Annotated in this window: 116 protein-coding genes and 1 tRNA gene (1 of these 117 running past the window's edge); 49 read left to right on the top strand and 68 right to left on the bottom strand. The window is 67.5% G+C overall.

Features of this window, described 5'->3' with window-relative positions; translation table 11 throughout:
- Positions 1-1,416 carry the 5' portion of a sensor histidine kinase gene (locus RMCB_RS13820; protein WP_062829210.1) on the bottom strand. Its footprint begins 834 nt before the window's first position, so the window shows 1,416 of its 2,250 coding nt (coding positions 1-1,416); the start codon lies at positions 1,414-1,416; the stop codon falls past the left edge of the window.
- A gap of 74 nt (positions 1,417-1,490) precedes the next feature.
- Here RMCB_RS13820 and RMCB_RS13815 point away from each other — a divergent pair, with 74 nt between their 5' ends.
- Positions 1,491-2,177, top strand: coding sequence for a response regulator transcription factor (locus RMCB_RS13815; protein WP_062829533.1), 687 nt, complete (start codon positions 1,491-1,493; stop codon positions 2,175-2,177).
- Here the strand turns inward: RMCB_RS13815 and RMCB_RS13810 are convergent.
- Both RMCB_RS13810 and RMCB_RS13805 read right to left on the bottom strand, forming a co-directional pair.
- On the bottom strand, positions 2,174-3,721 hold the full coding sequence (locus RMCB_RS13810) for a DUF7937 domain-containing protein (RefSeq protein ID WP_084388460.1): 1,548 nt from the start codon (positions 3,719-3,721) through the stop codon (positions 2,174-2,176). The two genes, RMCB_RS13815 and RMCB_RS13810, sit on opposite strands and share 4 nt — an antisense overlap.
- Positions 3,722-3,726: 5 nt before the next feature.
- Positions 3,727-5,982: a DUF7159 family protein gene (locus tag RMCB_RS13805; RefSeq protein ID WP_062829208.1), complete on the bottom strand. Its 2,256-nt coding sequence runs from the start codon at positions 5,980-5,982 to the stop codon at positions 3,727-3,729.
- A 540-nt stretch (positions 5,983-6,522) separates the two neighbouring features.
- Between RMCB_RS13805 and RMCB_RS13800 the strand changes: the two genes are divergently transcribed.
- The 6 genes from RMCB_RS13800 (at position 6,523) to RMCB_RS13775 (ending at position 14,760) form a co-directional block, all read left to right on the top strand.
- The gene (locus tag RMCB_RS13800; RefSeq protein ID WP_062829207.1) at positions 6,523-7,188 is read left to right on the top strand and encodes an RDD family protein; all 666 of its coding nucleotides are present in this window, start codon (positions 6,523-6,525) and stop codon (positions 7,186-7,188) included.
- Positions 7,189-11,622, top strand: a complete 4,434-nt coding sequence (locus tag RMCB_RS13795) for an FtsK/SpoIIIE domain-containing protein (RefSeq protein ID WP_062829206.1) — start codon at positions 7,189-7,191, stop codon at positions 11,620-11,622. It abuts the gene before it with no gap.
- A 51-nt stretch (positions 11,623-11,673) separates the two neighbouring features.
- Entirely contained in the window at positions 11,674-11,937 is a 264-nt protein-coding gene (locus tag RMCB_RS13790) for a WXG100 family type VII secretion target (RefSeq protein ID WP_029371396.1), read from the top strand.
- Positions 11,938-12,015: 78 nt separating this feature from the next.
- Complete coding sequence (locus RMCB_RS13785; protein ID WP_062829205.1) at positions 12,016-13,011, top strand: WXG100 family type VII secretion target; 996 nt, start codon at positions 12,016-12,018, stop codon at positions 13,009-13,011.
- On the top strand, positions 13,008-13,910 hold the full coding sequence (locus RMCB_RS13780) for a DUF6777 domain-containing protein (RefSeq protein WP_062829204.1): 903 nt from the start codon (positions 13,008-13,010) through the stop codon (positions 13,908-13,910). The genes RMCB_RS13785 and RMCB_RS13780 overlap by 4 nt, the downstream gene beginning before the upstream one ends.
- A 31-nt stretch (positions 13,911-13,941) precedes the next feature.
- Positions 13,942-14,760, top strand: a complete 819-nt coding sequence (locus tag RMCB_RS13775; protein WP_131805522.1) for a hypothetical protein — start codon at positions 13,942-13,944, stop codon at positions 14,758-14,760.
- A gap of 50 nt (positions 14,761-14,810) precedes the next feature.
- Here the strand turns inward: RMCB_RS13775 and RMCB_RS13770 are convergent, their stop codons facing one another.
- From RMCB_RS13770 to RMCB_RS13760, 3 genes are read right to left on the bottom strand one after another with little or no spacing between them, the layout of a single operon-like run.
- Positions 14,811-16,073 carry a hypothetical protein gene (locus tag RMCB_RS13770; RefSeq protein WP_084388492.1) on the bottom strand — a complete coding sequence of 421 codons (1,263 nt, stop codon included), beginning with the start codon at positions 16,071-16,073 and terminating at the stop codon, positions 14,811-14,813.
- Positions 16,070-17,026, bottom strand: a complete 957-nt coding sequence (locus RMCB_RS13765; protein ID WP_234792095.1) for a PP2C family serine/threonine-protein phosphatase — start codon at positions 17,024-17,026, stop codon at positions 16,070-16,072. The genes RMCB_RS13770 and RMCB_RS13765 overlap by 4 nt, the downstream gene beginning before the upstream one ends.
- Entirely contained in the window at positions 17,023-17,724 is a 702-nt protein-coding gene (locus RMCB_RS13760; protein WP_029371387.1) for a vWA domain-containing protein, read from the bottom strand. The genes RMCB_RS13765 and RMCB_RS13760 overlap by 4 nt, the downstream gene beginning before the upstream one ends.
- A 154-nt stretch (positions 17,725-17,878) precedes the next feature.
- On the opposite strand from RMCB_RS13760, the gene RMCB_RS13755 reads away from it, so the two are divergent.
- On the top strand, positions 17,879-18,325 hold the full coding sequence (locus tag RMCB_RS13755) for a hypothetical protein (RefSeq protein ID WP_062829201.1): 447 nt from the start codon (positions 17,879-17,881) through the stop codon (positions 18,323-18,325).
- 48 nt (positions 18,326-18,373) lie between these two features.
- Here the strand turns inward: RMCB_RS13755 and RMCB_RS13750 are convergent, their stop codons facing one another.
- Positions 18,374-20,068: a TROVE domain-containing protein gene (locus RMCB_RS13750; protein ID WP_062829200.1), complete on the bottom strand. Its 1,695-nt coding sequence runs from the start codon at positions 20,066-20,068 to the stop codon at positions 18,374-18,376.
- Positions 20,069-20,532: 464 nt separating this feature from the next.
- On the opposite strand from RMCB_RS13750, the gene RMCB_RS13740 reads away from it, so the two are divergent.
- The 5 genes from RMCB_RS13740 (at position 20,533) to RMCB_RS13720 (ending at position 23,584) form a co-directional block, all read left to right on the top strand.
- Entirely contained in the window at positions 20,533-21,432 is a 900-nt protein-coding gene (locus tag RMCB_RS13740) for a DMT family transporter (protein WP_109784302.1), read from the top strand.
- Between the two features lie 104 nt (positions 21,433-21,536).
- Entirely contained in the window at positions 21,537-21,761 is a 225-nt protein-coding gene (locus RMCB_RS13735; protein ID WP_407662124.1) for a hypothetical protein, read from the top strand.
- 96 nt (positions 21,762-21,857) lie between these two features.
- Positions 21,858-23,000 carry an inorganic phosphate transporter gene (locus RMCB_RS13730; RefSeq protein WP_072278469.1) on the top strand — a complete coding sequence of 381 codons (1,143 nt, stop codon included), beginning with the start codon at positions 21,858-21,860 and terminating at the stop codon, positions 22,998-23,000.
- Positions 23,001-23,009: 9 nt separating this feature from the next.
- On the top strand, positions 23,010-23,294 hold the full coding sequence (locus tag RMCB_RS13725; RefSeq protein WP_062829198.1) for a hypothetical protein: 285 nt from the start codon (positions 23,010-23,012) through the stop codon (positions 23,292-23,294).
- A gap of 11 nt (positions 23,295-23,305) precedes the next feature.
- Positions 23,306-23,584 (top strand): DUF3349 domain-containing protein, encoded by a 279-nt coding sequence (locus tag RMCB_RS13720; RefSeq protein ID WP_062829530.1) that lies wholly within the window; start codon positions 23,306-23,308, stop codon positions 23,582-23,584.
- On the opposite strand, the gene RMCB_RS13715 is transcribed toward RMCB_RS13720, so the two are convergent.
- On the bottom strand, positions 23,581-25,233 hold the full coding sequence (locus RMCB_RS13715) for a DUF7937 domain-containing protein (protein WP_062829197.1): 1,653 nt from the start codon (positions 25,231-25,233) through the stop codon (positions 23,581-23,583). The two genes, RMCB_RS13720 and RMCB_RS13715, sit on opposite strands and share 4 nt — an antisense overlap.
- Positions 25,234-25,442: 209 nt before the next feature.
- Between RMCB_RS13715 and RMCB_RS13710 the strand changes: the two genes are divergently transcribed.
- Positions 25,443-27,263: a DUF7159 family protein gene (locus RMCB_RS13710; RefSeq protein ID WP_062829196.1), complete on the top strand. Its 1,821-nt coding sequence runs from the start codon at positions 25,443-25,445 to the stop codon at positions 27,261-27,263.
- A gap of 4 nt (positions 27,264-27,267) precedes the next feature.
- On the opposite strand, the gene RMCB_RS13705 is transcribed toward RMCB_RS13710, so the two are convergent.
- Positions 27,268-27,540: a hypothetical protein gene (locus tag RMCB_RS13705; RefSeq protein ID WP_131805521.1), complete on the bottom strand. Its 273-nt coding sequence runs from the start codon at positions 27,538-27,540 to the stop codon at positions 27,268-27,270.
- A 401-nt stretch (positions 27,541-27,941) separates the two neighbouring features.
- Positions 27,942-28,024, bottom strand: a tRNA-Tyr gene (locus RMCB_RS13700).
- Between the two features lie 110 nt (positions 28,025-28,134).
- Between RMCB_RS13700 and RMCB_RS13695 the strand changes: the two genes are divergently transcribed.
- Positions 28,135-28,626 (top strand): YajQ family cyclic di-GMP-binding protein, encoded by a 492-nt coding sequence (locus tag RMCB_RS13695; RefSeq protein ID WP_029371363.1) that lies wholly within the window; start codon positions 28,135-28,137, stop codon positions 28,624-28,626.
- A gap of 230 nt (positions 28,627-28,856) precedes the next feature.
- Here RMCB_RS13695 and RMCB_RS13690 read toward each other — a convergent pair whose 3' ends face one another.
- A complete protein-coding gene (locus RMCB_RS13690) occupies positions 28,857-29,198 on the bottom strand; it encodes an ArsR/SmtB family transcription factor (RefSeq protein WP_062829194.1) in 342 nt (113 codons plus the stop codon).
- Between the two features lie 102 nt (positions 29,199-29,300).
- Here RMCB_RS13690 and RMCB_RS13685 point away from each other — a divergent pair, with 102 nt between their 5' ends.
- Positions 29,301-30,515, top strand: a complete 1,215-nt coding sequence (locus RMCB_RS13685; RefSeq protein WP_062829193.1) for an MFS transporter — start codon at positions 29,301-29,303, stop codon at positions 30,513-30,515.
- 52 nt (positions 30,516-30,567) lie between these two features.
- A complete protein-coding gene (locus RMCB_RS13680) occupies positions 30,568-31,593 on the top strand; it encodes an NAD(P)H-dependent glycerol-3-phosphate dehydrogenase (protein ID WP_062829192.1) in 1,026 nt (341 codons plus the stop codon).
- A gap of 3 nt (positions 31,594-31,596) precedes the next feature.
- Here the strand turns inward: RMCB_RS13680 and RMCB_RS13675 are convergent, their stop codons facing one another.
- Positions 31,597-32,190, bottom strand: a complete 594-nt coding sequence (locus tag RMCB_RS13675) for a helix-turn-helix domain-containing protein (protein WP_234792094.1) — start codon at positions 32,188-32,190, stop codon at positions 31,597-31,599.
- A 118-nt stretch (positions 32,191-32,308) separates the two neighbouring features.
- Between RMCB_RS13675 and RMCB_RS13670 the strand changes: the two genes are divergently transcribed.
- Together RMCB_RS13670 and RMCB_RS13665 are read left to right on the top strand one after the other, a co-directional pair.
- The gene (locus RMCB_RS13670) at positions 32,309-33,448 is read left to right on the top strand and encodes a zinc-binding dehydrogenase (RefSeq protein WP_109784280.1); all 1,140 of its coding nucleotides are present in this window, start codon (positions 32,309-32,311) and stop codon (positions 33,446-33,448) included.
- A gap of 18 nt (positions 33,449-33,466) precedes the next feature.
- Entirely contained in the window at positions 33,467-34,900 is a 1,434-nt protein-coding gene (locus tag RMCB_RS13665; protein ID WP_062829191.1) for an APC family permease, read from the top strand.
- On the opposite strand, the gene RMCB_RS13660 is transcribed toward RMCB_RS13665, so the two are convergent.
- The 4 genes from RMCB_RS13660 to RMCB_RS13645 all read right to left on the bottom strand — a co-directional run bounded on the left by RMCB_RS13660 (position 34,901) and on the right by RMCB_RS13645 (position 38,158).
- Complete coding sequence (locus RMCB_RS13660) at positions 34,901-35,410, bottom strand: hypothetical protein (protein WP_029371355.1); 510 nt, start codon at positions 35,408-35,410, stop codon at positions 34,901-34,903.
- A 40-nt stretch (positions 35,411-35,450) separates the two neighbouring features.
- A complete protein-coding gene (locus RMCB_RS13655) occupies positions 35,451-35,747 on the bottom strand; it encodes a hypothetical protein (RefSeq protein WP_029371354.1) in 297 nt (98 codons plus the stop codon).
- Positions 35,748-35,877: 130 nt separating this feature from the next.
- Entirely contained in the window at positions 35,878-37,377 is a 1,500-nt protein-coding gene (locus tag RMCB_RS13650) for a sensor histidine kinase (protein WP_062829190.1), read from the bottom strand.
- A gap of 7 nt (positions 37,378-37,384) precedes the next feature.
- A complete protein-coding gene (locus RMCB_RS13645; protein ID WP_029371352.1) occupies positions 37,385-38,158 on the bottom strand; it encodes a response regulator transcription factor in 774 nt (257 codons plus the stop codon).
- A 465-nt stretch (positions 38,159-38,623) separates the two neighbouring features.
- Here RMCB_RS13645 and RMCB_RS13640 point away from each other — a divergent pair, with 465 nt between their 5' ends.
- The gene (locus RMCB_RS13640) at positions 38,624-40,786 is read left to right on the top strand and encodes a SulP family inorganic anion transporter (RefSeq protein ID WP_062829189.1); all 2,163 of its coding nucleotides are present in this window, start codon (positions 38,624-38,626) and stop codon (positions 40,784-40,786) included.
- 84 nt (positions 40,787-40,870) lie between these two features.
- On the opposite strand, the gene RMCB_RS13635 is transcribed toward RMCB_RS13640, so the two are convergent.
- The 3 genes from RMCB_RS13635 to grcC1 all read right to left on the bottom strand — a co-directional run bounded on the left by RMCB_RS13635 (position 40,871) and on the right by grcC1 (position 43,689).
- On the bottom strand, positions 40,871-41,512 hold the full coding sequence (locus RMCB_RS13635) for a DUF1326 domain-containing protein (protein ID WP_062829188.1): 642 nt from the start codon (positions 41,510-41,512) through the stop codon (positions 40,871-40,873).
- A 224-nt stretch (positions 41,513-41,736) separates the two neighbouring features.
- On the bottom strand, positions 41,737-42,612 hold the full coding sequence (htpX, locus tag RMCB_RS13630) for a zinc metalloprotease HtpX (RefSeq protein ID WP_029371346.1): 876 nt from the start codon (positions 42,610-42,612) through the stop codon (positions 41,737-41,739).
- 69 nt (positions 42,613-42,681) lie between these two features.
- The gene (grcC1, locus tag RMCB_RS13625; protein ID WP_062829187.1) at positions 42,682-43,689 is read right to left on the bottom strand and encodes a nonaprenyl/(2E,6E)-farnesyl/geranylgeranyl diphosphat synthase; all 1,008 of its coding nucleotides are present in this window, start codon (positions 43,687-43,689) and stop codon (positions 42,682-42,684) included.
- A 21-nt stretch (positions 43,690-43,710) separates the two neighbouring features.
- Here grcC1 and menJ point away from each other — a divergent pair, with 21 nt between their 5' ends.
- Together menJ and RMCB_RS13615 are read left to right on the top strand one after the other, a co-directional pair.
- Positions 43,711-44,934, top strand: a complete 1,224-nt coding sequence (gene menJ, locus RMCB_RS13620; RefSeq protein WP_062829186.1) for a menaquinone reductase MenJ — start codon at positions 43,711-43,713, stop codon at positions 44,932-44,934.
- 87 nt (positions 44,935-45,021) lie between these two features.
- Positions 45,022-45,396, top strand: a complete 375-nt coding sequence (locus RMCB_RS13615; RefSeq protein WP_062829185.1) for a hypothetical protein — start codon at positions 45,022-45,024, stop codon at positions 45,394-45,396.
- Here the strand turns inward: RMCB_RS13615 and RMCB_RS13610 are convergent.
- From RMCB_RS13610 to RMCB_RS13590, 5 genes are all read right to left on the bottom strand, one after another.
- Positions 45,386-45,865: a TspO/MBR family protein gene (locus tag RMCB_RS13610; protein WP_062829528.1), complete on the bottom strand. Its 480-nt coding sequence runs from the start codon at positions 45,863-45,865 to the stop codon at positions 45,386-45,388. The genes RMCB_RS13615 and RMCB_RS13610 overlap by 11 nt on opposite strands.
- 22 nt (positions 45,866-45,887) lie before the next feature.
- Positions 45,888-46,886 carry a CobW family GTP-binding protein gene (locus RMCB_RS13605; RefSeq protein WP_062829184.1) on the bottom strand — a complete coding sequence of 333 codons (999 nt, stop codon included), beginning with the start codon at positions 46,884-46,886 and terminating at the stop codon, positions 45,888-45,890.
- Between the two features lie 114 nt (positions 46,887-47,000).
- Positions 47,001-47,690, bottom strand: coding sequence for a demethylmenaquinone methyltransferase (locus tag RMCB_RS13600; RefSeq protein ID WP_062829527.1), 690 nt, complete (start codon positions 47,688-47,690; stop codon positions 47,001-47,003).
- A 26-nt stretch (positions 47,691-47,716) separates the two neighbouring features.
- A complete protein-coding gene (gene mgtA / locus RMCB_RS13595) occupies positions 47,717-50,356 on the bottom strand; it encodes a magnesium-translocating P-type ATPase (protein WP_062829183.1) in 2,640 nt (879 codons plus the stop codon).
- Positions 50,357-50,406: 50 nt separating this feature from the next.
- Positions 50,407-51,123 carry an MgtC/SapB family protein gene (locus RMCB_RS13590; RefSeq protein WP_062829182.1) on the bottom strand — a complete coding sequence of 239 codons (717 nt, stop codon included), beginning with the start codon at positions 51,121-51,123 and terminating at the stop codon, positions 50,407-50,409.
- A gap of 114 nt (positions 51,124-51,237) precedes the next feature.
- Between RMCB_RS13590 and RMCB_RS13585 the strand changes: the two genes are divergently transcribed.
- Positions 51,238-51,591: an ArsR/SmtB family transcription factor gene (locus RMCB_RS13585; protein ID WP_062829181.1), complete on the top strand. Its 354-nt coding sequence runs from the start codon at positions 51,238-51,240 to the stop codon at positions 51,589-51,591.
- Between the two features lie 9 nt (positions 51,592-51,600).
- Here RMCB_RS13585 and RMCB_RS13580 read toward each other — a convergent pair whose 3' ends face one another.
- Positions 51,601-52,740, bottom strand: coding sequence for a glycosyltransferase family 4 protein (locus RMCB_RS13580; protein ID WP_062829180.1), 1,140 nt, complete (start codon positions 52,738-52,740; stop codon positions 51,601-51,603).
- A gap of 107 nt (positions 52,741-52,847) precedes the next feature.
- On the opposite strand from RMCB_RS13580, the gene RMCB_RS13575 reads away from it, so the two are divergent.
- A complete protein-coding gene (locus tag RMCB_RS13575) occupies positions 52,848-53,519 on the top strand; it encodes a DsbA family protein (protein WP_062829179.1) in 672 nt (223 codons plus the stop codon).
- Here the strand turns inward: RMCB_RS13575 and RMCB_RS13570 are convergent.
- The 11 genes from RMCB_RS13570 to RMCB_RS13520 all read right to left on the bottom strand — a co-directional run bounded on the left by RMCB_RS13570 (position 53,477) and on the right by RMCB_RS13520 (position 65,350).
- A complete protein-coding gene (locus RMCB_RS13570; RefSeq protein WP_407662121.1) occupies positions 53,477-54,031 on the bottom strand; it encodes a DUF3592 domain-containing protein in 555 nt (184 codons plus the stop codon). The genes RMCB_RS13575 and RMCB_RS13570 overlap by 43 nt on opposite strands.
- On the bottom strand, positions 54,028-55,686 hold the full coding sequence (gene menD / locus RMCB_RS13565; protein WP_062829525.1) for a 2-succinyl-5-enolpyruvyl-6-hydroxy-3-cyclohexene-1-carboxylic-acid synthase: 1,659 nt from the start codon (positions 55,684-55,686) through the stop codon (positions 54,028-54,030). Before menD ends, RMCB_RS13570 begins: the two co-directional genes overlap by 4 nt.
- A 9-nt stretch (positions 55,687-55,695) precedes the next feature.
- Positions 55,696-56,484: an alpha/beta fold hydrolase gene (locus RMCB_RS13560; RefSeq protein ID WP_062829178.1), complete on the bottom strand. Its 789-nt coding sequence runs from the start codon at positions 56,482-56,484 to the stop codon at positions 55,696-55,698.
- Positions 56,485-56,518: 34 nt separating this feature from the next.
- Positions 56,519-57,232, bottom strand: a complete 714-nt coding sequence (locus RMCB_RS13555; RefSeq protein ID WP_062829177.1) for a DJ-1/PfpI family protein — start codon at positions 57,230-57,232, stop codon at positions 56,519-56,521.
- An 11-nt stretch (positions 57,233-57,243) separates the two neighbouring features.
- Complete coding sequence (locus RMCB_RS13550; RefSeq protein ID WP_062829524.1) at positions 57,244-58,212, bottom strand: GlxA family transcriptional regulator; 969 nt, start codon at positions 58,210-58,212, stop codon at positions 57,244-57,246.
- A 117-nt stretch (positions 58,213-58,329) separates the two neighbouring features.
- Positions 58,330-59,475 carry an LLM class flavin-dependent oxidoreductase gene (locus tag RMCB_RS13545; RefSeq protein ID WP_062829176.1) on the bottom strand — a complete coding sequence of 382 codons (1,146 nt, stop codon included), beginning with the start codon at positions 59,473-59,475 and terminating at the stop codon, positions 58,330-58,332.
- A 10-nt stretch (positions 59,476-59,485) separates the two neighbouring features.
- Positions 59,486-60,631: an LLM class flavin-dependent oxidoreductase gene (locus RMCB_RS13540; RefSeq protein ID WP_029371313.1), complete on the bottom strand. Its 1,146-nt coding sequence runs from the start codon at positions 60,629-60,631 to the stop codon at positions 59,486-59,488.
- Positions 60,632-60,676: 45 nt separating this feature from the next.
- Positions 60,677-61,636, bottom strand: a complete 960-nt coding sequence (locus RMCB_RS13535) for an o-succinylbenzoate synthase (protein ID WP_072278468.1) — start codon at positions 61,634-61,636, stop codon at positions 60,677-60,679.
- A gap of 15 nt (positions 61,637-61,651) precedes the next feature.
- Positions 61,652-63,211, bottom strand: coding sequence for a long-chain-fatty-acid--CoA ligase (locus RMCB_RS13530; protein ID WP_029371310.1), 1,560 nt, complete (start codon positions 63,209-63,211; stop codon positions 61,652-61,654).
- A 29-nt stretch (positions 63,212-63,240) separates the two neighbouring features.
- Positions 63,241-64,857 carry an amidohydrolase gene (locus RMCB_RS13525; RefSeq protein WP_062829175.1) on the bottom strand — a complete coding sequence of 539 codons (1,617 nt, stop codon included), beginning with the start codon at positions 64,855-64,857 and terminating at the stop codon, positions 63,241-63,243.
- Between the two features lie 37 nt (positions 64,858-64,894).
- Positions 64,895-65,350 carry an SRPBCC family protein gene (locus RMCB_RS13520; RefSeq protein WP_062829174.1) on the bottom strand — a complete coding sequence of 152 codons (456 nt, stop codon included), beginning with the start codon at positions 65,348-65,350 and terminating at the stop codon, positions 64,895-64,897.
- Between the two features lie 144 nt (positions 65,351-65,494).
- On the opposite strand from RMCB_RS13520, the gene RMCB_RS13515 reads away from it, so the two are divergent.
- Complete coding sequence (locus RMCB_RS13515) at positions 65,495-65,953, top strand: YciI family protein (protein WP_029371307.1); 459 nt, start codon at positions 65,495-65,497, stop codon at positions 65,951-65,953.
- A gap of 50 nt (positions 65,954-66,003) precedes the next feature.
- On the opposite strand, the gene RMCB_RS13510 is transcribed toward RMCB_RS13515, so the two are convergent.
- On the bottom strand, positions 66,004-66,243 hold the full coding sequence (locus tag RMCB_RS13510; RefSeq protein WP_062829173.1) for a hypothetical protein: 240 nt from the start codon (positions 66,241-66,243) through the stop codon (positions 66,004-66,006).
- A gap of 151 nt (positions 66,244-66,394) precedes the next feature.
- Between RMCB_RS13510 and fadD8 the strand changes: the two genes are divergently transcribed.
- From fadD8 to RMCB_RS13485, 5 genes are all read left to right on the top strand, one after another.
- Positions 66,395-67,993 (top strand): fatty-acid--CoA ligase FadD8, encoded by a 1,599-nt coding sequence (fadD8, locus tag RMCB_RS13505; RefSeq protein WP_062829172.1) that lies wholly within the window; start codon positions 66,395-66,397, stop codon positions 67,991-67,993.
- Positions 67,994-68,128: 135 nt separating this feature from the next.
- A complete protein-coding gene (locus RMCB_RS13500; protein ID WP_062829522.1) occupies positions 68,129-69,370 on the top strand; it encodes an RNA polymerase sigma factor in 1,242 nt (413 codons plus the stop codon).
- Positions 69,367-70,605 carry a GNAT family N-acetyltransferase gene (locus RMCB_RS13495; RefSeq protein ID WP_062829171.1) on the top strand — a complete coding sequence of 413 codons (1,239 nt, stop codon included), beginning with the start codon at positions 69,367-69,369 and terminating at the stop codon, positions 70,603-70,605. Before RMCB_RS13500 ends, RMCB_RS13495 begins: the two co-directional genes overlap by 4 nt.
- A 15-nt stretch (positions 70,606-70,620) precedes the next feature.
- Positions 70,621-71,310: an HAD family hydrolase gene (locus RMCB_RS13490; protein WP_062829170.1), complete on the top strand. Its 690-nt coding sequence runs from the start codon at positions 70,621-70,623 to the stop codon at positions 71,308-71,310.
- Between the two features lie 9 nt (positions 71,311-71,319).
- Entirely contained in the window at positions 71,320-71,769 is a 450-nt protein-coding gene (locus RMCB_RS13485) for a nitroreductase family deazaflavin-dependent oxidoreductase (protein ID WP_062829169.1), read from the top strand.
- 9 nt (positions 71,770-71,778) lie between these two features.
- Here the strand turns inward: RMCB_RS13485 and RMCB_RS13480 are convergent, their stop codons facing one another.
- Complete coding sequence (locus RMCB_RS13480; protein ID WP_029371296.1) at positions 71,779-72,054, bottom strand: hypothetical protein; 276 nt, start codon at positions 72,052-72,054, stop codon at positions 71,779-71,781.
- Positions 72,055-72,144: 90 nt separating this feature from the next.
- On the opposite strand from RMCB_RS13480, the gene RMCB_RS13475 reads away from it, so the two are divergent.
- On the top strand, positions 72,145-73,074 hold the full coding sequence (locus RMCB_RS13475) for a 1,4-dihydroxy-2-naphthoyl-CoA synthase (protein WP_029371294.1): 930 nt from the start codon (positions 72,145-72,147) through the stop codon (positions 73,072-73,074).
- Between the two features lie 10 nt (positions 73,075-73,084).
- On the opposite strand, the gene RMCB_RS13470 is transcribed toward RMCB_RS13475, so the two are convergent.
- Complete coding sequence (locus tag RMCB_RS13470; protein ID WP_062829168.1) at positions 73,085-73,831, bottom strand: SDR family oxidoreductase; 747 nt, start codon at positions 73,829-73,831, stop codon at positions 73,085-73,087.
- Positions 73,832-73,837: 6 nt separating this feature from the next.
- Positions 73,838-74,881 carry an alpha/beta fold hydrolase gene (locus tag RMCB_RS13465; protein ID WP_062829167.1) on the bottom strand — a complete coding sequence of 348 codons (1,044 nt, stop codon included), beginning with the start codon at positions 74,879-74,881 and terminating at the stop codon, positions 73,838-73,840.
- 224 nt (positions 74,882-75,105) lie between these two features.
- Here RMCB_RS13465 and RMCB_RS13460 point away from each other — a divergent pair, with 224 nt between their 5' ends.
- Positions 75,106-75,975 (top strand): SDR family oxidoreductase, encoded by an 870-nt coding sequence (locus RMCB_RS13460; RefSeq protein ID WP_062829166.1) that lies wholly within the window; start codon positions 75,106-75,108, stop codon positions 75,973-75,975.
- Positions 75,976-76,020: 45 nt separating this feature from the next.
- Complete coding sequence (locus tag RMCB_RS13455) at positions 76,021-76,404, top strand: VOC family protein (protein WP_029371286.1); 384 nt, start codon at positions 76,021-76,023, stop codon at positions 76,402-76,404.
- A gap of 54 nt (positions 76,405-76,458) precedes the next feature.
- On the opposite strand, the gene RMCB_RS13450 is transcribed toward RMCB_RS13455, so the two are convergent.
- Genes RMCB_RS13450 through RMCB_RS13440 form a run of 3 tightly spaced genes read right to left on the bottom strand, consistent with a single transcriptional unit; the run spans position 76,459 to position 78,342 of the window.
- Positions 76,459-76,767, bottom strand: a complete 309-nt coding sequence (locus RMCB_RS13450; RefSeq protein ID WP_029371284.1) for a DUF3349 domain-containing protein — start codon at positions 76,765-76,767, stop codon at positions 76,459-76,461.
- Between the two features lie 10 nt (positions 76,768-76,777).
- Complete coding sequence (locus RMCB_RS13445; RefSeq protein ID WP_029371282.1) at positions 76,778-77,059, bottom strand: hypothetical protein; 282 nt, start codon at positions 77,057-77,059, stop codon at positions 76,778-76,780.
- Positions 77,060-77,094: 35 nt separating this feature from the next.
- Complete coding sequence (locus tag RMCB_RS13440) at positions 77,095-78,342, bottom strand: inorganic phosphate transporter (protein WP_062829165.1); 1,248 nt, start codon at positions 78,340-78,342, stop codon at positions 77,095-77,097.
- 266 nt (positions 78,343-78,608) lie between these two features.
- On the opposite strand from RMCB_RS13440, the gene RMCB_RS13435 reads away from it, so the two are divergent.
- The 3 genes from RMCB_RS13435 to RMCB_RS13425 are packed head-to-tail and all read left to right on the top strand — an operon-like array spanning position 78,609 to position 80,734.
- Positions 78,609-78,941 carry a DUF3349 domain-containing protein gene (locus RMCB_RS13435; RefSeq protein ID WP_062829164.1) on the top strand — a complete coding sequence of 111 codons (333 nt, stop codon included), beginning with the start codon at positions 78,609-78,611 and terminating at the stop codon, positions 78,939-78,941.
- 41 nt (positions 78,942-78,982) lie between these two features.
- Entirely contained in the window at positions 78,983-80,068 is a 1,086-nt protein-coding gene (menE, locus tag RMCB_RS13430) for an o-succinylbenzoate--CoA ligase (RefSeq protein WP_206779458.1), read from the top strand.
- 51 nt (positions 80,069-80,119) lie between these two features.
- Positions 80,120-80,734, top strand: a complete 615-nt coding sequence (locus tag RMCB_RS13425) for a pyridoxamine 5'-phosphate oxidase family protein (protein ID WP_062829162.1) — start codon at positions 80,120-80,122, stop codon at positions 80,732-80,734.
- Here the strand turns inward: RMCB_RS13425 and RMCB_RS13420 are convergent.
- Together RMCB_RS13420 and RMCB_RS13415 are read right to left on the bottom strand one after the other, a co-directional pair.
- A complete protein-coding gene (locus RMCB_RS13420) occupies positions 80,731-81,558 on the bottom strand; it encodes a GNAT family N-acetyltransferase (protein ID WP_109784299.1) in 828 nt (275 codons plus the stop codon). The genes RMCB_RS13425 and RMCB_RS13420 overlap by 4 nt on opposite strands.
- Before the next feature lie 11 nt (positions 81,559-81,569).
- A complete protein-coding gene (locus tag RMCB_RS13415) occupies positions 81,570-82,049 on the bottom strand; it encodes a DUF417 family protein (RefSeq protein WP_062829160.1) in 480 nt (159 codons plus the stop codon).
- A gap of 102 nt (positions 82,050-82,151) precedes the next feature.
- On the opposite strand from RMCB_RS13415, the gene RMCB_RS13410 reads away from it, so the two are divergent.
- Positions 82,152-83,501, top strand: coding sequence for a hypothetical protein (locus tag RMCB_RS13410; protein ID WP_062829159.1), 1,350 nt, complete (start codon positions 82,152-82,154; stop codon positions 83,499-83,501).
- On the opposite strand, the gene RMCB_RS13405 is transcribed toward RMCB_RS13410, so the two are convergent.
- From RMCB_RS13405 to RMCB_RS13385, 5 genes are read right to left on the bottom strand one after another with little or no spacing between them, the layout of a single operon-like run.
- A complete protein-coding gene (locus RMCB_RS13405; protein ID WP_062829158.1) occupies positions 83,427-83,894 on the bottom strand; it encodes a hypothetical protein in 468 nt (155 codons plus the stop codon). The two genes, RMCB_RS13410 and RMCB_RS13405, sit on opposite strands and share 75 nt — an antisense overlap.
- On the bottom strand, positions 83,891-84,994 hold the full coding sequence (locus RMCB_RS13400) for a molybdopterin-dependent oxidoreductase (RefSeq protein WP_062829157.1): 1,104 nt from the start codon (positions 84,992-84,994) through the stop codon (positions 83,891-83,893). The genes RMCB_RS13405 and RMCB_RS13400 overlap by 4 nt, the downstream gene beginning before the upstream one ends.
- Complete coding sequence (locus tag RMCB_RS13395) at positions 84,991-85,632, bottom strand: methyltransferase domain-containing protein (protein ID WP_062829156.1); 642 nt, start codon at positions 85,630-85,632, stop codon at positions 84,991-84,993. The genes RMCB_RS13400 and RMCB_RS13395 overlap by 4 nt, the downstream gene beginning before the upstream one ends.
- 1 nt (position 85,633) lies before the next feature.
- Entirely contained in the window at positions 85,634-86,290 is a 657-nt protein-coding gene (locus RMCB_RS13390; protein WP_062829155.1) for a TIGR04282 family arsenosugar biosynthesis glycosyltransferase, read from the bottom strand.
- Positions 86,287-86,949 (bottom strand): glycosyltransferase family 2 protein, encoded by a 663-nt coding sequence (locus tag RMCB_RS13385; RefSeq protein ID WP_062829521.1) that lies wholly within the window; start codon positions 86,947-86,949, stop codon positions 86,287-86,289. The genes RMCB_RS13390 and RMCB_RS13385 overlap by 4 nt, the downstream gene beginning before the upstream one ends.
- 103 nt (positions 86,950-87,052) lie before the next feature.
- Here RMCB_RS13385 and RMCB_RS13380 point away from each other — a divergent pair, with 103 nt between their 5' ends.
- The 3 genes from RMCB_RS13380 to RMCB_RS13370 all read left to right on the top strand — a co-directional run bounded on the left by RMCB_RS13380 (position 87,053) and on the right by RMCB_RS13370 (position 89,595).
- The gene (locus RMCB_RS13380; RefSeq protein ID WP_062829154.1) at positions 87,053-87,754 is read left to right on the top strand and encodes a response regulator transcription factor; all 702 of its coding nucleotides are present in this window, start codon (positions 87,053-87,055) and stop codon (positions 87,752-87,754) included.
- 63 nt (positions 87,755-87,817) lie between these two features.
- Positions 87,818-88,846 carry a sensor histidine kinase gene (locus RMCB_RS13375; protein ID WP_062829153.1) on the top strand — a complete coding sequence of 343 codons (1,029 nt, stop codon included), beginning with the start codon at positions 87,818-87,820 and terminating at the stop codon, positions 88,844-88,846.
- A 62-nt stretch (positions 88,847-88,908) separates the two neighbouring features.
- Complete coding sequence (locus RMCB_RS13370) at positions 88,909-89,595, top strand: DUF5666 domain-containing protein (protein ID WP_062829152.1); 687 nt, start codon at positions 88,909-88,911, stop codon at positions 89,593-89,595.
- Here the strand turns inward: RMCB_RS13370 and RMCB_RS13365 are convergent.
- The 4 genes from RMCB_RS13365 to RMCB_RS13350 form a co-directional block, all read right to left on the bottom strand.
- A complete protein-coding gene (locus RMCB_RS13365; protein ID WP_029369623.1) occupies positions 89,592-90,719 on the bottom strand; it encodes a nitronate monooxygenase in 1,128 nt (375 codons plus the stop codon). The two genes, RMCB_RS13370 and RMCB_RS13365, sit on opposite strands and share 4 nt — an antisense overlap.
- 124 nt (positions 90,720-90,843) lie before the next feature.
- Positions 90,844-91,875 carry an NAD-dependent epimerase/dehydratase family protein gene (locus tag RMCB_RS13360; RefSeq protein WP_062829151.1) on the bottom strand — a complete coding sequence of 344 codons (1,032 nt, stop codon included), beginning with the start codon at positions 91,873-91,875 and terminating at the stop codon, positions 90,844-90,846.
- On the bottom strand, positions 91,872-92,648 hold the full coding sequence (locus RMCB_RS13355) for an S-methyl-5'-thioadenosine phosphorylase (protein ID WP_062829150.1): 777 nt from the start codon (positions 92,646-92,648) through the stop codon (positions 91,872-91,874). Before RMCB_RS13355 ends, RMCB_RS13360 begins: the two co-directional genes overlap by 4 nt.
- Positions 92,648-92,959 (bottom strand): hypothetical protein, encoded by a 312-nt coding sequence (locus RMCB_RS13350; RefSeq protein ID WP_062829149.1) that lies wholly within the window; start codon positions 92,957-92,959, stop codon positions 92,648-92,650. The genes RMCB_RS13355 and RMCB_RS13350 overlap by 1 nt, the downstream gene beginning before the upstream one ends.
- A gap of 47 nt (positions 92,960-93,006) precedes the next feature.
- Between RMCB_RS13350 and RMCB_RS13345 the strand changes: the two genes are divergently transcribed.
- The 4 genes from RMCB_RS13345 to RMCB_RS13330 all read left to right on the top strand — a co-directional run bounded on the left by RMCB_RS13345 (position 93,007) and on the right by RMCB_RS13330 (position 97,129).
- Positions 93,007-93,873, top strand: a complete 867-nt coding sequence (locus RMCB_RS13345; RefSeq protein WP_062829520.1) for a 1,4-dihydroxy-2-naphthoate polyprenyltransferase — start codon at positions 93,007-93,009, stop codon at positions 93,871-93,873.
- Between the two features lie 152 nt (positions 93,874-94,025).
- On the top strand, positions 94,026-94,922 hold the full coding sequence (locus tag RMCB_RS13340; RefSeq protein WP_062829148.1) for a type IV toxin-antitoxin system AbiEi family antitoxin domain-containing protein: 897 nt from the start codon (positions 94,026-94,028) through the stop codon (positions 94,920-94,922).
- Positions 94,923-95,117: 195 nt separating this feature from the next.
- Positions 95,118-96,479 (top strand): MFS transporter, encoded by a 1,362-nt coding sequence (locus RMCB_RS13335; protein WP_029369617.1) that lies wholly within the window; start codon positions 95,118-95,120, stop codon positions 96,477-96,479.
- On the top strand, positions 96,476-97,129 hold the full coding sequence (locus RMCB_RS13330) for a response regulator (RefSeq protein WP_029369616.1): 654 nt from the start codon (positions 96,476-96,478) through the stop codon (positions 97,127-97,129). Before RMCB_RS13335 ends, RMCB_RS13330 begins: the two co-directional genes overlap by 4 nt.
- Here the strand turns inward: RMCB_RS13330 and RMCB_RS13325 are convergent.
- Positions 97,107-97,493: a response regulator gene (locus RMCB_RS13325; RefSeq protein ID WP_234792093.1), complete on the bottom strand. Its 387-nt coding sequence runs from the start codon at positions 97,491-97,493 to the stop codon at positions 97,107-97,109. The two genes, RMCB_RS13330 and RMCB_RS13325, sit on opposite strands and share 23 nt — an antisense overlap.
- Before the next feature lie 143 nt (positions 97,494-97,636).
- On the opposite strand from RMCB_RS13325, the gene RMCB_RS13320 reads away from it, so the two are divergent.
- Positions 97,637-99,229, top strand: coding sequence for a GAF domain-containing sensor histidine kinase (locus RMCB_RS13320; RefSeq protein ID WP_063979611.1), 1,593 nt, complete (start codon positions 97,637-97,639; stop codon positions 99,227-99,229).
- Positions 99,230-99,485: 256 nt separating this feature from the next.
- Here the strand turns inward: RMCB_RS13320 and RMCB_RS13310 are convergent, their stop codons facing one another.
- Together RMCB_RS13310 and RMCB_RS13305 are read right to left on the bottom strand one after the other, a co-directional pair.
- Positions 99,486-100,520 carry an aminotransferase class V-fold PLP-dependent enzyme gene (locus tag RMCB_RS13310; protein ID WP_062829146.1) on the bottom strand — a complete coding sequence of 345 codons (1,035 nt, stop codon included), beginning with the start codon at positions 100,518-100,520 and terminating at the stop codon, positions 99,486-99,488.
- Positions 100,517-100,822 carry a DUF4229 domain-containing protein gene (locus RMCB_RS13305; RefSeq protein ID WP_029369612.1) on the bottom strand — a complete coding sequence of 102 codons (306 nt, stop codon included), beginning with the start codon at positions 100,820-100,822 and terminating at the stop codon, positions 100,517-100,519. The genes RMCB_RS13310 and RMCB_RS13305 overlap by 4 nt, the downstream gene beginning before the upstream one ends.
- A 48-nt stretch (positions 100,823-100,870) precedes the next feature.
- Here RMCB_RS13305 and RMCB_RS13300 point away from each other — a divergent pair, with 48 nt between their 5' ends.
- Positions 100,871-101,032 (top strand): hypothetical protein, encoded by a 162-nt coding sequence (locus RMCB_RS13300; RefSeq protein ID WP_109784277.1) that lies wholly within the window; start codon positions 100,871-100,873, stop codon positions 101,030-101,032.
- A 24-nt stretch (positions 101,033-101,056) separates the two neighbouring features.
- On the opposite strand, the gene RMCB_RS13295 is transcribed toward RMCB_RS13300, so the two are convergent.
- Genes RMCB_RS13295 through RMCB_RS13255 form a run of 9 tightly spaced genes read right to left on the bottom strand, consistent with a single transcriptional unit; the run spans position 101,057 to position 110,067 of the window.
- Positions 101,057-102,292, bottom strand: a complete 1,236-nt coding sequence (locus RMCB_RS13295; protein WP_029369611.1) for a MinD/ParA family ATP-binding protein — start codon at positions 102,290-102,292, stop codon at positions 101,057-101,059.
- Between the two features lie 50 nt (positions 102,293-102,342).
- Positions 102,343-103,317: a c-type cytochrome biogenesis protein CcsB gene (ccsB, locus tag RMCB_RS13290; protein ID WP_029369610.1), complete on the bottom strand. Its 975-nt coding sequence runs from the start codon at positions 103,315-103,317 to the stop codon at positions 102,343-102,345.
- 42 nt (positions 103,318-103,359) lie between these two features.
- On the bottom strand, positions 103,360-104,958 hold the full coding sequence (gene resB / locus RMCB_RS13285; RefSeq protein WP_062829145.1) for a cytochrome c biogenesis protein ResB: 1,599 nt from the start codon (positions 104,956-104,958) through the stop codon (positions 103,360-103,362).
- Positions 104,955-105,734, bottom strand: a complete 780-nt coding sequence (locus RMCB_RS13280; protein ID WP_029369608.1) for a cytochrome c biogenesis CcdA family protein — start codon at positions 105,732-105,734, stop codon at positions 104,955-104,957. Before RMCB_RS13280 ends, resB begins: the two co-directional genes overlap by 4 nt.
- Complete coding sequence (locus tag RMCB_RS13275; protein ID WP_062829144.1) at positions 105,731-106,324, bottom strand: TlpA disulfide reductase family protein; 594 nt, start codon at positions 106,322-106,324, stop codon at positions 105,731-105,733. Before RMCB_RS13275 ends, RMCB_RS13280 begins: the two co-directional genes overlap by 4 nt.
- Positions 106,324-106,911 (bottom strand): histidine phosphatase family protein, encoded by a 588-nt coding sequence (locus tag RMCB_RS13270; RefSeq protein ID WP_036423906.1) that lies wholly within the window; start codon positions 106,909-106,911, stop codon positions 106,324-106,326. The genes RMCB_RS13275 and RMCB_RS13270 overlap by 1 nt, the downstream gene beginning before the upstream one ends.
- 23 nt (positions 106,912-106,934) lie before the next feature.
- Positions 106,935-108,233, bottom strand: coding sequence for a glutamate-1-semialdehyde 2,1-aminomutase (gene hemL, locus RMCB_RS13265; RefSeq protein ID WP_029369605.1), 1,299 nt, complete (start codon positions 108,231-108,233; stop codon positions 106,935-106,937).
- Between the two features lie 31 nt (positions 108,234-108,264).
- Complete coding sequence (locus RMCB_RS13260) at positions 108,265-109,662, bottom strand: cytochrome P450 (RefSeq protein WP_062829143.1); 1,398 nt, start codon at positions 109,660-109,662, stop codon at positions 108,265-108,267.
- A gap of 18 nt (positions 109,663-109,680) precedes the next feature.
- Positions 109,681-110,067 carry a nitroreductase/quinone reductase family protein gene (locus RMCB_RS13255; RefSeq protein ID WP_062829142.1) on the bottom strand — a complete coding sequence of 129 codons (387 nt, stop codon included), beginning with the start codon at positions 110,065-110,067 and terminating at the stop codon, positions 109,681-109,683.
- A gap of 22 nt (positions 110,068-110,089) precedes the next feature.
- On the opposite strand from RMCB_RS13255, the gene RMCB_RS13250 reads away from it, so the two are divergent.
- Positions 110,090-110,470 (top strand): nitroreductase family deazaflavin-dependent oxidoreductase, encoded by a 381-nt coding sequence (locus RMCB_RS13250; RefSeq protein ID WP_029369602.1) that lies wholly within the window; start codon positions 110,090-110,092, stop codon positions 110,468-110,470.
- A gap of 27 nt (positions 110,471-110,497) precedes the next feature.
- Here the strand turns inward: RMCB_RS13250 and RMCB_RS13245 are convergent, their stop codons facing one another.
- Both RMCB_RS13245 and RMCB_RS36900 read right to left on the bottom strand, forming a co-directional pair.
- The gene (locus RMCB_RS13245) at positions 110,498-110,947 is read right to left on the bottom strand and encodes a DUF5994 family protein (protein WP_308213621.1); all 450 of its coding nucleotides are present in this window, start codon (positions 110,945-110,947) and stop codon (positions 110,498-110,500) included.
- 337 nt (positions 110,948-111,284) lie between these two features.
- Entirely contained in the window at positions 111,285-111,497 is a 213-nt protein-coding gene (locus RMCB_RS36900; RefSeq protein WP_308213620.1) for a hypothetical protein, read from the bottom strand.
- A 228-nt stretch (positions 111,498-111,725) separates the two neighbouring features.
- On the opposite strand from RMCB_RS36900, the gene RMCB_RS13235 reads away from it, so the two are divergent.
- Together RMCB_RS13235 and RMCB_RS13230 are read left to right on the top strand one after the other, a co-directional pair.
- Complete coding sequence (locus RMCB_RS13235; protein WP_036423799.1) at positions 111,726-112,529, top strand: transglutaminase-like domain-containing protein; 804 nt, start codon at positions 111,726-111,728, stop codon at positions 112,527-112,529.
- 467 nt (positions 112,530-112,996) lie between these two features.
- Positions 112,997-113,200, top strand: a complete 204-nt coding sequence (locus RMCB_RS13230; protein ID WP_029369599.1) for a cold-shock protein — start codon at positions 112,997-112,999, stop codon at positions 113,198-113,200.
- The last annotated feature ends 118 nt before the right edge of the window (positions 113,201-113,318 follow it).

Below are 113,318 nucleotides of genomic sequence, written 5' to 3'. Positions count from 1 at the left end.
TGGTTGCAGGACCGTCACGAGCATCAGGGCGCCCGCTGCCGGCTTCGCGCATCCCCAAAGCCCACGCAAGATCCCGGGCACCGCGGTCAGCACCGCCCCGGCAGCGACCACGCCGAGAACAACGTCGACCGTGCGCCCGTCGGCGGCCAGTTCTGCCTGTGGCACCGCGAATGCGAGATTCGCCAACGCATACGCCGTGAGGGCCAACCCGTATCGGATTCGCACGCGGTCGATCAGCCGATCCGGATCGGAGACCGCCTGCTGCGCGCAGGGCTCTTCCGAGGCGGATGGCCAACGCAATTCGATCGACGTGCCCGTCCCCGGCGACGACGTGATGTGCGCCTGCCCGCCGGCTCGGACCATCCGGTCGATGATGGAATCCGTCACGCCGTGACCGCTGCGGGGAGCGTCAGGGTCGAACCCGACGCCGTCGTCCACACACAGGACGGCGTTGGGAGACACCGTGATTCTCAATAGCTTTGCCTCAGCATGCCGATCCACGTTGTTCATCACCTCCCGTGCCGCCGCAAGCACGAGCCGCCCGGTGTCACCCGCGAGCCAGAGTTCGCCAGGCCCGTCGAACTCGACTGGCGTCGCCAGATGCACGGCGGCGTCGCGCAGTTCACCGACCAGATCGAGTCGTTCCGGCGGCGCGATCCACGGACTGTGTTGCAGGAGTTGAAGATCGCGACGAGCCTGAGCGGACACCCGCTCGGGCGATGCGACGGCGCCCTGCCCGACCATCAACAGCGTCGAGGCCGCCGTATCGTGCAGCAGGGCCAGTTGTTCGCGATCGAATTCCCACACCGCGTCATTGACCTGCTGCACCAGTTCGGCCGCGTGGCGCCCTGCCCGCGCCTGGCCCACCGCATCGGCGACCCGCAGCACCATCAGCCGAATCAGCACGGATGTCGACCATTGCAGCGCAAAATAGTACAGCGCCGCGACGGCCGTGACATGACCCCACCCCACGACGTGCGCGCTCCCCCACGCATAGCCCGCGGCCACGGCGAGCGTGATCGGCAAGCTGACGCGAGCCGGCACCGAAACCGCGAAGCTGATCACGGCGGTACCCGCGATCGCCTGCGGCGCGCTGTTGGTCAGGTAGAAGTGCGCGTCGGGCGTCAGCACCGGAATCGCTGTGCACACTGCGAGAACCAGCAGGAAATCGACGACGAGGAAGCCGCGGCCGTGCGACCGGGTGCCGATCCGGTATGCCGACCATGTCGCGACGATCACCATCAACCAGGTGCCTGCGGGCAATCTGGCCGACGCCGGATCAGCGAGGGTCACCAGCGCCACCACCAGAGCCACGCAGTTGCGCATCAGCAGCCCGACGGTGGCGGCGCGGCGCATCAAATGGCGTCGCGGAGCATCGGTCTGCAGCTCTGCCGCTGCTGGATCCGATGCCGCCATGAGAAGAACATAGATCGATTAGACTGACGTGCAAATCCCCGACCCGCATGGAGATTTCGGTTCAGGACACAGCGATGACGACGCCCCAACCCACCAGCAGTCCCCGTCCGGTGACGGTCGCGGTGATCGATGACCACGATGTGGTGCGCGCCGGCATCGAAGCGTGGTGCGTGGATGCGGTTCCGCCGATTGCGGTGACGGGGTGCTTCAGTACCCCGGCTGAGTACTTCGCGCAGGCCGCCGAGTTCACAGAAACGGTCGACGTCGTGCTTCTCGATCTCCAGATCGACGGGGGTAAGCCAGAATTCGACACTCTGCGCACATTGTCCGAATCCGGTCAGCGGGTGGTGGTGTATTCACATCTGACGGCCGACGAAGTCATCCTGACCTCACTGGACCTCGGCGCTGTCAGTTATCTGACCAAGACCGAGGGTAAGCGTCATCTCATCGATGCCATCCACGCCGCGCAGTCCAGCACACCCTACGTGGCTCCGCGCATGGCAAAAGCTCTTCTCAACGATACCCGGCTCGGCCGGATCAGCTTGTCGGAGCGCGAAAAAGAAGTCCTCATCGCGTGGTTCCAAACCGAGAGCAAAGAACTCGTCGGCAAGCGCCTCTACATTTCACCGACCACCGTGCGCACCCATCTGCAGCGCGCGCGGGCGAAGTACGCGGGCGTCGGGAGGCCTGCGCCCACCAAGTCGGCGCTACTGGCCCGCGCCATCGAAGACGGCATCCTCAGCCTGAACGACCTGTCCTAGTCGTCGCGATCGCTGCGTTGCGCCCCACCATAAGTGGTGCCTGCAGCGAACCGCCTCGTTGACTCGGCCAGCACTCGAGCCACGCGATCGTGGGCGGTATCTGTTGTGCCCGTGGCGGGCTCCGCCCGGGCGATCCTGACGGTGGCGGAATCGACGACCGCAGGCGCCGGGTGTTCGGCAGCCCGGACCGGTTGTTGCTCAGTGGTTCGGAGGCGCTCACTCCTGGCTCCGGCCACGAGCGGTATCACCAGAAGAGCAAGCGCCAGCACACACAAAGCGACATCGAACGTGCTGGTGATCTGCTGAGACAGGGTGTTTCCGTACACACTGTTGATGTCGGACGCGTTGAGCGGCTGAACCCGTGGCACAAGCGCGATCCCGACGATCACTCTCGACACCGTCAGTACGAACAGGAGGCCGAAAAGTAGCGGCATCACCAATCGCGGTGCCGCGCTTGCGGAGCTGTGGTTGATGAACAACCACATCGCCAGCACCGCAACCACCAGATCGAAAGCCATCAATGCGGTGCTGTTGTACGGCGGGGCCGGTAGATCCAGCACTGAGGTTGACATCAGGTCGATGATCCGAAGCACCGCGGAGCCGCCACACCAGACCGCGATGAGCAGCAGGCACTTTCGCGCCGCACCACGCCACTGGCCACCTGAGACTGACGCACCGAGCACGGTGGTGGTGCCGACGAGCGCCGCCGCGGCCGCCCACGCCAGGTATCCCTCGAACCCGACACCCGCAGTCGAGATGTTCTGGGCGATCCCGTGAAATGCATCCAGGTCACGGCCCACCGGCAGGATCCACACCAGCGCTCCGCCGATCAGGACCGACGACCCGAGCAACACGGTGGCGAGCCGAGATCCCGCTGCCCCGGCCATGAGCCAACGTGCGGCAATCACGATGGGCGCCAAGGCAACCAGGCCATACATCAGCGCGGCAACGGCGACGACGAGGTTCTGCATACCGGTGTCGGCATTGCCGATCTCCGGCACCACGAATCGTGTGCGCCAGTAGAGGTTGAACGCCACCGCGCCGATGGCCAGTACGAGCGACGCGATGCCGATGATCCGCGACGCCCGGGCGCCGAACGATCCGTCCTCGGTTCCGGTGATACTCGGCTGGGCGGCCAACAGCGCACCCGCCGTTCCCAGCCACGCACCTGGGCCGATACCCGGCGGAAGTGTCCCGGTGCCTCCATCGGAGACAGACTGGACGACGGTGACCGCCACAAACCCCACTGTCGTAATCAGATACGGCGCATTGAGCATCAACCGCAGCCGATCCCGCGCGGCCACAGTGCCGATGTGACTGCACACCATCGCAGCCAGCGACAGCACCGTGACCACTGCCAGCAGGCCGAGCACCCAGGCCGGGGTCGCCGAGATCCCTACGCCGCAGGAGATGCTCCAGGGCAGCAGCAGGCCGGCAACCACGAGCACCGCGGCGAACACGTCGCGGGCCAGGTTGGCCCGATCCATGGCCGCGTCGGCGGCGAATACCGTTGTCGCGGCTTCGGTTTGATGACGTGTAGCCACAGGCTCTAACCCGATCCCGATCCGAACAGTCCGCCCCCGCTGCCGCCGAACGGCAGCTGCGGCAGCAGTGGGATCTGCGGCAACAGCGGCACGGAAGGCGCCGACGGGGCCTCGGGGACCGGTACCGAGGGGGCGGCCGGCGCCGGGACGTTCAACACCGGTATGGGCAGCTTGAACACCGGCTCGGGCACCGACACCGGAGGCTCAGGAACAGATACGGGCGGATCGGGAATCTTGACCTGGGGCACCTGAATCGGTGCGTCCGGAACCTTCACCTGAGGCACCTGAATCGGCGCGTCAGGGATCTTCACCTCAGGGACGGACACATCGGGTACGGGTGCCTTCACGATCGGCTTCGGCGACAGATCCGGCAGCGGCAGCACGTTCGGCAGTTGCGGGGTGACATCGGGCTTGGGCGACAGCCCCGGCAGCGGCAATACGCCCGGCAACTGTTGCGGCACATCAGGCTTGGGCAGCACGTCCGGAAGCCCAGCGGTGACGTCGGGCGTCGCGCCGAGCGCCGGCTTGACCGTACCGGGCGCCACAGCAGCAGGATTCGGCATCACGGCACCAAGATCGGGTATGGCGCTCCCGAAAATCGGTGCGCTACCTGGTTTTCCACTGGTCGCCGGAGCAGGAAGCGCCTCGATCACCTTGGTGTCGGGCGGCAGCACCTGCGCGGCGTCGACTCCGGTCTTACCCGTTTGGAAGATTTCGGCGGGGATGGCGCCGGCGTTCGAGACCGCCGACTTGGGCTGGTCAGTGCTGAACAGCGCGCCGCGATTGCTCGGTACGGCGGCGACCAGACCAAGGTCTTTGAGGCCGAGGCCGTTGGTGGGGTTGACCATGTCGGTCAGAGGTACGACGCGGCTGACATCCTGCGCCGCCTCGACGTTCTTGGCCGGGTTCTCCTGCATGTTGCCGAGTACCGACAGCACCTGGGTCATGTCGACCTTGGACAGGTCAGGGATCAGCCGTGGCACGAAATCCGGGACCGCCTGCGGGATATCGGGGTTGAGCGGATCCGGCGGGACGGGCACCAGTGCTTGCGGGTCGGGAACGCCCACAGTTCCGTCCCGGTAGATCTGAATGACCCTGGGCACCACGGCGTCAGCGCCGTTCCCTGAGAAGTTCAACGCCTTGGTCTGGAAGGTCCTTACGCCACCGGTGTCCACGCCGGGCGGCGGGGTGTTCTCGATGGCGGTCCAGTTCGGGCCGTCGGGAGTGACGCCCTGGCCTGGTGTCACCGGGAAGTACTTGCCGGGCACCGTTTCGTCCTGCATCCGGATGGCCTGCTGGGTGGCGGTGGGCCGGATGCTGATGGCGACACTGACGGCCAATGCCGCGAAGCCCACCACCACGACGGCGGCGACCGTACTGCCCAGCAGCAGCATCTTGGGACGCGGCGCCGCAGCGATGACTCCGTCGTCTTCCACTTCTTCGGGGTCGACCGCGCTCAGCGGCCGCATCGGGGTCTGCAGCGGAATGTCGGTGCCCGAGTGCTCGAATTCGGTGTCGATGCCGCCGGTGTCGTCGACCTCCGAATAGGCCAACTGCTGCGCCTGCGGGCTGAGCAGCGTCTCTGCTGCGTCCAACTCGATGTCGGGCAGAGCATTGGCGGCCGAGGGCAATGACAGGGCCGCCAATGCCGCACCGCGCGCCAGAATGAATTCAGGCTCATCGGGAAAACGCAAGGGAACTGTCGATACCGCACCGACGTCGGAGGCCCACTGTGAAGCGGTCGGCGCGCCCAGCACGATCACGCTCGTCGCGCCGCCGGGCTCCTCGCTGAACCGCTCGAGCAGGGTCCGGTAGGCCGAGGCGTGATCGTCCTGCCGAATCGGTTCTACCGCGATGAGCGAGGTGGTGTCGGTATCGGAATCGACGATCGACAACGCGGCCGTATCGCCCTCCGACGACAGTGAGGCGACCGTTTCGCCTGCCGCCAGCGACCGCACGGCAGCGATCAGTGCGTCGGGGCGCGCTACCGCGGTCACGTCCGTCATATCGGCGTCAATGAGGGCATTGACCAGCGTCTCCGCCTGTTCGGGGTCGCTGTCACAGATGCGGGTGGCCACGACGCGGTGGCCGGACTCGGCCAGCATGCGGTCGGTGGACACCAAGGTGGAGACCAGGGCGCTGATGGGTTCGGTGCTCAGATCGACGGCCGATTGATCGATGACGTCGTGCGACGCCGCCGCGTCGAGCAGCGCGATCCGCGCGTCGGCGCCGACAACGGACACCCCGAGCATGACGTCCATCTAGCCCACCTCATTCATCAGGCCGCCGACCCAGACAGCACCGCCTTTGCTGGCGCGCGTGCTCACTGTAAACGCCAGGTCACGATCCGGCATCACCAACCTCCAAATAACTGCGCAGCGATCCTCACACCTGCGCCTGGTTGCCGGATATCGGCCGTTCGGACGACGCGCGCGCCCCGCCCCCCGGATCGGAAAATCGGCGGGCGTCGCCACGACGGACGACAGACGACAAATTGTTGCGTTGGGAAACAACGAGTTCGGTTAGACTGCACCGGAAAGCGGGGTATCTTCCACATCCCGGCCGATTCGCGATCAAAATTTGCCAGCCGTCGACCAGGTGCGCGGACTTCGAGCGCTGGACATTCATACGATCGGGCGACAACGATTCGCTATCCGATCCGGGCATCGGACATTAATGTTTCCTCAACCGACCACCCTGCCCAAGGCCGCCGGCGTCCGAAGGGCAGGCCTGTCGGTGTTGCCAGAACGGGCCACCCCGGCCCGCAACCACCCAAGGCCCGGGCCGAACGGAGATGGTCGATGCCAGGACAGCCGGCGAACGGTGCCCGGGTCGACTGCCCGAATTGCGGCTCAGCCCTGCCCGTCAGCGCGCGCTTCTGCGGCACCTGCGGCTACACCGTGCAGATCCGCAGCAGCATCCCGAATCACCCCTGGCAGCGACAGCCCACAGCGGCGGCCACTGTTGACCGGATACAACTCGCCGGTCGCGGGGTCAGGTGCAGCGCGTTCCTGCTCGACATCGCCGCGATGATCAGTCCGGCTCTGCCGCTTGCCATTACGGGCGCCGCCCTCGGTGTGGCCGAGGTGATCTACATCGTCGTCCCGGTGGCGTTCGTGGCCGTCTGGGCCTGGCTGCAGATCCGCCAGGGGCTCACCGGGAACACCTTCGGAAAGTCGATGATGGGGCTGCGGGTGGTCCGCGCCACCGACAATCGGCCACCGGGCCTGGGACCCTCGATCCAGCGCAGCATGATCTTCGTGGCGACCTGCGGACTGGCAGCGCTGCCCGTGCTGGCGCACCGGCCCGGGTTGCACGACCGCGCCAGTGGGCTGGCGGTGCTCGACGTGACGACAGGGGCAAATCCCCTCGGTCCGCGCCGGCAGGCGGCGCTGCGACGCTCGCCGGACCGGGGACTGAACCAGGTTCGTTCGCCAATACCGCACCCCGTATCGAGGCGAGGTTAGATGCAGGCCAAGTTCATTCTGCGCCGGGCGGATGGGAGCAGCGCGCAGGTCGCCATCACAGCTGACGCCACGGCATCGGTTTCGGACCTGGCCCACGCGCTCGTCGTCAGCGACCCCGATCAACGCAAGCGCCCGCCCAGCGGTGGTCTCACCCTGAAACTCGAAGACGCGGCGTTCGACAACAGTTCCGCCGGAAGACTTCTCGACCCCGGGCGCAGCCTCATCGATTCTGGTCTGCGATCAGGTTCGACAGTCAGCGTGTCCGCGGTGTCGCGCGTCGCTCCGCGCCGACGCCGAGGGCGGGCCGTGGCGGTTCTGCGGGTGCTGGACGGCCCCGACGCCGGGCTTGAATTCCCTCTGCCATCTGGCAATTCGTCAGTGGGTACGGGTATCACCAACGACGTGGCACTCACCGACCACGGGATCGCCGACGTGCACGCCGCGATCACCGTCGGAGAGAGCATCGAGATCGTCAACCTTGCCGGTCCCTCCGGCGTGCGGATCGGCGGTCAACCCGTGCAACGGGCCGCGGTGGGCGCGACGGACGTCGTGCAGCTGGCAGGCACCTCCGTCGCCGTGCTACCCACCGTGCGACCGGGTACGACGCAAACCGACAGTGTGGCCATCGAATTCAACCGATCACCCCGGGTCGTCGCGCGCTTCGACGAGCAGGAATTCGCCGCACCGAGGCCGCCGCAGCGCCCGGAACCGGCCCATCTGCCCGTCATTTCACTCGTCGCACCGTTGATCATGGGTGTGGTGCTGTTCGCGGTGAGCCGCAGCCTGCTGGCCGTCGCGTTCATCGCCCTGAGCCCCCTGCTGATGCTCGGCATGTACATCGACACCTTGCTGCAGAGTCGCAAGAAACAACGTCAAGAGCTGCAGCGGTTCGGCGATTCCCTGCGCGCGCTGGCAGCCGATCTGACCGACACCCAACGGGTCGAGCGTGCGGTGCGACTCAGCGAGGCACCCTCGCTGGACCAGGTCGTCGAGGCGATCCACCGACTGGGCCCGCTGCTGTGGACCCACCGCCCGGAGCTGCCCGGATTTCTCACCGTGCGACTCGGCCTCGGTGACGCGCCGTCGCGGTGCCGTATCCAATTGTCAGACACCGAGAACGCCGAAGCGAAGTACGCCGGGCAGCTCACCGAGTTGCGCGACGAGTTCGCCACGGTCACCGACGTGCCCATCGTGGCCGACCTCCGGGAATCCGGGGCGCTGGGCATCTGCGGGCCGCGGGGTGTCGTGGACGGCGTGGCCCGCGGAATCATCATGCAACTCGCCGGGCTGCATTCTCCCGCCGACCTGACCATCACCGCGTTCAGCTCGCCGCAATCCAGAACGTCCTGGGAGTGGCTGGAATGGCTCCCGCACACCGGTTCGGTGCACAGCCCGTTTTCCGGCAACCACCTGACCGACAGCCTGGGCGGCGGCCAGGCGTTGATGTCACGACTCGAGGAGCTGGTCAAGCAGCGCCGCAACGGTGAATCAACCTCCACCCCATTTGTTTTCGGTGGTATCGACCAGCGTAGCGGCGACGACACCCGGGCTCCGTCGATTACCCCGGCCGTGGTCGTGCTGGTCGAGGACACCGCACCCATCGACCGTTCCCGGCTGACCCGACTGGCCGAACAGGGCGGCGCCGTCGGCGTGCACGTCATCTGGGTCGCGACTCAGGTCGCCAGCCTGCCTGCCGCGTGCCGAACCTTCCTGCTCGTCGAGAACGAGTCGGCGGGCGCGACGGTCGGCCAAGTTCGCCACGGTCGGCACACGTTTCCAGTGGCCTGTGACAGCATCGAGATCGCCGACGCGCGGCAGATCGCTCTGCTCCTCGCCCCGGTCGTCGATGTCGGCGCTGCGGTCGAGGACGAAACCGATCTGCCCCGCTCGGTGTCCTACTTGACGCTGGCAGGTACCCGGATGGCGTCGGAACCGGCTGCCATTGCCCAGCAATGGCTTTCCAACGATTCGGTGCTGATCCGCACCGGCGAACCCCACCCCCGCAGTGGGCCCGCCGCCGGCCTACGGGCCTTGGTGGGCTCCAGCGGCGCGGCCGAGGTGTACCTCGATCTCCGTGAACACGGCCCGCACGCCCTGGTCGGCGGCACCACCGGCTCCGGTAAGAGCGAGTTCCTGCAGTCGTGGATCATGGGAATGGCGGCTGCACACAGCCCCGACCGGGTCAGCTTCCTGCTGGTGGACTACAAGGGCGGCACCGCATTTGCCGACTGCGTGCAGTTGCCGCATACCGTCGGCCTGGTCACCGACCTGTCCCCTCATCTGGTGCGGCGTGCGCTCACGTCCCTTGGCGCCGAGATCCGCCGGCGCGAGCACCTCCTGAACACCAAGCGCGCCAAGGACTTGATCTCGCTGGAACAGACCGGCGACCCGGAGACCCCGCCTGCGCTGGTGATCATCGTCGACGAATTCGCCGCATTGGCGTCCGAGGTGCCCGAATTCGTCGACGGTGTCATCGACGTGGCCCAGCGCGGTCGATCACTCGGGCTACATCTGGTCCTGGCGACGCAGCGCCCGGCCGGTGTCATCAAAGACAATCTGCGCGCCAACACCAATCTGCGGATTGCTCTGCGCCTCAACGATATCGACGATTCGCTGGACGTCATCGACGATCCGTTGGCCGCGCATTTCCCGCCTGAGATCCCCGGCCGTGCGGTGGCCAAGACCGGACCCGGGCGATTGACCACGTTCCAGGCTGCCTACGCCGGTGGGTGGACCAGCGATCAGCCCGAGCAGGCGCCGATCGACATCTGGGAGTTCGTTTTCGGGCGACGCAGGCCGTGGCACGACCCGACCACCGCACCGGGCTCGCGGCGGCCATCCGGGCCCACCGACATCGCCCGTGTGGTGAGCACCATCGGCGCGGCCGCGGCACAGTTGCGCATCCCGGTGCCACGTAAACCCTGGCTTCCCCCGCTGGGCGACACCTATGCACTGGAAGAGCTCGTCCGCCAGGACAACAGCGGCGCGCTGGTGATCGGCAAGTGTGACACCCCCACCGAGCAGGCCCAGCCCCTCGCCACCTTCTCGCCCGATGAGTCGGGGAACATGGCCATCATCGGAACCGGTGGCGCGGGCAAGTCGACCGCCCTTCGGACGCTGGCCATCTCGGCTGCGCTCAATCCGAACGACGGGCCGGTGCACGTCTACGCCCTCGACTTCGCCTCCGGCAGCTTGCGCATGCTCGAAGCCTTGCCTCACGTCGCTGCGGTCGTGAACGCCGACGACGAGGAACGCATCGGCCGGGTGCTACGTCGGCTCACCGCACTGCTCGAGGAGCGATCCCGCAAGTTCGCCAGGGTCAACGCATCGACCATCACCCACTACCGCGAGCTGGCCAATCCGGCCGAACCCCGCATCCTGCTTCTGATCGACGGCATCGGCCCCTTCCGCGAGCAGTATGAACACATATCGCACACACCGTTTTTCAGCATGCTCAGCCAACTTGCCTCCGACGGTCGCATGCTCGGTGTCCACGTCATCATCACCGCGGACCGCCCGGCGGCAATCCCGTCGTCATTGGCTTCGACGATGCAGCGACGGCTGGTACTGCGGTTGGCGTCCGACGACGACTACGTCCTGACCGGGGTACCTACCGATATCCTCTCGGCCAAATCGCAACCGGGCCGGGCAATCACCGAGGGTGTGGAGGTCCAGCTCGCAGTGTTCGGCGGCGATGCCAATGTGGCCATACAGGCACGGGCCATAGAGCACCTGGCCGAGCGGATGCGGCACAGCGGTTTCATCCCGCCAGAGCCCGTCGAACGGCTCTCGGAGCACATCGAACTCGATGCGCTTCCGGCTACGACCGCCGCGGGAACCGCTGTGGTCGGCGTCGCGGACGAATCCCTGGCACCCATCGGCATCACCCCCGCCGGCGTGCTCATGGTGACCGGGCCTCCGGGCAGCGGGCGCTCGACCACCCTGGTCACGCTGGCCCAAGCGGTGCGCAGGCAGCATCCGAACACCCGCATCGTGCACCTCGCGCCGGCGGCATCGACCATCTCAGGCCTGGATGTGTGGACCGACACCGCGTGCGGACAAGACGAGGTGATCGCTCAGGTCAACCGCTTGGACACCGGCGCGTCGAGCCTCATGGTGGTGATCGAGGGTGTGTCGAATTTCGGTGGGACAGAGGCCGAGAACGACCTTGCCGCAATGATCAAACGGCTCGGCGACACGGCATTCATCGTGGGCGAATCCGAAGTGTCGGGCTGGGGCCAGGCGTGGCTGCTGGCACAACCGTTCAAGGCATCCCGACGAGGCCTGCTGCTGTGGCCCGGCGGGGTGGAATCCGAAAGCCTGTTGAGCACCTCCATCGGCATCGTGCGCCGCACTGCCTTTCCGCCCGGACGCGGAGTGCTCGTGGAACGCGGTAAGGGGGTGTGGTTACAGGTCGCACAGCCTGTCATCTAGGCGCAAACACCCAACGTCATCGGTGCATCGAAACAACACAACGGAGGAATCATGGCACTTTTCGGGCAGGACATCGCACAGGTCCAGCAGCTGGCGACTCAACTCAACGCAAAAGCGTCCGACATCGAATCGGTCATCTCGCAGCTGACGTCCGCGGTCAACTCGGTCCAGTGGATGGGACCGGATGCCGAGCGGTTCAAGTCGGACTGGCAGGGCCAGCATGTGCCGCAGCTGCGGCAGGTGGTCAGCGCACTGCAGACCGCATCGCAGAACGCCAACCGCAACGCCAGTGAACAACAGCAGGCGAGCTCGTAGCACACGATCGAATCACCCTGGGGTGCATGCTTACCCGTGCGTGGATCCCAGGGATGACGGCCCGGATGAGGAACTGAGATGACCGTTGACGGTGCGGACCCCGAACAACTGCGGCTGGCAGCAAAGCAGCTCACGCAAGCAGCCGATCAATTGCAGGGTTCGGTCCAGAGCTTGGGCGGCGTGATCGCCAACGCGTCGTTCTGGCGGGGGCCCGATGCCGACCGCTTCCGCTCACAGTGGCACGGGCAATCCGCACGCTCGATGACCAACGCCGTCGACGCCCTGCACAACGCCGCAAACATCCTGCGCCGCAATGCCGATGAGCAGGACACTGCCAGCAAGGCTGACGGCGGCGGCCGAGTGTCGAAAGCCGCGAACGTCTGCTACAACCAGGCGCCGAAAGGGCTGAACGGGATGTGGAAGGAAATCGGCGAGACCCCCAATGGCGGTGACATGTCGGGGTACCGAGTACAGAAAGTCGTCGATGAGCACGGCCACGAGCGCTACATCGTCTACATCGGCGGTACGACCCTCAACCCCTTCGACCACCAGAGCTGGGCTGCGAATATCGATGCCATCAGCGGGAAGCCCGACGAGGCTCAGCTGAAAGCACTCCAACGTCTGATCCCCAAGGGAGCTGAAGTCATGCTGGTCGGCTACAGCCAGGGCGGCATCGACGCCCAGAACATTGCGGCCTCACACGCGCTCAACGTTCAGCAAATCGTGACCTATGGATCTCCGGTGCGCAACGACCTCAATATATCGGCGGTGCACCTTCAGTACGGCCAGGACATCGTGCCCTCGTCGTCAGCCGTTCGTCCCGACCTGTGGAGCAACTCGGCCGGCAGTGCGAACAACAACGTCGAAGTCTTTGCGTCCAAGCCGTCGCTGTTCACCGTATTCGGCGCCGGAGAACACATGAACGGCTACGGCGATCTGTCCCAAAAATGGGATGACGCAGCGAACAGCGGTGCCGACAGCCGCGCGGCGGGATCTGCCGAAGCATTCCAAAAGTTCCAGGGTGACGTCGTCGATCAAGTGGACCTGAAGAATGACGGAAGCGGAAACTGGTGACCGATCGCTGGGTCGATCCGAATCAGCCGAGCCCGATCAGCCCGCGGGCACCGGTCATTCTCGCGGTGTCTGCCGTCGCCCTGACCCTCGTGGTGGTCGCAACCCTGGTGGCAGTTCTGGTGTTCGCCTCCGAGCGCAATTCGCCCCATCCGACAGCCGGCGACGTCGCCCTCATCAAGCGGAACGCGCCGGTGGACGCACCTTTCACCCGGTCGATACTGGTTGTCCCGGTGGCTATTTCAGACCAGGCAGAACAGAAGTCGACGGCACTGCTGCAACAACTACCGGTGCGCGCCGACCGCGGTGTGCGCCCCGTATCCGGGCGCCAGAACGACCTGTACGGGACCACCGGTCAGACCTCGCCATGCGACGTCGTCACACTGGCGAACTACCTCGACGCCGACGCCGCGGCTGCTCAGGCGTGGGGGCTGGCATTGGGACTCAACCCTCAGCAGATTCCGTACTATCTCAACACTTTGACCGCGGTGGTACTGATGGGTGACACCTGGGTCACCACGCACGAATTGTCTGACGGTGCAGCCCATTCCGCCCAGGCGGTGCTACAGGCAGGAACCGGCGTGCTGGTCGATCCGCTGGGAGTGCCCAGAGTGCATTGCGTGTCCGGTGCGCCGCTGACACCGCCTGCCAACAAGAACCTCACCGACTATCGCCTCAACGGTGACAAGTGGGACGAGTTCGCGCCACAGACCGTGTTGGCGATCAACTACGCCGCGGCCGACGGACCAGCCGCGGACGGCGACTTCACTCTCATCGACGTCACGTCCGGCCAGGAGGTGACGCGAAAGAGCGGCGGCACCATCAACCTCGGGACGACGACTGTCCCGCTTCCCGACCCCGCCGTGATGAACATTCCCCCCAGCCCGTCGATGCCCGGATGAGCCCGAGCACCCAACGAAAACGGAGTCAACCGTGACCAATTACGTCTCCGGCGGTTCTAGTGACCCGCACGCCTCCTACCGCCGCCAAGCTTCCGAACATTTCGGGGGCAGGCAGCCCGGAGTGCCGGTGCTGACACTCGCGGGCGCCGCGGCCAGTGGGGACTTCGAGCATCAGGATATCGCGTTGCTACCCGGCGAACAGTCGCTGTTCGCAGCAGACTTCACCGCGTCACCGATCCTGCGACATATCAAGACCGGTGTGGTGGTAACCCAGGATCGCGTCGTGATGCGCTATCCGCAGTACATTCTCGCGTTCATTCGAGTCGGGCACGCTGAATCAGCCTGCCCGATCCGCAAACTCAGCAAGGTGACGGTGGGCCGCACGCTCTCACGCAGCCGCGTGTTCAAGGCTCTGGTGTTCGGTGGCGTCGGCGGCATGATGGCGATGTCGGGACTGGCCTCGCTCGCGGTGTCCCTCATCGGGGGCCTGATGCTGCTTGTCGGTCTGGCACTGCTGGGCGTGGCGGCCTTTCAGCTCTGGATGGCTCGAAGCCTGGGCCTGACCGTCATCAATGACGGTGGTTCCGTGCTGCACGTGGATGTCGAAAAGGCTGAATATCAGGACATGGTCACCGCGGGCCAACTCATCCAAGAGCTGATGCTCGGCACGCCTGCGGCCGCACCCAGCGCTCCCGCTGCGCCAGCGGACCTGCCGAAACCGCCTGCTCCTCCGCGGCCCGCGCCGCAGCCACGACCGGTGACGGTGGACCGTCCGGCAGCGCCGGCCCCGCGCCCTCAAACGTCGCAGTCATCCAAACCTACTGCACCGCCGTCGATCTGGCGTGCGTAGCAGGCGACTGCTCAGTCCGCTACGAACGAGATCGAACCTCGTCACCGCACCTACAACCCGAAAGTCGATGTGCCGCTGAGGATCGCCCACACGATGAAGGACGTGAGAACGACGACGATGGTGACCACGGTGGCCAACCCGGCGAGGATGAGCTTGGTGCTCTGCGGCAATTGCGCCCAGGTGGCTTTCAGGCCGCCGGTCGGCGTGACAGCGGGTTTACGCGCGACGGGTCTGGCCGGAGGCGGCGCGGGTCGTGACGACTGCCTGCCCTGCTGCCGGGTCCGGCGTTGCTCGTCGATCGCGCACCACGGACACGTCGGGGCGCCGACCGGAATCTGGTGTGTCCCACGTGGACACACGCCGACCCGCATCCTGAGCAGCCCGCCACGCCATTCCTCGGCGCTGGGCCGGGCGAGCGGGTCTTGCGCCCCGTCGGTGAAGGCCCGGACAAACAGCCGTTGAATCTCGTTGGGCAGGAAAGTGACCGGCGGGGCCAGCGGGTGCGTCCGCAGCGCAGACCCAGGCCCACCGGCCCAGCTGCCCGACCGCGCCAGGCTCAGCGCATCCGGTTGCTCGCCGCCGGCGGTCCAATTGCCCCGCATGAACGGATGGTTGCCCCCCATCAGCAGTTGGTGGATGTGTAAGGCCAGCGCGAACAGATCCGACGACTTGCCCCGCGGACAGGTGCGTAGGTCGACGCCCGCCAATTCGGGCGCGGTGAACTCGGGACGCCCTACCCCGCACAGAAACCGGCGGCCGGACGGATCGGTGAACTGCATCGAATCGCAGTCGACCAACGTGACCTCGGTCGTGTCGGAGACGAGGATGTTGCGTTCCTGAAAGTCACCGATGACGGCGTCGACGCGGTGCACCACCTGCACTGCCAGACACAGGTTGGCCGCCGTGTTCACCAGATGTCCCCACGAGACCTTTCGGGTCCATTGGGGCGCCGACGGCAGCGGATCCTCGCGGTTGGTCGGGTTGCTCATGGTGTGGATTTCCACTGCGGTGGCGGCGTCGATCCGCGGCATGACGAATCCGACCGGTCCGTGATCGTCGACCAGTACCTGTGACGGCCAGGTCAACACGACAGTTCCGTTGGGCTGCACCGCACCCGGCGGGGGCCCTTGGACCATGGCCGCGACCTTGTCGAGCTTGGTCGGCAAACCTTTGAGGTCCGGATGGAATACCTTGGCGGCCCAATCCGGCCGCTGCGCAACGCCGTACACGGTGCCTTCGCCGGCCCGTGCCAGCACCGGTGTCAGCGTGATGGGCTCTCCGGTCACCAGCCGGATGCCTGCAGGATTCGTCATCGCCGCCTCCCCCACCAGTGTCGCCGCACCGGTTTCGTCGAGAGGGGCTCGGTCGGGGCGTCGGTCCCAGCCGCCGGAAGCGGGTCTGTCCGTCGCTCGACGTCGAGGGAGTTCGGGGTGCCTGTCTGCGGCGGTGGGCTGGACTCGGTGACGATCCCGCCGGCACGGTCGCCGGTATCCCGCAGTGCCGCAAGCACCATCGTCTTGTCGTCGCCGGTCTGGTCGTCTTCGATGCCCGCCAGCATCGCCGCGAAACTCGTGCTGCCTGCGCCCGATCGCAGATGCTGCCAGCAGCCCCGGAAGAACGGTTCGTAGGCGTCGCCGGTGGCGATGTCGGTGATCTTGTAGCTCATTCCGTCGGTACTGAGCGCAAAGGCAGTCACGTCGGTGCACACGGCCGTGCGCAACGACTCGGCCAGCGCACGGTCGGACTGGATGAACGATGTGGTGTTGGCGTACTCCTCTTTGCGCTCGATCAGCAGCGACTCGATCTGCTCGTCGTTCTCCACGGCGATCACCCCGTCACCCACCTGGCCGAACACGGCCACATCCCAATTGGCCACCGCCACACACAATGTCGTGGACAGCAGGGATACATCGAGGCCCGTGGCGTGCGCGTGGCGCTGAACCCGTTGCAGTGCACCGTCGAACAACCACCGGAGCAGTCTCTCGGCATGCTCGGCGGTCGCCTTGCGGTAGCTTCCGATGAAGGCAGGCTGCAGCGCATCGTCCAGCACGCTCTGGCACGCAACATACGCGCCCCATGCCGACGTGCCACTCACCGAGCCGGCCCCGTCCGCGACAGCCGCGACGACGAAATCCCCTGCGACACCGTAACTGTAGGCATCGTCGCAGCCGAGGCCACGCTGCCGGTGCATCGACCCTGTCACCGCGGCACCGCAGGCCGACCACCCACAACCGGTCATCCGCTCACTCGAGCGGACGGCCGTCATGCGCTCGTCCACCCACTGACCGACGGCAACGGAATCCGGTCGCTCATGGCTCCCAACGCGTCATCGTTGCGGCCGAACTCCGAGGAATTCGACACGTTGCTCAACGAGGCCGACAACCATTCGAACAACTCGGCGTACTTCAACCCCTCCAACGGGGCGGGGCTGCGCTGCACCGAAAGACGGCTCAGCTGTTGATAGTCGACGCGGGGTCCCGCTCCTACCGCGAATACGGTGACCCCCCTGGCCGATTCGGCGGCGTTGAGCCGGGCGACTGCGGCATCGAAACCATCGAGGTTCGGTTTGCCGTCGGTGAGGACGAGGATCCACGGGCGGTAGTACTGCAGCCCGGCGACCTTGTAGGCGTGCTTGCGGTCCTCGATGATGTCGAGAGCGAGGTTGATGCCGGCGCCCATGTTCGTCGTCCCCGAGGCGGTGAACGGCACGGGCTGCAACGTCCGCGCTTCCTGCATCGGCACCAGGACGGTCGCCACCGTCCCGAACGTCACCACCGCGACCTCGACGCGCTTGCTGGCCAGCGTCTCGTTGTGCAGGTACTGCGTGAAGGCGGCAAAGCCCCGCTCCAGTGCCTCGATGGGCTCGCCCTGCATCGAGCCCGAGACATCGGCCAGCACGACACACGCCACCCGAGGGTCGGGGTTAGCGTCGTTGAGCTCGACGGCCCATCCCCACTCGGACACCGGCGGACCTTTCTCCCATTCGACGGGTTGCTCGACGCATCCTCTCACCGCATGCCGGGCCGGGCACACCGAACCCGGGAGGAAAAGTCGACCGTCCGTCGAACGGATGACGAAGCAGTGGTCCTTCGCGGCACGGCCCCTAGAGTGAGCTGGTATGAGGCTTGTGTGCGCGGTCTTGGCCGCGCTGGCCCTGCTGACCGGGTGCACGACGGTGACGGCAGGTACGCCCACGATGGGGCCCGTCGACAACGAATGGCGCAATGCCGTCATCGACGCCGTGGTGCGGCTGGGCACCGCACTGGGACCGGTGGGCGACGCGATGTCCGGTGATGACTATCCGGCCTTGCAATCGAGCTGCCGAGGTCTCGGCGCCTACCTCGACACCATGGAACGCGATGTCCTGCCCGGGCCCGACTCCAACGTCAACGCCGCGTTGCGCGACGGTATCGACGGCTACCGTGAGGTGGCCACCATGTGCGAGGCCTTGACGCCGACCAGCACCCCGGCCGACCTGCAGCGGCTCAGCATGGCCATCGACCGGGCGGACAAACGCATCAAAGATGCGCTCAAGCTGCTCGGGGTGGATATCCCGAAGCGCTGAACAAGTCGGGGGTGACGGTCGAAAACCGCCACCCCCGAACGTATTCCGTTACACGTCGCCACGGGAGAAGTCCGCAAGCAGCGTCGGCACCGCCGAGTCGAACCCGGAGATGTCGAGCTGACGCGGGTCGCTCGGATCGGCGATCGAGTTGCGGGTGGCCGTCATGGCGACGACCACCAGGCGCGCATCGATGCCCATCCGGCGGCGGTACTGCTCCAGCGCCTGGTGCGGATGGATGTTGCCGTACCAGGTCTCGTTATCGGTGTAGATGTGGAACGTGTCCACCTCCACCCGGTGCTTGGCTGCCCAGACCATCGGTAGTGCACAGTCCGTGGCACCCATCGGCAGCCCTGCGGTGTACCGGCACACGTCGTCGAGGCGACGACGCGCGCCGATATCCAGCTCGGTGACCGCAGTGTCGGGGTATCCGCGGCTGCCCGCGGTGAACCCGATGATCCGGTGCTGCGGCTCGGTCGCCGCGGTGACCATCGCCAGCGCGACCGACGCCTCCCGGCATGTCACCGGCAGACCCGACACCGGCATGGTCATCGAGCCCGAGATGTCCAGTGCCAGCAGGGTCCGCTTGTTCGCCGGCTGCACCGCCCCGTAGGCCGCGTAGAACGCCGCGTCGAGCGCATCGCTGATGCGCCCGACCGGCGTCCACGTGCTCTGGCCGCGGTCCCCGTGACCCGACGCGTAGGTGCGCTGTGCCACAAGGACATTCACCGGATGCACCCGGGCCCGAGCCAGCCGGACCGGATCGGCGAGCTGCGTCGCCACCGTCTCACCGGCCGTGCCGGCCAGCAGCCCCAACCGGGTCAGCCGCGGCAGCTGACGCATCAGCGCCGTCTGCGGCATCCCGCGGGCGATGAGCGCCTCCCACACCGCCGGCTCCGCCAGCGCTGCGTCGGGCAGCATCTCCCACGACAGGCCGTTGCCCCGCTCGATGATCTCGACCCACCGGGACGGAGTCGTCACGGCCTGCGCGTCCTCGAAGTCGGCGATGATGGCCAGCGCCTCGGGTACGACCTCGACCCGCAGGGCGGGGCGAACAGCGTTGCGCTGCCCGGCCTTGAGCTGCTCGTCGGTCAGCGGCACAACGGGTTCGGCGTAATCACCCAGGCCCTTGCCGACAGCCCAGTTGAACGCCATCCGGCGAGCCGGGTCGACGGTGCCCGACGGGCTGGCCAGCCGCAACAGATCGCGGTGGCTCCACCCGCCGCGCCTGCGGTACTTCACCAGCTGGTAGGCCAGCTGATCGACAGGCCGCTCGGTGTACCACTGCGCGACCGCGCGGCGCAGCGTCGGACCCCAACCGCGGAACTGCTCGACATACCCGGCGAACAGAAACAGCTGAGTTCCGGTGCGCGCCACTCGCGGCAGAGCCGCCAGCGCCGCTCGCCGGCCCTCGACGTCATCAGCAGATACCGCGATGGCCAGCGCGAACAGCGCCGGGTTCGCCTTGGGTGCACGCCCCGCTTCCGAGACCGCCACGATGCGGTTCACCAACCCGACGGGGTCGGCCGCGGCTGCCCGCAGCACCACCTCTGCGTTGTCACGTGTGAGGTCGCCGCTAGCGGTGTAGTAGGTGCCGCCCTCGGTGCCCAGAGTCAGGAACCGGTGCACCCGCGCCCAGTCGTCAACCGGAAAGGTGTAGCCGCCAGCGGCATTGAGCAATTGGCCGGCCTTCGCTGCGCGTGACTGTCGCGTCCAGCGCAGGTTGATCGTCCTGAGAATGTCCATGGGGCTACTCCTTTCAGTGTTGTGTGCCGGACATGGAGCCGCGAGCGTGTGAGGCGCCGACCGGGTTCACAGCAGCCGAAACTGCTGCGCAGGGAATCGAACCCATGAATCGCCAGATAACCGACCGACTTTCGGCCCGCGGCAATGAAGTTGTGCGCCAGTGGATGTGGGCGTGTGAGGGGTCAACCGATATCGAGCGCTCTGCCAGACTGAGCTACCGCCCTCTGGGGCGGGCGGGATTCGAACCCGCGACATCTCCATCCGAAGTGGTAACCGATCAACGTCCGGCTCACATCACCGGCCCGCAGAACGCTACGCGGGCAAACATGGGATCGCTACTGATTATTCGCCCACACGCAATTTTGTTGTGCGCCAACCGACTCCGCGCACCTCTGCTGGTTGGCGGGTTGCCCCGCGTAATTGCGATGCGCAGGGCGCCTGCCCGTTCCTACCATCAGGCAGTGATGCTCAACGTCGTCCGAGGACTGAACGCGATCGCGCAGCGGCCCGTGCCGGTCGCGGCCGTGGGTGCGTTCGGAATATCGACGTCGGGCTTGTTCGTGGCACTGTCGGCCACCTCGCCGGGCACTGCGTCGTTCTTCCGATGCGCGTTCGCCCTCCCGCTGCTGATACCGCTCGCGGTCGCCGAACGACGCCACCGCGGAACACCTACCGCTCGCCAACATGGCTGGGCGGCCGCCGCGGGGGTGCTGTTCGCGGCAGACGCGCTGTTCTGGACCCAGGCGATCTACGAGGTGGGCGTGGGGTTGTCGGCTGTGCTGGTCAACATCCAGGTGGTGATAGTGCCGTTGCTGGCCCGGTTGATCGATCGCGAGCCACTGAGCGCTCGGTTCGTCGCGGTGCTGCCGGTCGTCCTGCTGGGCACGGTACTCACCGGAGGCGTCTTCGAATCCGGCGTCGCGGGCACGGCGCCCGTCGCCGGTACGATCCATTCCGCGCTGGCCGCGCTGTGCTACTCGGCGTTCCTGTTCCTGCTCCGCCGCGGTGGGCCGGGCCAACCGCCGGTCCAGTCGTACGTGACGATCATCGGATCCGCAGCGTGCGCCGCACTGGCCGGTGGTGCCCTGTGGGGTGGCGTCACCCTGGTACCGGGCTGGGGGCCGGCGGGCTGGCTTGCACTCACCGCGATGTGCGGCCAGGTACTGGGCTGGCTTCTCGTCGCGCTGAGCACTCCCCTGCTGCGGGCCGAAGTCAGTTCTGCTGTATTGCTGTTGACACCGGTCGGCGCGCTGCTGCTGGGGGCCATCTGCCTCGGGCAGGTGCCTTCGGCATGGCAGACACTCGGGTGCGGCCTCATCCTCGCGAGCGCCTACCGGATCACGGCGCGGGCAGCAGCGATGTGATGGTGAGGTGCGCAGCACCAGAGCCAATAGTGATGAGCGCCAAGCGGTCTCGGTCTAGTCGTACGGTGGAGGTGATCACCCGTACCGCCGAAAGGATGCCTGCAGTGACCAAGAAGCGCTGGAACGACCTGTCCAAGACCGCCCGAGTAGCCATCATCGGGGTTGCCGCGGTGGACGCCGGCCTGCGGGCCTGGGCCCTGCGTGACCTGGCAAGTCGTGAGGCAGTCCACGTCAACGGCCCGAAGTGGGCATGGGGCGGTGCGCTCGGCCTGCTCAGCACCTCGGGCGTGGTTCCCGTCGTCTACCTGGTGGCTGGTCGCAAGTCCTAGCGACAAGCCTGCCGGGACGCCGCGAGCGCGATAGTGACGCAGCCCTCGGACAGCTAATTAGGTTTTCACACCATTGCTGTTCCACAATTGTTTACCGTGTCTTTACAGTTCCTGCTGCTCTGCATCGTCGTGATCACGGCCCTGATATTCGATTTCACCAACGGATTTCATGACACCGGCAATGCCATGGCCACGTCGATCGCCAGCGGGGCACTGAAGCCACGGACTGCAGTCACCCTCTCGGCGGTACTCAATCTCGTCGGTGCGTTCCTTTCCACCGCGGTGGCGGCGACCATCGCGAAAGGCCTGGTAGACGCCAACCTCGTCAGCCTGGAGCTGGTGTTCGCCGGCCTGGTCGGCGGGATCGTCTGGAATTTGTTCACCTGGCTGTTGGGCATCCCGTCGAGTTCGTCGCACGCCCTGATCGGCGGCATCGTCGGCGCCATGATCGCCGCGGTCGGCGGCCACGGCGTGATCTGGCACGGGCTCGTATCGACGGTCATCGTGCCTGCCGTGCTGTCCCCGCTCATCGCGGGCATCGTGGCCGCGATCGCCAGCTGGATGGTTTACCGGCTGATCCGCGGCCTGCCCGAGGACCGCACCACCGCAGGGTTCCGCTATGGCCAGATTGGGTCGGCGTCGCTGATCTCTCTCGCGCATGGCACCAACGACGCGCAGAAGACGATGGGCATCATCTTCCTTGCCCTCATCTCGTATGGCGCGGTCGACGAGTCCGCGTCGATGCCGCCGTTCTGGGTCGTCGTCGCCTGCGCGATCGCCATCGCGCTGGGCACGCTGTCCGGCGGTTGGCGCGTCATCCGCACCCTGGGCAAGGGTCTGGTTGACACCGCCGCCCCGCAGGGTATGGCAGCCGAATGCTCCTCGGCCGCAACGATTCTCCTGTCCAGCCATTTCGGCTATTCACTGTCGACCACCCACGTCGCCACCGGATCGATCCTTGGCAGCGGCGTCGGCAGGCGTACCGAGGTGCGCTGGAGCGTCGCCGGCAAGATGGCCACAGCCTGGCTGATCACGCTGCCTGCCGCAGGTCTGGTCGGTGCGCTGACCTACTACCTGGTGCACGAGATCGGCGGATTCCTCGGCCCGCTCATCGGTTTCCTGGTGCTCGTCGGGTCGGCGGTGCCCATCTGGATCAAGTCGCGCAAGCCACCGATCGACCACAACAACGTCAACGACGCCTGGGAAGGCAGCCTGACCGGCACGGTCGAGGCCAAGTAGGGAATTCACATGAACCACTGGATCAATCTCGTGGCCGTCGGCAAGATCCTGCTGTTCGGTCTGGTATTGGGTGCTGCGGTGCCGACCCTGTTCGCCCTCGCCCTGCGGCTCAACATCACCGCCACGGCCGACGGCCGGTCGAACTCCGGGCGCGCCCGGCTCATGGTCGGCCTCAGCTGGGCGATCTTCGCGCTGGTGGTGGTCGTCGTCATCACCGGCGTGCTGTTCATCGCCAACAACTTCATCGGCCACCGCACCGGCGTCTACCTGTTCGGCAACGGGTCGCACAAGTAGGTGGCCCAGCGCTGAACACGTATCTCAGCAGGATCGTGGCATGGATCACCGCCGGCTACCCGGAGGGTGTTCCAGGCCCGGACCGAGTTCCGCTGCTCGCGCTGCTGCGGCGCCGCCTGACCGATGACGAGGTCAGAACCATCGCACGCGACCTGATGGTGCGCGGCGAATTCGACGAGGCCGACATCGGGACGCTGATCATGCACATCACCGACGAGTTGCCCGGCCGGCTCGATGTCGACCGGGTCCGCGACCGGCTGGCGGCGTCGGGGTGGCCGCAGTGCGACTAACCCTCTGACGGCGGCGGCCAGCCCGAGCTCGGCCGACGCTGTATGCGCAGGGTCGTGGTCGGTGTCTGGAGCTGGGTGGTCGGCGCGACGGGCAGCACCGTCGTCGAATCGTCCCGCAACCGTGCGATACGCGGCATGGCCGCAGCCTGGGGCTGACGCACGATCGTCGGCGGTGCGGATGTGTCGGCGGCGGCTTGCGGTGCCGCCGGTTTCGCCGGCTTGGCGGCCCGCGCGTCGCGACGGACCATGTAGCCGGCCAACGGGCCGGTGAACAGCATGACGGCCAGCACGATGAGGCTCAGCACGCACACCGCGACATCGAACGTGCTGGTGATCTGCTGGGCCAGGTTGTTGCCGTAGATTGCCGCAGGCGGCGCTTGGGCATACCGGGGCGCCAGGGCAACGCCGATGGCCACGTCTGCGACGGTGAAGACGAACAACACCGCGCTGAACGCGGCGGTCACTGTCGTCGAGATCACGCCCTTGCCCAGCTGCCGGTGCACCCACCGCGCGATGAACCCCGTGACGAGGCTGAACACCGTCATCGCCACGCTGTCGTACAGCGCACGGGGAAGGTCCAGTGACAGCGCGATCACATAGTCGACGACCCGCAGCGCAGCGGCCGCGAACGACCAGAACGCGATGAGCGTCAAGCATTTCTCCGCGGCACCGCGGTAGGCGCCGATGGTCGGTGGCTTGATCAACAGAACCGCGTACAGCGTCGTCGGTGCGACGATCGCAGCGGCCGCAGCCCAGGCCAGGTAGCCCTCGTATCCCACTGCGGCGGTCGAGGTGTTCTCTGCGATGCCGTGAAACGCGTCGATGTCACGACCGACGCCCAGCAGCCACACCAGCGTCGCCGCAACGGCACCGGAGACACCGATGGCGGTGGTGGCCAGCCGGGCCGCGGCGGTCCGCTCGGTGAGCCAGCGGGAGGCGATGACCAACGCGATCATCGCTTCGGCGCCGTAGAGCAGTGTCGTGACGATGACGGCGACGTCATGGCCGCCGAACGTCACATTGGTGACGAACAGGTACCGCAGCCGCCAGTACAGGTTGAACGCGACCGCTAGCGTCGCCAGCGCGATCGAGACGAAACCGATGACCCGCGCCACCGCATACCAGCGACGAAACTTGTTGTGCTCGATGGTGATCGACGTGATGGGCGGCTGCGCTGCGAGCAGTGCGCCCGCGACACCCAGCAGCATGCCGGGGCCGACTCCGGGCGGCACGGCGCCGGTGCCGCCGCCGTGGACCGTCTGCACCAGATGGAAAACCACGAAACCGATGACCACGACCAGATAGGGGACGCTCAGCAGCAGCCGGATCCCCGCGGTTCGCCGGACATCCGGTTGTGCTGAGTTGAGCCGCAACGGTCCGAGGTGCGGGGCGATGGCGGCCGCGACTGCGAGCAGCGTCACGACGGCCACCACGACGAACGTCGTCGCGTCGCTGTTCGGCACGCCGACGCCGAATTCGAGGTTCCACGGGAGCAGTAGCGCGAGGACGAGGAGCGCTACGGCGACCCCGTCACGCACCCTGTTGGCCCGGGCGGGCACGTAGCCGACACGTGGGGACCGCGCCACGGCAGGTGCAGCCGTGGTCGCCAACTGGACTGTGGCGGACGCGTCGTAACGCTGGTCGCTCACGTACCGATTCCCTTCTATGAATGACGTCGCAAGACGATTCAACCAGCGTGCTCACTTTTGCTCTGGCGCACAAGCAGTGGCGACCGTGATCGTTTTCATCCGGCCGGGCCCACCGAGGCTGTGCGGTAGCTTTGAGGAGTCGAAATGCGCAGCACGGGGCAAGATGCGTCGGACGCCCAATATATGCGTGAGATGAGGAGTGGTAACCGGTGGACGTAGTCCTCGGGGTGGCAGTTGCCGGGCGAGTTGCCCGCTTGGCGATGGTCGGTTCGCCCGCAAGTGGCGGCCAATTGCTGGACCAGTATGCGCTGGACCTGTCCGACGATGCGATGACGGAACTGGCCGACACCATCATCGGCACCTACCGCGACGTGACCGAATCGGGCAACCGGGTCGCCGCAACACGGTTGTGCCTGCCCGACCCGTCGGCCGCTGACACCCTGCGTCAGCGGGTGGCCGCCGCCGGTGTGCAGAACGTCGAGGTGGTGGCCGAGGCCGAGGCCGCAGCGGCAGTGGCCCGCAGCGCCGGCGCGGATGCCGCGCTGCTGCTGGCCGACGACGACACCGTGTCGCTGACCGTGGTCGGTGAAGACGAGCAGTCGACGTCCACGCTGGCATCCCTACCGATCGGAGCTGCCGGTGCGGCCGTGGCGTGCGCGTCGGTGTTGCAACACATGCCCGCCGCCGCGGCCCCGATGCGGGTGATGCTCGTCGGACAGCGCCTGGACCTGGATTCCGTTGCCGCAGAACTACGTTCGACAGCGCCCGTCGAGGTGGCCCCGGATGCCGGCTACGCGATCGCGCGCGGCGCCGCCCAGACCGCCGACGGCTCGGGCTTCGCGCCGGCCGGGGCGTCGACACAGATGGCGCCCGCGCTCGACGCGACCCAGATGGCGCCTCTCGGCGAAGCGACTCAGATGGCACCTGCCGCGGACGCCACCCAAATGGCGCCTGCCTCAGATGCCACCCAGATGGCGCCGGCAAGCGCGCAGACCGAGGGTGCCGTCGGTCCGGACCTGGCCTACTCGCAGGAAGCCGGCGATGAGCCGTGGGCCGACGAGATGCCCATGGAGCCGCTGGGCGAGTTCGTCCCCGAGCAGGAGGACGAAGCGGAGTACACGACGGTCATTGCGCCACCGGCGCCGCGAATGCTCCTCATGGGCAGCGCCGTCATGTTCCTGGTGATCAGCTTCGCCACCCTGGCCGTCACCGTCGCGATCAACGTCCGGCCGACCGCCGACGTCGCCGCCCAGCCGGCGCCTCCCACGCAGGCCAACACGGTGCCGGGCCGCTACCTTCCGCCGGTTCCGCACCAGGCAGACCCGGTGGCGCTGCCGGTCTCGGTGCTGACCCCGCCGCCCGCGGCCCCCGTCGTGCCGAACGTGCGTAGCAATGATCAGCCGGTTCAGGTGCCGAACAACCCCGCACCCGCGGCGCCACAGCCCGCACCGGCTCCCCCGCCCGTCGAGGTTCCGCCCGCCCCGGTGCCCGTGCCGATTCCCGCGCCGATCCCGGTTCCCATACCGGTCCCGCCGCTCGTGCCGCCGTGGACACCGCCGTGGACGTTCCCGACCACGCCGACGACTCCTCCCACGAGCACCACGACGACGGCGCCGACCACCACGACCACTGTGCCGACGACGACGACCACTGTGCCGACGACAACCACGACCGTGCCGACGACGACGGTTCCGTCGACCTCGACGCCGACCGAACCCTCCACGCCGACTCATACGACGGCGACATCGTCCGCAGCCCCGGTGACCCCGAAGGAAGAGCCGACCTACACCGCGCCCGCCTACACGCCGCCGGCCCAGACGGCCGCGCCGACCCATGAGGCCCCGCAGACCACGGTCTATCAGCAGGAGCCGTCGTACGGCGGCGGGTCGTCGGGGTCGTCCGGATCGTCCGGCAGTGGCTCGTCAGGCGGGTCCTCTGGGTCGTCCGGCGGCTCCTACGGTGGCGGAAGCTCAAGCGGCGGTGGGCATTCCGGCGAATCACCGATGACCACGGTGCCTGTCAGCCCGTAGCCTCTCAGTAATCGTGATTAGGGCACGCGACGTCGACGTAGACGGTGACGAACGTGGTCTTGCTGGGTGTCTGGTTGCTGGGGTTGTTGACGCCAGTGACCCAGCACTCCGACAGCGGCTTGGTGTCGTATCCGTTGGTCCAGTTGATCTGCACGGTGTAGCCCTGCGCCTCCAGATCGCTGATGACGTCATCGGCGCCTGCTGATGCGATCGGCGCCGTCACGAGTGCCGCACCGACCAACAGCAATGGGGCACACAGCAACCAGGCTCGCGTCATGTTCCCCATGATCCGCGCGTTGGCTGGCAATGCCCAGTGTGTCGAATACCGTAATCCGCACAGGGACTAGAACTCACACGAAACCCGCGGTCGCGCTGGGACAACGTTGAAATCAACGACCTTCCGTCGCACACGTCCAAAGCGGCGCCCAAGTCAGCGCCTAGCGAACCATCGGCCCCCTAGGCGCCGGTCAGCTCGGGGTCCAACGTCTAGGTGCTCCAGAAGCCCGTCGGACACGACAGCGGTGTTGACATTGAACCGTACGGGCGTTCCCATCTCCGATGATCCGGACACGGCTGCGGACGCTTTGGACGTGGCAGAGCAGGCTACTGCCGGACGCGCTGCGGACGAGCATGCCGGGCAACGCATTCAGGCCCCCTCGAAAGGGGGCCTGATTGGTGTGGCAGGTAGTGGATTCGAACCACTGTAGGCGTAAGCCGACGGATTTACAGTCCGCTCCCATTGGCCGCTCGGGCAACCTGCCTGGTGTCGCATCCGCCCCGTCTCCGGTTTGGTGCGACTAGCAGGGTACAACGAGGATGTACCAAAGTTACAAACCGGCAGTACACGCAGAGGGAGAGGAGAGGCGTTCCAATGGCGGATTCCAGCTTCGACGTCGTCAGCAAGGTCGATCGCCAGGAGGTCGACAACGCACTCAACCAGGCCGCGAAGGAGCTGGCGACCCGGTTCGACTTCCGCGGTACCGACACCACCATCGCCTGGAAGGGCGACGAGGTGATCGAACTCACGTCCAGCACCGAGGAGCGCGTCAAGGCCGCGGTCGACGTGTTCAAGGAAAAACTGGTTCGCCGGGACATCTCGATGAAGGCCTTCGACGCGGGCGAGCCGCAGGCCAGCGGCAAGACATACAAGGTGTCCGGCGACATCAAGCAGGGCATCAGCAGCGAGCAGGCCAAGAAGATCACCAAGATCATCCGCGACGAGGGCCCCAAGGGCGTGAAAGCTCAAATCCAGGGCGACGAGATCCGGGTGTCGAGCAAGAAGCGCGACGACCTGCAGGCCGTCATTGCCCTGCTGAAGGGCGCTGACCTCGACGTGGCCCTGCAGTTCGTCAATTACCGCTGAGCTGACGCGTTGAGTCTGCGGTGGGGGCTCTTGCCTCTCGGTGTTTTGCGCCGTCACCGCAGACTCGATGTGGTGCTAGTCGACTGCTCAGCATGGAACCAGCGCCTCAGCCTCGCTCCGCGCCTCAGCCTCGCTCCGCGCCTCAGCTCAGCCCGCTCAGCTCACACGAGCGTGCGTGAAGTGCTGATGATTGACGGCGTGTCGGGCAGCAGACGCGCACGCTCGCGGTGCTAGGTGAGCGCCGCAGACTCAGATTCCCGATTGGCCTGCGCCACAACCGAACCGAGTAAGCCGGGAATTGCGGCGTCGACGTCGTCGAGGCGCAGGCGCTGATGTGTGTGGCCCTCGACTGGCTCGCGTTCGATGATGCCTGCGTCGCGCAGGATGTTGAAGTGATGCGTGGCCGTCGATTTGTTGATGCCGTCGTAGAGCTCCGCACACTTCACCGGCCGCCCGGCGTTGTGCAGCCGGCGCACCATCTCCAACCGCACCGGATCCTGCAGTGCGCACAGCACTTGCCGGAGGGGCGCGACAGGGTGCCGGACCGGCTCGGCCAACTGCGCCTGAACCATGTTGTGTCCTCCATCACCCGTTAAATCAGTTTGATCATCATCAAACCCCGGGTAGCCTCGTCGAGGTTCGATGAACATCAAACTTACCTCACGGGAGTCCTGGTGACGCTGGAAGCAGACCGCGCGATCGGTAGCGACGCTCAGCGGTGGGCTTACCCGCTGCTGCTGGTCCTGTGCGGTGTCGCGCTCGGGGTGTCCGGCGTGCCCGCGCCGCTCTACGGGCTCTACGAGACGGTCTGGCATCTGACGCCGCTGGCCACCACCATCGTGTTCGCGGTGTATGCGGTCGCCGCGCTGGCCGCGGTGTTGATCTCGGGTCGCATCTCCGATGTCGTGGGCCGCAAACCCGTGTTGCTGGGCGCGCTCGTCGCGATGATCGCGGGGCTCGGGGTGTTCCTGGTGGCGGACAACATGACGCTGCTGCTGGTCGCGCGAGCGATCCACGGCGCCGCGGTGGGCTCGATCGTCGTGGTCGCCGCGGCCGCTCTGCTCGACCTGCGGCCCCAGCACGGCGTGCGATCCGGGCAACTCAGCGGCGTCGCGTTCAACATCGGGATGACGGTCGCGATCGTGGGCTCCGCGGTGCTTGCCCAATACGCCCCGCATCCGCTGCGTACGCCCTATGCGGTCGTCGCGGTGTTCTGCGCCATCCTCGGCGTCGGTGTGGTGGCATTGCGCGAGACGCATACCGTGCGGCAGTCCGGCCCGATCCGCATCTCGAAACCCGCGGTGGCCCAGGACATCCGGTCCGACTTCTGGTTCTCGGCCATCGGCGCGATGGCCTCCTGGTCGGTGCTCGGCGTGCTGCTGTCGCTGTACCCGTCGCTGGCGGCGCACCAGACCCACGTCGACAATCTGCTGTTCGGCGGCGGGGTCGTCGGTGTCACGGCGTTCGCCGCCGCGGTGGCGCAACTGGCAGCGACCCGAGTCCCGGCACACCGCGCGGCGATCGCCGGCGACGTCGGCATGGCCGTGACACTGGTGTTGACCGTGCCGGTACTGCTGACCCATTCCTGGCCGCTGGTGTTCGTGGCCGCCACACTGCTGGGCGCGACGTTCGGGCTGGGGTTCGGCGGCTCACTGCGGCATCTGTCGCATGTGGTGCCCGCCGATCAGCGTGGCGAGACCATGTCGGCGTTCTATGTCCTGGCCTACACCGCGATGGCGGTGCCGACGCTGCTCGCCGGCTGGGCGGCCACTCACTGGGACCTGGCCACGGTGTTCCCCTGGTTCGCCGCGGCCGTCGCACTCGCCTGCCTCACCGCGGCAGTCATCGGAGCCCGGTCCCTGCGGACCCAGAACCAGAGAACCGCATAGCCAGCAACCGAATCGCGTCCCAGGCCGCCGCCGCCGACCTAGTCTGATCGCCATGGCACCAGCGCAACGCGAACCGAACGTCGTCGTCCTCGGTGGAGGCTCGTGGGGCACCACGGTGGCCTCGATCTGCGCGAGGCGCGGCCCGACGTTGCAGTGGGTGCGCTCGGACGAGACCGCGACGGACATCAACGAGAACCACCGCAACTCCCGGTATCTGGGCGACGAGGTGGTGCTACCGGAAAGCCTTCGGGCAACCCATGATTTCTCCGAGGCGGCCAACTGCGCCGACGTGATCGTGATGGGTGTGCCGTCGCACGGTTTCCGGGGTGTGCTGCAGGAGCTCGCGAAAGAGTTGCGGCCGTGGGTCCCGGTGGTGTCCCTGGTCAAAGGCCTGGAGCAGGGCACAAACATGCGGATGAGCCAGATCGTCGACGAGGTGCTTCCGGGACATCCGGCCGGAATCCTGGCCGGACCGAACATCGCGCGCGAGGTCGCCGAGGGGTATGCCGCGGCCGCCGTGCTGGCCATGCCCGATCAGCATCTGGCGGCAAAGCTGGCAGAGTTGTTCCGCACCAAGCGTTTCCGCACCTACACGACCGACGACGTCATCGGCGTCGAGATGGCAGGCGCGCTGAAGAACGTGTACGCGATCTCCGTCGGCATGGGGTATTCGCTGGGCATCGGCGAGAACACCCGGGCCATGGTGATGGCCCGGGCGGTCCGGGAGATGTCCAAGCTCGGTGAGGCCATGGGTGGCCATCGCGACACCTTCGCCGGACTGGCGGGCATGGGTGACCTCATCGTCACCTGTACGTCGCAGCGCAGCCGCAACCGGCACGTCGGCGAGCAACTGGGGCAGGGCAAGAAGATCGACGAGATCATCGCCTCGATGAACCAGGTCGCCGAGGGCGTCAAGGCCGCGAGCGTGATCATGGAGTTCGCCGAGAAGTACGGCCTGAACATGCCCATCGCCCGCGAGGTCGACCGCGTCCTCAACCACGGTGCGACGGTGGAGGACGCCTACCGCGGGCTCGCCGCCGAAAAGCCCGGCCACGAGGTGCACGGCTCGGGGTTCTGAAGCTCAGGTCCCGCGCAGCGCCGCGCTGAAGTCCTCGGCGCCCACCGGCGGGGCGATGGTCCACAGCACCTCGGCCTCGCCATCGGTGGGGTTGTGCCAGTCATGTAATTGGGTCGCCCCGAACGTCATGCTGTCGCCGGTCTCCAACAGCGTGGTCTGCCCGTCGACGGTGATGCTCAGCGCACCCTTGAGCACGTACACGAAAATCGTTGTGGCATCGAGCCGATAGGCGCCGCCCGAGCCGCCGCCGGGCCTCATCACGGTGTGCATCACCTGGACATGCCGCTCGGCTTTCGGGGTGAGCAGCTCTTCGCGGACGTCGTGGCCGCCCATCTCCAACGGCGCCCCCGCGCCGCTGCGGACGATGGGCGCGGTCGGGTACTCGAACAGATCGCCGATGCCGATGCCCACCGCGTCGCAGATCCGCATCAGCACCGGCACCGACACGTTGGTCATGCCCCGCTCGGCCAGGCTGAGAAAGCCCTTGGTCACCTCGGCCCGAGCTGCCACCTCGGTGAGGCTCAACCTGCGCTGGGTGCGGAACTCCCGTAGCCGCGCGCCCGCGCGGCCCATTCCGGTCTCCTCACCGTCCGCCACTCAATCCCTCCCCTGGCTGTTGACGCCTGTTCGTTTAGTGGTGTAAAACACGCATCAGCGTTTTATGGCATTGAACCCTACTCGTGGTGACGGCCCCCTCAGACCAGAAAGGCACGTAGTGTCGGCAGCTCAAGACACCCAGCACAGCACGCGCATCAAGGCTGCGGTCTTCGACGGGAACGGCGGCATCTCCGTCGAAGACGTCGACCTCGCCGCCCCCGGCCCCGGCGAAGTCCGCGTCAAGGTCGCCGCCGCCGGTGTCTGCCACTCCGACCTGCACGTCACCACCCGCGCCTGGGATGTGCCGGCGCCGGTGGTGCTCGGACACGAAGGCTCGGGGGTGGTCACGGCGACGGGCGCCGGTGTCGACGATCTCGAGCCCGGAGACCACGTCGTGCTCAGCTGGGTGCCCGGCTGCGGCGAGTGCCGGGCCTGCCTGGCAGGCCGGCCCGCGCAGTGCTCCCTGGTCGCGTCGGTCGTCGCGGCAGGCGGAACGCTGTACGACGGCACCACCCGGTTGTCCAACGAACGCGGCACCATCCATCACTACCTCGGCGTCTCGTCCTACGCCGAGGAGGTCGTGGTGCCGCGCAGTGGTGCCGTCAAGGTGCGCAAGGACGCCCCACTGGAAGACATCGCGATCGTCGGCTGCGCGATCGCCACCGGCGTCGGTGCGGTTCGCAATACCGCTGGCGTAGAACCGGATTCGACGGTGGCCGTGATCGGTTGCGGCGGCGTGGGCCTGGCCTGCGTGCAGGGCGCCCGCCTGGCCGGCGCGGCACGCATCGTCGCGGTGGACGTCGTCGCCGAAAAGCTCGACCTGGCACGCAAACTCGGTGCCACCGATGTCGTCGACGCGTCCGCGGCCGACGATGTGGTGGCAGCGCTGCGCGACGTGGTGGCCGACGGGTACGACTATGTGTTCGACGCGATCGGCAAGATCGTCACGACCGAACAAGCCATCGCCGCACTGGGTCTCGGCGGCGCGGCCGTCATCGTCGGACTGCCCCCGCAGGGTGAGCGGGCGAGCTTCGACCCCCTGACCCTGGCCGAGGCCGATCAGCGCATCCTCGGTTCCAACTACGGCTCGGCGGTGCCCGAGCGCGACATCCCTGCCCTGGTCGACGAGGTGATGGCGGGCAATCTCGATCTCGCCTCGATGATCTCCGGTCGCCGTCCGCTCGCGGAAGCCGCGGCCGCGCTCGACGATCTCGCCGCCGGGCACGCACTGCGTCAACTCCTCATCCCCTCAGCCTGACAGGAAACGAGAACCCCTGTGTCCGAAGACATTCAGATGGGTCCCGACGCCACCGATGCCGGGCTGCGCCGTGGCGTGATGGGCGGGGGCGAACTCGCCGCCCAGGCCATCGCCAACATCGCACCGAGTGCCGTCATCGCGTTCACGGCCGCCGCCATCTACAACACCGCCACCAACGGCACCTGGGTGTCGTTCGCTCTGGCAACCGTGGTGATCCTGTCGGTCGGGTACTGCATCTCGCAGTTCGCCAAGCGCCGTTCGTCCGCGGGCTCGCTATACAGCTACGCGGCAACGGCGCTGGGCCCGTTCGGCGCCTACCTGACCGGTGTCAGCCTGCTGATCGGCTGCTTCGGCATCGCCGCAGGGTCGTTGAGCGGGTCGGTCGCCTACACCGCGACCCTACTCAACCAGCTCGGCATCCCGATCCATGGCACGGTCGCGCAGATCGTTCTGGCGATCGTCCTGGGCGCACTGGCGACCCTGTTCACCATTCGCGGCATCCGGCTGTCGGCTCGGGTTTCTCTTGTGCTGGAACTGATTTCGGTGTCCATCATCACGCTGCTACTGGTGATCACGCTGGTGCACCTGGGTGGCGACGCCTTCGACGCCGCTCAGTTCGAGCTCACCGATGTACAGCCGTCGGGCATCGTGGTGGGCATGGTGCTGGCGATCCTCGGTTTCGTCGGCTTCTCCAGCTCGGACGCCCTGGCCCGCGAGGCGAAGGACCCCTACCGCGCGGTGCCGCGCGCAATCATGTGGAGTGCGGCCGGTGTGGGTGTGCTGTACGTGTTCGCCGCCTACACGCAGGTGGCCGCGCTCGGGCCTGCGCTGGGCTCATCCGCGCAGCCGCTCGACGATATCGCGACGCTGGTCGGCATGCCGACATGGTTCAACCCGATCCTCAACTTCGGTGTCGCCGCATCGTTTTTCGCCGTGGTGGTCGCCCCGCTGAACGTTGTCGGCCGCATCCTGTACGTAATGGGCAAGGAGGGCGTCGTCAGCCCGGCAATCGGGCGGACCCATCCCACGCACCTGACCCCGCACCGCGCACTCGTCTCGGTCGGGCCGCTGGTGATCGCCGTGCCGGTGGTGATGTACCTGTTCGGCGTCGACCCGATGAACGTCGTCACGTGGGTGGACACCTACGGGACCTACGGCTACATGGTGGCCTACGCGGCCGCAGCGCTGGCCGCCGTGGTGTTCCTGCGCGGGATCAACGCGCGGGTTCCGCTGGTGTGGCCCGCCGCCGCCGTCGCGATCGTATCGATGGCATATGTGTTCTACGCCAACGTGTATCCCGTTCCGGCGTATCCGCTCAACGTCATTCCATGGCTGTTCATCGCAACCGTGGCCGCGGCCCTGGCATGGTACTGGTTCCTGAGTCGCCGTGCGCCGCATGTGATTTCGGCGATCGGGACCAGTGAGGTGGAGTCCCTCGAAGGGATCGGCTGATCAGCCGATCCGTACCGAGGGCTTGATGCCCGACGGCCGGTCGCCGACGGCGTAACTGCCCGCCGGGCTGATCACGAATCCCGACTGGTTACGCCCGTCGACGCAGGCCGTCATCACCCCGTCGGTGCCGCAGCTGACGGTCTGGTAGCTGATCCGGGTGTTGGCGGGCAGCGGCTTGGCCCCGTCGACCACGGAGAACACCGGCGCCGCGGCGCTGGCGAAGCCGGGTGCACCGGTGCCACCGCTGACCATGTTGGCGCCGCCCGGCGCGGCGGGGATGGCGCCACTGCAGCCGTATCCGCCGTCGCGCTGCAACACGCAGGTGACCCCTTCCGGGGTGCTGAAGGCGTACCAGTTGTTGTCCATCACCGCGTAGTCCGATGTCTTGACCGGCGGGTACGCGTTGACGTTCGGCAGCGGCGGCGGATCATCCGCCGTCGCGACCCCGGGCACACCCATCACAGCCGCCCCCGCAGCACTCACCAGGCCGATCATCACTCTGCTCAGCACCCGGACACCCTAACGTGACCGTCGCCACGAGGCCATCGGATCAGCCGCACGCCAGGTCGACGTACACCGTGGTGTAGCGGACCACCTCGACGGTGTTGCCACGCGGCGCCGCGGTCAGATCGGTGATCGGGCGTCCGGGCCGCACGGCGCTGACCGTGCAGTTGTCGATCGATCCGCTGCCGACCTTGGTCTGGATGACCTTGTAGCCCTCGGATTCGAGCTGCTGGATGGTCTGCCGGGCGGTCTGCCCCGACGGCGCCGCGGAGGCCGGCGCGGCCAGTGCGATACCGGTGACAGCCAGGCTGACGGCAACGGTGGCGACAACAGGCTTTCTCATTTCGAATTCACCCTTCCTATTTCGCTGAATTCTCTTCCAGCCTAGGTGGGCATTCATGCGGCGGCCATCAACTCATATCGAACGCATACGATATCGCGCATAGGCTTAATTCAGGCTGAATTCACATATTTCACAATGTCGCCTGGGTCACGTCCGTCGACCGCGCGGCAAGCGGTATACGCACGGTAAACACCGTTTCCCCGGGGGTCGATGCGACGGCGACCGTGCCGTCATGGGCCTGCACGATCGACGCCACAATTGCCAGCCCAAGGCCGGTACTTCCCAATTCGCGAGACCGCGCTTTATCGGCACGCACAAATCTCCCGAAAAGATTCGGCAACAATTCGGATTCAATTCCCGGACCGTCGTCGGACACGGTCAGTTCGGCAAACTCCCCGGCGACGGTGAGGGCCACCACCACCGTGACGCCCGGCGGCGTGTGCACCTTCGCATTGGTCAGCAGATTGCTCACCACCTGGTGCAGGCGGGCCAGGTCGCCGCGGACCCACACCGGATCGTCGGGCAGCCGGGTCACCCAGTTATGGCTGGGCGCTGCGACCGCGGTGTCGTTCACGGCGTCGACCACGAGGTCGTTGAAGTCGACGTCGTCGGTCTCCAGGTCCTGCCCCTCGCCCAGCCGGGAGAGCAGCAGCAGGTCACTGACCAGTACCGTCATCCGGCGCGCTTCGGCCTCGATCCGGGCCAGCGCATATTCGGTCGTCGGCGGCAGCGTCGTGCTGTCCTGGCGCGTGAGCTCGGCGTAACCCTGGATCGCGGCCAGCGGAGTGCGCAGCTCGTGGCTGGCGTCGGTGAGGAACTGCCGGGTGCGTCGGTCGGACGCGGCCAGCTCGGCCAGCGCGCTGTCGACGTTGACCAGCAGCCGGTTGAGCGTCTCCCCCACGATGCCGACCTCGTTGTCCGGGTCGGTGTCCCGTTCCCGCACCCGGGCGGTGATCCGGTGATCGTCACCGTCGAGCCGCAACGTGGCGACCTTCGCGGCGGTCGCGGCGACGCGGCGCAGCGGCCGCAGCGCGTAGCGCACCACGAGAACCGTTCCGACCGCCGTCACCATCAGCGCGATGACGATCATGACCGCGACCGTCACCGTCTTGCGGGCGATCACCCGGTTGGCGCTGTCGAGCGAGACGCCGGAGACCAGCACGTCCCCGTCGCCGGCCGCCTGGCTGGCCAGGCGGTAGGAGCCGAGCACCGGCAGTTTGACCGTGCGGGGATTGTGGTCGGTCCAGGACTGCGCGTCGAGTGCTTGGGTCACCGCGGCAGGGGCCGGTCGCGGCTCGCCGTCGGAGAACATCGCCGACTGCACCACCTCACCGTCGCGGACCACCGCGATCAGGTTGCCCGGAGCCTGCCCGACGAACGCGGTCAACGCATCGGGCGCCTCGTCGATCTGATGCGCGGGGTCCTGGCCACGCAGCTTCTCGAAGGAGTGACTGAATGCGGCCAAGGACCGCGCCACCTCGTTGTCGCTCATCGTCGACACGTAGGTGTGCAGGCTGTAAACGGACAACGCTCCCACGGCGGCCAGTACCACCGTGACGATCGCCGTCACGCCGAGTACCAGTTGCCTGCGCAGCGAGCGTGGCCGCCACCACGGGCTGACCCGGCTCATCGCGCGGCTATTCGACGGGACGCAGCATATAGCCGACGCCGCGGACCGTGTGGATCATCGGCTCGCGGTCCGCGTCGACCTTTTTACGCAGGTAGGAGATGTAGAGGTCAACGATGCTCGACTTACCGCCGAACCCGTAGTTCCACACGCGGTCGAGGATCTCGGCACGGCTCAGCGCGCGGCGCGGGTTGCGCATGAGGTAGCGCAGCAGCTCGAACTCCGTCACGGTAAGCGCGATGGGTTCACCACCGCGGGTCACCTCCCGGCTGGCACCGTCGAGCACCATGTCGCCCACCCTGAGCACCTCGTCGGCCGGAGGCGCGGCATGGCTCGACCGGCGCAGCAGACCACGCAGCCGCGCCACCAGTTCCTCGAGGCTGAACGGCTTGGTCATGTAATCGTCGGCACCGGCGGTCAGCCCCGACACCCGGTCGAGCACAGAATCCCTCGCCGTGAGAAACAGGGTGGGCGTATAGCCGGCCGCTTCGCGCACCCGCTGCAGAATCTGCAAACCATCGATGTCGGGCAGCATGATGTCGAGCACGACGACATCCGGCTCCACCTCGTCGAACTTGGCACGTGCATCTTCGCCGTTGTGGGCCACTTCGACGACCCAGCCCTCGTAGTGCAACGCCATCTTGACGAGGTTGGTCAGCGCCGGTTCGTCGTCCACCAGCAACACCCGGATGGGTGAGCCGTCGGCCCGGCTGATCCGGGGCAACTGCCCGAGAATGGCCTGGCGCGGCTGGTGAGCACGTGGAGATACCGACATCGTGGTCATACTGCCATTCTCCTGAGCACACAGTTAGTTGTCACGGAGTTCATATCGAGTTCTTACACAAACCCATTCGGCGCCAAAGCTATGACGTGCGTCACCTTATGCTCCGCGTGGTGAGCCAGTCGAGAATTGTTGCAATACATACACTTTCAATCGGCTACGTGAACTCTTGGTTACGCGGTTCGGCGCGCTTCGAGCGTTTTGCCTGTACAGCAGGGCAATTCGAGTAGACAGCAGGCGTCGCGGAAGATTTGCGTTTTCTATGCGTCCACCATCTTTCGTTGACGCTCGCTCGCAGCGATAAATACGCTCGCCCATAGCAATTGGATGCTTGGAGCCAGCTGTCAAAACAACCGATCCTGGGTATTGCTGCGCTGCAACATCTTTCAATGACACCGCCGTCAATTCGCCAAAAGGTGCGCGTTCGCGCGTGCACCGACAACCGCCCGACCCGAACTGGAGCACGTGATGCAGCAAACTTCTCAACTGGCTGACAGGGCCAGATCCGTCCTGCGCTACGACCTCCCCGCCTCGCTGGTGGTGTTCCTGGTCGCACTACCGCTATCCCTGGGTATCGCGGTCGCGTCCGGCGCGCCGGTGCTGGCCGGGATCATCGCGGCCATCGTCGGCGGCATCGTCGTCGGCGCACTCGGCGGATCACCGCTACAGGTCAGCGGGCCGGCCGCGGGGCTCACGGTCATCGTCGCCGGGCTGGTCGCCCAGTTCGGCTGGGCCGTCACGTGCGCCATCACTGTGTGCGCCGGTGTTCTGCAGGTGCTGTTCGGCTTGAGCCGGGTGGCCCGTGCCGCGCTGGCCATCTCGCCGGTGGTGGTGCACGCCATGCTCGCCGGCATCGGCATCACCATCGTCCTGCAGCAGGCGCACGTCCTGCTCGGTGGCAGCTCCAACAGCTCTGCTTGGGAAAACGTCAAGGAGCTCCCGGCACAGCTGATCGGCGCGCACGGCCACGGCGTCATCTTGGGCGCCCTGGTGATCGCCATCCTCGTCGGGTGGCGCTGGATGCCCGCGGCGGTCAAGAAGGTGCCCGGCCCACTGGTGGCCATCGCGGGCGTCACGGCGTTCTCGCTGCTGGCACCGTTCAGCGACGTCAGCCGCATTCAGCTCAACGGCTCGCTGCTCGACGCCCTGGCACTGCCCAGCCTGCCCGACGGCAACTGGGGCGCATTCGCCACCGGCGTTCTGACGGTGGCGTTGATCGCCAGCGTGGAAAGCTTGCTGTCGGCCGTGTCGGTCGACCGCATGCACACCGGCCCACGTACCGACTTCGACCGCGAGATGATCGGCCAGGGCGCGGCCAACATCGCCTCCGGCGCGATCGGCGGGCTGCCCGTCACGGGTGTCATCGTGCGCAGCTCCACCAACGTCGCGGCAGGTGCCCGCAGCCGGGCCTCGGCGATCATGCACGGGGTGTGGGTGCTGGTGTTCGCGGTACCGTTCGTCGGCCTGGTTCAGCTCATCCCGACCGCGGCGTTGGCCGGCCTGCTGATCGTCATCGGCTGCCAGCTGGTCAACCGCGCACACATCGAAACTGCCCGCCGCACAGGTGATCTCGCGGTGTATGTGGTCACCGTTGTGGCGGTGGTGTTCCTCAACCTGCTCGAGGGCGTGCTGATCGGCCTGGCGCTCGCGGTGGCGCTGACAGTGTGGCGGGTGGTGCGCACCAAGATCTCGGCCGAGCCCAGCGGTGGTGACTCCTGGCGCGTGGTGATCGAAGGTTCCTGCACGTTCCTGTCGCTGCCGAAGTTGACGAGCGCGCTGGGCGAGGTTCCGCCCGGTGTCCCGGTCACCGTCGAGCTCTCGGTCGACTTCCTCGACCATGCCGCGCACCAGACGATCGAGGAGTGGCAACGCCAGCACCTGGCCACCGGCGGCACGGTCGACATCCACGACGTGGGCGCGGTCGAGATGCACAGTGCCGTGGCGGGGCCGCCCGTGCGCGGGTTCACGCCCTTCGACAAGCGCTCCGGTGTGGTGCCGTGGAGCTCGTGGCAGCGCGACGATTCGCCATCGGTGCTGCACGGCCTGGCCGCCTACCAACGCCGCACCGCCGCGGTGTTGCGGCCACACATGCAGGATCTGGTCGACGCCCAGCGCCCGGAGACGCTCTTCCTCACCTGCGCCGATTCGCGGGTCATCCCCAACGTCATCACCAGCAGCGGCCCGGGCGATCTGTTCACGGTGCGCAACGTCGGCAACATGGTGCCCGCCGGGCAGCGCGACGCCTCCATCGAAGCGGCCATCGCGTTCGCGGTCGAGAAGCTCGACGTCAGCTCGATCGTGGTGTGCGGGCATTCCAGCTGCGGTGCCATGACGGCCCTGCTCGGCAAGACCAACCTCGGCGAACACCTGGATTCCTGGCTGGCCCATGGCAATCCGTCCCTGGAGGCGTTCGACGACGGCAGGCATCCCGTGGCGCGCTCGGCTGCCGACGCAGGGTTCGGGAGCGTCGATCAGCTGTCGATGGTCAACATCGCGATACAGGTGCAGACGCTGCAGGCCCACCCGGTCGCCCGTCGCGTCAACATCATCGGGCTGTTCTATGACATCCCCAGCGCCGGCGTGCTGCGGGTGACACCCACCCACATCGAGTCCCTCGCCGACGCGGCCTAGCCATCTGCACCGCGAGCGTGCGTGTCTGTTGCCCGACACTCCGTGTTGGGGCAGCAGTCCACGCACGCTCGCGGTGTGTCGTCGTCAGGACTCCGGGCGCCAGTCGAACGGGAAGTGTTTGCTCGAGCCGCCCCGGTACTCGTGCGAGAAGTCGAACCCCACGGCGTGGTCTTCCTTCACCACGCCCCAAGTCGCAACCTGACCCGGGCCCACCTCGGCACCCGGCGCGTTGACGGTGGTCACGCGCCGGCTCGGATCCGACGTCGGACCCGTCAATGCCTCAACGCGCACGTCGACCTTGCCTGGAATCTCGGCGCGCCAGTACGCCAGATCCTTAGCGGCCTCAAACCTGATGGGCGCGTAGGAGATTCCCCGCAGGTCCTTGATGAGGCTGCCGAACTCCCCCGGCCACCCGCCTTCGTAGCCGGTGAAGATCTGGCCGAGCGCCTGCCGCTGCTCCGCGTCGGCCTTGTCGTCGATGTAGAACATCAGCGACATCATGGCGTTGGGGTCGCCGACCCACATGTTGCCGGTGAACTCGCCGAGCGCAACCACGCCGAGATCGCTCAGATCCGTTTCGCCGTAATGGCCTTCGTGGACTTTCCAGACGAGGGTGAACAGGCAGTCGCCGTGCGTGGGCTCCTGCGCGAAGCTGCACGGGCAGGGCAGTTTGCAGCTGCACACATCGAACCACTCGCCCCGCAGATGCCAATCCGTTGTCGCCATCGCCAACTCCTCTCGCTTTATACCCCCAGGGGGTATCTAACGGAGCTGACGCTACACAGCCGACGGCGCCTGCACAAGTACCCCCTGGGGGTATCCATCTTCGGGACTTCAGGCGGCGCGAGCGTGCGCAAAATGCCGACCGCGAGCGGCGTGTCGGGGGACAGACACGCACGCTCGCGGTGCAAGGGGACTCGCGGTGAAAGGGGACTCGCGGTGCAAAGGGACTAATAATGCCCTGGGCCGCGGCCTGCCATGTCCTCTAGCCGCCGGATGCGGTCGGCGATGGGCGGGTGGGTCGAGAACAGCTTGCCGATGCGCTCACCGGCACGGAAGGGGCTGGCGATCATGAGATGCGCCTGATCGGCCAACTGCGGTTGCGGGGGCAGCGGAGCCGCCTCGACGCCGCCGGAGATCTTGCGCAGCGCTGAGGCCAAGGCCAGCGGATCGCCCGTCAGCTCGGCACCGGACTGGTCGGCCTGATACTCGCGGGACCGCGACACCGCCAACCGCACGACCGTCGCGGCGATGGGCCCCAGCAGCGAAACCAGCAACAGCGCAAAGGGATTCGCATTGTCGCGGTTACCGCCGAACATACCCGCGAACATCGCGATATTGGCCAGGGCGGTGATCACCGACGCCATCGCGCCTGCCACGCAGGAGATCAGGATGTCACGGTTGTACACATGTGACAGCTCATGGCCCAGCACGGCGCGCAGCTCGCGCTCGTTGAGGATCTGCAGAATGCCGGTGGTGCAGCAGACCGCGGCGTTACGCGGATTGCGACCGGTGGCGAAGGCATTCGGATTGGCGGTGTCGGAGATGTACAGCCGCGGCATGGGCTGATGCGCGGTGGTCGCCAACTCGCGGACGATCCGATAGATCTCCGGGGCCTGCAGTTCGGTGACGGGCTGCGCGTGCATGGCCCGCAGCGCCAACTTGTCGCTGTTGAAGTAGACATAGGTGTTCATGCCGACGGCGAACAGCACCGCGAGGTACATCACGTTGCGGCCGAACAGCGAGCCGACGAACACGATGAGCGCCGACATGCCCACCAACAGCAGGAATGTCTTGAGTCGGTTGGCGTGAGGATTCCAGGTCATCAGCTTCCTCCTCGAGCTTGGGAAGTCTTCGCCGATTAAACGCTCAGCAAGCCCGCGCGGGTTCCGGAATCAGCCGTGCCGGTTCACGGTGTAGTCGACGAGCGACAGCAGCGCCCGGCGGCCCGGGACGTCAGGCAGGTTGTCCAGCTCGACGCGCGCCCGCGCCGCGTAGGACGCCACCGTTTCCTTGGCGCGAGCCATTCCCGGGGAGGATCGCAACAGGCTCAGCGCCTCGGCGACGTCCTCGTCACGCTCCACCGGCCCGGCCAGCAGGACCCGCAGCCGATCGGCCTCGGGCCCGGTCTCCTGCAATGCGTACAGCACCGGCAGGGTGTGGACGCCTTCACGCAGGTCAGTGCCCGGAACCTTGCCCGACTCGTCGGGATCGCTGTCGATGTCGATGATGTCGTCGGAGATCTGGAACGCGGTGCCGACGATCCCGCCGAGCCGGTCCAGCCGCTCGATCTGCTCGTCGTCGGCGCCGGAGAAGGTGGCGCCGAACCGCCCCGATGCCGCGATCAGGCACGCCGTCTTCTCGTAGACCACCTTGAGGTAGTGCTCGATGGGGTCGGCCTGCTCGGCAGCGCCCCGGGTCTCCCGCATCTGGCCCGTGACCAGCTGCGCGAATGTGTCGGCAATCACACGCACGGCGTCCGGGCCGAGCCGCGATACGAGCCGGGATGCGGTCGCGAACAGGTAGTCGCCTGCCAGGATCGCGATGTTGTTGCCCCACCTGGCGTTGGCGCTGGGTGCACCGCGGCGGACCTGCGCCTCGTCCATCACGTCGTCGTGGTACAGCGTGGCCAGATGCACCAGCTCGATCACAGAACCCGCGATCGCCACATCGGGATCGTCGGGCCGGGGCCCCAGCGAGGCCGCCAGCACCGTGAACAGCGGGCGGAAACGCTTCCCACCGGCCTGGAACAGATGCTGAACGGCCTCGGCCATCAACTCATCGGCTTTGCCCAGCTCAGTGGACATCAGATCTTCGATGCGGGCCACACCGCCGCGGACTTCGGCGGCAAACGCCTCGTCCCCGAAATCCACGCCCGCCACCACAGTCGCTGGTGTCCTCATTCGTCCAACATACTGGGACCGATGGACACCAATGCAGATGTGGTCGTTGTGGGCGCCGGTCCGGCCGGGTCGGCGGCTGCGGCGTGGGCGGCGCGCAGCGGCCGCGACGTGCTGGTGGTCGACGCCGCGCAATTCCCGAGGGACAAGGCCTGCGGCGACGGGCTCACCCCACGCGCGGTGGCCGAGTTGGAGCGTCTGGGCATGGGCGGGTGGCTCGACACCAAGCTGCGCCACCGGGGATTGCGCATGTCAGGTTTCGGCGCCGACGTCGAGGTGCCGTGGCCCGGTCCATCGTTCCCGTCGACCGGCAGCGCCGTGCCGCGCACCGAGCTCGACGACCGGATCCGCTCGGTCGCCGCCGACGACGGCGCGAAGATGCTGTTGGGAGTCAAAGCCGTTGGTGTGAGCCATGATTCCGGAGGCCGAGCGGACGCGGTGCACCTCGACGACGGGAGCACGATCCGGTGTACGGACCTGATCGTGGCCGACGGGGCCCGCTCGACGCTCGGTCGCGAGCTCGGCCGCACGTGGCACCGGGAAACCGTCTACGGCGTCGCGATCCGCGCCTACATCGCCTCGCCGCGGGCCGACGAGCCGTGGATCACCTCACATCTGGAGCTGCGCTCGCCCGAAGGCGCTGTGCTGCCGGGTTACGGCTGGATCTTCCCGCTCGGCAACGGGGAGGTGAACATCGGAGTGGGTGCGCTGGCCACCGCGAAACGCCCTGCCGACGCCGCGCTGCGGCCGCTGCTGAGCCACTACACGGAGCTGCGGCGCGACGAGTGGGGGCTGACCGGGCAGCCGCGGGCCGCGCTCTCGGCGCTCCTGCCGATGGGCGGCGCGGTATCGGGGGTGGCCGGACCCAACTGGATGCTGATCGGCGACGCCGCGGCGTGCGTGAACCCGCTCAACGGCGAGGGCGTCGACTACGGCCTGGAAACCGGCCGGCTGGCCGCCGAACTGCTGGGTGCCGGCGGGGGTTACGCGACGGCGTGGCCTGCGGTGTTGCAGGAGCACTACGCCCGCGGGTTCTCTGTGGCGCGGCGGCTCGGCGTGTTGCTGACGCTGCCGCGGTTCCTGCCGCTGACGGGTCCGGTGGCGATGCGCTCGACGTTCCTGATGAACATCGCGGTACGGGTGATGGGCAACCTGGTCACCGACGAGGACGCCGATTGGGTGGCCCGGGTGTGGCGAGCCGCTGGGCTGGTGTCACGACGGTTCGATCAGCGCAAGCCGTTCTCGTGAGCTGACCCGTCGGGCGTGTCGCCGGTGGGCGGCATACTCGCAGAAAAGATCGTCAAAAGTTTTGACGCTCCACAGGGGGAACAGCCGATGGCAACCGACGAACCGGCACGTGCACCGGCCTCCGAACCGTGGTGGGCCAACGATCCTGAGCTGCAGGAGATCATTCGTCGCTCAAACGAGCAGTTGCAACGCGAAATAGCAGCCTGCGCACCACTGCCGGGACCGCAAGCCGAGCCGGTCGCCGAGAATCTCTCGCCCACGGCCAGTCTGCGTCAACTCACCCGGATACGTGAAGAACTCGACCACCTGCAGACGCGGTATGAGAAGGCAGTCCTCACAGCTCGTAACGCCGGACTCTCGTGGGCTCAGATCGGCACTGCGCTCGGCGTCTCAAAGCAGAACCTCCACAACCGATTCCGCGACCAAGATCGGGCCATGCAACGACGGCCGGTCAGCGGTTGAGCATCCAGATCCGCGTGGAAAGCGCGGTCGCAAAGGCACACCAGAGCGGATAGGGCGCGAGCGCGGCGCCGCGCGGGCCCTGGGCAGCCACGGCGCGCCGGGTGAGATCGGCACTGCTGGCCGTGAGCGCCGCTGCGACGACGGCCGCGGTGCCGAGCCGTTTCTGGGAGAAGAAGATCCACGACCAGCCCGCGTTCATGACGAGGTTGGCGGCCAGTGCCGCGCCGAACGCGCGGGCCTCATCATCGCGATTCTCCGCGCGCAGAGCGTCCAGCGTCGTCGCCGAGACCGCGGCGATGTCGGCGTAGAGCAGCGGCCAGACCACCGGAAAGGCTTGGCGCGGTGGCTGAAACGACGGCTTGCGTAGTTGGGTGTACCACTGTGACTGCGCGGGCCGACTCGCCAGCCCGCCGACCACGGCCGTGGCCAACGCGGCAGATGCGGTCTTGATCAATGTGCTTGGTCGCATCATTCGTTGCTACCACGTTTCGTCAGTCTGCGTAGCGCAGCACTCCGAGGATCGCCTGGTCGTCGGGCGGCTCGGCACTGACGCAATCCTGCAGTGCCGACTTGACTGTGTCCGCGCACATGTCCGCGCCGATGAGCACGAGCGTGGTCGCGCGTTGTTCGGAGCTCTCCCACCGCCGTCGGGAAAACCGTAATGAACTGCCGACCAATTGCAGGAGAAACTTGCGCCCGGAGCCAGCCGCGCCGAAATCGATGAAACCCTTCGCCCGGTACAGGCCGGCGGGCCGGTCTCGCAAGAAGTCCATCAGTCGACGGGGGTCGAGCGCCCGGTCGGTGGTGAACTCCACGCTCTGATAGGCCGCATGCTCATGCTGATCGTGATCGTGTGTGTCCCATAGCAATTCGTCCAGGCTGAGCTGACCTGCCCGGGGTGCCCGCTCCGGCACGTCGATCAGCAGAGCCGGGTCCACGCGACCGAACTCGGTGGGCAGCACCGGAACTCGTGGATTGAGCTCGCGTACCTTGTCGGTGACGCAGGCAAGCTCGTCGGCGCTCACCTGGTCCGCCTTGTTCAGCACGACCAGATCCGCCACGCGCACACTGTGTCCCAGGTCGGCGCGGGCGAATTCGACGGCGTCGACCAGCAACACCAGACCCGCGTAGTGATACCGGCTGTCGTCGGCGGTGGCCAGCGTGCGCGCCAGCGCGGACGGCTCTGCCACGCCGCTGGCCTCGACCACGATGAGGTCCAGCCGGGGCTTGACCGCCGCCAGCTTGCCCAGCATGTCGGCCGCTTCGTCGGCATCGACCGCGCAGCAGATACAGCCGTTGGACAGCGACGCCATCGCATCCACCTGACCGGCGATCAGCATGGCGTCGATGTTGACCGCGCCGAAATCGTTGACCAGGGCGCCGATCCGCACGCCGCGACTGTTGCGCAGCAGGTGGTTGAGCAGCGTGGTCTTGCCCGCGCCGAGATGGCCCGCGACAGCCAGTACTGGTACCGAACCCGACGCCGCCATGCGGTCATCGTAAAGACAGGGGCGCGAGCGTGCACGAACTGCTGGCGCAGCGCGGCGTGTCGACCAGCAGACACGCACGCTCGCGGTGCGTCTAGCGGTGCTCTCGCGGTGCGTCTAGTCCGGTTTGGTGGCGGCGTGCAGCGCGACGATGCCGCCAGTGAGGTTGCGCCAGCGCACATTTGACCAGCCGGCGGTTCCGATGCGGCGGGCCAGCTCGGCCTGATCGGGCCATGCCCGGATCGACTCGGCGAGGTAGACGTAGGCCTCGGGGTTGCTCGAGACGGCGGTCGCCATCGCAGGCAGCGCCCGCATGAGGTACTCCTTGTAGACCGTGGCGAACGCGCGATTGGTCGGCGTCGAGAATTCGCACACGACGAGTCGGCCGCCGGGCCGCGTCACGCGGGCCATCTCCCGCAGCCCCTCCACATGGTCGACGACGTTGCGCAGCCCGAAGCTGATGGTCACCGCGTCGAACACGCCGTCGGCGAACGGCAGCCTGGTGGCGTCGGCCCCGACCTTGGGCACCGGCCGGCCCGCACCGGCCGCCAGCATCCCGACCGAGAAGTCCGCGGCCACGCACCACGCGCCCGAGGTGGCCAGTTCGACCGTCGACACGGCGGTGCCTGCCGCGAGATCCAGCACCTTGTCCCCCGGCCCGATGCCCAACGCCGCGCGGGTCTCGCGCCGCCAGAACCGATCCTGGCCCAGCGACATCACGGTGTTGGTCAGGTCGTAGCGCCGCGCCACCGCATCGAACATCGACGCGACCTCGTGTGGGTTCTTCTCCAGGCTCGCTCGACTCACCGTGCTGACGCTACCCGGCCGGTCGGTCACAGCCATGCGCGGTGCCGCCGCAGGTACCGCTGCTTGACCAGCTGCGCGCACGACGCGTAACCGACGGCAACCACGGCGAGCCACAGCACATAGGCGGTCGGCAGCGGCGTCATGTGCAGCGGGTCGGCCAACGGCGTGACGGGCAGCACCAGGCCGATGGATGCCGCGCACCACAACGCCAGCACCACCGTCGCCGCAGGGCCGGGGCGACGCCACGGCAGCTCGCGGGTGCGCAGCACGAGCACGATCAGCAGCTGGGTCAGCAGACCCTCGACAAACCAGCCGGTTTGGAACAGCGCGGGCGCATGGGCGCCGCCGAACCACCACCACAGCGCTCCGAACGTCGCGAGGTCGAAGAGTGAGCTGAGCGGCCCGAACGTCAGCATGAACCCGATGAGCCCGCCGGAGCGCCAGCGTTGCGGGACCCGCAGGTAGTCGTCGTCGACACGGTCCCACGACAGCGCGAGCTGGGCGGTGTCGTACAGGAGGTTCTGGACCATCAGCTGGATGGGCAGGATCGGCAGGAACGGCAGCAGCACGCTGGCCGCCAACACGGAGAGCACGTTGCCGAAATTCGAGCTGGCCGTGATCTTGACGTACTTCATGGTGTTGGCCAGCGTCCGACGGCCCTCGACAACACCGCGGGCGACGACGGCGAGGTCACGGTCGAGCAAGATCAGATCGGCGGCCTGCTTGGCGACGTCGGCCGCGGTGTCCGCGGCGATGCCCACGTCCGCGATCCGCAGTGCGGCGACGTCGTTGACGCCGTCCCCGAGGTAGCCGACGGCGTGGCCTTCCTGACGCAGCGCCGCGACGATGCGCGCCTTGTGTGCCGGTGTCAGCTCGGCGAACACGTCCGCCGCGGCGGCCAGCGCGCGGAGCTCCTGATCGTCGGCGTCATCGACGTCGGAGCCGAGAACCGTTGCGTGGGAGTCCAACCCGACGTGGTTGGCCACCTGCGCAGCCACCACCCGGCTGTCGCCGGTGAGGATCTTCACCCCGACGCCGTGGTCGGCCAGGCTGGTGACGGTCGCGGTGGCACTCTCCCGGATCGGATCCACGAAGCCGACGAAACCGACCAGCACCAAGCCGAATTCGTCCGATTCGCCGTAGTCCTCCCACCGCGCGGGCAGCTCCTTGACGGCCACGGCCAGCACCCGCATACCCTGGCGCCGGTAGGCCGCCACGATCTCGTCGGCCTCGGCGGTGAGCTCGTCGTCGAAGGCGATGACCTTGTTGTGGATGCGGATCTCGCTGCAGCGGGCCAACACCTGGTCGGGGTCGCCCTTGCAAATCATGATGTGCTCGCCGCGCTGCCTCGTCACCACGACGGTGTTACGGCGCCGACGATGGTTGAACGCGACCTCGTCGACCTTGGTGAACGCGGCGTCGGCGATGAACTCCATTTGCCCGCCCCCGAGGAGTTCGAGGATGGCGGCGTCGAGCGGGCTGTGCGCGCAGTCCTGGAAATGCACGCTGAGGTAAGCGAATTCGGCCACGGCCTCGTCGGGTCGTCCGGTGACGTCGATGCTGTGGGCGTAGATGATGCGGTCCTCGGTGAGGGTTCCGGTCTTGTCCACGCACAGCACGTCCATCGCACCGAGATCCTGAATGGCGTTGAGCCGCCGCACGACAACCTTTTCGGTGACCAGTCGGGTGGCTCCGCGGGCCAGGTTCGTCGTGACGATGACGGGCAGCATCTCGGGTGTGAGGCCGACGGCGACGGCCACGGCGAACATCGCCGCCTGCGCCCACACTCCGCTGACCAGACCGTTGACGACGAACACGATGGGCGCCATCACCAGCATGAAGCGGATCAGGGTCCAACCGACCGCGCGCACCCCGCGGTCGAAGCTGGATTCCGGACGGATCGCGGCGGCCGACGTTGTCAACGATCCGGTGTAGGTGCGTGGACCGGTGGCGATCACCACGCCGGTGGCGGCGCCGGCCACCACGGCCGTACCGGACAGACAGAGGTTCGGCGCATCGACAACCGCATCGCGGATCCCGGCATCCGGGTCCGACGGGCCCGGCCGGGCCGACTTCGACACCGGTAGCGACTCCCCCGACAGCACCGACTGATCGACCACGAGGTCGGTGGAGGTGATCAGCCGCACGTCGGCGGCGACGATGTCGCCGGCGCGCAACAACACGATGTCGCCCGGGACCAGGTCGTGTGGGGATACCTCGCGCTCCACGGGTTCGTCGGCATCGTCGGCGCGGCGGCGCACCGTCACGGTCGAGGACACCAGCTCGTCGAGCGCGCGCGTGGCGCGCTCCGAACGGGTCTGCTGCCACAGCCGCAGCAGCACCGCGAGCGCGATCATGAGGCTGACGATCCCGGCTCCCCGGATGTCGCGGACCAGCAGGAACACCACGTCGAGCCCGGCCAGCAGCGCCACGAACGGACTGCGGACCGCCGCCCGCAGGCGCGTCCACGCGGTGTCCTCGTCGTCGGGCGCGGGGTCGTTGTCGCCGAACCGGCTCAACCGGTCGGCGGCCTCGTTTTCGGTGAGCCCGCGCGGAGAGCTCTGCACCTGGTGAAACACCGTCAACACGGGTGCGGCGGCAAGCTCGCACAGGCGGTGGTTCTGTGCGTCGAGGACAGTGCCGAGGCCGGCTGCGTTGTCTGTCATCGTCGGCCCCTCACGCGGTCGAATAACCCTTGTCCACGGTACCTACGCGACTAGTGGTCGACGGCTTCCTCGACGTTGACGTTCCATCGCACGCTCGTCACCGACGGTTCCATACTCAGCCGGCTCACCGCGGATTCCATCTGCCGGTCGTCGCGCTGATCGCTGAGCAACTCGGCCCGCACCTCGACTCCACCGGCATCATCGGTGTTGGTGCTCGCGATCGACTGCAGCCGAAAGTCGGTGCGCGTCAACGCCTGTACCACCAGGGCCCGGATGTGTGCCTCGTGCTCGTCGCGCGTGGCAGCGACGAACACGTACGACGTCGGCTGCTCGTCGCCCGTCTCGGGGATGCGGTCGACGGCGCGGCCGACGAAACGCAGTGCGATGTTGACCAGAACGACCACGACGGTGCCCGCGGCGGCCACGTCGAAGAGCCCCGCGCCCGACAGCGCACCGACCGCAGCCGAACACCACAACGTCGCGGCGGTGTTGAGCCCGCGGACGCTCAGCCCGTCCCGCATGATGACGCCGGCGCCGAGGAAACCGATGCCAGAGACGATTTGGGCAGCCACCCGGGTGGGGTCAGCGGTTCCAGGGTCGCTACTGAAACCGTGCGCCGACAACAGCACGAACAGCGTCGACCCCACCGCCACGAGGGCGTTGGTACGCAAACCCGCCATGCGAGCGCGGTATTGGCGTTCCAGTCCGATCACGGTGCCCAAGCCGACACCGGATCCGATGCGCAGCAGCATCTCCAGCGTGGTCATCGCACACTCCTTTCGACCAGAAGGTGGGGCAACAGCAGTCAACCAGGAAATTCAAACACTTGCACAAGTGTTGAGTATGAGACAGTCTAGGTCAGGGACATCGAGAGGAGTTCCGTGCCCGCCCCCACCACCGCGCCCGACCCGGCCGACCCTGTGTCGCCCCGGGTGCTTCAGGACACCGCTTCGCTCTTCGGTCTGCTGTCGGCCACCGTCCGGCTGCACATCCTGTGGCTGCTCGACAGCGGTGAGCAGGACGTCGGGACGCTGGCCGAGAAGACCGGCCAGAGCATCGCCACGGTCAGCCATCACCTCGGCAAGCTCAAGCTCGCCGGCTTGGTCCGTGCCCAGCGCCACGGCAAGCGGCAGGTGTACGTCGCCACCGACGACAATGCCCTCGCGGTGATTCGCGTGGCGCTCAGCGCCGCTCAGCCCACCCTGCGCGCGTCCGACACCGCCCGCCACGCGTAGCGGAGCAACTCATCCGGCATGCCGGCGCAGCGTCACATCGGCGCCCGGCTGCACAGCCTCGTAGTGCCCGAGCAGTTCATCGCAGATCGCCGGCCAGGTACGGCCCAGCACACTGCGCCGCGCCGCCACCGAATACCGCGCCCGTTCGGCGATCAGATGATCGACCGCGGCAGGCAGCGCGGCGGTGAACTCATCGACTCCGAGCAACAGACCAGTTCGATACGGCGCCACCAGATCTCGCGGTCCACCGGCGTCAGGGGCGATCACCGGAAGCCCAGATGCCATCGCCTCCTGAACGGCCTGGCAGAACGTCTCATGCTCACCGGGGTGGACGAACACGTCCATGCTGGCATACGCCGCGGCCAACGCCTCACCGCGCAGTTCACCGGTGAAAATCGCTGAGGGAAGCACTGTTTGGAGCTTCAAGCGGTCGATCCCGTCGCCGACGATCACGAGCTGCAGGTCATCGCGCGCAGCGATGGCGTCCAGCCGTTCCACATGCTTTTCCGGTGCCAGCCGGCCGACGAATCCGACCACCGGGCGGCCATCCGGCGACCACGACGCCCGCAGCGCATCGTCACGCGCCGACGGCGCGAACCCGGTGATATCAACCCCGCGGGCCCACTTGTAAACCCGTGGAATGCCATGGGCTTCAAGGTTTTCGATTGCGGAGGTCGAGGGGGCGAGCGTGCGGTCGGCCTTGGCGTGCAGCCGACGCGTCCACGCCCACGACACCCGCGACAGCACGCCGACCCCGTAGCTCTCGGCGAAACCGGCGACGTCGGTCTGGAACACCGCGACCGTCGGCACACCCAGGTACCGGGCGGCATGCACGCCGCCCCAGCCGAGCAGGGCCGGTGAGGCGAGGTGCACGACGTCGGGCGCGAACCCGCGCAGCACGCTCACCATCCGGGGCCGCGGCACGCCAAGGGGCAGCGAGGTCACTTTCGGGAACATGTGCGACGGCACCCGATGCACCCGGATACCGTCGTAGACCCGGTCGGCCGGCGGTTGCCGGCGCGGGGTGTCCGGAGCGATGACGAGCACCTCATGGCCGGTACGGCGGAGATGCTCGATCACCCGAAGCACGGAGTTGGTGACGCCGTTGACATTCGGGAGGAAGGACTCTGCAACGATTGCCACGCGCACGTCACGATCGTCGCAGCGGCACCTGTCGGAAAGGTTGCCGACGGGGATACGACACGCAAAAACCTGACCTGCGCGCTCGCGTCATCCTGGGACTACGCTCAGTTGGCATGCGAATCACGCGGTTGCTCGGCGCGCTGGCCATGAGCCTGGCACTGACCACCGCGGGCTGCACTCAGGTGGTCTCCGGCGTCGCGGCACCCGACCCCAATGGGCCGCCGACCGAGATCACCAAGGACGGCTCGGGCATTCAGGTGGGGTTCACCGATGCGCCGCTGCAGATCGAGATCTTCACCGAGCCCCAGTGCCCGCACTGCGCTCAGCTGCAGCACGACTTCGGCGACGAGATCAGCAGCTACATCAACCTCGGCGAGCTCGCCGTCACCTATCGCCCGATGACGTTCCTCGACGTCGACGGCCACGACTACTCGGCGCGGGTCAGTAATGCCCTGTTCCTCGCGGCAGGCCCAGGCACCGGCGGCGTGCACTTCCAGCGCTACGTCGAGGTCCTGTGGAGCCACCAGAAGCCCGGCGCCCAGGCACCGAGCGATCAGGAGCTGGCCGACATGGCGCGGGAGAGCGGAGTCGGGTCGGAGCATGTCGCCAAGATCGCCGCGGGTGAGCCCGGAGTCGACACCGGCGAGATGGCAGACCAGAACGTCGAATTCCTCAGCGAGATCCAGGACACCATCGGCACTCCGACGGTCTACGACCTGAAGAACGACAAGATCATCGACATCTACGACAACGACTGGCTGGCCAAGCTCTTGTCTGCGATCTGACGGCGGTCGAACCGTTTCTGCAGCACCGCCAGCCCGGCCAGCGCCGCGCCGGCCACCAGCCAGCCCACCACCGCGATGGACCCGGCCGGGATGATCGCCAACGACGCGTTGCGGTCGCGCACCCGCACCAGGTCGGGGTCGTTCTTGTCGTATTCGACGTAGATCCGCATGCCGGTGTCGAGCTCGGAGGGGTAGAGCACGCCGAGCTCGGGTCTGTAGGTGACCCGATCGGGCGTGACGAACTCGATGGTCGAGCGCCGCGGCCCCGCGCTGAGCACCTCGGCGGCGGCCACTCCCATGTGCCGCTCGATCTGGCGGTCGTTGCGCCAGGCGCCGAGCACCAGCAGCACCGATTGCAGGGTCACCAGGCACGCGACGATCACCACCCCGATGCGGACGCGGCGGATGACACGTTGCGCGCGGGTCTCGCAGCCCTCGCCCGAGAGCCGCGGCAGCAGAGCTTGCGCCCACGCACGCAGCCGGTGCACGGCCGCATCCACGCGCACTCTCACAACGCTGCCTTGATGGACGCGTGCAGCGCGCGCAACGAGGACCGGTCGGCCTTCACCTCCAGTACCCGCATGGTGCCGCCGGGTTCGGCCAGCGCGTCGCCCAGCCCGTCGACCTCGATCTGGCGGTGTTCGACGTGATAGGCGCGGCACAAGGCACCGACGTCGACGTCGTGCGGCGTGCCGAAGACCCGGGATGACACGTCGGAGAACCGAGGGTCGCCCTGTTCGAGCAGCTCGAAGATGCCTCCGCCGTTGTCGTTGGAGACCACGATGGTCAGCTCGCGCGGCGTCGGCTCGGTCGGGCCGATGAGGAGCCCCGAGCTGTCGTGCACGAAGGTCAGATCGCCCATCAGCGCGATCGTCCGGCCGACGCGCTCGTGGGCCAGGGCTGCGCCGACGGCCGTCGACACCGTGCCGTCGATGCCGGCCACGCCGCGGTTCGACTGCACCTTCACCCCTGTGGCGTCCAGCGCCACCAGAGCAGCGTCCCGCACGGGGTTCGATGCGCCGAGCACGAGCTGGTCGCCGGGACGTACCGCAGCGGCCACCGCCGCCGCGACGTGCAGGCCGGTGGTCAGCGGATGCGCCTTGAGCTGGTCGCGCACCGCAGCCACCGCGTGCCGGTTCACCTCGGCGCAGCGGCGCAGCCAGGCAGCGTGCGGGGTGCCGGAGGTGACCGCGCGGGTGCCGGTGGCCTGCGAGTTGCCCGACACGTCAGGCCAGCGCGGGCCCGTCGTCAAGGCATAGACCGGCACCGACGGGTCCGCCAGCAGCGACGACACCGGGCGGTGCAGGGTGGGCCTGCCCAGCATGATGACCTGCTGAGGATGCACCAGCCGCAACGCCAGTGGGTGCAGCGGGTTGGCGGCAGGCGGCGCGGTCGGCTCGGCGACCGTCGGCAGCTCCGCCAGGTTCGGATGCACACCCGCGCCGTGTCCGGCGATCACCACGGTGTCCGGCGTCAGGTCGATGTCCAACGGCTGATCGAACGTGACCGGCGGGGTGAAGGTCCACGGCTTACCACCGGGCCTGCCGTCAGGAAACACGGCCGGCGTGCCCGCCGCGTCGTCGGGAACCAGCGGTTCCCGCAGCGGGATGTCGAACTGCACCGGGCCGGCGTTGGCGGTACGCGAACCGGTGGCGGCCGCGATCACCCGGCACGTCGCCGAGCGCCACTGGGCGTTGAGGGCATCCATCTCGCCGTGCGCGCCGCCGCTGAGGTCGGGAGCGAGCCCGAGGCTGATGTTGGCCCGCACCTGGGTGCCGAAGTAGCCGAGCTGTTCGAAGGTCTGGTTGGCGCCTGTTCCGAGCAGCTCGTAGGGCCGGTTGGCACTCAGCACGATCAGCGGAACCCGCGCGTAATTGGCCTCGACCACCGCGGGGCCGAGATTGGCCACCGCGGTGCCGGAGGTCATCGCCACACAGACCGGGGCGCGCCGCGGGCCCTCGGCACCGCAGGCCAGGCCGATCGCCAGGTAGCCGGCAGTCCGTTCATCGATACGCACGTGCAAGCGAATCCGGCCTGCTCGATCGGCGTCGGACAGCGCGAATGCCAGCGGAGCGTTGCGTGATCCGGGACACAGCACGACATCGCGGACGCCGCCGCGAATGAGTTCGTCGACGACGACACGGGCCTGTGCCGTCGATGGGTTCACCACCACAGCCTATTGGGCTCGCGATTCGGCGAAGAAATTGAGGATCGCGGCGTTGACTTCCTGCGGTTTCTCGATGAAGCCCAGGTGGCCGGTGTCGGGAATCTCCAGGTACCGCGCGTTCGGGATGGCCTGGGCCACCTCCTGCCCGAGGTGGGGCGGCAACACCACATCGTCGGCGAACCCGACGACGAGCACCGGGGTGCGAATGGCTGCGTAGGCGGGCAACCGGTTGCCGTCGGGGCCGACGTCGAGTTGGGCGCGCAAGCCGGGCGTCGGCTTGGTGGGCCACATGGTGAACATCTCGCTCCAGTCCCGTGCCGATACGTCGTTGTTGAGCGTCTTCGGCGAAAAGCTTTCCAGCATGCGGACTTTCGCGTCGAACGTCGGCGGCAGCTGCACACCGGAACGATCCAGGTCGCGTTCGGCCTCCCGGAAGAAGTCGCGCGCGCGATCGTGGCGACCACGGGTGGCCAGCAGGACGGCCGAGTGCACCAGCTCGGGGCGGGCCAGCATCAGTTCCTGCGCGATGAACGATCCCATCGATACGCCGACGATGCGTACCGGCGCCGCGTCGAGCTTCTCGATCAGCTCCGCGGTGTCGGCCACCATCTGGGCGGTATCGAATCCCTCCGCGTTCTCCGTGGCGCCGATGCCGCGGTTGTCGAAGGTGATGCAGCGATAGCCTGCACGCTGGAACTCCGGCACCTGGTGTAGATGCCAGGTGCGGCCGGCGCCACCGCGGCCCGCGATGAAGAGCACCGGCTCACCTTTGCCTCGTTCGTCGTAAGCCAGGTTCACCCGGCCGACATTACTGCCCGACGCGGCTGTGGATTCAGCGGCGGGCGCGCACGGCGTCGAGTGCGCGGTCCCACAGCAGCAGCGTGGTCGCCTTGAGTGCGGCGGGCTTCATCGCGTCCTTCGACAGCATGGCCGTCGCGGCCGCTTTGGTCGCTGCGGACGCCTTGGACATGTGACCGGAATCGAACGGCGGCTGCGGGTCGTACTCGATGCCCAGCTGGATGGCCTTGGCCTTGGCTTCGCCCGCGATCTGGCCGGCCAGCCACATCGCCAGGTCGATTCCCGCCGAGACGCCCGCGGCGGTCACGATCTGATCGCCTGCGTTGACGATCCGCTCATCGGAGACCGGCGTCACGCCGAGGGTCTTCAGGACCGGCAATGCCATCCAGTGCGATGTCGCACGGCGGTCACGCAGGATGCCCGCGGCGGCCAGCAGCACCGAACCCGAGCACACCGACGTCGTCCAGCTCGCGGTCTCATGGGCCTGACGCAGCCATGCAATGAGCTTCTCGTCGCGGGTGTGCTCGATGGTCGTCGGTCCGCCGGGCACCAGAATGAGGTCCGGAGAAGGGGTTTCGTCGAACGAGTGCGTGGCGCCGATGACGAGCACGCCGGAGTCCGCGGTGATCGGGCCGGGCTCGTGCCATACGAACCGAACCTCTGCGTCGGGCAGGTAGTGCAGGATCTCGTAGGGCCCGATGAAGTCGAGCGCGGTGAATCCGGGGTACAGGACGATGGCGATCTGCATGTTTCCTCTTTTCAGGCGAAGGTTTTTCGGTATTGGTCGGGTGAAATGCCGATCCGCCGAACGAAATTGCGCCGCATGGTTTCCGCGGTGCCGAACCCGCAGCGCATCGCGATGGCGGTCACGGTGTCGTCGGTCTCCTCGAGCTGACGACGCGCGGCATCGGTGCGGATGCGCTCGACGTAGGCACCCGGCGCCTCACCGACCTCATCGGTGAACACCCGGGTGAAGTGGCGTGGGCTCATGGCGGCGCGGCGCGCGAGTTCGGCGACGCTGTGCGCGCCACCGGGCTGGGCCTCGATGGCCTCCTGGACATCGCGGATGGGTTCGCGTTTGGCCCGGGGCATCCACACCGGCGCGGCGAACTGCGTCTGCCCGCCCGGACGTCGCAAGTACAGCACCAGCCAGCGGGCGACGGTCTGGGCGACGTCGGTGCCGAAGTCGTCCTCGACCAGTTTGAGCGCCAGGTCGATGCCCGAGGTGACGCCCGCCGCCGTCCAGACGCGGTCGGAGCTGCGGACGAAGATCGGCTCGGGATCGACTGCCACCGCGGGGAACTCCTCCGCCAAGCGACCGGCCGAGGCCCAGTGGGTGGTGGCCGGGCATCCGTCGAGCAACCCGGCCTGGGCGGCGATGAACGCGCCGGTGCACACCGTCACGACGCGGCGGGCGTGCGGCGCCGCGGTTCTGATCCAGTCGATGACGGCCGGGTTGGCGCGGGCGGCGTCGGCGCCGACACCGCCCGGGATGACGATGGTGTCGATCGGCAAGTTCGGGTCCGGCGGTGGTTGTGCGACGAATTCCAGGCCGGTCAGCGTCGCGACGGGCTGACCGTCGATCGACACCAGCGCGGCGGTGTAGCCCTCGTCGGTGCGCCCCTGACTGGCCAGGTGCAAGGTGGCGCCGGTGAACACGTCGAACGGTCCGACCAAGTCGAGCGCTTGTACGCCGGCGTAGCCGAGGATCACCACCGATCGCGTCATGACTTCAGTCTTGGCGATGTCGGCCGTGTCGTCTATGCCATGCACCCCACAGATCAGGACATGACTTGGGGCGCCATGACCGCCCGACGCCGTCAGGTGCCGGCGTGACGGGTCTGATTACAACTTCTTGAGCTTGCGGACCGCCTGAGCGAACAAGACGGTCGACAGCAGCCCCTTACGCAGATTGCGTTGCAGCGGACCGATATTGGCAACCACCAGGTAGCGCACTCCGGCGTTACGCCACTGCATCGCGCGGTCGACGATCTCGTCGGTCGTCCCGCACACGTACATATCGCGCAGCACCGACATCGGCACCTTCTTGATGTAGGACAGCGCGGTCTGCTCGTCCCAATCCTGCGGCAGGATGTCTTGCGCGCCACTGAAACCGACACCCAACGGATGTTCGGCTCCGTGCCGCGCGAAGTACTCGTCAGACGCGAGCAGCGCACCGGCCCTGGTGACCTCCGAGTCCAGGGCCTCGTCGACATCGTCCTGGTTGCGCCCCGGCACGATCATGACCCACAGCGCAGGCGTGATCGCCATCGGGTCACGTCCGGCATCCGATGCCGCAGACCGCAGAGCATCCAGGCGCTGGGCATATTCCTCCGGGGTGTGCGGGAACGCCGGGAAGTAGCCGTCGGCGTAACGCCCCACCGCTCGTAGCATGCGGGGTCCGTGGGCGGCGATCCAGATCGGCGGCCATGTGCCCCGATACGCAGGCAGGTCGAAGATCGCGTTGCGCAGCGGAAAGTACGGCGAATCCCGGTTCACCAGTTCACCTTTGGAATCCCACAAGGCACGAATGGTGGCCATCGCCTCTTCGAAGCGCGCCACCGGCTTCGACCACTCCACGCCGTAAGGCTCGTTGCCCTCGCGCTCACCGGTGCCGATACCCAGGATGAAGCGGCCTCGGGTGAGCAGGTTCATCGTCGCGGCGGCCTGCGCGGTGACCGCCGGGTTGCGCCGCCCGGTGTCGGTCACGGAGACGCCCAGCCGCAGGCGGGCCATCCGGTTGCGCGCCGCGAGATTGCCCAGCATGGTCCACGGCTCCAGGTAGGCGTCCGCCGACGGCAACATCTTTGCGCCTGCGGCAAACTTCGGCTGCCACAGTGTCCTGGGAAACAACGCATTCAGATGATCGGGCACCCACACGGAGTCGACACCACACGCGACCGCGCTGAGGTAGTTGGCCCGGGTGAACGAGTCCGCGCGAGGCCGCGAGGCGATCGCCGGATCCATGATGCCGACGCGAAATCCAGACATGGGGCGACTCCTAGAGTTTCTTGAGCTTGCGGACGACGGAGTAGAACAGACGCTGTGCCGCAAGCCCTTTGCGCAGGCTGGGCTGCAGAACAGTGCTGTTGAGCACGACGATGTAGCGAACCCCGCTGTCGCGCCACTGCGCTGCCCGATCCATGATCTCGGCCGGAGTTCCGATCAGTCCCATCTCGCGCATTACACCCGTCGGGATGCCTTTGATGTGGGACAACACTGTTTCCTCGTCCCATTCCTGGGGCAGGACATCCTGTGCACCAGCGAATCCGACGCCCAACGGATGCTGCGCACCGTGGCGCGCGAAGAACTCATCGGAGGCGAGCAGCGCACCGGCCCGCACGATCTCGGATTCGAGCACGTCGTCCACTTCGGCTCGGGTCGGTGCCGTGAAGACCGAGAGTGCCACCGCAGGCGTGATCGACATCGGGTCACGACCGGCATCCGAAGCCGCCGACCGCACCGCATCGAGGCGCTGCGCATACTCCTGCGGTGTGTGCGGAAACGCGGGGAAGTAGCCGTCGGCGTAGCGTCCGACTGTCCGCAACATCCGCGGACCGTGCGCGGCGATCCAGATCGGCGGCCACTTTCCGCGGTACGCCGGTAGGTCGAAGATCGCGTTGCGCAACGGGAAGAACGGCGAATCCCGGTTCACGAGTTCGCCTTTGGAATCCCACAAGGCTCGGATGGTGGCCATTGCCTCTTCGAACCGTGCGACCGGCTTCGACCAGTCCACCCCGTAGGGCTCGTTGCCCTCACGCTCACCGGAGCCGACGCCCAAGATGAACCGCCCCCTCGTGAGCAGGTTCATCGTCGCCGCGGCCTGCGCGGTGACCGCCGGATTGCGTCGGCCGGAGTCGGTGACCCCGACGCCCAGCCGCAGCCGGCCGACCCGATTGCGCGCCGCGAGATTGCCCAACATGGTCCACGGTTCCAGATAGGCGTCGACGGACGGCAGGAGTTTCGCACCGCCGCAGTACTTCGGCTGCCACAGGGCCCGCGGAAACAGACTGTTGAGATGGTCAGGCAACCAGAAGGAGTCGATTCCGGTGGCAACGGCACTCAGATAGCCGGCCCGGGTGAAGCTGTCCGCCGCGGGGCGGGAAGCGACGGCCGGATCGAGAAGGCCCACACGCATGCCAGACATTGCACGAGTGTCGAACGACCTGGCCGGGTTCCCTAGAGTAAGCGTCTACTCGAATAGCAGCGGATAGCAGGCCCGCACGCGGTCGATCCACCATTGCTGCCGGTCCGGCGCCGCAGCGAGCGCGGCGAGCCGATCCGGCTCCGGCACGACGGGGCCGACCGGCAGAAACCCGTCGGTGGGAACCGCGGGTGCGACCACGTCCTCGACGAACAGCCCGCCGGTGCCCAGCCCGCAGGCGTGCTGCAACTCCGGCAGCGCCGCGGCCGCCAGGAGCCCGCGGCTGATCCCGACCGCGGAATCCAGCGCGCTGGACACCACGATCGGGATGTCGATCTGCGCGGCGATCTCCAGCATCCGCGATACGCCGCCCAGCGGCGCCACCTTGAGCACCGCCACGTCAGCGGCCCCGGCCCGTACCACCCGCAGCGGATCCTCCGCCTTGCGGATCGACTCGTCGGCGGCGATCGGCACGTCGATCATGCTGCGCAGCGCTGCCAGCTCTTCGACTGTGGCACAGGGCTGTTCGATGTACTCCAGGTCACCATCGGCGCTCAGAGCGGCTGCGGCGTCGACCGCCTCGGACACGGTCCAGCCGGCGTTGGCGTCGACCCGCACGGTCGGTACGCGTTCGCGTACGGCGTTGACGCGCGCGACGTCGTCGGCCAGGGACTGGCCGGCCTCGGCCACCTTGACCTTGGCGGTCCGCGCGCCGGGGAAGCGGTCGAGCACCTCGGGTACCCGGGCGGCGTCGACTGCCGGGACGGTCGCGTTGATCGGCACCCGGTCGCGCAGCACCGGCGGGGCCGGCCGGTAGGCGGCCTCGATCGCCGAGCCCAGCCACGCCGCGGCCTCGGGCGGCTGGTATTCGACGAACGCGCCGAACTCACCCCAGCCGGCCGGTCCGTCGATCAGCGCAAGCTCGCGAACCGTGATGCCACGGAACCGGACCCGCATGGGCAGGGAGACCACATGCAGCCGCTCCAGCAGATCATCGAGTGAAGGCACGCCTCACATGCTGCCTCACACGGTGGCGCGGTCGTGCCCCTCCCAGTGCGGCTTGCGCAGATCTTTCTTCATGATCTTGCCGGTGGGGTTGCGCGGCAGCGCCTCCATGAAGTCGACGGTCTTGGGGCACTTGTAGGCGGCCAGCCGCTCGCGCGCCCACGCGATCAGATCGGCCTCTGAGGCTTCGCCCTCGACGGCGACGACGGCCTTGACGGCCTCACCCCACTTCTCGTCGGGCACGCCGAAGACCGCGACCTCGGTGACAGCGGGGTGCTCGGCCAGCACCCGCTCGACCTCGATCGAGTAGATGTTCTCGCCGCCGGAGATGATCATGTCCTTGAGCCGGTCCTCGACGAACACATATCCGTCGGCGTCGATACGGCCGATGTCGCCGGTGCGGAACCAGCCGTCGGCCGTGATGGCCTCAGCGGTGGCCTCCGGCTTGTTGTGATAGCCCTTCATCAATTGCGGTGTGCGGAACCACAATTCACCCTGCGAGCCGGCGGGGACGTCTTCTAGGGTATCGGGGTCGACGACCCGCACCTCGGCCTGCGGGATGAGCTTGCCCGCACTGACCATGCGCTCCTCGTCACCCGAACGGTGATCCTCGGGCATCAGCCGGGTGACCACACCGCACACCTCGGTGAGCCCGTACACCTGGATGAACTCGGTCTCGGGCCAGGCCTGCAGCGCCTGGCGCAGCAGCGGCAGCGGCATGGGCGACGCGCCGTACGCGTAGGTCTTCAAGCCGCCGAACAACTGCACGGCTTCCGGACCGGTGTCGAGCACCTTGGCCAGCACCGCGGGCACCAGGAAAGTCCGATTGGCGCCGGCCAGGATGCCGCCGGCCAGCGCCATGCCGTCGACGTCGCGGGTCATGTAGCTCGGGATGCCGTTGTGCAGGCCGTACTGCATGTATGACGTCCCACCGACGTGGAACAGGGGCATCGCCACGAGGTTCTTGTCGTCCGGCTCGGCGACCCAGCTGTCGAACGCGTTGATGGTGTGGGCGATGACGTTGGCCTGGGTCAGCGCCACGCCCTTCGGCCGGCCCGTGGTGCCCGAGGAGTACATGATGATGCAGACGTCGTCGCTCTGGACGTCCGCGGCGCGGCCCTGCGGGGTCGCCGCCGCCAGCATCGCCTCGTACTCGTCGTCGCCCTCAGGTTTGACCTCGATGATCTCGCCGACATTCGGCAGCTTGTCCCGGATGGCCTCGACACCCGGCTTCAGCTCGGCCCCCACGAACAAGACCTTCGCCCCGGAATCGTTGAGGACATAGTCCATTTCGTCGGCCGCGAGCCGGAAGTTGATGATGGCCGTGGCCGCGCCCAGCGATGCCGCGGCGAGCACCACCTCGGCACACGCCGGATGGTTCTTGTCCAGGAACGCGACGACGTCGCCGCGCTTGATGCCCTTGGCGCTCAGCGCACCGGCAGCCCGGCGGATGCGGTCATACCATTGCGACCACGTCCACGTCCGGCTCAGATAGGTGATGGCCTCTTCATCGGGTTTGGTCGCCGCCCAGTGCGCCACCCGCTCGTCGAGAAACTTCGGTGTCGGCAAATCAGACATGAGGTGAGCGTGCCATGGCACGCTCACCGTCAACCGGCTTTCGGGTAAACCTGGCGACCGGCCAGATAGGTGGCGCGTACCTCCAGGTCGGCGACGGCTTCGGCCGGTACCGTCAGCGGGTTCGCCGACACCACCACCAGGTCGGCGTACTTGCCGACCTCCAGCGAACCGATCACGTTGTCGGCGAACAATTGCCACGCCGCATCGATGGTTTGCGCCCGGATCCCCTGCTCGACGGTCAGCCGCTCCTCGGGCCCGAGCACGCGGCCGCTGGGAGCGGTGCGGGTGGCCGCGACGCTGATGTTGCGCAGCGGTTCCTCCGGGGTGACCGGCGGATCGTTGTGCAGCGAGATCCGCATGCCGGTGGCAACGGCCGAACCGCACGGCATCCACGTCTCACCGCGCTCGGGGCCGAACAACCCGTCGACGATCACGTCACCCCAGTAGTGCAACTGGTCGACGAAGATGCTGGCCGTCACGCCCAGATCGTGGGCGCGCTGCAACTGCGCGGGAGTGATGGCGCCGACGTGTTCCAGCCGCAGCCGGTGGTCGTCACGCGGGTGGGCCCGCAGGGCCTCTTCGTAGACGTCGAGGATGGTGTCCACGCCTCTGTCGCCGTGCACGTGACAGGACATCTGCCAGCCCTTGGGGTAGAAGGTGCCGACGATCTCGGCGAGTTGCTCTTTTGTGTAGTTGGCGTGCCCGCAAGATCCGGGCACCACGCCGATGGTCCGGGTGGCGTCGGTGTCGAGGTACGGGAAGGTGAGGTCGATGTTGCCGATCCACGGTGATCCGTCGACCCAGATCTTGATCCCGACCTGACGCACCAGATCGTCCCCGTCGAACGGGCTGGCGTCCGTGTGCAATTCGGCGGTCGACATCTCGTAGGTGCGCAGCCGCACGGTCAGCTGATCGTGCATGCCGGCCAGCAGCGGCCGGAACATCGGGTCGAACGCCATCTCCGAGCAGGTCGTCAGGCCGGCCCGGTTGAGCCGCGCGCATTCGGCCAGCAGCATGGCGGGATAGTCGTGCGGATGGATGGCGCCGCCCAGCAACGGGAACACCGCGGCGGATTCCTCTGCGGTGCCGTCGAGATCGCCGTTGGCGTCGTGGCCGTACTTGGCGCCCTTGGGATCGGGGGTGTCCCGCGTGAGTCCCGCGGCCTGCGCCGCCGCGGTGTTGAAATACGCCTTGTGCCCGGAGTTGTGCATGATGACCAGCGGGGTGTCGGCCACGCTGTCGAGCCAGGCCAGGTTCGGTTCGGGTAAGCCCTTCTGCAGCAACGGATCCCAACCGTTGAGGTAGGCCCCGTCGGCCCCGCGCTTGGCGACCTCAGCGTGGATGGCGGCCACCACGTCGTCGGCGTTGCGCAGGGTCACCGGCCGGATGTCGACCATCCGATCCGACAGCGCCACCGCCTCCATCAACGGATGCCCGTGCGCTTCGACGAAGCCTGGCAACACGCAGCCGTCGACCTCACGGACATCGGTTTCGGCGCCGACCCAGGCCTGCACATCGGCACGGCCGCCGACCGCCACGATCCTGCCATCGCGCACGGCGAGCGCCTCGGCGGTCGGTCGATCGGGGTCGACGGTGACGATGTTGCCGAAGATGACGAGGTCGGCGGACTGCGTCGGGCTGGCCATAGCGTGGATGCTAAGCCGTCAGAACGCCGGTGGGCGGCTACTCGCCGCCAACGGCGAGGTCGATCTTGCGCATCAGCATCGTCCAGCCCCGCGCGGTCTGCTCGACCCACTGCGCGTATCGCTCATCCATGCTGTGCACGATCGTCGCCTCACATCCTTGCGGTAGCGGCGAAAGCGTCAGTCTCACAACGGAACTGTCCTCGCGCTCCTCGTCCTCGGAGGTGAACCAGGTGAACTCCAACGTCGCCGGCCGGTCGATCTCGCGGTAGTAGCCCCAGTGCACCGCCTCCTGCTGCTCCCGCTGATCCGAGAACGTGAAGCGGCCGCCGACTCGTGGGTCGGTCTCGACCCGCCGGACGTCGAAGCCCGGGTTGTCGTCGATCGGCTGGCTCAACCACGCCCGTACGTCGGCCGGGTTCAGCCACGCGTCGAACACCCGCTCGGCAGGTGCGGAAAATTGGTGGGCCGCGATGGCCTGGACCAGTTCGGTCATACGGCTTCCTTCCGGTGCTCTCCCCGTCGTCGAAAATCTTTCAAGAAATTTCTCCCGCCGTGTCGATTCCGCGGGGTGCCGTTCGACGTGTCAACGAGGGCACGATAAGCGAGCCCCTTCCCTACTCCAGAAGGAGACACGACAATGTCGCGCTACATGCTGATCATGCGGTCCACCCCCGAGGCCGAGGCCGCGATGGCGGAGCTGAACATCGACTTCAACGAGATCATCGCGGCGATGGGCCGCTACAACGAGGAGCTCATCAAAGCCGGCGTGCTGCTGGCCGGCGAGGGTCTGGCCGGACCGGAAGAGGGCTTCGTCGTCGACTTCAACGCCGACCCACCGGTGGTGACCGACGGCCCGTACGCCGAGGCCAAGGAGCTGTTCAACGGTTTCTGGATTCTCGACGTGTCCTCGAAGGAAGAGGCGCGGCAGTGGGCCGTGAAGTGCCCGCTGGGCAAGGGCGTCAAGCTCGAGGTGCGCCGAGTCCATGACACCGAGGAATTCCCGCAGGACAACGAATGGGTGCAGAAGGAAATCCAGTGGAAGGCCGAGCTCGCCGAGAAGCTTGCCGTCGAAGCGCGTAAGGCCGCCAACCGCTGACGACGGTCCCACGGTCCCCGGCGGGCGAGATCACCGCCGGGGACCGGACGTCACAACCGGCACGGTCCGCCCAGTTCGGCCGCGTGTGGCACCAGCGGCAACGGGCGCTGGTACACATCGTCGGTCGGCAGGAACATCGGACTGTGCGTGTCGAATCTGCACTGCGCGGCGGCCTGCGCGGGCTCGGCCGATCCGACCACGCCGAATGCGGCCGCCATGAGGGCACCGAAGACCACCAGCAGCGCGGTCGAGCGTGGCCCGGGCAGTGGATTCGTGAATGGGTGTGCCATGACAAACCTCCTCCGATGGCCTGTCACCGATGTCGGATAACTGGCACATTACGAAGATCCACCTGCACAAACGCGCGTAGTGCACTACCCCAATCGACGGATTGGCCCATCCCTCTCGGAGATTTCTGGAACACGTTCTAGTCTGGACGGCATGAGTGACCTGCTGCGCCATCCCCTGCACTCCGGCCACCTCACCGTCGGCGCCCTCAAGCGCAACAAGGACAAGCCGGTCCTGTTCCTCGGCGACACCACCTTGACCGGTGGCCAGCTCGCCGACCGCATCAGCCAATACATCCAGGCCTTCGAGGCGCTCGGTGCCGGCACCGGCGCGGCCGTCGGGCTGCTGTCGCTGAACCGCCCCGAGGTGCTGATGATCATCGGCGCCGGCCAGACACAGGGCTACCGGCGCACCGCCCTGCACCCACTGGGGTCCCTCGACGACCACGCCTACGTGCTGGCCGACGCCGAGGTCACCTCGCTGATCATCGACCCGACCCCGGCCTTCGTCGAACGCGCACTCGGCCTGCTGGACAAGGTGCCTTCGCTGCGCCAGGTGCTCACCATCGGCCCGGTGCCCGCCGAACTGGAGGGCATGGCCGTCGACCTGGCCGCCGAGGCCGCCAAGTACAGCCCGCAGCCGCTGGTCGCCGCCGACCTGGCACCCGACCACATCGGCGGGCTCACCTACACCGGCGGCACCACCGGCAAGCCCAAGGGCGTCATCGGCACCGTGCAGTCCATCAGCACCATGACCACCATCCAGCTCGCCGAGTGGGAATGGCCCGAGAACCCGCGCTTCCTGATGTGCACGCCGCTGTCGCATGCCGGGGCCGCGTTCTTCGTGCCGACCGTCGTCAAGGGCGGTGAGCTGATCGTGCTGACGAAGTTCGACCCGGCCGAGGTGCTGCGGGTCATCGAGGAACAGAAGATCACCGCGACCATGCTGGTGCCGTCGATGATCTACGCACTGATGGATCACCCGGATTCGCACACCCGCGATCTGTCGTCGCTGCAGACCGTGTACTACGGCGCGTCGGCGATGAACCCGGTGCGTTTGAAGGAGGCGATCCGGCGATTCGGCCCCATCTTCGCGCAGTACTACGGACAGTCCGAGGCCCCGATGGTCATCACGTACCTGTCGAAGAAGGACCACGACGAGAAGCGGCTCACCTCATGCGGGCGGCCCACGCTGTTCGCGCGGACCGCGCTGCTGGACGCCGACGGCAATCGCGTGCCCCAGGGCGAGGTCGGCGAGATCTGTGTGTCCGGGCCGCTGCTGTCGGGCGGGTACTGGAAGCTGCCGGAGGCGACCGCCGAAACCTTCAGGGACGGCTGGATGCACACCGGCGACCTGGCCCGTGAAGACGAGGACGGTTTCTGGTACATCGTCGACCGGACCAAGGACATGATCGTCACCGGCGGCTTCAACGTATTCCCCCGCGAAGTGGAAGACGTTGTCGCCGAACATCCTTCAGTGGCCCAGGTGTGCGTGATCGGAACTCCCGACGAGAAGTGGGGCGAAGCGGTGACGGCCGTGGTGGTGCTGCGGCCCGATGCCGCTTCCGACGACACAGCCGTGGCGACGATGACCGCCGAGATCCAGGCCGCGGTCAAGGAACGCAAGGGTTCCGTGCAATCGCCCAAACAGGTGATCGTGGTGGACTCCGTGCCGGTGACGGCGCTGGGCAAGCCGGACAAGAAGGCGGTGCGGGCGCAGTTCTGGGCAGGTGCCGAACGGTCGGTGGGCTGAGTTTTCACGCGAGTCCCCTGCGCGAGCAGACGCAAAGGTCCCGGTTTTGCGGCGTGTCGGGGCACCTCCACGTCTGCTCGGCACAATGGGGAGGTGGCTGAGGATCTGCGGGACACTGTCGACGCGGTGTGGCGCATGGAGGCCGCCAAGATCGTCGCGACGCTGACGCGTGCGGTCGGCGACGTCGGCCTGGCCGAGGACATGGCGGCCGACGCGCTTCTCGACGCGCTGACACAGTGGCCGCAGACCGGGGTGCCACGCAATCCCGGCGCCTGGCTCACGACGGTGGCCAAGCGCAAGGCGATCGACCACTTCCGCCGCCAGGAGAACCTGGACACCAAGTACGCGGTGCTGGCCCGTGAACTCGCCGACCACGTCGACGAAGCGTGGGACCCCGACCGTATCGACGACGACGTGCTGCGGCTCATCTTCATCGCGGCCCATCCCCTGTTGTCGCGGGAAGCGCAGATCGCCCTGACCCTGCGGGTGATCGGCGGTCTGAGCACCGAGGAGATCGCCAAGGCCTTCCTGACGTCGAAGGCGACCATGGCGGCGCGGATCACCCGCGCCAAGAAGGCGCTTGCCGGCGTGCCGTTCGAAGTGCCCGACCGTGCCGAGTTCGGTGCGCGGCTGGCCGCCGTGCTCGGCGTGATCTACCTGGTGTTCAACGAGGGCTACGCGGCGTCATCGGGTCAGCGCTGGATCCGGGACGAATTGTGCAGTGAGGCACTGCGACTGGGCCGGGTGCTGGCTGCGCTCGCCCCGGACGAACCCGAAGTACAGGGGCTGGTGGCGTTGATGGAATTCCAATCGTCGCGGTTCGCCGCCCGCACCGACGCCGACGGTAACCCCGTGCTTCTGGAGGATCAGGACCGCACCCGCTGGGACCGCGCCCAGATCCACCGCGGCATCGACCGGCTGGAGCGCGCCAAAGAGTCTGCCCGGCAACGAGGTTGGGGTCCGTACGCATTGCAGGCCGCATTGGCCGAATGCCATGCCGTCGCACCCACCGCCGCCGACACCGACTGGGCCCGCATCGTGTCGATCTACGACGCACTGCTCCAGATCACACCGTCGCCCGTGGTGGAACTGAACAGGGCGGTGGCAGTGGCGATGCGCGACGGGCCCGCTGCCGCGCTGCCGATCGTGGACGGGATCACCGGGTTGGACGACTCGTACCTGTTGCCGAGCGTACGTGGGGAGCTGCTGTCGCGGCTAGGCCGCGATGCCGAGGCCGCAACCGAATTCGAGCGGGCCGCGGCCATGACGGCCAACGAACGCGAACGCGCTGTGCTGCTGGAGAAGGCGGCAGGTGCTGACGCGCCGAAATATTCAGGTGCCCCGGACACTCCCGGTGCGGTAAGCAGAACCATGTGACTGAACTGATCCTGCGCGCAACCACCGACGACGAAGACTTCCGAGAGTTCATGTCCGCGTCATACGGGGTGTTCCTGCAAGACCCCCGGATGGACGAGATCGATCTGATCCGCGAGTTCACCGACCTCGACCGGATGTTCGGGTTTCACGACGGGCAGCGGTGGGCGTCGACGGCGGGGGCGTTCTCCCGGGACGTGGTGCTGCCCGGAGGCGTCACCGCGCCGGTGGCCGCCGTCACGGTCGTCACCGTCTCGCCCAGCCATCGCCGTCGCGGTCTGCTGACGGCGATGATGCGCCATCAACTCGACGACATCCGAACCCGCGGCGAGGCGCTCGCCATCTTGTTCGCCTCAGAAGCGTTGATCTACGGGCGTTTTGGCTACGGCATGGCATGCTCCAGCGCCACGTTGAAGGGGCAGGTACGTGAGCTCGCGTTCCGCCCGGACGTCGACCTCGGCGACGGCTCGGTGACGGCAGTCGATGCCGAAACGCTGCTGAGCGTCGCACCGGACATCTACCGACAAGCGGTCGCGCACAAGACCGGTCAGATGGCCAGAACCCGTCCCTGGTGGGATGCCTGGATCCACGACAACGAGGAGCGCCAGAAGGAATCCGGCAAGATCCGCTTCGCGGTGCACCACGACGCCGACGGCACCGTCAGCGGATTCGCCATCTACCGCCCCAAATCGCACTGGGCAGACACCGGACAGCCAGCTGCCGAATTGCATGTCCAGGAGGTGCGGGCGACGCATCACCGCGCGTACGCCCGGCTCTGGCGGTACCTGTTGGACATGGATCTGGTGCGCAGCGTCACCTTCTACGGCGCCGCCGTGGACGAACCGCTGCGATACCTGGTGGCCGACCAGCGCGCGTTGCAATGCGACGTGAGCGACGGTATCTACGTGCGGTTGGTGGACGTCGCCCGCGCGTTGACGTTGCGCCGTTACGCCGCGCCGATCGACGTCGTACTCGAGGTGACCGACGAGTTCTGCCCCTGGAACACCGGCCGGTTCCGGTTGCGCGGCGGTCCCGACGGCGCAGAATGCGAAACCACCACGGATCCAGCCGATATCGCCATCACCGCGCGCGATCTCGGGGCCATCTACCTGGGTGGCGTCAGCCTGCAGTCCTTGACCGCGGCCGGATTGGCCGTCGAGCTCACCGAGGGATCGGCGCAGCGGGCCGCGGTCGGCTTCGGCTGGCCGACCGCTCCCAGCGTGCCCGACGACTTCTAGTCGCCGGCTGGCACGATGGTTCGCATGGTGCATGCGGTGATGTTCGACTTTTCGGGAACTCTGTTTCGCCTTGAGGAGGACGACAGCTGGTTCGCGGGGATGGCCGTCGACGAGCACGAGGTCGACGGCCATGTGCAGGCGGAGTTGATGCGCCGCCTCACCGCGCCCACCGGGCGGTCGGTGGAGATGTCCGACGAGCAGTACCACGCGTGGGTGAACCGCGACCTGGCCCCGCATCTGCACCGCGAGGCCTACCTGCACGTGCTGCGCGAGTCGGGACTCGCCGATCACCACGCCGAGTCGCTGTATGACCGGGTCATCGACCCGGCCAGCTGGACGGCCTACCCCGACACCGCCGATGTCCTGAAAAACCTTAAATCACAAGGTATCCGGACGGCCGTGGTGTCCAACATCGCGTTCGACGTGCGGCCGGCGTTCGCTTCCGCCGGCGCCGACGCCTACGTCGACGAGTTCGTGCTGTCCTTCGAGGTGGGCGCGATCAAGCCCGACGCAGCGATCTTCGCCGCCGCACTGGACAAGCTCGGGGTGGCCGCCACCGACGCCCTGATGGTCGGCGACAGCGAAGAAGCCGACGGCGGCGCGCGGGCACTGGGGTGCCAGTTCGCGCTGGTCGACCCGTTGCCCACCGCCGAGCGACCCGACGGGCTGCGTTCGGCCCTGACCCGCTTCGGAATCTCCACCTAGTGTGGGGTCATGGCTGACGAACGCATCCGGCCACCGTGGTGGCTCAAGTACGTCAACAAAGTGATGATCGGACTCAACAAGCTCGGCGTCGGCGGCGACAACGGCCCGGTCGTACTGACCGTGACCGGCCGAAAGACAGGCAAGCCACGTACGACTCCGGTGACCCCGATGACCGTCGACGGCGAGCGCTACATCGTGGCCGGCCTACCTGGAGGGGACTGGGCCGCCAACGCACGCGCCGCCGGCGAGGCGACCATCAACCAGGGCCGCCGCGCCCAGCGCGTGCGCATGGTCGAGATCCCCGCCGACCAGGCCCGCCCGCTCCTGCGGCAGTTCCCCATCCTGGTGCCCACCGGCGTCGGGTTCATGAAGAACGCCGGGTTGGTCACCGGGCCGAACCCCGACGAGTTCGAAGCCCTCGCCGGCCGCTGCGCGGTATTTCGGCTCGACCCGGTGTGATCCCGTGCGTCAGAGGTGCGGCGCCTCCTTGATCTTGCTGTCCTGCTTGCCGGCCGTCTGACAGAACGTCTGCACCGACACCTTGGTCCCGGTGATCTCCAGCTGGGCCGCGTCGGTGCCCTTCTCGTCCTTGAGCATCTTTGCCACGGCGTCGTTCTGGGTCTTCTCGTCCGCACCCAGGTAGTCCTTGCAACTGGTGTCGCCGCCGGTGGCAGCCGGCGAGCAGCCGACCAACATCACACCGGCGACCAGGCCAGAGAACAACATGCCTGCCGAGCGTTTCATCGCAGCCCTTTCTGTCCGCGCACAAGACACGCGCACCGTGCTTCATACCCGTGGCCCGCACCGGTCAAACCCCGCTCTACAGTCGAGCGGGTGAGCTCTGATTCCAGCGCAGCCAACCCGTTCGACCCCGCGGCGTGGGAGCCGGTCGCCGGTTTCGGCGACCTGACCGACATCACCTACCACCGGCATGTCGTCGACGGGGCCAAGCAGCCGACGGTCCGCATCGCATTCGACCGGCCCGAGGTGCGCAACGCATTCCGCCCGCACACCGTCGACGAGCTGTACCGGGTGCTCGACCATGCCCGCATGTCGTCGGATGTCGGCGTGATCCTGCTGACCGGCAACGGCCCGTCGCCCAAGGACGGCGGATGGGCGTTCTGCTCCGGCGGCGATCAGCGCATCCGGGGGCGCACCGGCTACCAGTACGCATCGGGGGAAACCGCCGAGACCGTGGACCCGGCCCGCGCCGGACGACTGCACATCCTGGAGGTGCAGCGCCTGATCAGGTTCATGCCCAAGGTGGTGATCTGTCTGGTCAACGGCTGGGCCGCCGGCGGCGGGCACAGCCTGCACGTCACCTGCGATCTGACACTCGCCAGCCGTGAGCATGCGCGGTTCAAGCAGACCGACGCCGATGTCGGCAGTTTCGACGGCGGGTTCGGCAGTGCCTACCTGGCGCGCCAGACCGGGCAGAAATTCGCCCGCGAGATCTTCTTCCTGGGCCGCACGTACGACGCCGAGACCATGCATCAGATGGGCGCGGTGAACGACGTGGTCGACCATGCCGATCTGGAAACCGTCGGCCTGCAGTGGGCAGCCGAGATCAACGGCAAGTCACCGCAGGCCATCCGGATGCTCAAGTTCGGGTTCAACCTGATCGACGACGGACTCGTCGGCCAACAGGTATTCGCCGGGGAGGCAACCCGTTTGGCCTACATGACCGACGAGGCCGTGGAGGGCCGTGACGCCTTCTTGGAGAAGCGCGACCCGGACTGGAGCGCGTTTCCCCGATACTTCTGATACCGCGGAATCACCCACGGCCCGCGTACGGCATGGCGCGGGCCATCACCGTGATGGACGGGACGGACACCTCCAGCGGCAGATCGACGATATGGCCGATGGCACGCGCCACGTGGTCGACGTCGAAAGTCGGCTCCGCCGCGAGGCTTCCATCGGCCTGCAGGGTCTGCTGACTGAACCCCGCCGTCATGTCGGTGGCGGCGTTGCCGATGTCGATCTGCGTGACACAGATGTCGATATCGCGCAGATCCAACATCATTGACGCGGTCAGCCCGGTCATGGCGTGTTTGCTGACGGTGTAGGCCAGGCTCTTGGGTCGAGGTCGGTGCGCGGATATCGACCCGTTGTTGATGATGCGTCCACCGCGCGGGTCTTGCGCCGTCATGACCCGGGCGGCTTCACGCGCGCAGAACACCGCGCCGTCGACATTGGTGCGCCAGACGCTGTGCCACTGCTCGTCGTCGATGTCGACGATCGACGCCGCCGGCCCGAACACTCCTGCGTTGTTGAACAACACATCGACCCGCCCGAACTCCGACACCGCGTCGGCGAACAGCGCCCGCACCGAGGCCGAGTCGGTCACGTCGGTCGTCACCACCCGCGCGTTCGGCCTGCCGTCGGCAGTCTCGTCCAGCGGCTCAGGCCTGCGTCCGGCCAGCACCACCTGATGCCCGGCGTCCAGCAGCACCCGCGCCGTCGCCCTGCCGATACCACTGCCCGCCCCGGTGATCACCACAACTTTGTCCACGAGATCGATTGTTGCTCAGGGCGTGTACCCCGGCCTGGCCAGCAGATCCCGAATCCCCGCATCGATGAAGTCGGTGTCCGTGGGATTCACCCCACCCCCGGCGAAGTGACCCCAGATGCCGGGAATGACCCGCACTTCGCCCTGTGGGATGAACTGACTCGCCCACTGCTCGTCTTCGGGCGGGAAGTACAGATCTTTTTCGGCAGGCATCGCCAGCAGCGGACACTTGATGGACGCCAGCGCCTTCTCCACGTCACCGCCGAACCCCGGTGTATTACCGACGTTTCCGCTGTGCCACGTCCGCAGCATCGCGATGAGATTGTTCGGATCGCGTCCGTCGCGGAAGAAGTTCTCCCAGAAGCCGTACAGGAAATCATCGAACGACGTGAAGCCGAGCTCGCGCCATGCTTCCTGCCAGTAGAACGCCTGCGAGTAGCCCCAGCCCGAGTACACCCGGGCAAAAGCGCGTAATCCCTTGACCGGCAGCCGGTCCGGTGAGTAGTCGCCGTCGGCCCACACCGCGTCCGCCGTCAGGGCGAAGATCAACGACTCGAGGAACACCTTGTTGTGTGGCGCGGTGATGCTCGACCCGCAGAACGGCGCGGCGCGCTGGACCATCTCGGGATGACTCACCGCCCACTGGTAGGTCTGCCCGGCACCCATGGACCATCCGGTGACGAGCGCGATGGTCGATATCCCGAAGTTCTGCGTGACGAGTTTGTGCTGCGCCTCCACCTGGTCGTAGAACGTCACAGCGGGAAAGCGGGCCCGGTCATACGGGGCCGGAGTGTTCGACGGCGAGGACGACAGCCCGTTGCCGAGCATGTTGGGCACGATGATGAACCACTCGTCGGGGTTGAGCGCCTTGTCGGTGCCGATGAGCCATTCGTTGTCGGTGTGCCACCCCGAATACCAAGTGGGGTAGACGATCACGTTGGACTTGTCCGAGTTCAGCGTGCCGTAGGTCTTGTACGCGAGCGTCGTGTTGCGCAGCGTGAAGCCGCTCTGCAGGGTGAAGTCGCCAAGGTCGAAATACTCGGCATCGGTGGGCGCTGGCACGATGTGGTTCCTTCCGGTCTGTCGTTGAGTCGGGACGCGCACAACAGGATTGACGTTTGACAACGGCGGCGTAGGCACCGTCCGGGTGTCACCGGACAGTTATTTCCAAATGGGAATAACAGGCTTGAACCTACACGCTCGTCGGGCCGGATCAAGCGCAACCGCCAAATCGCTCGGACCACCTCAGGCGCCTGGCGGTACGGGGCCGTTCCTAGACTCACTGCATGAGCAAGAGCCCGCTGCGCCGGCTGTCCGAACAGCTGTTGCTGACCAGCATGCGTCCGCCGTTGACCGACCGGTTGCACACTCGCGACGACATCGACATCGCCGGGAAGCGCATCCTGCTGACGGGCGCATCGTCGGGCATCGGCGAGGCCGCCGCCGAGAAGCTGGCCGCCCGCGGTGCCACCGTGGTGGTCGTGGCCCGTCGTCAGGAACTCCTGGGCGATCTCGTCGGACGCATCACCGCCAACGGCGGCGAAGCCGTGGCGCACGCCGTCGACCTCTCCGACATGGATGCGATCGACGAACTGGTCGCGACAGTCGAGCGCGACATGGGCGGCGTGGACATCCTGATCAACAACGCCGGACGGTCGATCCGACGCCCGCTGGCCGAATCGCTGGACCGCTGGCACGACGTCGAACGGACCATGACGCTCAACTACTACTCACCGCTGCGGCTCATCCGCGGGCTGGCCCCGGGCATGCGGGAGCGGCGCGACGGGCACATCATCAACGTGTCGACCTGGGGCGTGATGAACGAGTCGTCACCCCTGTTTGCGGTGTACAACGCCTCGAAGGCGGCGCTCAGCGCCGTCAGTAGGGTCATCGAGACCGAATGGTCCGCAGCCGGCGTGCATTCCACGACGCTGTATTACCCGTTGGTGAAGACCCCGATGATCGCGCCGACCCGCGCCTACGACAACCTGCCCGGGCTCTCGGCGAGCGAGGCCGCCGACTGGATGGTGACCGCCACCCGGACCCGCCCCGTGCAGATCGCGCCGCGGATGGCCGTCACGGCCAAAGCACTCAACACCGTGGCCCCCGCACTTGTCGACGCCATGATGAAAAGGCAGCGGGTCCAACCGGTGTGACGTGTCGGGGCACGCAGGCCGCGACCCGATGGTAAACAATCAGCTATGGAGATCCTGGCCAGCCGGATGTTGATCCGGCCGGTGGACTACCCGAAATCGGTCGAGTTCTACCGTGACGGCATCGGTCTGGCGATCGCTCGCGAGTACCCGGGCGGCACAGTCTTCTACGCGGGGCAGTCGCTCATCGAGTTGGCCGGCCATCACTCCCCCACCGAATCCGGAGTCTTCCCTGGTGCGTTGTGGTTGCAGGTGCGCGACATCTACGCCACCCAGGCCGAACTGGAGGGCCGCGGCGTGCCGATCGCCAGGGCCGCCCAAGAGGAACCATGGGGTCTGCACGAGATGCACGTGAGCGACCCCGACGGCGTGACGCTGATCTTCGTCGAAGTCCCCGACACTCACCCGCTGCGCCGCGACACCCGACAGTGATGGGTCGCAAATGACGAAAACCCCTGCCGTGGCAGGGGTTTTCGCGTGATGAGCTCAGCGGGACGGCGTCGCCAGCGGCCAGCCGACCGAGGCCAGCCGGGACGCCACCTGATGAATCTCTTCGGGATTCGGCGCCTTCTCGGTGATCTGCTGGATGGCGCGGTGGATCTCGTCGTCCGTCACCGGCGCGTCGCCGTTGCTGGACCGCAGGATGGTCTGCGCCGCCTTGATGACCTCGTCCTCGGTCAGCGAACGCTTCAGCAGCGCCAGCAGCGGAAAGTAGTCCTTGGGCGGAACACCCTCCGGGTATCCCTGGTGCAGCCAGCCCAGGACGTTGTCGATGACACTCGTGCCTTCTGTCATGGTCGTCAGCTCACTTAGGGAGGAAGGGGACGGGGTTGAAACCGAAGTGGTGGATGATCGTGGTCTTGGTGATGTAGAGAATCGCGATCACGATCACCGCCGCGACGACTGCGAACAGCAGCAGTCCCAGGGCCTTGAGCGCTTGGTTGGGCGCCGAGACGGTGCCGTCCTCGTGCGTGCCGCCGGCACCGCTGGAGTACGCGACCAGCCCGCCCGCGAACAGTGCAGGCAACCCGGCACCGAGAATCAGTCCGACCAGCAACACCTTGAAAATGGCTTCTACATAAGTCATCTGTCAGTCCCTATTCGTTCCGTATCGAAGTCCGGTCAGACCGCTGCGGCTTTGTCGCCGCTTTTGGTGGCCTCGCGGACCTCGGCGGGCACCACGGAGTTGGTCGTGTCGTCCCAATCGGCGTTGACGTTCTTGGAGTCGACCTTCTGCTGCTGGGCACGCCACCACATGTAGGCGGACAGCGCCACCAGGATGAGGAATATGAGTCCGTCGCCGGCCAGGGCCGAACCGGTGAGCGACTCGACACCCTCGGACAGCCAGAAGGACAGCGCACCGACGATGCCCGCGGCGGGAAGCGTGACCAGCCATGCCAGCGCCATGCGGCCGGCAACCGCCCAACGCACCTCGGCGCCGGGCTTGCCCACACCGCTACCGAGGATCGAACCCGTCGCGACATGCGTGGTCGACAGCGCCATACCGGCGGCCGACGAGCTCAGGATGACCACTGCCGAGGAGGCCTCGGCGGCGAAGCCCTGCGGGGACTCGATCTCGACGAGCCCCTTGCCCAGGGTGCGGATGACGCGCCAGCCGCCGATGTAGGTGCCGAGGCCGATGGCCAGTGCGCAGGACAGGATGATCCAGAACGGCAGCCCGTCCTTCTTCACGTCGCCGGTCAGGTGGCCGGTGGTGATGAGCGCGAGCGCGATGACACCCATGGTCTTCTGCGCGTCATTGGTGCCGTGAGCCAGGGCGACCAGCGAAGCGGTGGCGATCTGGCCCCAGCGGAAGCCTTCCTCGCGCCGCTTCTTGATGACGTTGCGGGTGATCCGGTACACGAGCCAAGTGCCCACGGCGGCAACGATTCCCGCGATCAGAGGGGACGCGACGGCCGGGATGAGCACCTTGGAGATGACACCGCTCCAGTTGACCCCGCTGCTGCCCAGCGCGGCGAGGCCGGCACCGATCAGACCGCCGAAGAGCGCATGCGACGAGCTGGACGGGATGCCGAAGAGCCAGGTGAGCAGGTTCCAGAGGATGCCGCCGATGAGGCCCGCGAAGATGATGGTGAGGCCGGTCGACGAGGAGATCGACGGCAGCAGGTGGCCTGTTTTGCTGTCCTGCACCTTGATCACCGATGTGGTGACGGTGACAGCCACCTCGACGGAGAGGAACGCGCCGACCAGGTTGAGGATGCCGGCAAGGAGGACCGCCGTCTTGGGCTTGAGGGCGCCCGTCGCGATCGAGGTCGCCATGGCGTTGCCGGTATCGTGAAAACCGTTTGTGAAATCGAAAGCCAGTGCTGTTGCTATCAACAACACCAGGATGATCAGCTCTGCGCTCATGGCGCTAATTCTGGGGGACCACTGGCAATTTTGACCAGCTGACGCATCACCTCGATTGGCCCTCCCAACAGGCAATTCAGCTTATTCAGCGATGAGTTCACCGATTGTTCATCTTAGGGCTTCAAGGCGTTTGCCCGTGGCAACAATGCGCCGGACGGCTGCGATATGTTCACTGTGATCCACAGCCCTCGACAGCACTACCATCGGTGCAGTCTCCGTCGCATGCCCCGGGATCCCCGCCCGGTCCCCCATCAGGAGTTGCCGCAGTGAACACCTTCCTCGCCAAGATCGCGGCTTGGCTCAAGTCCGGCTATCCGGAGGGGGTGCCCGACGCCGATCGGGTGCCTCTGCTGGCGCTGCTGTCGCGTCGTCTCACCAACGACGAGGTCAAGGCCGTCGCCCGCGACCTCATCAACATGGGAGAGTTCGACAAGTTCGACATCGGAGTGCTGATCACCCAGATCACCGACGAGCTGCCCCGCGACGAAGATGTCGAACGGGTCCGCGAGCGCCTGGCCGCGAAAGGCTGGCCGCTGGACGATCCGCGCGACACCGAGACCCGCGACGAGAACCCCGACGGAAATGAGGGGTCGGCATAGCCACCCTGCGTCCGCTCAGCGTCGGTGACGCCGCGCCACTTCTGCCGGTTCTGGAGAATCTGCTGGCCGGCCGGGATGCAGCGATCCTTCCGGTACCCGCAGCCGACGACCGCCAGGCCTCGCTGCTCACCACAGCGCTGCGTGCCGGCGCCCCGATCGACGACGACGTCGCAGTGGTGGTCTCGACATCGGGAACCACCGGCGCGCCAAAGGGCGCACTGCTGACGGCGGCCGCGTTGCGGGCCGGCGCCGAGGCGACCCATCACCGGCTCGGTGGCCCCGGGCGTTGGTTGTTGGCCCTGCCGGGCTATCACATCGCAGGGCTGCAGGTCTTGATCCGCAGCGTCGTCGCAGGCACCACGCCGGTGTCGATCGACCCGTCCTTCGACGTCGGCGACCTGCCCGGCGTGGTCGCGGCGATGGGTTCCGGGCGCAGATATGCCTCACTGGTCGCGGTGCAGCTCGACAAGGCGCTGCACGACGCACGCGCGGCCGCCGCGCTCGCCGAACTCGATGCCGTGCTCATCGGCGGCGGCCCGATGCCCGCGGGTGTTGCCGAACGAGCCGCGGAAGCGGGCATCACGGTGGTACGGACGTACGGGATGAGCGAAACCGCGGGCGGCTGCGTGTACGACGGCGTACCCCTCGACGGCGTGGCGGTACGTATCGACGACGGGCGCATCGTGTTGGGCGGTGCGACGGTCGCGAAGGGCTACCGCAACCCCGTCAGCCCGGACCCGTTCGCCGAGCCAGGCTGGTTCCGCACGGATGACCTTGGCGTCGTGGATGATTCGGGCACTCTTCGGGTGCTCGGCCGGGTGGACGACGCGATCAGCACGGGCGGGCTGACCGTGCTGCCGCAGCTGGTCGAGGCGGCACTGGCGACGCATCCCGCGATCGCCGACTGTGCGGTGTTCGGGCTCGCCGACGAACGACTCGGCCAACGGGTGGTGGCCGCGGTGGTGTTGTCGTCGGCGGCCGTGCCCGGGGTGGCCGAGCTGCGCGCTCACGTGGCCCAGACGCTCGACGCGACGGCGGCGCCCCGGGAGATCCACGTGGTCGACGAACTGCCGCGGCGCGGCATCGGCAAGCTCGACCGCCGGGCGCTGGCCAGCCGATTCGGCTGAGCCGCGGCACGGACCGGACAAACCGGTTGCCGGCGTGGGCATCATGGACTCATGCGCCAGGAAGTGACATCGGTAGACCAGTTGCGTGCCATCGTCGGGTTCCCCAACACGTACGTGGCCAACAAGGTGTCGCCGCGGCTCTCGGAGGCCCAGCAGGACTGGCTGAAGCACTCCCCGCTGGGCTTCGTGGCCACCACCGACGCCGACGGCCGCGTCGACGTCTCACCCAAGGGCGACCCGCCGGGTTTCGTCCACATCATCGACGACACCACCATCGCCATCCCCGAGCGGCCGGGCAACAAACGGGTCGACGGGTATCTCAACGTGCTGCAGAACCCGCATGTCGGCACGGTGTTCCTGATTCCCGGCCGCGGCGACACCCTGCGGATCAACGGCACCGCCAAGATCCTTTCCGACGCAGACTATTTCGACGCACTGGTGGTCGACGGCAAGCGACCCATCCTGGCGCTGGAGATCGCCGTCGAGGAGGTTTTCTTCCACTGCGCCAAGGCATTCCTGCGCTCTGACACGTGGAAGCCCGAATCCTGGAACCCGACGGCAGTGCCCAGCGTGGCGCAACTGGCCAAGGCGTTCAAGCCGGACCTGAGCCAGCGCGAACTCGACGACTACTACAGCGAAGACAACCTGCGCAAGATCCTCTATTAGCCAGGGGCTTTCACCAGAACCGCGCGGGTGTAGAGCAGCTGGAAGGCGCGTCGCTGCACGTTCTGCTGGGATTGGGAACCGGGCGCGGTGGTCACGACGGCGATGTCACAGCCCGCGGCCGCGGCGTCGGTCAGCCGGGCGGCGAGCAGCGCCGTCTGCACGCCTCGCCTGCGGTAGGCCGGGGCCGTCGCAGCACCGGCGAGCTGGGCGATGCCGTCGGCGAACCGGGCGCTGCCACCGCCGGCCACCACGCCCTCGCACAACGCGATATACGCTGTGGCGCCGGCCTTTTCCAAATCCCGTTCGACGCGCTCGATGACATCGCGCGGGAACTCCTCGTGGCTGGGCACACCGACACCGTCCGGGTGGGCGAACCCGTCGACCACCACATTCACCCACGCCGTCAGATCGTCGGCGCGGCGCACCTCGACACCTGGCACCGACTGCTCGTCGCCCGTGGGTACCCGGCCGAGGATGTCCTCGAAACCGGCCACGTGGTAGCCACGTGCGGTCAGCATCGCCGCGATCGCCGGATCCGCCAGCGTGGACAACTCCACCTGGGTGGCCGCACCGCGCTCGGCCATCATGTGTTCGACCTCGCCGAGCAGAGCGGTGTCCGGCACTCCGTCGAAGCCCAGGCCCACGACCTTGTTCAGCGGTGAGTGGGGTTCGGCGAAACAGGCGTATCCGCCGGCCACCGGCACCGCGAGCACGTCGGCGCCGCGGCTCGCCGCGGCGTGCGTCGCGGCGACGATGAGCTGCGTCTCGGCGCGCTCGATACGAGCCGCCAGGTCGGTGCCGCAGAAGAGTACGTCGGTGTTCACGTTGGCTACCTTCACATCGTCGAGCGCAATTCTCCAGAGGTTTTCCGCCCCGCGCCCCAAGCCTCACCGAGAGTCCACAGCGCAACACCGATGAGCACCAGATCCTTCAGCAGGAATTGCCCCGGTTGTGCCCCGAGCACAGGGATGGGACCCGCATGGTTGACCACCACGCCCGGCGTGGTGAACAGGAAGCTGAGAGTGCCGAGAAACAACACGACTGCCATGGCGCTGCCGACGGCCGAAAGCCGGGGCCACCACGGCCGCAGGGCAATCAGGGCAGCCGCCGTGATCTCGGCGGACCCCAGCGTGGCCGCGACCGCTCCGGCGCTGAGAAAATGATAGATCCACGACATCAGCGGGCTGTGCTCGATGAGCACGCGGGCCTCCATCTTCACGTACTTGCCCACCCCGATCCACGCGAGCACGATCACGAGCCCGTAGCGGCTGACAACCTGGCCGGCGGCGGTGAGACGTTCTGGTAGCGCTGTCATGCGTTCCACGATGCGGCAATATCGACCGCATGCCATGACTCGACAGCCGACGTCACCGAATGGTCAGACCCGTCCGAGCGGGGCCCGTTTAGGCTTGAGCGCATGCAGATCGGACGCCGGGAAGCTGTCGCGGTGGCCATCGGTCTGGTCCTGGTGGTCGCGGCGTTCGTGGTACCACACCTGCACTTGGGTATCGTCACCCCTCTGATCAACAGCACGGCCGCGCAGATTCACAGCTTTGCCGACACCGCACCGATTTTCGGCTGGTGGAACGCGCACGTCGGATGGGGCACCGTCCCGGCCATCGTGATCGCGGTGGCCGCCGTGTGGTGGGGTCCGGCTCTGGCACAGCGGCTTCCGTGTCGGGTGCTGCCCGTCACGGCCTGGGCGGCATCGGGTGCGTGGGCGTTCTCGCTGGCCATGATCGACGGCTGGCAGCGCGGCTTTGCCGGGCGGCTCACCGCGCCGCACGAGTATCTGAACCAGGTGCCGACCGTCACCGACATTCCCGAGGCGCTGCGCACGTTCTCGGCGAGAATCCCCGGCCATCAGCCTGATTCGTGGATCACGCATGTCTCGGGGCATCCGCCGGGTGCGCTGCTGACCTTTGTGTGGCTGGACCGCCTGGGACTGGGCGGCGGCGCATGGGCCGGGTTGCTGTGCCTGTTGGTCGGATCCAGTGCCGCCGCGGCGATCGTCGTCACAGCCCGTGCTCTCACCGACGAAGCCACGGCACGTCGGGTCGCGCCCTTCGTGGCTGTGGCGCCGACCGCCATCTGGATCGCGGTCTCGGCTGACGGGTATTACGCAGGTGTCGCCGCGTGGGGTATCGCCTTGCTGGCCTTGGCGGTACACAGCCGCCACCACATACCGTGGGCGCTCGGCGCGGGACTCCTGCTGGGCTGGGGCATCTTCCTGAATTACGGCCTGGTCCTGATGGCGCTCCCGGCACTGGCCGTGTTGCTCACCGCGCCCGATTGGCGGGCCGCGCTGCGGGTTCTGGTACCTGCCGCGGTGGCGGCGCTGGCCGTGGTGGCAGTGTTCCTCGCCGCAGGGTTCTGGTGGTTCGACGGCTATACCCTGGTCCAGCAACGGTATTGGGGCGGGATCGCCGCCAACCGGCCGTTCCAGTACTGGTCGTGGGCCAACCTTGCCTCGGTGGTGTGTGCCATCGGGCTGGGCAGTGTGGCCGGGATGGGCCGGCTGTTCGACGTTTCCGCGATCCGGCGGCAACCGGGACTGCGACTGGTGCTGATCGCTGCGCTGGTGGCGATCCTGTTCGCCGATCTCAGCATGCTGAGCAAGGCAGAGACCGAACGGATCTGGCTGCCGTTCACGGTGTGGCTCACGGCCGCGGGCGCGTTCCTGCCGCCGCGTTCAGCGCGGTTCTGGTTGGCGGTCAACCTGCTCGGCGCGCTCGTGCTCAACCACGTCATCCTCACCAACTGGTAGCACCCGCCTGAGCAACTCGTACAGCAACACGCTCAACCACACCACACCCAGGGAAACCGCCAGTCCCAGTGGATAATCGCGGTCCAGCACCGTCGCGTTGTCGGGGCGCATGCCAGGCCGCCCGTACACCGGTACGGCCAACAGCACCAGCACCACGCTGCACAACCCCGCGACGGCGATCGGTGAGCGCGAGCCCGCGGGGATCAGCCGGTGCCCCACCCATCCCATCGCCGCGCACAGCGGCGCGAAGACGAAATCGTGTACGACGACGGCGACGAGCGCCCACACCAGGATCCGGACGATGATGACCGGCGGGTTCTGCCACACCAAAAGCGCGCCGTAGACGCCCAGTCCGATTCCGGCCATCGCCAGCAGCAGCCGCATCGCCGTCATTGCACCACCTCGATCCGGGACAACCATTTCGTCTGCAGCACACCAGGTCTGCTCGGGGCGATCAGCCGGCACGGGTAGCCGTGGTCGAGGTCCAGGGGCTGGCCACCCAGCCGCAAGGCGATCAGCGTCGCGCTGTCGCGCGCATGCCGCGCCGGTAACACCGTGCGGGAGTAGGGCCCCGGCGGCTCGAGTGAGATCAGCCGCACATCGGAGTCCGCGTCACCGCCGACCGTGGCGATCAGATCCGCCAGCACCACCCCGCTCCATTCGGCGTCGACGCTCCAGCCCTCGACGCATGCGATCGGCAGCGTTCGCGTGGCCTGCGGGAGCGCCGCGAGTTCGGCGACGGTGAACGTGCGCACCACGTCGCCTTTCGTGACCGTCAGTCGGTAGTCGGGTGAGGTGGCGCTGCGGATCACGCCGGCCGCGACGGCCGAGCGGTTCACCGGAACCGCCTGCGGCCCTTGCCCGGAGCGCGGAGCCAGCACCGACACGCGGCGCAGCAACGGTACCGTCTGCCCCGCGGTCGCCAGCGTCGCCACCGCGACCGCCAGCCAGGTGCCGCGCAGCACCGTGCGCCGGGTGGGTCCATCCGGTACGTGATCGGGGAGTTCGAGCGGCTCGTCCAGTGCCCGGCGGATCACCGGCAGTTTGACCGCAAGGTGTACCAGCACAGCGCCCGCAGCGACGTAGGCCATGGCGTAGTGGGCGGTGGTGAAGAAGAACTTGAACGCGTACCACTGAGCGATGTTCATCAGCCCGGTGGAGAGCTGAAACAGCATGGCACCGACCAGAACCAGGATCGACAGCCGCTCCACCTGGCGCACGAGCCCACCGATCAGCGGGCGTTCGAACAGCTTCGGCCACACCGACCACAGTTTGACCACCAGTAGCGGGATGGCGGCGATGCCCGAGATCACATGCAGACCTTGGGTCAACCGGTACAACCACACGGGCCGGGTGGGCCAGAAAAACCAGGGCTGCGGGTGCTGGATGAAATGGCTGATCAGTCCCGTCACGAAGCAGACCGCGACCGCGACGCCCAGCGCCGCCCCGACCCGGACGGTCACGGCCGTGCCGCGCAGCGTCCCGGTACTCATGCCGCTTCCAAGACGGCGATCACCCGCGTGCCGACCGAATGGGTGGCTGTCACCGCGAGACCGACATCCCCGGCGAGCCGCCCCGCGCAATCCAAACCGACTGTCGCCCAGCGGAACCAGGGACCGATGCTGTTGACCGACTCCAGCCGGACCCATGCTGCGTCGACTCCTCTTGCCGCCGTGTCGAATTCGACCAGGCACCGGCCGCCCCGGCCGAGCAGCTCGCCGGCCCGCTGCAGCACCCGCCACGGGTCACCGCCGAGCCCGACATTGCCGTCGGCCAGCAGTACCGTCTGCCACCGGCCCGTTCCGGGCAGCGGCGCGAACAGATCTCGGCACAGCACCGGTGCGCCACTGCCGCGGGCCAATTCGACAGCTGTGCGGGACACGTCGACGCCGAGGGCAGGCAGGCCCCGCCGCACCAGCCCCGCGACCAACCGTCCCGGCCCGCAACCGAGATCGAGCGTCGGCCCAGAGCACAGGTTCACGATGGTCTCGTCAAACCTGCTGTCGAAGCGGCCGTTTGCCCTTGACCCGCCCAGCCAGCTGTACACCGGCAGATGCCTTGTGCCGCCGTCGGCGCGCCGGACCCAGCACTGTTCCCCGTCAAGCGCCCGGTCGTAAAGCTGTCCGTGCATGTCACATCCCCTGGGTCGCCCTGACGAACCGACTGTCGGGTGAGCACGCCCCGCGCACCTCGCTGATGTCGTCGACCGTGTCGAAGTCGGCCAACTCGGCGGTCAGGGCCACCGTTGCGCCGGTATCACGCAGTGCGGCAAGGGTTTTTGCTCCGGTCTGCGGCGTCGACATCTCGACGTCGGCGAGGCACGCCGCCGTGCGGCTGTCCCGCACGCCGAGCACCCACCAACCGCCGTCGCGGGCCATGCCGAGCACCGCGTCGGCGTCGGACAGCGCGTCCGCGCACTGGTCGAGCAGGGCAGCGCTGATCTGTGGCGTGTCCATCCCGACCTGCAGCACCGGCAGCCCGGCCGCCGCGGCGGCGTCGGCGTGAGCGTTGGCGAGCCGTTCGGCGAAGTTCTCACCGCGCTGCGGGACGACGACGAAATCGGCAAGCCGGTCGCGTATCTCGTGGCTGCGGCGGGCCCGGTCAAGGTCGCCGGTCAGCGCCACCACACGCGCCTGGGCAGTGGCAGCGGCCGCCGCGTCGAGGGTGTCCAGCAGCGCCGCGGCAGCGATCTCGGCGGCGGCTTCGGCACCGATACCGGCGGCCAGCCGGGTCTTGGCCAAACCGGGAACCGGAGCCTTGGCAACCACCAGCACCACAACGGGTTTCATGTGATCGCCCGCCAGAAGTCCACTGCGGCGATGACGCTGCCCCGCACCGATCCACTCACCTTGGACTGGCCTCCGGTGCGCGGCCAGTAGGTCACGTCCCGCTCGACCACGCGCCACCCGGCCTGTGCCGCGCGGATCAACAACTCCAGTGGGTAGCCCGAGCGGCGATCCGACACCCCGAGCCCGATCAGGGCGTCGCGGCGGGCCACCCGCATCGGCGCGATGTCGTGCACCGGCAGCCGGTAACGCTGCCGCAGCCGCCAGCACACCGCCGCCGTCCCGAGCCGGGCATGCCAGGGCCAGCGCAACCCGGCCACCGGCCTGCGCCTGCCGATCACCAGATCGGCGCCGCGATCCAGTTCCGCGACGAGCGCCGGCAGCTCCCCTGGGTCCAGCGAGCCGTCGGCGTCGAGCACCGCCACAATCGGGCTCGCGGCTGCGACCACCCCCGCGTGCACGGCCGAGCCGTATCCGGGTCGTCGCTCGGCCACCACCGTGGCGCCGAGTTCCCGGGCCACCTCCGCGGTGCGGTCGGAGCTGTTGTTGTCGACGACCAGCGGCCGGTACCCGTCGGGCATCGCGGCCAGCACGCCGGGCAGCGACTGTTCCTCGTCCAGACACGGCAGCACCACGGTCACGAGCGCCGGTTCGGAGGCCATGGTCTCCGACGGTAGGCCGTCCACTGCCCGCGGGCCAGAGGCCATCCATGACGAAACCGTGACATCACCGCAGGTCGCGGCCCTGCGGCAGTAACCTCATAGAGTGACCCGGGTACTGATCGCCGACGACGACACCGTGGTACGCGACGTGGTGCGGCGCTACCTGGAACGCGACGGACTCGATGTGTCGGTCGCGCACGACGGCGCCGAAGCCCTGCGGCTGCTGGACACCGTGCAGATCGACGTCGCGGTGCTCGACGTGATGATGCCGGGTTCCGACGGCCTGTCGCTGTGCCGAGACCTGCGGCGCGACGGCGACTACAGCATGCCGGTGATCCTGCTGACCGCGCTCGGTGAAGAGGACGACCGCATCGCCGGGCTGGAGGCCGGCGCCGACGACTATCTGACCAAGCCGTTCAGCCCCCGCGAACTGGCACTGCGGGTGCGATCGCTGCTGCGGCGCAGCTCCGGGTCCGTCGGGTCGGTGCCCGCCGAAGTCGCCGTCGGCGATCTGCACGTATCGACCGCGGCACGCTCGGTCACCGTGGCGGGGCGCCCCGTCAGCCTGACCAACCGCGAGTTCGATCTGCTGGTGTTCCTCTTGACCAACAGCGACACCGTGTTCTCTCGCGAGGATCTGCTCAAACGGGTGTGGCGCTGGGACTTCGGAGATCTGTCCACCGTGACGGTGCACATCAAGCGGCTACGGTCCAAGCTCGGCGATCGACACCGGATTCAGACAGTGTGGGGACGCGGCTACCTGTGGAGTGGTGATGAGCGCTTGCGCGAAGAACAGAGGACGTAGATGAGCGCTTGCGCGAAGAACAGAGGGTGTAGATGAGCGCTTGCGCGAAGAACAGAGGGTGTAGTGCAGAACCTCGCTGAGATCATCGGATGGGCGCTGGCCTGCTCGCTGCCGGTGGTGCTGGCCGGGGCGATCATCATCCGGTTCGCGCGGTCCTGGTCGCTGGCGGTGAGCATGGTGGTGCTCGTCCTGATCCCGACCTTGGCCACGTTCACCGGGGTGCTCGGCGCCAGCGGGTTCATGATCACCGAGACGTTCGAGCAGACCGCGGTGGTGCTGGTGATCGTGTCGGTGGTGACCATCCCCGCGGCAGTCATGCTGGCCCGGTACCAGGCCCGGCGGACGGTGTGGGAACAGGAGATCCGCGATTCGGAGCGCGCGGCCGAGCATTCGCGCCGCCAGCTGGTGGCGTTCGTCAGCCACGACCTGCGTACCCCGCTGGCCGGTATCCGCGCGGTCTCCGAGGCCATCGCCGACGGCGTGGTCACCGACGACGAGGTCAGGACCCACGCCAAACACATTGAGCAGGAATCGATCCGGCTCTCCGAGATGGTCGACGACCTGTTCGAGATGTCGAAGATCAACGCGGGCTCGGTGCAACCGGTGCGCGAGCAGGTCGCTCTGGACGAGGTGGTGGCCGACGTGATCTCGGCCCACCGCATAGCGGCCGGCCGCGCCGGCGTGCGGTTGACCGCCGAACTGCCGCCGCAGCCGGTGCGGGTGCTGGGCAGTGACCGTGCCCTGGTGCGGGTGCTGTCGAACCTGGTGGCCAACGCCATCGCGCACACCCCCGAGGGCGGGGCCGTGACGCTGGCCCTCGGCGCGGACGCGGCCGGCGCATGGGCGCACGTCGACGACACCGGGGTCGGCATCGACGAGGCCGACCTGCCGCGCGTCTTCGACGTCGCCTATCGCGGCTCCAACGGCCGTGTGCCACGCGCAGACTCGTCACTGCCGAGCGGTTCGGGGCTGGGGCTGACCATTGCGGCAGGCCTGGTCCAGGCGCACGGCGGCACACTGTCGGCCCGCAATCTGGACACCGGTGCGCGTTTCGAGGTGCGCCTGCCGTTGACGCTCGACAACGTCGACTGACGCACACTGAATTCATATCCACTGCTGAGCTCATCGACAGCTGTGACGCGGACCGTAGCTACATGGTCATCACACCGCGCTATGCCGTCGTCACCCTTGCCGGATTCGCCGTGCTCTCCTTGGCCGCATGCGGCACGTCCAGCACGTCGTCCGCACCCAGTTCCGCGACCAGCGGCTCGACGTCGACGTCGACGTCGGCCGCCGCCGGCCCCGCCCCCGGCGCCGGCCACGACGGGAAGGACCGGGTGGACGGCCTGGTCAGCGCCGTATCCGGCGGCACGGTGAACGTCACGGGACGGCAGGGTCCGGCCACCGTGAACATCACCGGCTCGACGCACATCGCGCAACTCACTGCCGCACAGCTCACCGACGTCACGCCCGGCGAGTGCATCCAGGTCCACAACGCCAAGGACAGCAGCGCCGCCGCAGCAGTCGTCATCGCGCAGAACGCCGGGACCCAATGCGGACACAAAGGGGGTAATCAGCAACACGGCGTCGCCGGAACCGTCACTTCGGTGAATGGCAACTCGATCGTGGTCACCGAGGCCGACAACAGCACCGCAACGGTGACCGTCACTGCCAACACTCGCTACGAAAAGCGTTCCGGCGCAGAGGCTTCAGCGATCGTCACCGGCGTGTGCCTGGCGGCCCAGGGCACCAAGGACAGCAGCGGCGTCCTGCAGGCCGCCGGTGCCACGGTGCGGCCCGCGGTCAACGGCAACTGTGGCGGTGGGCGCCCGCAGCACTAGTCGGGCAGGCTGTTGCTCAGCCGTTCCGTGGCCGCCACGTAGTCCTCGATGAACTCGCGGACGACCTCACGCGCCGGCTTCACCTTGTTCATCAACCCCACGCCCTGCCCGACGAAGTAGGTCGCCAGCGCTTGGGCACCCGGATGGCCTTGTGCGGCAAGCACATCGATGCGGCGGATGACGGGCTCGGCGAGCATGTTCTGCAGCGGGAGCGGAAGTGTCTGGTGTCCAGCGGGATTCGGCTGCCACGCGTCGGTCCATTCGGAAACCAGCTGGCGCGCAGGCTTGCCGGTGCGGCCCGTCGACCGCACGGTGTCGCGCGACGTCGCGGCGAGCATCTTCTGCACGGTGTGCGGCGCCGTCTCGGCCTCCTCGGTGGTCAGCCACACCGATCCCGTCCAGGCGCCGGCGGCCCCCATCGCGACGGCGGCGGCCATCTGCCTCCCGGTCACGATGCCGCCCGCGGCCAAAACGGGAATGGTGCTGCCCATCTCAGCCAGCGAATCGAGAACCTCGGGGACGAGCACCAGCGTCGACACCTCACCGCAGTGCCCGCCCGCCTCGGTGCCCTGCGCGATGATCATGTCGACGCCGGCGTGCACCTGTTTGACGGCGTGCTCGCGGGCCCCGACCAGGGCCGCTACGGGGACGCCGCGTTCTCGCCCCGCGTCGATCATGTAATCGGGCGGCACGCCGAGGGCGTTGGCGATCAGTTTGATCGGATGGCTCAGCGCGACCTCGAGGAGCTCCTGCCCGGTGTCCCCCGACAGCGAAGAACCACCCAGCCGCGGGTTGGGATCGGGCTCGATGCCGTGCTGGGCGAGCAGTTGCGCCACGAAATCGCGGTATTCACCCGGGATTCGGTCCGCCAGCTGGCTGCGCGACAGGTGCTCGCCCTTGCCCTCGAATTTCGCCGGGACGATGATGTCGGCGCCATACGGCTTACCGCCCACGTGCTGGTCGATCCAGGTGAGTTCGCGGTCCAGTTGCTCGGGCGTGTAGGCGGTGGCGCCCAGGACGCCGAAGCCTCCGGCGTTGGTCACCGCGGCCACCACGTCACGACAGTGGCTGAAGGCGAAGAGCGGAAAGTCGATGCCGAACTGCTCACAGATGGCGGGTTTCACCACGTCAGTATTGGCACGTGGAGTTGACGGGTGTCAAGTGCGAGCCTTGGCCAACGAGCATCCACGAGTGTGCAACGTCTGCGAAAAATCGGCCGTTTTCTCGCAGCGGATTCACGCTCGCGGATCACGCCCGCAGCGGCGCGAACGCGAACTCGGCCAAACCGTCATACGGGTCGATCGCGGCCCGGAACCCCAGTGCCTGCGCCGCATGGGCCGGCGAGGCCACGATGTGCCGGACGTCGCCGCTGCGGTACTGGCCGGTGACCACGGGCGCCTGAGCACCGCGGGCCTCGCACAACCGTGTCGCCACGTCCATGATCGAGATGGGCCGCCCCGAGCAGACATTGAACGCGTTGAATCCGTCCAGCCCGGCGTCGACCGCGGCGACGTTGGCGGCCGCGACGTCATCGACGTGGACGAAGTCGCGCATCTGCCCGCCATCCTCGAAAACCCTTGGCTGCCCACCGGATTCGAGCTGGGAGCGGAAGATGGCCGCGACACCCGAGTAGGGCGTGTCGCGCGGCATGTTGGGGCCGTAGACGTTGTGATAGCGCAACGCGACCACCGACCCGGCACCGCTCTCCACCCAGGCCAGCGCGAAATGCTCCTGCGCGGTTTTGCTGGCGGCGTACAGGCTTCGGGGCCGCAATGGTGCGTCCTCGCCGACCAGCCGCCACCGCAACGGTTCCCCACCGACCGGGCAGCGATGCTCGAACACCCCGGCGTCCAGATCCGCGCGGGTGCGCGGCGCCGGGTCGACCGGGCCGTGCGCCGGGCAGTCGTAGCCACCCTGCCCGTAGACCACCATCGATGACGCGAGCACGAGCCGCGTACAGCCCGCGGCGTACATCTCGGCGAGCAGCACCGCCGTGCCGAAGTCGTTGTGCCCCGCGTACGACGGCGCGTCGGCCGCATCTACCCCGGCTCCCACGACGGCAGCCTGGTGGCACACCACGTCGACACCGTCGAGCAACGGCTTCAGGGCATCGCCGTCCCGGATGTCGACAAGGTGACACTGCGGCGGAGGTTCGGCGCCGGGGCCGTGCGCGGCGGCGAGCATGGTGTCGACGGCGATCACCTCGTGGCCCGCGGACCGTAACGCGACCGCCGTCCGGGACCCGATGAAACCCGCCGCGCCGGTGAGCAGAACCCTCACGGCAACTCGAAAGGCAGCTTCACCCCGTCATGGGCCAGGCAATGGGTGCAGGTCCGCTCGACGTCGACCGCCTCGAGCGCCTCGTGCACCAACTTCTTGAACGGCACGATGTTCCGCTCGAATTCGGCGAACACGTCGACCGCGCGCACCCCCGCCCCCGTCTCGATGCCCGCGTCCAGGTCGGTCACCAAAGCAATGGCGGCGTAACACATTTCGAGTTCCCGGGCCAGCACCGCCTCGGGGTAGCCGGTCATGTTGACCAACCGGAAGCCCTGGCCCGCGAACCACTGGCTCTCGGCGCGCGTGGAGAACCGCGGGCCCTGGATCACCACCATGGTGCCGCCGTCGACCACGCCGGGCAGCCCGGCCGCCGCGGCGCGCAGCGTCGGACAGTAGGGATCGGCGAAACTCACATGGATGCCGCCGGAATCGAAATAGGTGTCGGGACGCGCGCTGGTGCGGTCGACCAGTTGATCGGGCACCACCATCGACCCGGGGCCGAGATCGGGCGTCAAGCTACCGACCGCGCACGGCCCGAAGATGCGCCGCACGCCCAGCGCACGCAGCGCCCACATGTTCGCCCGATACGGCACCGTATGCGGCGAATACTCATGACTCACGCCGTGTCTCGGGAGGAACGCCACCTCATGCTGGCCGACGGTGCCGACCGTGATGGGTGCGCTGGGGGCCCCGTACGGCGTATCCAGGCTGACGCTGCGCGCGTCCGACCCGAAAAATGTGTAAAAGCCGCTACCGCCGACGACTCCGAGCACTAGTCGGTCTTGTCGCCGAGGTCCTGGGATTCGGGGACATCGGTGGGCTTGACCTCGTCGACGTCCTCTTCGACGTCGTCGACGTCTGCGGGGGCGTCCACGTCGAGGTCGTCATCGAGCTGGGCGCGGGCCTTGCGCGCACTGTCGCGGATCTCGAACGCATCGGTGGCCAGGCCGCCGATGGCCGCCGCCACGTCCTTGACCGCAGTCGTGATGATGTGGGTCACCTCACCCACGGTCGACGCCACGGCCTCGACGGATTCCTGCAGCACATCCTTGCCGATCTCGGTCTTGCTGAGCCGCTCATTCATGCCGCCAGTGTAGGTCGGGTTCCTGCGGTCCTCATACGATGGCGACCGTGGCCAGTTTCGCTCAATGGATCGAGGGCGCCCGGCCCCGCACCTTGCCCAACGCCGTCTCCCCCGTGATCGCCGGGACCGGTGCCGCGGCGTGGCTCGGCGCGGCGGTGTGGTGGAAGGCGCTGCTGGCCCTGGCCGTCGCAGTGGCCCTGATCATCGGCGTCAACTACGCCAACGACTACTCCGACGGCATCCGCGGCACCGACGACGTGCGATCCGGCCCGCTGCGCCTGGTCGGATCGCGGTTGGCGTCGCCGCGGGCGGTCCTGACCGCGGCGCTCGTGAGTTTGGCGGTGGCCGCCGTCGCGGGCCTGGCGCTCGCCGCGGTCAGCGCGCCGTGGCTGATCGCGGTCGGCGCGGCGTGTATCGCCGGCGCGTGGCTCTACACCGGGGGCAAGAAGCCCTACGGCTATCTGGGGCTGGGTGAGATCGCGGTCTTCATCTTCTTCGGTCTGGTCGCGGTGCTGGGCACGCAGTACACCCAGGCCCTGCGGATCGACTGGGTCGGCGTGGTGATGGCCGTGGTGATGGGCTCGCTGAGCTCGGCTGTGCTGGTCGCCAACAATCTGCGCGACATCCCCACCGACGCGGAGGCCGGCAAGATCACGCTGGCCGTGCGCCTCGGTGATGCCCGCACGCGGGTGCTGTACCAGGTGTTGCTGGGCGTGGCGCTGGCCGGGACGCTGGCGCTGGCCGCCGCCACCCCGTGGTGTCTGGTGGGTCTGCTGGCCACGCCACTCGCGGTGCGCGCGGCTCGGCCGGTGCGGAATGGCAGCGGTGGCGCCGGGCTGATCCCCGTGCTGCGCGACACCGGGCTGACGATGCTGGTGTGGGCCGTCGCGGTTGCGCTCGCCCTCACTTTCTAGCGCGAGACTTTCTAGCGCGAGCAGACGCCGCGGTCCGCGACACGCCGTAGTTGGCGTACCTGCATGCCTGCTCGGCAAGAAAGGTGACGCGGTTATCCACAGATTGGCGAAGGCCTCTTCAATCGCGGGCACTGGGGCGGCCAGCATGAAGGATGCCCAGAGCTGCAATCGATCTCGAAAACCTGTTCGCCGCCCACGGCGGAGTGGCCAGCACTGCACAGTTGCGGTCGGTCATGTCGCGCAAGACACTTGCGGCGCTTGTGCGTTCAGGGCACATCCTGCGCGTCTGTCGCGGCGTCTACTCCGATCGTGTTCCCGGCACGATCGAGCGACTTGCGGCCTTGGACATTCTGACCTCGATGCCCATCGTGGCCTGCATGAACACCGCTGCCGCACTGTACGGTTTCGACACCGAACACGACGAGCGCGTTCACATCCTCGATCCCGGCCTGCGGATCCGCCCCGCCGACGGGCTGATGGTCCATCAGCGTGTCGGCGCACCGTTGAAAAAAGTCTCCGGTCGACTCGCGACGGCCCCAGCGTGGACGGCCGTCGAGCTCGCCCGCACCCTGAGGCGACCGCGGGCACTTGCCGTCCTCGATGCCGCGCTGCACGTCGGAGCTTGCGGCACCGCGGAATTGGAGTCGGCGGTGCGAGAACAAAAGGGCCGCAGGGGCATCGTGGCGGTACGGGACCTGTTGGTGCACGCCGACGCTCGCGCCGAGTCGCCGATGGAAAGCGAGATGCGGCTGGTTTTCATCGACTGGTGCGTGCCGACGCCGGAGCCGCAATACGAGATCATCGACCGCCACGGTGAGCGCTGGCGGGTGGACTTCGCCTGGCCCGACGCGAAAGTGGCTGCCGAATACGACAGCGTGGCATGGCATGCCACACCCGAAGGCTTCAAACACGACCGGCTGAAGGCCGCTCGGCTGCAGGAGTGTGGCTGGCGCACAGTCTCCGCGGTGGCCGACGACATCCGCCACCGACCCGAAGAATTGGTACGCCGGGTGCTGTGGCACCTCGACGGCGCGTCGTTGGCGGGCTGAGTTGCTGGCTGAGTTGCCCGCGAGTTGTGCCCGCGAGCAGACATGACGGTACCGGAACTGCAGCGTGTCGCGTACCGCGGCGACTGCTCGCGGGGAGAAGGCGGGGAGAACGGCCGGGAGAAGTGGGCCCGCGGCGACACAGCATTCCACTAACGTGGCTCTTCAGTCAGACCGGCCGACCGTCTGGAGACGTGCATGACCGTTTCGACCGCACACCCGCCACCGCCGTCGGGCCCGGCGGCGACCCGCAGGGCCATCTGGAACACGATCCGCGGCTCGTCGGGCAATCTCGTCGAGTGGTACGACGTCTACGTCTACACGGTGTTCGCAACCTACTTCGAGAAGCAGTTCTTCGACCAGGCCGACCAGAACTCGACGGTCTACATCTACGCGATCTTCGCCGTCACGTTCGTCACCCGGCCCATCGGCTCGTGGTTCTTCGGCCGGTTCGCCGACCGCCGCGGCAGGCGTGCCGCCCTGACCTTCAGTGTGTCGCTGATGGCGTTGTGTTCACTGGTCATCGCGCTGGTGCCGGCCCGCGACACCATCGGCGTGGCGGCCCCGATCATCCTGGTGCTGTGTCGGCTCGTGCAGGGCTTCGCCACGGGCGGGGAATACGGCACGTCGGCCACCTACATGTCCGAGGCGGCCACGCGCGAGCGCCGCGGCTTCTTCTCGTCGTTCCAGTACGTCACGCTGGTCGGCGGCCACGTGCTGGCCCAATTCACGCTGCTGATCATCCTGACCGTGCTCAGCCCTGCGCAGGTCGGCGAATTCGGTTGGCGCATCGGATTTGCCGTCGGTGGCGTGGCCGCGGTCGTGGTGTTCTGGCTGCGCCGGACGATGGACGAATCGCTGTCCGAGGAACAACTCGCGGCAGTCAAGGCGGGGCAGGACAACAGCTCCGGGTCGATGCGGGAACTGCTCACCGGCTACTGGAAACCGCTGTTGCTGTGCTTCCTGATCACCATGGGCGGCACGCTGGCGTTCTACGCCTACAGCGTCAACGCCCCCGCGATCGTCAAGGCCACCTACAAAGACCAGGCGATGACCGCCACGTGGATCAACCTCATCGGGTTGATCTTCCTGATGGCGCTGCAACCGGTCGGCGGGCTCATCAGTGACAAGGTGGGACGCAAACCGCTGTTGCTGTTCTTCGGGTTCGGCGGTGTGGTCTACACGTATGTGCTCTTCACCTACCTGCCCCAAACCCGTTCGCCCATCATGTCGTTCCTACTCGTGGCGGTCAGCTATGTGCTGCTGACGGGCTACACCTCCATCAACGCGCTGGTGAAATCCGAACTGTTCCCGGCCCATGTGCGGGCGCTCGGCGTGGGAGTTGGCTACGCGCTGGCCAATTCGATATTCGGCGGCACCGCGCCGGTGATCTACCAGGCGCTCAAGGAACAGCACCAGGTTCCGCTGTTCATCGCCTACGTGACGGTGTGCATCGCGATCTCACTGGTGGTGTACCTGTTCTTCCTGAAGAACAAGGCCGACACCTACCTGGACCGCGAGAAGGGCTCGGCGTTCGGCACGGCAGAATCATTGAGATGAGTGCCCTGCGGGTCGTCGTGGCCGACGACGATGTGTTGCTCCGGGAAGGCCTCTCGAGCCTGCTCGAGAGATCGGGTTTCGATGTGGTCGGTCAAGCCGGCGATGCGACGGAACTGCTTGCCCTGGTTCGGGATCACAAACCGCAACTGGCGGTGGTGGACATCAGGATGCCCCCGACGCACAGCACCGAGGGGCTCGACGCGGCAAAAGTCATCCGCGACGAATCGCCCGACACCGGCATTCTCGTGCTCTCGGCGCACGTCGAGGTCGAGCACGCCACCGAGCTGCTGGCCAGCGGCCACGGTATCGGCTACCTGCTCAAGTCCCGGGTCACCGACGTCACCGATTTCGTCGAGACCCTGGAACGCATCGCCAAGGGCGCATCGGTGGTCGACCCCGCACTGGTGTCCGAACTGGTGTCCGCGCGGCGGCGCAACGATCCGCTGGCCGTGCTGAGTGCCCGCGAGCAGGAAGTGCTCATGCTGATGGCCGAGGGTCGGTCCAACGCGGGTATCGCGCGCCGGCTGTGGGTCACCGAGGGCACCGTGGAGAAGCACGTCCGCAGCATCCTGACCAAACTGAATCTGGCCGAGACCGCCGATGACCATCGCCGGGTCCGTGCCGTCATCACCTACCTGGAAGCGCGGTAGCCACCAGATCCTCGATGGCCGCGGCGGACAGCGCGAACTTCGGCAGGAAGCCGACCGCCGGGCTGGTCTCGATCATCTCGGTGAGGTCCTGCTCGGCGTAGGTGGAGACCAGGACGACGACGGGCCGGTGCGGCAGCTCGCTGCTCTGCAGCTGCTGTGCCAGGTCGAACCCGCTTTCCGGGCCGAGCATGACATCGACGACCGCGACATCGGGCTGCAGCTCCCGGCACAGCCTCATGGCCTCGCCGCTGTTGGAGGCCGAGGCGACGACGTCGACGCCGCCGCGCGCCAGCATGCGGCACGCGGCGTCGCGGAAGCCGGCGCTGTCATCGACGATGAGGCAGCGCATCCGGTGGCCAATCATGCTTCCAGCATCCCATCGGCGGCACGACGCGTCATTACCGCTAGCGGGAATTCCGGTCACCGGTGAACCATCGGCCCTCGGCCTGCGTCATTACGTAAGTGCCCACTGCAATACCTCTGTCGTCACCTGCGCGCTCCCGCGCCGTGGGTGCCCGGCTGCTCGCACTGCTCCTGCGCCCCAGCGCGCCGCCGCTGATGGTGGGTGTCGCGGTGGCCGCGGCGTTCATCACCGCCGAGACACTGCTGTCCTTCGTCGTGCGGCGGCTGGCGCCGGGCAGCGCCTGCGGCGCGCTGTTCCTGTTCGGTGTGCTGGTCATCTCGGCGGGGTGGGGTATGCGGCTAGCGGTGGCGACGTCACTGGCCAGCGCCGTGACCTACGTGCACTTCCACATGCAGACCAATGGCGGGATGTTGCCCGCCCACGCCGAGGACGTGATGGCGCTGACGATCTTCCTGCCGCTGGCGTTCCTGATCAACGTGCTGGTGGGGCAGGCGCGGTTGCGAAGCATCGAAGCCAGAGCGGGCAGGCGCGCAGCCGATCTGGCAGCCGGGCAGCAGGCCGCACTGCGCCGGGTCGCCACCCTGGTGGCCCGCGGATCCGGACCCGAGGAGGTGTACCCGGCCGCGGTGGCGGAGCTGGCCGGCGGGCTGGGCATCGATCACGTCGCCCTACTGCAGTACTGCGACGACGCGGCACCGGTGGTGCTCGCGTCGCGTGATCCGGTCGGACAACCCAAACTGGCTGTCGGTGAACATTTTTGGCTGCACGGGAGCAGCGTGGCCCGGCAGGTGGCCGAAACCGGGGCTGCGGCCCGCGTCGACGACTACGACGAGATCGACGGTACCGCGGCCCAGGTCCGCGCCATGGGAATTCGCTCCGCGGTCGGTGCGCCGATCACCGTCGGCGGACAACTGCGCGGGGTCTTGGTGGCCGGTTCGACGCAACGCAACGCATTCGGCGCGGAGGCCGAGGCCCACGTCGGGGATTTCGCCGACCTGGTCGCCACCGCGATCAGCAACGCCGAGACACGGGCCGCGCTGACCGCGTCGCGGGCCCGAATCGTGACCGCAGCCGATCAGGCGCGCCGCGGGTTCGAACGCGATCTGCACGACGGCGCTCAGCAGCGGGTGGTGTCGCTGGGGCTGGCCGTGCGGGCCGTCGAGGCGTCGGTACCCGCCGATCAGCCCCGGCTGCGCCGCGACATCGCCCGCCTCGCTTCGGGATTGGCAGCGTTGTCCACCGAATTGCAGGATGTTTCGCGAGGCATCCACCCGGCGATCCTGTCCAAGGGCGGATTGGGCCCGGCGCTGCGTTCGTTGGCGCGGCGCTCCCCGATCCCAGTCGATCTCGACCTCAACATCACCCTGCCCGTCCCCGAATCCGTCGGCGTGGCAGCCTATTACGTCGTCGCCGAGGCGTTGACCAACGCCGCCAAACACGCCCAAGCGTCCGGCGTCGACGTGCGCGCGGTCACCGAGGGAGCCGAACTGGCCCTGTCGATCAGCGACGACGGGATCGGCGGCGCCACCACCGGCGCCGGATCCGGGTTGACCGGGCTCACCGACCGGGTCGAGGCATTGAGCGGGCAGCTCACCGTGATCAGCCCACGTGACATCGGAACGACGCTGACGGCGCGGATTCCGCTCACCTGCGGCCATCGTGATGGAAATCCAGGCCATAGCCCCCGATCCCGAAGAACGGGTATTGCGCCTGGTAGTCCACAGCTGGCGGGGTAGCGCTGATCTGCGCGTTGCCGTCGGACTGGCACAGGGTCGCGTCCCCTTGCGCGGTGCAGGTCTGCGCGACGGTGGCGGCCTGCGCTGCCGGTGCGACGACGATTGTCAGCGCGGCCGCGGCTGCGGCCACTCCTGCTGCGATGCGTGCCTTGGTACCCATGTGTCGCTACTTTCTTTATCACCCAATGGAATTCGGACACTTTCAGTGTCCACCCCACAGATGGCTCACGGCGTCGGCGTCAGCACCAAAGAACGGCTACCGGCTAGCCCCCAGCGCGTCGACCAATCGGTCCAGGTCGTCTTCGGTGTTGTACAGGTGGAATCCGACCCGAAGGGCGCCGGCCCGCATCGACGCACGAATCCCGGCCCGCTGCAACCGCTCTGCCGCGTCGGCGATGGGAATGGACACGATCGCCGAATCCTGTTGCGGCAGCTCGATCTCGGCGCGCAACCGATTGGCCAGCCCGACGGTGTGCTGCTTGACCGCACCCCGATCCAGCGACGCGAGCCACGGCAGCGTCAACCCCGCACCCAGCACGCTGAACCAGGCCGGCGAAGTGTCGAACCGACGGGCATCGTCAGCCAACCGCAGCGGCAGCCCGTAGATCGACTGCCAGGGCTGCTCGCCGGCGTACCAGTTGGCCGCATGCGGCGTCATGGTCGCAGCGACGCGCTCGCACAACGACATCCACGCGGTGCCGCGCGGTGCCAGCAGCCATTTGTACACCGCGGCCACCGTGACATCCACCCAGCTGACGTCGGGGCACGCCCAGCCGAGGGCTTGCGTCAGGTCGATCACCGTGATCGTGTCGGCGCCTTGTACCGCGGCGCGCAGTGCCGCCAGATCGAGCACGGCTCCGTTGGCCGACTGCACGAGACTGACCGACACGGCATCGAAGTCGGCGGCGCGATCGATGAGTTCAGTCGGCGTCAGCTCGGTGACGGTGACGCCGCGGCCCTGCGCCGCGAACGGGAAGGTGGTGCTGGTGAATTCGCCCGAGAGCACGGCGACACGGCTGCCGTCGGGGATGGCGGCGGCCACCAGACCGAGTGCCGCCGAGACGTTCCCGGCCATCGCCACAGATTCGACAGGAACCCCGGCCAGCTGCGCATAACCGGCCCGCCCGGCGCGCACCGGATCGTCGAACGACGCGGCTTGCATGGTCCCGGCCTGCCACTCGCCGAGGCAGCCGTGCAGGGCGTCGAGCAGGAACTGCGGTGGCAGCCCGAACGTCGGTGTGTTGAGAAATCCTTCGGCACCGGCGAATTCGGCGCCGAAGGCGGTTCTCACGACTTCGGGTCCTCGCCGCGCAACCGCGCCTGGAGCTGTTCGCGGTCCGCGCGCCGACGCTCGTCGAGGGCCGCGATGGACGCGGTGGCGCGCTCGCGCAACGGGCGGAACAACCAAATGCCCAGCGGCAGCGCGATCACCAACGCGAACAACAACGCCACCACGATCGGGAACTCACGCACACCGAGCAGGTGGCCGCCGGCGAAGATCACTCCCGCCAGCACCGCGACGAGCACCAACCGGGCCGCGACGTAAACCAACACATCGGCGACCAACCGGGCCACCGGACGACTTCCTGACACCACCTGAGCCTACCGACGGCGCGTATATTCAGGTAAAGGAGGTTTCGAGTGGCTTACCTACTCCTGTTGCTCGTCTTGGGCTGCCTGGTCTACGTCGGATTTCGGCTGGCACGGGCGGCGGCAACCAAACCCAAGACTCGGGTGATCGGCCCCGACGACGATCCCGAATTCTTGCGCAGGCTCGGACACGGCGACAACCCGCGACCCTAGGCGGTCGCGGGTTCGTGCAGCACGTCAGCCGCGCAGCTCACTGCGGCGCTGCCGCGGCTTGGCAAAGTCACTGGCGACCACCGCAGCCAACTCGATCAATGCTTCCCGCGTCTTCGGCTTGAGCCGTTCCAAGCTGATCTCGGCGCCCTCTTCCAAATGCGGGTCGAACGGCACCAACCGCACCGCACGGCACCGCCGCGAGAAGTGATCCACGACCTTCGACAGATCCACCTTGCCCGACCGCGGCCGCACCGCGTTGACCACCGCGACCGCATTGCGCACCAGATCCTGATGCCCGTGCGCGTCGAGCCAGTCCAGCGTTGCCGACGCGCTGCGCGCGCCGTCGACGGAGCCCGAGCTGATCACGATCAGCACGTCGGCCTTGGACAACACCGCTGACATCGCGGAATGCATCAGGCCGGTACCGCAGTCGGTCAGCACCAGGCTGTAGAACCGCTCCAGCACCTCCAGCGTGCGCACGTAGTCGTCGGAGCTGAACGCCTCCGACACGGCAGGATCGCTTTCCGAGGCGAGCACCTCCAGGCGGCTCGGCCCCTGCGAGGTGTAGGCGCGTACGTCGCTGTACCGCTCGATGCCCTCGGCGTCGCGCAGCAGGTGGCGCACCGTCGCCGCGGTCTCCAGCGGCACCTTCTGGCTGAGCGTGCCGCGATCCGGGTTGGCGTCCACGGCCACCACCCGGTCACCGCGGATGGAGGCGAACGTGGCTCCCAGCGTTGCGGTGATGGTGGTCTTGCCGACGCCGCCCTTGAGCGACAGCAGCGCGATGCGGTAGCAGCCCTGCAGCGGTTGACGCACCTCGGCCAGCAGGTCGTTGTGGTGGTTGACCTTGGGGCTCTCCCCCACGTTGACGAGCTTGAACGTCGCCAGGTAGAGCAGCTTGCGCCAGCCCGACGACGGCGGGTTCTTGCGCTGCCCGAGCAGTGCCGTGGTCGACAGATCGCGGTATGGGGACGAGAAATCGGGCTGGGCTGGCTGAGCGGGTTGCACCGGCTGCGCGGGTGCCGCGTGCGGTGCCTCGACGACGGGAACTCCGTGCGGCGGCGTCGGGGCCGTCCATTCCGGCGGCGGCGCCGCGCTGGTCGACGGATCGCTGAAACGCTGCTGCCCGCGGAAACCGGACACGACCGATGCCGGTGGCTCGACTACCTGTGTCGGAGGGGGACCGGAGTGACTGATGGTCGGCTCGTCCGGTGCGGTCGTGGACACATCCACCGTGCCGTGTTCAGTTGACTCGGACATGGAATCTCCCCTCCATTCGGGCGCGATGCGCTACCCGCGCACCACATCACCTAACCAACGCCGGCGTACGAGTGCAGCCCGACGGTAACCAGATTGATGAAAAACAGGTTGAACACCATTGCAACGAAGCCGACCACATTGATCCAGGCGGCCTTGCGGTCGCGCCAACCGGCGGTCGAACGGGCGTGCAGGTACGCGGCGTAGACCACCCACGCGATGAACGACACCGTCTCCTTGGGGTCCCAGCCCCAGTAGCGGCCCCACGCCTCCTCGGCCCAGATGGCGCCGAAGATCACCCCGAAGCCGAAGATGGGGAACGCGAAGATGGTCGTCCGGTAGGCGATCCGGTCGAGGGTCTGCGCGTCGGGCAGGCGCTGGATGACCCGACCGAGGGCATTGTCGCGTTCGGCCAGGGGCGACATCTTGGCCAGGAACAGGATGCTCGCGACGCCGGCCACCAGGAACACCCCGGAGCCCAGGCTGACCACCGACACGTGGATCGGCAGCCAGTAGGACTGCAGCGCGGGCATCACGGGCGCGGCGTTGGTGTACAGCCAGTGCCCCGACACCGCCAGCAGGATCAGCACCGGCACCAGAACGAACACCCACAACGCGCGGTACTGCGGCCGGCGCAGCACGATGGCCGACGCGATCAGCCCCGCGAAGCACGTCAGGTTGATGAACTCGTACATGTTGCCCCACGGCACCCGGGCCGTGGCCAGGCCGCGCAGCACGATGCATCCGAACAACAGCGCGATACCGACGTAGACCAGGGCCAGACCGGCGCGGCCGATGCGCTCGTCGGCTGAGCGGGTGGGGACATCGGCGATGACGCCGGGCGTGGTGCTGTCGGCCCCGACCGTGGCGCCGACCAGCTCGCGCGAGCGCTCATCGACCTTGCGGCCGCGGCTGTAGGCGAGCTCGACGGCCAGTAACAGCAGGGCACCCACCAGAACCACCACCGACGAGGTGAAGGCCCAGTCCGAGTACCGGGCCAACCCGATATCGATGTGCTCTGTATTCATGCGCGATCCGCCTTCGCTCCTCGCTGACCATTCATGCGCGCGTCACTCTCCCAGCAGCCGTTGCGTCAATCGCTCGAACTCGTCGCCCCATCCGGAGTTGTCGGTGCGCGCGAGCCCGCCCAGCTCGACGCTCACGGTACCTCCCGTGGCGTCTGCGATCCGAACCCAGACCCGGCGCCTGCGCACCACCAACGACACCAGCAACCCCGCCATCATCGACATGGCGAAAACCAGCACCCACACCTGCGCGGGGTCATGCGACACCTGCAGGTTGATGAACGGCACCGCCCCGTCGAAGCGGACCGTGGTGCCGTCGTCGAGTCGGGTGACCTGCCCCTTGGCCAGGTTGACCCGCGCGACCTTCGTCAGCCGCTTCTGGTCGACGAGGCGCGGATCCAGCGAGAACAGGGACTGCGGCCGACCGGTATCCAGGCCCGTGTCGCCGCGGTAGATGTCGACGGCGACCGCCGGATCGTTGAGCGCCGGGAAGCTCGACGACAGCAGCGTGCCCTCGAGCTGTTTGGTCGGGGCGAACAGTCCCTGGATGGCGATCTGATGCTTGCGGCGCTCGTCGGCGTCGGGGTAGGTGCCGCCCGGCGGATCGATCCGCACGACGCCCGAGGACAGCAGGGTCAACGGCTCTTCGGGCTTCCACTGCACGGTCTGGCTGCGGGTTTTCCCGTCCGGGAAGGTGACGGTGAACGACGGCGCGTAGCCGTGCCCCTGCAGGTAGATGCGGTTGCCGCCGATGCGCAGCGGATGGTTCACCTCGAGCCGGTACGGCCGCCAGGTGTTGGCCGCCAGGTCGTGGCCGGCCTGATAGTCGATGTTGGCCGCGAACGACAGAGCCTGGCCCGACGGCAAGTAGTGGGCGTCGAAGTCGTTGACCCGCAGGCAAATGGGGTCCAGCGAAGTGCCGTCGACGGTGTTGCCCGCGCGGAACGAGTCGAACGCCGCCGGGGACGCCGAGCAGAAGCCGGGGCCGCCATCGGCGATGACGATGACGTTGCCCTCGTAGCCGAACAGCTTGCCCGCGGCCACCGCGACCAGCAGCCCGAGCAGCGAGAAATGGAAGACGATGTTGCCGAACTCGCGCAGATAGCCCTTTTCCGCCGAGACTTCGGTGACGCCGTTTTCGGTGCGAGTGACGGTGCGCCAGCCCTTGAGCCGCTGCGTCACCCGCTCGGCCAGTTCGCCGGGATCGCCGCTGACCTGCTCGGCGTGGTACTTCGGCAGCCGGGCCAGGTTGCGTGGCGCGGCCACCGGCACGGCCCGCAGGGTGCGGACATGCTCGATCATCCGCGGGGTGAGACAGCCGACCAGCGAGATGAACAGCAGCACGTAGATGGCGGTGAACCAGAAGCTGGAGAAGACGTCGAAGGCCTGCACCCGGTCCAGCCAAGGGCCGATGGTCGAGTGCTTGGTGAGGTACTCGTCGACCTTCGAGGAGTTGAGGCTGCGCTGCGGCAACAGGGCACCCGGGATGGCGCCGAGCGCCAGCAGGAACAGCAGCACCAGCGCCGTGCCCATCGACGTCAGTGTCCGCCAGGTGTTCCGCATCACCGCGAGCAGACGCTGAGGTACCCCGACACGCCGTGTTTCGGGGACTTGCGCGTCTGCTCGCGCGTCGGTGTCGGTCATATCGGCAACCTGACGTCACTGACGAAGGCGTCGCGCACCCAGGACACGAAGTCGTTCCACAGGCCCGTGACGAGCGCGGCACCCACCAGGATCAGCAGGATGCCGCCGAAGATCTGAATGGCGCGGGTGTGGCGGCGCAACCAGCCCAGCCCCTGCACGGCCCGCGCCGACCCGAGGGCGAGCAGCACGAACGGGATGCCGAGACCCAGGCAGTACGCCAGCACCAGGGTCACACCGCGCGCGACGCTGGCGCCGTCGGTCGCCGACGCCACCGCGATCACGCCGGTCAGGGTCGGCCCGAGGCACGGAGTCCAGCCCAGCGCGAACACCGCACCCAGTAGCGGGGCCCCCGCCAGCGTCGACCATTGCCGCGGCGTGAACCGGGCCTGGCGCTGCAGCATCGGCACGAACCCGACGAACACCAGACCCATCACGATGGTGACGATGCCGCCGATGCGTTGCAGCAGCAGCTGGTTGGCGATCAGCGTGGTGGTCATGCCGAGCACGGCGACGGCGCCCAACAGGAACACCACGGTGAACCCCGCGACGAACAACGCCGCCGCCCCGGCCACCCGCAGGCGCGCCGTCTTGACGCCGACCGTGCCCGCCGCCGCGGCGGACTCGTCGACCCCGACCACAGCGGCCAGGTACGAGAGATAGCCCGGCACCAGCGGCACGACGCACGGCGATGCGAACGACACGACACCGGCGAGCACGCTGACGCCCAGGGCCAGCAGCACGGGGCCCGCAGCGGCGATCTCGGCGAAACCGGTCATGCGTTCGGTCCTGGTTCGGCTGCCAGCTTCTCCACGACCGGCTGCAGGTCCTCGGCCAGCAACTCCCGCAGGAACACCGCCGCAACGCGGTGTTGACGGTCCAGCACCACGGTCGACGGAATCACCGTCGTCGGGTACTTGCCGCCGAACGCGATCATGGTGCGCATCGCCGGGTCATAGATCGACGGGAAGCTGACTTTGCGGTCGGTGACGAAATCGACTGCGGCATCACGATTGTTGTCCCGCACGTCGATGCCGAGAAACGCCACGCCCTTGTCGCGCGTGGCGTCGTACACCTTCTGCAGCTGGCTGATCTCCGCACGGCACGGTCCGCACCACTGGCCCCACACGCTGATCACCACGACCTTGCTGGCGAAATCGTCGAGGGACAGCGTCTTGTTCGGATCGGTGAGCTCGGGCCCGCTGAGTTTGCCTGGGGTGCCGCGCTTTTCGGGTGGGTCGTAGAAGATGTCGGTCTTGCCGCCCGGCGCGACGAACTCGAACGTGCCGCCCTGCGCGACGGCGTCGTCACCGGTGGAACACCCGGCGACCAACAGCACCACCGCAAGCAGCGCGACCAACCACTTCACTAGATACCCCAGGGCTCCGAGTATCCCCAGCGGACCAGGCGGTCGCCGTCGAACGTGAACGACGTCAGGGAAGCCAGGTTGCACAATCGGCTGTGCGGCAGCGGCAGATGCGCGAGTTTCCGACCGGTCATGGCGCGCCGCAGCGTCTCGACCGGGAGTTGGTGGCTCACACACACCGCCTCGTGGCCGGCGGCCTTCTCGCGAGCGCGGTTCAGCGCAGCCATCATTCGCGGGGCGATCTCGTCGTAGGGCTCGCCCCACGACGGCTTCAGCGGATTGCGCAGCCGCGGCCAGTTCCGGGGATCGCGCAGCGCGCCGTCCCCGGGAGACACGCGCTCGCCCTCGAACTGATTCCACGATTCGATGAGATCGTCGTCGACGTTGATGGGCAGGCCGTGACTTTCGGCGATGGGTGTCGCGGTCTCCTGGGCCCGCTCCAACGGCGAGGCCACCACGTACACGATGTCGTTGTGCGCCAACCAATCTGCGGCGGCCTGCGCCTGGGCCCGGCCGCGCTCGGACAGGTGGTAGCCCGGCAGCCGCCCGTAGAGCACCTTCTGCGGGTTGAACACCTCACCGTGCCGCATGACATGCACGGTCGTCCGCACGGTCACGGTCGAGCCTCCGCGGCGGCGCGCGCCGCACCGGGCAGGGCGTCGGCGATGCGCTCGAACGCTGCGTCATCCAAAATGCTTGAGACAAACCAGGTTTCGAATGCACTGCATGGCGGGTAGACCCCGGCCTCCAGCAGCGCATGGAAGAACGGCGGGAAGCGCCACGTCTGCGTGGCCTTCGCGGCGGCGAAATCGTGTACCGGCTCGTCGGTGAAGAACACGCTGAGCATGTTGCCGGCCCGCTGCACCTGGTGCGCGACGCCGGCGTCGGTCAACGCCGAGGTCAGCAGACCCGCCAACGTGTCGGCGTTGGCGTCGAGCCGCGTGTAGGCCGCATCGTCGGCGTTGCGCAGTGTCGCGAGCCCGGCGGCCATCGCCACCGGGTTTCCCGACAGCGTGCCGGCCTGATAGACGGGACCCAGCGGGGCCAGCCGGCCCATCACCTCGGCGCTGCCGCCGAACGCCGCAGCGGGCAGGCCACCGCTCATCACCTTGCCGAACGTGAAGAGATCCGCGTCGACGGGATCCAGCCCGTACCAACCTGCCTTGCTGACGCGGAAGCCCGTCATCACCTCGTCGAGGATCAGGAGCGCACCGTGGGCCGCGGTGATTCGGCGCAGTGCGGCGTTGAAGCCCGGCAGCGGGGGCACTGTGCCCATGTTGCCGGGGCTGGCCTCGCTGATGACGCACGCGATCTCGTCACCGAACCGGCCGAACACGTCCTCGACCGCTTCGACGTTGTTGTACGGCAGCACGATGGTGTCGGCGGCAGCGGCGCCCGTGACACCGGGAGAAGACGGCAGGCCCAGCGTCGCGACGCCGGAGCCCGCGTCGGCCAGCAGCGCGTCGCTGTGGCCGTGGTAGCAACCCGAGAACTTGATGATCTTGGCGCGCCCGGTGTAGCCGCGGGCCAACCGGATGGCACTCATGGTGGCCTCGGTCCCGGAGTTCACCAACCGCAGCTTCTCGACCGGCGCGACCCGGCCGATGATCTCGGCGGCCAACTCGGTCTCCGACGGCGTCGGGGCACCGAAGCTCAGCCCGTGCGCGGCGGTCTGCTGCACCGCCTCCACGACGGCCGGGTGCGCGTGGCCGAGCAGCGCCGGGCCCCACGAGCAGACGAGGTCGATGTAGCGGTTGTCGTCGGCGTCGGTGAGCCAGTAGCCCTGCGCGGAGGTGATGAACCTCGGCGTACCGCCCACAGAGTTGAAGGCCCGGACCGGGGAATTCACTCCTCCGGGGATGACGGCGCAGGCATCGGCGAACAGTTCGGCCGAGCGCTGGGTGACAGGCATGGCCACCAGTGTCCCAGCCGGTGCAAACCCGTCAACTACAGGGTGTAATAGTGGCCCGTCCTCGTGCACGCACCGTCGCCGGGATCGGTCCCTTGGCCACGGTGGTGAACGGCACGTCGACCGGGAACTCGGCGCAGGTCGCGACGACCTCGACGGCGCGCACGACGGTGGCCAGCGCCAGCGTCGTCTCAAGCCGCGCGAAATGCTCGCCGATGCACGACCGCGCCCCACCGGCGAACGGGATGAACTGCCAGCGGTCCCGCTGCCGCGTGTTCTCCGGGCTGAACCGGTCGGGGTCGAACACCTGCGGATCCGGCCACAGCTGCGGATCGTGGTGCACCGCGTAGATACCCAACGCCACCAGGCTGCCCGCCTCGACCCGGTAGCCGTCCACCGCGATGTCGCGCAGCGCCAGGCGGCCCACCCCGGCGGCGGGCGGGCACAGTCGCAGCGCTTCGTTGAGTACCTGCACGGTGTAGCCGAGGCTCGGCACGTCATCGGGGGTCAGCTCGCGGTCGCCGAGCGCCGCGGCCTCGGCCGCCACCCGGTCCTGAATCTCGGGATGGCGGCCCAGTTGCCACAGGGCGTAGGTCAGCGCAGTCGCCGTCGTATCATGCCCGGCCAGCATGAAGATCAGCAGATCGTTGCTGATGTCCTCATCGGACAGCGGGCGCCCGGTCTCCGGGTCGGTGGCCGCGATCAACGCCTGGACCAGCGGCGCGTCGCGCTCCGGATCGGCGCGGCAGGCGCGGAGGATCTCGGCGGTCACCTCACGCATCGCCGCGACGGCAGCACGGGCGCGGGCGCGCGCCGGGGTGGGAAGCCACCTGGGCGCGCGGACCGGACGCAGTGCCCGGTCGGTGGTGTACGACGATGCGACGTGCATGTGCTCGACGATGACGCCCGCGCGCTCGTTGAGGTCGATACCCAGCACCGAACGGCCCAGCGACTGCATGGTGACCCGGCGGCATTCGGCGTCGAGGTCGATGTCGCCGCCAGCGCCCCAGCTGTCGACCGCCGTCTGCGCCGCCCGCGACATGTGCCCACCGAAGGCCCGCACGTTCTGCCTGGTGAACACGGGCTGCAGCGCGCGTTTCCGAGGCCGCCACTGCTCGTTGGGCAGCACGAACAAGCTGTCACCGGCGGCGTGCCGCACCTCGTCGTGCACGATGCACCGCTCGGCGAACGCGTCGTTGCGCGCGAGCACGTCGCGGATGCCGTCCGCGGAGAACACCGCGACGAGCGGGGGTATGAGCCACGCGGGCCCGTACTGCACGCGGGTGACGGGGCCGCCCGCGGCCCGCAACAGCAACTGGCCGGTGTCCAGCTGCCGCACGGCGGTTGCCAGTTGCCGGATCGACAGCGGATTGCGAGGTGCAAGGGGCAAGGTGCTGACGTCGTCGACATTCGCTGTGGCGTTCATCACCATCAGTTGTAGCCGAACGTCTCACCCAGCCGGGGTCAGCGCGAACACCGGGTGGTCGGCGTCGTCGGGCAACTGCTGCCAATAGCCGTCGACGACCTTGCCTGCCAACGGCCGGTAGGCGGCGATGATCGGTGCCCGTCGGTCCACGGCAACCTCGGCCGCGACGTAGCTCTGCGACCCCAGTGTCACGCGTGGGTCGGCGCGCACATTGCGAACCCATTCGGATTCACCGCGGGTCGAAACCAGGTACTTGACCCCGTCGACCTCGGGAACCACGACGGGAATCCGCTGCGGTTGTTTGCTCACTCGGGTGGTGACAGTGAGGGTCTGGCTTTCGCCGACACCGGTGGCCATCGCTATCCGGTTGAACACTGTGCGAACAAACCATCCAGGCTTGAGATAGGCCATAACGCACGAGTTTGATGGGAACATGCAGTTACCGCAATCGCTGGCTCGCTTCAATCGCCACGTGACCAATCCCATCCAACGCCTGTGGGCGGGCTGGGCCCCGACCTTCGGAATCCTCGAGCACGTCGGCCGCAAATCCGGCAAGACCTACCGCACCCCGCTGAGCGTCTTCAGCACCGACGAGGGCGTGGCGATCATGCTGACCTACGGCCCGGATCGCGACTGGCTGAAGAACCTCACCGCCGCCGGCCACGCGCAGATCCGCAGGCACGGCAAGACCATCCGGGTTCACGACCCGCGAGTGGTGACAAAGGAAGAGGCCGCCGAGCACGTGACCGGTGTGATGCGCCGGCCGTTCGCCCGGTTGCCGTTCGAGCAGGCTGTCCTGCTGACCGAGGGATAGCCGGCGGTTCGACACTCGCTCGCCGCGTCAGCCGTCAGCCACCTCTTTGCGGACCGGGCGGGCCCACCTGGCGGATTCAGCCAGTGCGGCGCCGACCACCGAGTCGGCTGTTGCGAACAGGGGTGTGCTGCGTTCGGCGCCGGCGATCGGCAGCACCGCCGCACAGCGCATCACCAGCGCCCCCAGCGCCAGCGACGTTCTCGGCGGTATCACCAGCAACGTGATGTCAGCGTTGCGTCCGGTCACCCTGATCAGGCGCAGACGTTTCGGACGCGTCGTGGTTGCCCACCGGCTGCCGACGACCATTGCGTCCAAGTCGAGTTGCCCGTCGGTCTCCGACCAATTCAGACAGATCTCGACGATCTCGCCCAGCGGCTGCTGCAGGGCAGCCACCAGATTCGGCAACTCGGTGGCCAGCGACCCGGAATAGGGCCACCACGCCCCGTCGATGTCGGCCCCCAGCTGCTTCGCCAACACGACCCGCACCGGTCGCGCTGAGCGCCGGGGGCCTTCCAAGCCGTTCATGATGGCGTCGGACCGGCCTGTGGCTGACTGTCGGTGTCGTCCGAAAAAAGCGGCGGCTCAACGGGTGTGGCGGCGTCGGCATAGTCGCGGCTGTCGAGGGGCGGACTGGTATGAGAAAAGATGACGGATGACTGCATAGGCCCGCTCCTAGTTCGGTGTGGTTCGGCCGCAAGCGGTACGGATGAGGCGGTGGGAACCACTCGATGCATGATCTGCAGGCTGATCGCGTCGACAATGGGAGGACCCGAGCGGCGAAAGCCGCCGGCTACCCCGCTGAGAGATGTGACGCCTACCTGCACCAAACTACACCCATCCGGCAAGCACCATCGAAGTCATCAGAACTCGGCCGCGGCAGGGTCGCCGTCGGGACGGCGCCGGTCCGGACTGATCCCCCGACTACCGAGGTTTTGGCTTCATCACTCAAGATGGCGGCGCGCCAGATGTTTTCGTTCACGATGTCACTGGCGAGTGCCAAAGTCTCGTTGAGCGACTTGTCGGACATGATGCGGCCCCTTTGACATGGGAGGCGTGCAGTAGCGGGCATTGACCGGAGCCTGAGTGGCTGCGCTGCGGTATTTTCGGAATCCGATCGACGGGACCACCGACAATCCGCCGACCTAGGTCCCCGCCGCGGACGACAGAAGGACAGCCATGACGCATGTCACCGACCCGCGAGTCATCGGCAACCATGGCTGACGACGCGGACTGTGGCCGATAGCTCCACGGCATCATGAAACGCCACGTGGGCGTCCACCTCGGCGTCGACATCCTCGAGCCGACGTCACTCGAGTTTCAGATCGCTGTTGCCCGGCAGGCCAATACCGAAGTACTCGAATCACTTTCCTTCGATATGGACGGTGGGCAGCTGCAGCCGACCGAGGTTATCGGTGCGCACGGCAGCCGTATCCACAAACTGGACGCTGCGCGAGGGCGGCTCACGGTCGACTACACAGCCACGGTTGTCGGGCGTGCCGACCCCGCCCCGGTGACCGACTATGACCTCTCGGTGTACCTCCGCCCCAGTCGCTACGCCGAGTCGGACAAGTTCTTCGGCTTCGCCGCAACGGAATTCGGCGGCTACCGGGACTCGGCGACGCTACTGTCGAAAGTCTCGTCGTGGGTGGGCAAAAGGCTGAGCTATGTGCCCGGTTCCAGTGATCCGATCGACGGAGCCGTCGACACCCTGCTGGCGGGCGCCGGGGTATGCCGCGACTTCGCCCACCTGGCGGTGGCGCTGCTGCGGGCAGTCAACGTACCCGCGCGGATGGTGTCGGTGTACGCACCTGGTTTGCAGCCCATGGATTTTCATGCGGTCGCCGAGGCGTATGTCGACGGCATCTGGCGCGTGGTCGACGGGACCCTGCTGGCTCCGAGGCAGAGCCTGGTGCGAATTGCCACCGGCCGCGACTCCGCAGACACCGCATTTCTCGACAACCACGGGGGTTCGGTCGCACTGTGCGACATGAGGGTGTTTGCCGTCGTCGAAGGTGAGCTCCCCAGGGATTCGGTCGACCAGCTGGTCTCGATCGGATGACGCATGTACTGGCGGCAACAGCCTCGGGCGACGAGCCTGAACACCGTAATCGATTGCGGCACAGCTGAATATCTGCGCCAGAGCCAGGGCGACGGAATCACCCGAACCGCAGGGCAGGCGTAGGTCCGCCGAAACGAAATGATCGTCCGCCCCCACAACCACAGTGTTCCGATCGAGGGCCGCCTTCGGCCGATTTGGACGTACCACGTATGCTAGAGGTAATTCGGCGGTATTCCGTCGCCTGACTGGTCAAAGTCACGCCGTCGCCGATTTGAAGAATGTGGCCGATTGCGGTCAAGGCTGGAGCGCCGCGATGACGCCGCAACAGGACAGCAGCACGGCCCGAGAACCGCGCGACAGCGGTCGACATGCTGGTCGCCGCTCAGCCCACCAACGAGTTATCCGTTGGGCACCAGATTTGGACGCATCGTCATGCGTTCATCGAAAAAAGAGAAAGTAGTAACAGCATGACCGAAGGAACCGTGAAGTGGTTTAACAACGACAAGGGCTTTGGCTTCATCGCCCCGGATGGCGGTGCGCCAGACGTGTTCGTTCACCACTCCGAGATCCAGAGTGGCGGCTACCGGTCGCTTGAAGAGAACCAGCGGGTGAAGTTCGAAATCACCCAGGGCAACAAGGGCCCGCAAGCCGTGGGCGTAACCGCCCTCTGATCACCTGATCATCTCCGAAACCCCGGGACCAAGCGCGCGACGTCCCGGGGTTTCGTGCGTCGACACCGCTGTGGCACAGGTGCCCAACTTGGGCTGAACAGCCGGCCGCCAGCTACGG

The organism is Mycolicibacterium brisbanense (assembly GCF_001570425.1).
In the GTDB taxonomy this organism is placed as follows: Bacteria; Actinomycetota; Actinomycetes; order Mycobacteriales; family Mycobacteriaceae; genus Mycobacterium; species Mycobacterium brisbanense.
Note: the sequence above shows the minus strand (reverse complement) of the source record. Positions and strands in the feature narration are given on the sequence as shown.

Bases quoted from the DNA above. Each gene is read 5' to 3' on its own strand.
- grcC1 (WP_062829187.1), bottom strand. From the start codon at position 43,689: ATGAGGACACCAGCGACTGTGGTGGCGGGCGTGGATTTCGGGGACGAG.
- RMCB_RS13340 (WP_062829148.1), top strand. From the start codon at position 94,026: ATGCCCAGAGCTGCAATCGATCTCGAAAACCTGTTCGCCGCCCACGGC.
- RMCB_RS13610 (WP_062829528.1), bottom strand. From the start codon at position 45,865: ATGCGACCAAGCACATTGATCAAGACCGCATCTGCCGCGTTGGCCACG.
- resB (WP_062829145.1), bottom strand. From the start codon at position 104,958: ATGACCGACACCGACGCGCGAGCAGACGCGCAAGTCCCCGAAACACGG.
- RMCB_RS13410 (WP_062829159.1), top strand. From the start codon at position 82,152: ATGCAGATCGGACGCCGGGAAGCTGTCGCGGTGGCCATCGGTCTGGTC.
- RMCB_RS13395 (WP_062829156.1), bottom strand. From the start codon at position 85,632: ATGCACGGACAGCTTTACGACCGGGCGCTTGACGGGGAACAGTGCTGG.
- RMCB_RS13645 (WP_029371352.1), bottom strand. From the start codon at position 38,158: ATGACCACGATGTCGGTATCTCCACGTGCTCACCAGCCGCGCCAGGCC.
- RMCB_RS13415 (WP_062829160.1), bottom strand. From the start codon at position 82,049: ATGACAGCGCTACCAGAACGTCTCACCGCCGCCGGCCAGGTTGTCAGC.
- RMCB_RS13255 (WP_062829142.1), bottom strand. From the start codon at position 110,067: ATGGCCTATCTCAAGCCTGGATGGTTTGTTCGCACAGTGTTCAACCGG.
- RMCB_RS13770 (WP_084388492.1), bottom strand. From the start codon at position 16,073: ATGACGAATCCTGCAGGCATCCGGCTGGTGACCGGAGAGCCCATCACG.
- RMCB_RS13555 (WP_062829177.1), bottom strand. From the start codon at position 57,232: ATGCAGATCGCCATCGTCCTGTACCCCGGATTCACCGCGCTCGACTTC.
- RMCB_RS13725 (WP_062829198.1), top strand. From the start codon at position 23,010: ATGAACCACTGGATCAATCTCGTGGCCGTCGGCAAGATCCTGCTGTTC.
- RMCB_RS13575 (WP_062829179.1), top strand. From the start codon at position 52,848: ATGCGAATCACGCGGTTGCTCGGCGCGCTGGCCATGAGCCTGGCACTG.
- RMCB_RS13425 (WP_062829162.1), top strand. From the start codon at position 80,120: ATGCGCCAGGAAGTGACATCGGTAGACCAGTTGCGTGCCATCGTCGGG.
- htpX (WP_029371346.1), bottom strand. From the start codon at position 42,612: ATGACCTGGAATCCTCACGCCAACCGACTCAAGACATTCCTGCTGTTG.
- RMCB_RS13510 (WP_062829173.1), bottom strand. From the start codon at position 66,243: ATGGCACACCCATTCACGAATCCACTGCCCGGGCCACGCTCGACCGCG.
- menJ (WP_062829186.1), top strand. From the start codon at position 43,711: ATGGACACCAATGCAGATGTGGTCGTTGTGGGCGCCGGTCCGGCCGGG.
- RMCB_RS13605 (WP_062829184.1), bottom strand. From the start codon at position 46,886: ATGGCGGCGTCGGGTTCGGTACCAGTACTGGCTGTCGCGGGCCATCTC.
- RMCB_RS13335 (WP_029369617.1), top strand. From the start codon at position 95,118: ATGACCGTTTCGACCGCACACCCGCCACCGCCGTCGGGCCCGGCGGCG.
- RMCB_RS13295 (WP_029369611.1), bottom strand. From the start codon at position 102,292: ATGTCCGAGTCAACTGAACACGGCACGGTGGATGTGTCCACGACCGCA.
- RMCB_RS13740 (WP_109784302.1), top strand. From the start codon at position 20,533: ATGCTCAACGTCGTCCGAGGACTGAACGCGATCGCGCAGCGGCCCGTG.
- RMCB_RS13785 (WP_062829205.1), top strand. From the start codon at position 12,016: ATGACCGTTGACGGTGCGGACCCCGAACAACTGCGGCTGGCAGCAAAG.
- RMCB_RS13545 (WP_062829176.1), bottom strand. From the start codon at position 59,475: ATGTCTGGATTTCGCGTCGGCATCATGGATCCGGCGATCGCCTCGCGG.
- RMCB_RS13450 (WP_029371284.1), bottom strand. From the start codon at position 76,767: ATGACAGAAGGCACGAGTGTCATCGACAACGTCCTGGGCTGGCTGCAC.
- RMCB_RS13480 (WP_029371296.1), bottom strand. From the start codon at position 72,054: ATGAAACGCTCGGCAGGCATGTTGTTCTCTGGCCTGGTCGCCGGTGTG.
- RMCB_RS13790 (WP_029371396.1), top strand. From the start codon at position 11,674: ATGGCACTTTTCGGGCAGGACATCGCACAGGTCCAGCAGCTGGCGACT.
- ccsB (WP_029369610.1), bottom strand. From the start codon at position 103,317: ATGAATACAGAGCACATCGATATCGGGTTGGCCCGGTACTCGGACTGG.
- RMCB_RS13485 (WP_062829169.1), top strand. From the start codon at position 71,320: ATGGCTGACGAACGCATCCGGCCACCGTGGTGGCTCAAGTACGTCAAC.
- RMCB_RS13230 (WP_029369599.1), top strand. From the start codon at position 112,997: ATGACCGAAGGAACCGTGAAGTGGTTTAACAACGACAAGGGCTTTGGC.
- RMCB_RS13680 (WP_062829192.1), top strand. From the start codon at position 30,568: ATGGCACCAGCGCAACGCGAACCGAACGTCGTCGTCCTCGGTGGAGGC.
- RMCB_RS13270 (WP_036423906.1), bottom strand. From the start codon at position 106,911: ATGCGGCACGGTGAGGTGTTCAACCCGCAGAAGGTGCTCTACGGGCGG.
- RMCB_RS13755 (WP_062829201.1), top strand. From the start codon at position 17,879: ATGAGGCTTGTGTGCGCGGTCTTGGCCGCGCTGGCCCTGCTGACCGGG.
- RMCB_RS13260 (WP_062829143.1), bottom strand. From the start codon at position 109,662: ATGGTGATGAACGCCACAGCGAATGTCGACGACGTCAGCACCTTGCCC.
- RMCB_RS13440 (WP_062829165.1), bottom strand. From the start codon at position 78,342: ATGAGCGCAGAGCTGATCATCCTGGTGTTGTTGATAGCAACAGCACTG.
- RMCB_RS13405 (WP_062829158.1), bottom strand. From the start codon at position 83,894: ATGACGGCGATGCGGCTGCTGCTGGCGATGGCCGGAATCGGACTGGGC.
- RMCB_RS13400 (WP_062829157.1), bottom strand. From the start codon at position 84,994: ATGAGTACCGGGACGCTGCGCGGCACGGCCGTGACCGTCCGGGTCGGG.
- RMCB_RS13525 (WP_062829175.1), bottom strand. From the start codon at position 64,857: ATGGCCAGCCCGACGCAGTCCGCCGACCTCGTCATCTTCGGCAACATC.
- RMCB_RS13640 (WP_062829189.1), top strand. From the start codon at position 38,624: ATGCAGCAAACTTCTCAACTGGCTGACAGGGCCAGATCCGTCCTGCGC.
- RMCB_RS13690 (WP_062829194.1), bottom strand. From the start codon at position 29,198: ATGGTTCAGGCGCAGTTGGCCGAGCCGGTCCGGCACCCTGTCGCGCCC.
- RMCB_RS13250 (WP_029369602.1), top strand. From the start codon at position 110,090: ATGCAGTTACCGCAATCGCTGGCTCGCTTCAATCGCCACGTGACCAAT.
- RMCB_RS13490 (WP_062829170.1), top strand. From the start codon at position 70,621: ATGGTTCGCATGGTGCATGCGGTGATGTTCGACTTTTCGGGAACTCTG.
- RMCB_RS13635 (WP_062829188.1), bottom strand. From the start codon at position 41,512: ATGGCGACAACGGATTGGCATCTGCGGGGCGAGTGGTTCGATGTGTGC.
- RMCB_RS13520 (WP_062829174.1), bottom strand. From the start codon at position 65,350: ATGACCGAACTGGTCCAGGCCATCGCGGCCCACCAATTTTCCGCACCT.
- RMCB_RS13615 (WP_062829185.1), top strand. From the start codon at position 45,022: ATGGCAACCGACGAACCGGCACGTGCACCGGCCTCCGAACCGTGGTGG.
- RMCB_RS13805 (WP_062829208.1), bottom strand. From the start codon at position 5,982: ATGGACGTCATGCTCGGGGTGTCCGTTGTCGGCGCCGACGCGCGGATC.
- RMCB_RS13460 (WP_062829166.1), top strand. From the start codon at position 75,106: ATGAGCAAGAGCCCGCTGCGCCGGCTGTCCGAACAGCTGTTGCTGACC.
- RMCB_RS13795 (WP_062829206.1), top strand. From the start codon at position 7,189: ATGCAGGCCAAGTTCATTCTGCGCCGGGCGGATGGGAGCAGCGCGCAG.
- RMCB_RS13750 (WP_062829200.1), bottom strand. From the start codon at position 20,068: ATGGACATTCTCAGGACGATCAACCTGCGCTGGACGCGACAGTCACGC.
- RMCB_RS13350 (WP_062829149.1), bottom strand. From the start codon at position 92,959: ATGAATGAGCGGCTCAGCAAGACCGAGATCGGCAAGGATGTGCTGCAG.
- RMCB_RS13280 (WP_029369608.1), bottom strand. From the start codon at position 105,734: ATGACCGGTTTCGCCGAGATCGCCGCTGCGGGCCCCGTGCTGCTGGCC.
- RMCB_RS13540 (WP_029371313.1), bottom strand. From the start codon at position 60,631: ATGTCTGGCATGCGTGTGGGCCTTCTCGATCCGGCCGTCGCTTCCCGC.
- RMCB_RS13815 (WP_062829533.1), top strand. From the start codon at position 1,491: ATGACGACGCCCCAACCCACCAGCAGTCCCCGTCCGGTGACGGTCGCG.
- RMCB_RS13235 (WP_036423799.1), top strand. From the start codon at position 111,726: ATGAAACGCCACGTGGGCGTCCACCTCGGCGTCGACATCCTCGAGCCG.
- RMCB_RS13445 (WP_029371282.1), bottom strand. From the start codon at position 77,059: ATGACTTATGTAGAAGCCATTTTCAAGGTGTTGCTGGTCGGACTGATT.
- RMCB_RS13500 (WP_062829522.1), top strand. From the start codon at position 68,129: ATGGAGGCCGCCAAGATCGTCGCGACGCTGACGCGTGCGGTCGGCGAC.
- RMCB_RS13765 (WP_234792095.1), bottom strand. From the start codon at position 17,026: ATGACGGCCGTCCGCTCGAGTGAGCGGATGACCGGTTGTGGGTGGTCG.
- hemL (WP_029369605.1), bottom strand. From the start codon at position 108,233: ATGCCTGTCACCCAGCGCTCGGCCGAACTGTTCGCCGATGCCTGCGCC.
- RMCB_RS13370 (WP_062829152.1), top strand. From the start codon at position 88,909: ATGGTCATCACACCGCGCTATGCCGTCGTCACCCTTGCCGGATTCGCC.
- RMCB_RS13530 (WP_029371310.1), bottom strand. From the start codon at position 63,211: ATGTCTGATTTGCCGACACCGAAGTTTCTCGACGAGCGGGTGGCGCAC.
- RMCB_RS13330 (WP_029369616.1), top strand. From the start codon at position 96,476: ATGAGTGCCCTGCGGGTCGTCGTGGCCGACGACGATGTGTTGCTCCGG.
- RMCB_RS13385 (WP_062829521.1), bottom strand. From the start codon at position 86,949: ATGGCCTCCGAACCGGCGCTCGTGACCGTGGTGCTGCCGTGTCTGGAC.
- RMCB_RS13655 (WP_029371354.1), bottom strand. From the start codon at position 35,747: ATGAGAAAGCCTGTTGTCGCCACCGTTGCCGTCAGCCTGGCTGTCACC.
- RMCB_RS13455 (WP_029371286.1), top strand. From the start codon at position 76,021: ATGGAGATCCTGGCCAGCCGGATGTTGATCCGGCCGGTGGACTACCCG.
- RMCB_RS13705 (WP_131805521.1), bottom strand. From the start codon at position 27,540: ATGACGCGAGCCTGGTTGCTGTGTGCCCCATTGCTGTTGGTCGGTGCG.
- RMCB_RS13650 (WP_062829190.1), bottom strand. From the start codon at position 37,377: ATGAGCCGGGTCAGCCCGTGGTGGCGGCCACGCTCGCTGCGCAGGCAA.
- RMCB_RS13800 (WP_062829207.1), top strand. From the start codon at position 6,523: ATGCCAGGACAGCCGGCGAACGGTGCCCGGGTCGACTGCCCGAATTGC.
- mgtA (WP_062829183.1), bottom strand. From the start codon at position 50,356: ATGACAGACAACGCAGCCGGCCTCGGCACTGTCCTCGACGCACAGAAC.
- RMCB_RS36900 (WP_308213620.1), bottom strand. From the start codon at position 111,497: ATGTCCGACAAGTCGCTCAACGAGACTTTGGCACTCGCCAGTGACATC.
- RMCB_RS13695 (WP_029371363.1), top strand. From the start codon at position 28,135: ATGGCGGATTCCAGCTTCGACGTCGTCAGCAAGGTCGATCGCCAGGAG.
- RMCB_RS13550 (WP_062829524.1), bottom strand. From the start codon at position 58,212: ATGACGCGATCGGTGGTGATCCTCGGCTACGCCGGCGTACAAGCGCTC.
- RMCB_RS13515 (WP_029371307.1), top strand. From the start codon at position 65,495: ATGTCGCGCTACATGCTGATCATGCGGTCCACCCCCGAGGCCGAGGCC.
- fadD8 (WP_062829172.1), top strand. From the start codon at position 66,395: ATGAGTGACCTGCTGCGCCATCCCCTGCACTCCGGCCACCTCACCGTC.
- RMCB_RS13325 (WP_234792093.1), bottom strand. From the start codon at position 97,493: ATGATTGGCCACCGGATGCGCTGCCTCATCGTCGATGACAGCGCCGGC.
- RMCB_RS13390 (WP_062829155.1), bottom strand. From the start codon at position 86,290: ATGAAACCCGTTGTGGTGCTGGTGGTTGCCAAGGCTCCGGTTCCCGGT.
- RMCB_RS13590 (WP_062829182.1), bottom strand. From the start codon at position 51,123: ATGACCACGCTGGAGATGCTGCTGCGCATCGGATCCGGTGTCGGCTTG.